Annotated in this window: 85 protein-coding genes, 1 rRNA gene and 5 pseudogenes; 47 read left to right on the top strand and 44 right to left on the bottom strand. The window is 71.7% G+C overall.

Annotated elements, in window-relative coordinates:
• Positions 1-10: 10 nt before the first annotated feature.
• Positions 11-127, top strand: a 5S ribosomal RNA gene (rrf, locus tag E6R18_RS23085).
• 59 nt (positions 128-186) lie between these two features.
• Here rrf and E6R18_RS34995 read toward each other — a convergent pair.
• The 3 pseudogenes from E6R18_RS34995 to E6R18_RS35290 all read right to left on the bottom strand — a co-directional run.
• A pseudogene (locus E6R18_RS34995) lies at positions 187-543 on the bottom strand (DNA-binding response regulator); the annotation flags it as partial.
• Positions 525-1,302 (bottom strand): annotated as a pseudogene (locus E6R18_RS23075) (histidine kinase); the annotation flags it as partial. The pseudogenes E6R18_RS34995 and E6R18_RS23075, both read right to left, overlap by 19 nt.
• Before the next feature lie 144 nt (positions 1,303-1,446).
• Positions 1,447-1,779 (bottom strand): annotated as a pseudogene (locus E6R18_RS35290) (ATP-binding cassette domain-containing protein); the annotation flags it as partial.
• A gap of 144 nt (positions 1,780-1,923) precedes the next feature.
• Here E6R18_RS35290 and E6R18_RS23070 point away from each other — a divergent pair.
• On the top strand, positions 1,924-2,481 hold the full coding sequence (locus tag E6R18_RS23070; RefSeq protein WP_136318807.1) for a GNAT family N-acetyltransferase: 558 nt from the start codon (positions 1,924-1,926) through the stop codon (positions 2,479-2,481).
• A 30-nt stretch (positions 2,482-2,511) separates the two neighbouring features.
• Here the strand turns inward: E6R18_RS23070 and E6R18_RS23065 are convergent, their stop codons facing one another.
• The 7 genes from E6R18_RS23065 to E6R18_RS23035 form a co-directional block, all read right to left on the bottom strand.
• The gene (locus E6R18_RS23065) at positions 2,512-4,167 is read right to left on the bottom strand and encodes a type VI secretion protein (RefSeq protein ID WP_136318806.1); all 1,656 of its coding nucleotides are present in this window, start codon (positions 4,165-4,167) and stop codon (positions 2,512-2,514) included.
• 1 nt (position 4,168) lies between these two features.
• Positions 4,169-5,587, bottom strand: a complete 1,419-nt coding sequence (locus E6R18_RS23060; RefSeq protein WP_136318805.1) for an ATP-binding protein — start codon at positions 5,585-5,587, stop codon at positions 4,169-4,171.
• 105 nt (positions 5,588-5,692) lie between these two features.
• A complete protein-coding gene (locus tag E6R18_RS23055) occupies positions 5,693-7,243 on the bottom strand; it encodes an SCO6880 family protein (protein ID WP_136318804.1) in 1,551 nt (516 codons plus the stop codon).
• The gene (locus E6R18_RS23050; protein WP_136318803.1) at positions 7,240-8,541 is read right to left on the bottom strand and encodes a hypothetical protein; all 1,302 of its coding nucleotides are present in this window, start codon (positions 8,539-8,541) and stop codon (positions 7,240-7,242) included. The genes E6R18_RS23055 and E6R18_RS23050 overlap by 4 nt, the downstream gene beginning before the upstream one ends.
• A 49-nt stretch (positions 8,542-8,590) precedes the next feature.
• On the bottom strand, positions 8,591-9,457 hold the full coding sequence (locus tag E6R18_RS23045) for a hypothetical protein (RefSeq protein ID WP_136318802.1): 867 nt from the start codon (positions 9,455-9,457) through the stop codon (positions 8,591-8,593).
• A gap of 183 nt (positions 9,458-9,640) precedes the next feature.
• Positions 9,641-9,949 carry a hypothetical protein gene (locus tag E6R18_RS23040; RefSeq protein WP_018101695.1) on the bottom strand — a complete coding sequence of 103 codons (309 nt, stop codon included), beginning with the start codon at positions 9,947-9,949 and terminating at the stop codon, positions 9,641-9,643.
• A gap of 279 nt (positions 9,950-10,228) precedes the next feature.
• Positions 10,229-10,918, bottom strand: a complete 690-nt coding sequence (locus tag E6R18_RS23035; protein WP_136318801.1) for a DUF402 domain-containing protein — start codon at positions 10,916-10,918, stop codon at positions 10,229-10,231.
• A gap of 106 nt (positions 10,919-11,024) precedes the next feature.
• Between E6R18_RS23035 and E6R18_RS23030 the strand changes: the two genes are divergently transcribed.
• Together E6R18_RS23030 and E6R18_RS23025 are read left to right on the top strand one after the other, a co-directional pair.
• A complete protein-coding gene (locus tag E6R18_RS23030; RefSeq protein ID WP_206308366.1) occupies positions 11,025-11,492 on the top strand; it encodes a helix-turn-helix transcriptional regulator in 468 nt (155 codons plus the stop codon).
• A 48-nt stretch (positions 11,493-11,540) separates the two neighbouring features.
• Positions 11,541-11,954, top strand: a complete 414-nt coding sequence (locus tag E6R18_RS23025; protein ID WP_136206748.1) for a VOC family protein — start codon at positions 11,541-11,543, stop codon at positions 11,952-11,954.
• A 69-nt stretch (positions 11,955-12,023) separates the two neighbouring features.
• Here the strand turns inward: E6R18_RS23025 and E6R18_RS23020 are convergent, their stop codons facing one another.
• Positions 12,024-12,830 carry a DUF4232 domain-containing protein gene (locus tag E6R18_RS23020; protein ID WP_136318799.1) on the bottom strand — a complete coding sequence of 269 codons (807 nt, stop codon included), beginning with the start codon at positions 12,828-12,830 and terminating at the stop codon, positions 12,024-12,026.
• Positions 12,831-13,047: 217 nt separating this feature from the next.
• Here E6R18_RS23020 and E6R18_RS23015 point away from each other — a divergent pair, with 217 nt between their 5' ends.
• From E6R18_RS23015 to E6R18_RS22980, 7 genes are all read left to right on the top strand, one after another.
• Positions 13,048-14,274, top strand: coding sequence for a hypothetical protein (locus tag E6R18_RS23015; protein WP_206308364.1), 1,227 nt, complete (start codon positions 13,048-13,050; stop codon positions 14,272-14,274).
• Between the two features lie 250 nt (positions 14,275-14,524).
• Positions 14,525-15,268, top strand: coding sequence for a hypothetical protein (locus E6R18_RS34135; protein WP_168712413.1), 744 nt, complete (start codon positions 14,525-14,527; stop codon positions 15,266-15,268).
• 160 nt (positions 15,269-15,428) lie between these two features.
• Positions 15,429-15,836, top strand: a complete 408-nt coding sequence (locus E6R18_RS23000) for a hypothetical protein (protein WP_346764998.1) — start codon at positions 15,429-15,431, stop codon at positions 15,834-15,836.
• The gene (locus tag E6R18_RS22995) at positions 15,833-17,632 is read left to right on the top strand and encodes an alpha/beta hydrolase (protein WP_136318796.1); all 1,800 of its coding nucleotides are present in this window, start codon (positions 15,833-15,835) and stop codon (positions 17,630-17,632) included. The genes E6R18_RS23000 and E6R18_RS22995 overlap by 4 nt, the downstream gene beginning before the upstream one ends.
• Before the next feature lie 23 nt (positions 17,633-17,655).
• A complete protein-coding gene (locus tag E6R18_RS22990; RefSeq protein ID WP_240799827.1) occupies positions 17,656-18,168 on the top strand; it encodes a hypothetical protein in 513 nt (170 codons plus the stop codon).
• Between the two features lie 81 nt (positions 18,169-18,249).
• A complete protein-coding gene (locus E6R18_RS22985; RefSeq protein WP_276607267.1) occupies positions 18,250-19,257 on the top strand; it encodes a bifunctional lytic transglycosylase/C40 family peptidase in 1,008 nt (335 codons plus the stop codon).
• Between the two features lie 239 nt (positions 19,258-19,496).
• On the top strand, positions 19,497-20,231 hold the full coding sequence (locus E6R18_RS22980) for a phosphatase PAP2 family protein (RefSeq protein WP_136318794.1): 735 nt from the start codon (positions 19,497-19,499) through the stop codon (positions 20,229-20,231).
• Between the two features lie 120 nt (positions 20,232-20,351).
• Here the strand turns inward: E6R18_RS22980 and E6R18_RS22975 are convergent, their stop codons facing one another.
• Together E6R18_RS22975 and E6R18_RS34130 are read right to left on the bottom strand one after the other, a co-directional pair.
• Positions 20,352-21,941 carry an FAD-binding oxidoreductase gene (locus tag E6R18_RS22975; RefSeq protein WP_136318793.1) on the bottom strand — a complete coding sequence of 530 codons (1,590 nt, stop codon included), beginning with the start codon at positions 21,939-21,941 and terminating at the stop codon, positions 20,352-20,354.
• 40 nt (positions 21,942-21,981) lie between these two features.
• A complete protein-coding gene (locus E6R18_RS34130; RefSeq protein ID WP_168712412.1) occupies positions 21,982-22,155 on the bottom strand; it encodes a hypothetical protein in 174 nt (57 codons plus the stop codon).
• Positions 22,156-22,335: 180 nt separating this feature from the next.
• Between E6R18_RS34130 and E6R18_RS22970 the strand changes: the two genes are divergently transcribed.
• Positions 22,336-23,196: a hypothetical protein gene (locus E6R18_RS22970; RefSeq protein ID WP_136318792.1), complete on the top strand. Its 861-nt coding sequence runs from the start codon at positions 22,336-22,338 to the stop codon at positions 23,194-23,196.
• 148 nt (positions 23,197-23,344) lie between these two features.
• Positions 23,345-23,539, top strand: a complete 195-nt coding sequence (locus E6R18_RS22965) for a hypothetical protein (protein WP_018554431.1) — start codon at positions 23,345-23,347, stop codon at positions 23,537-23,539.
• Between the two features lie 34 nt (positions 23,540-23,573).
• Here E6R18_RS22965 and E6R18_RS22960 read toward each other — a convergent pair whose 3' ends face one another.
• Positions 23,574-23,969 carry a metal-sensitive transcriptional regulator gene (locus E6R18_RS22960; RefSeq protein ID WP_136318791.1) on the bottom strand — a complete coding sequence of 132 codons (396 nt, stop codon included), beginning with the start codon at positions 23,967-23,969 and terminating at the stop codon, positions 23,574-23,576.
• A 200-nt stretch (positions 23,970-24,169) separates the two neighbouring features.
• On the opposite strand from E6R18_RS22960, the gene E6R18_RS22955 reads away from it, so the two are divergent.
• On the top strand, positions 24,170-24,790 hold the full coding sequence (locus E6R18_RS22955) for a DUF47 family protein (RefSeq protein ID WP_136318790.1): 621 nt from the start codon (positions 24,170-24,172) through the stop codon (positions 24,788-24,790).
• Positions 24,791-24,795: 5 nt separating this feature from the next.
• Positions 24,796-25,794 carry an inorganic phosphate transporter gene (locus tag E6R18_RS22950; RefSeq protein ID WP_136318789.1) on the top strand — a complete coding sequence of 333 codons (999 nt, stop codon included), beginning with the start codon at positions 24,796-24,798 and terminating at the stop codon, positions 25,792-25,794.
• A gap of 172 nt (positions 25,795-25,966) precedes the next feature.
• Here the strand turns inward: E6R18_RS22950 and pstB are convergent, their stop codons facing one another.
• The 11 genes from pstB to mshD all read right to left on the bottom strand — a co-directional run bounded on the left by pstB (position 25,967) and on the right by mshD (position 37,587).
• Entirely contained in the window at positions 25,967-26,743 is a 777-nt protein-coding gene (gene pstB / locus E6R18_RS22945; RefSeq protein ID WP_136318788.1) for a phosphate ABC transporter ATP-binding protein PstB, read from the bottom strand.
• A gap of 27 nt (positions 26,744-26,770) precedes the next feature.
• The gene (pstA, locus tag E6R18_RS22940) at positions 26,771-27,856 is read right to left on the bottom strand and encodes a phosphate ABC transporter permease PstA (RefSeq protein WP_136318787.1); all 1,086 of its coding nucleotides are present in this window, start codon (positions 27,854-27,856) and stop codon (positions 26,771-26,773) included.
• A complete protein-coding gene (gene pstC, locus E6R18_RS22935; RefSeq protein WP_136318786.1) occupies positions 27,853-28,839 on the bottom strand; it encodes a phosphate ABC transporter permease subunit PstC in 987 nt (328 codons plus the stop codon). Before pstC ends, pstA begins: the two co-directional genes overlap by 4 nt.
• Positions 28,840-28,983: 144 nt before the next feature.
• Entirely contained in the window at positions 28,984-30,120 is a 1,137-nt protein-coding gene (gene pstS, locus E6R18_RS22930) for a phosphate ABC transporter substrate-binding protein PstS (RefSeq protein WP_136318785.1), read from the bottom strand.
• A gap of 267 nt (positions 30,121-30,387) precedes the next feature.
• Entirely contained in the window at positions 30,388-30,819 is a 432-nt protein-coding gene (locus E6R18_RS22925; RefSeq protein WP_136318784.1) for an NUDIX hydrolase, read from the bottom strand.
• The gene (locus E6R18_RS22920; protein ID WP_240799826.1) at positions 30,816-31,832 is read right to left on the bottom strand and encodes a CHAD domain-containing protein; all 1,017 of its coding nucleotides are present in this window, start codon (positions 31,830-31,832) and stop codon (positions 30,816-30,818) included. Before E6R18_RS22920 ends, E6R18_RS22925 begins: the two co-directional genes overlap by 4 nt.
• Entirely contained in the window at positions 31,819-34,074 is a 2,256-nt protein-coding gene (locus E6R18_RS22915; protein WP_136318782.1) for an RNA degradosome polyphosphate kinase, read from the bottom strand. The genes E6R18_RS22920 and E6R18_RS22915 overlap by 14 nt, the downstream gene beginning before the upstream one ends.
• A 243-nt stretch (positions 34,075-34,317) precedes the next feature.
• Positions 34,318-35,265 (bottom strand): ABC transporter permease, encoded by a 948-nt coding sequence (locus E6R18_RS22910; protein ID WP_136318781.1) that lies wholly within the window; start codon positions 35,263-35,265, stop codon positions 34,318-34,320.
• Positions 35,262-36,152, bottom strand: a complete 891-nt coding sequence (locus E6R18_RS22905; RefSeq protein WP_136318780.1) for an ABC transporter ATP-binding protein — start codon at positions 36,150-36,152, stop codon at positions 35,262-35,264. The genes E6R18_RS22910 and E6R18_RS22905 overlap by 4 nt, the downstream gene beginning before the upstream one ends.
• On the bottom strand, positions 36,149-36,559 hold the full coding sequence (locus E6R18_RS22900) for a GntR family transcriptional regulator (protein WP_136318779.1): 411 nt from the start codon (positions 36,557-36,559) through the stop codon (positions 36,149-36,151). The genes E6R18_RS22905 and E6R18_RS22900 overlap by 4 nt, the downstream gene beginning before the upstream one ends.
• An 89-nt stretch (positions 36,560-36,648) precedes the next feature.
• Positions 36,649-37,587: a mycothiol synthase gene (mshD, locus tag E6R18_RS22895; RefSeq protein WP_136318778.1), complete on the bottom strand. Its 939-nt coding sequence runs from the start codon at positions 37,585-37,587 to the stop codon at positions 36,649-36,651.
• A gap of 331 nt (positions 37,588-37,918) precedes the next feature.
• Here mshD and E6R18_RS22890 point away from each other — a divergent pair, with 331 nt between their 5' ends.
• Positions 37,919-39,802, top strand: coding sequence for a bifunctional metallophosphatase/5'-nucleotidase (locus E6R18_RS22890; protein ID WP_136318777.1), 1,884 nt, complete (start codon positions 37,919-37,921; stop codon positions 39,800-39,802).
• Positions 39,803-39,901: 99 nt separating this feature from the next.
• Here E6R18_RS22890 and E6R18_RS22885 read toward each other — a convergent pair whose 3' ends face one another.
• From E6R18_RS22885 to E6R18_RS22865, 5 genes are all read right to left on the bottom strand, one after another.
• The gene (locus tag E6R18_RS22885; RefSeq protein ID WP_136318776.1) at positions 39,902-41,338 is read right to left on the bottom strand and encodes a HAMP domain-containing sensor histidine kinase; all 1,437 of its coding nucleotides are present in this window, start codon (positions 41,336-41,338) and stop codon (positions 39,902-39,904) included.
• Entirely contained in the window at positions 41,335-42,066 is a 732-nt protein-coding gene (locus tag E6R18_RS22880; RefSeq protein WP_136318775.1) for a response regulator transcription factor, read from the bottom strand. The genes E6R18_RS22885 and E6R18_RS22880 overlap by 4 nt, the downstream gene beginning before the upstream one ends.
• Before the next feature lie 85 nt (positions 42,067-42,151).
• Positions 42,152-43,297 carry a trypsin-like peptidase domain-containing protein gene (locus E6R18_RS22875; RefSeq protein WP_136318774.1) on the bottom strand — a complete coding sequence of 382 codons (1,146 nt, stop codon included), beginning with the start codon at positions 43,295-43,297 and terminating at the stop codon, positions 42,152-42,154.
• Between the two features lie 111 nt (positions 43,298-43,408).
• Entirely contained in the window at positions 43,409-44,461 is a 1,053-nt protein-coding gene (locus E6R18_RS22870) for a LacI family DNA-binding transcriptional regulator (protein WP_136318773.1), read from the bottom strand.
• Positions 44,462-44,485: 24 nt separating this feature from the next.
• Complete coding sequence (locus E6R18_RS22865; RefSeq protein WP_136318772.1) at positions 44,486-45,271, bottom strand: response regulator transcription factor; 786 nt, start codon at positions 45,269-45,271, stop codon at positions 44,486-44,488.
• A gap of 243 nt (positions 45,272-45,514) precedes the next feature.
• Here E6R18_RS22865 and E6R18_RS22860 point away from each other — a divergent pair, with 243 nt between their 5' ends.
• The 7 genes from E6R18_RS22860 to E6R18_RS35285 all read left to right on the top strand — a co-directional run bounded on the left by E6R18_RS22860 (position 45,515) and on the right by E6R18_RS35285 (position 51,140).
• Positions 45,515-46,411 (top strand): alpha/beta fold hydrolase, encoded by an 897-nt coding sequence (locus tag E6R18_RS22860; RefSeq protein WP_240799825.1) that lies wholly within the window; start codon positions 45,515-45,517, stop codon positions 46,409-46,411.
• 62 nt (positions 46,412-46,473) lie between these two features.
• Positions 46,474-46,728, top strand: coding sequence for a MoaD/ThiS family protein (locus tag E6R18_RS22855; RefSeq protein WP_136318771.1), 255 nt, complete (start codon positions 46,474-46,476; stop codon positions 46,726-46,728).
• 10 nt (positions 46,729-46,738) lie between these two features.
• Complete coding sequence (locus E6R18_RS22850; protein ID WP_136318770.1) at positions 46,739-48,046, top strand: hypothetical protein; 1,308 nt, start codon at positions 46,739-46,741, stop codon at positions 48,044-48,046.
• Positions 48,047-48,213: 167 nt separating this feature from the next.
• A complete protein-coding gene (locus E6R18_RS22845; protein WP_136318769.1) occupies positions 48,214-48,903 on the top strand; it encodes a DUF2993 domain-containing protein in 690 nt (229 codons plus the stop codon).
• 483 nt (positions 48,904-49,386) lie between these two features.
• Positions 49,387-50,232 carry a sulfurtransferase gene (locus E6R18_RS22835; RefSeq protein ID WP_136318768.1) on the top strand — a complete coding sequence of 282 codons (846 nt, stop codon included), beginning with the start codon at positions 49,387-49,389 and terminating at the stop codon, positions 50,230-50,232.
• Between the two features lie 75 nt (positions 50,233-50,307).
• On the top strand, positions 50,308-50,595 hold the full coding sequence (locus E6R18_RS22830) for a DUF1416 domain-containing protein (protein WP_018519671.1): 288 nt from the start codon (positions 50,308-50,310) through the stop codon (positions 50,593-50,595).
• Positions 50,596-50,750: 155 nt separating this feature from the next.
• Positions 50,751-51,140, top strand: coding sequence for a DUF3099 domain-containing protein (locus tag E6R18_RS35285; protein WP_136318767.1), 390 nt, complete (start codon positions 50,751-50,753; stop codon positions 51,138-51,140).
• Positions 51,141-51,266: 126 nt separating this feature from the next.
• Here E6R18_RS35285 and E6R18_RS22820 read toward each other — a convergent pair whose 3' ends face one another.
• Positions 51,267-51,629, bottom strand: coding sequence for a DsrE family protein (locus E6R18_RS22820; protein WP_136318766.1), 363 nt, complete (start codon positions 51,627-51,629; stop codon positions 51,267-51,269).
• A 107-nt stretch (positions 51,630-51,736) separates the two neighbouring features.
• Between E6R18_RS22820 and E6R18_RS22815 the strand changes: the two genes are divergently transcribed.
• From E6R18_RS22815 to E6R18_RS22785, 6 genes are all read left to right on the top strand, one after another.
• Positions 51,737-52,543, top strand: a complete 807-nt coding sequence (locus E6R18_RS22815) for a hypothetical protein (protein ID WP_136318765.1) — start codon at positions 51,737-51,739, stop codon at positions 52,541-52,543.
• Positions 52,540-53,388 carry a hypothetical protein gene (locus tag E6R18_RS22810; protein ID WP_136318764.1) on the top strand — a complete coding sequence of 283 codons (849 nt, stop codon included), beginning with the start codon at positions 52,540-52,542 and terminating at the stop codon, positions 53,386-53,388. The genes E6R18_RS22815 and E6R18_RS22810 overlap by 4 nt, the downstream gene beginning before the upstream one ends.
• Positions 53,385-54,290, top strand: coding sequence for a hypothetical protein (locus E6R18_RS22805; RefSeq protein ID WP_136318763.1), 906 nt, complete (start codon positions 53,385-53,387; stop codon positions 54,288-54,290). Before E6R18_RS22810 ends, E6R18_RS22805 begins: the two co-directional genes overlap by 4 nt.
• A gap of 272 nt (positions 54,291-54,562) precedes the next feature.
• Positions 54,563-55,135, top strand: a complete 573-nt coding sequence (locus E6R18_RS22795; RefSeq protein WP_136318762.1) for an FABP family protein — start codon at positions 54,563-54,565, stop codon at positions 55,133-55,135.
• 67 nt (positions 55,136-55,202) lie between these two features.
• Positions 55,203-55,682 (top strand): Fur family transcriptional regulator, encoded by a 480-nt coding sequence (locus tag E6R18_RS22790; RefSeq protein WP_136318761.1) that lies wholly within the window; start codon positions 55,203-55,205, stop codon positions 55,680-55,682.
• Between the two features lie 20 nt (positions 55,683-55,702).
• Positions 55,703-56,668: a folate-binding protein YgfZ gene (locus E6R18_RS22785; RefSeq protein WP_136318760.1), complete on the top strand. Its 966-nt coding sequence runs from the start codon at positions 55,703-55,705 to the stop codon at positions 56,666-56,668.
• 39 nt (positions 56,669-56,707) lie between these two features.
• On the opposite strand, the gene dtd is transcribed toward E6R18_RS22785, so the two are convergent.
• Positions 56,708-57,157 (bottom strand): D-aminoacyl-tRNA deacylase, encoded by a 450-nt coding sequence (gene dtd, locus E6R18_RS22780; RefSeq protein WP_136318759.1) that lies wholly within the window; start codon positions 57,155-57,157, stop codon positions 56,708-56,710.
• A gap of 117 nt (positions 57,158-57,274) precedes the next feature.
• Here dtd and E6R18_RS22775 point away from each other — a divergent pair, with 117 nt between their 5' ends.
• The 4 genes and pseudogenes from E6R18_RS22775 to E6R18_RS22760 all read left to right on the top strand — a co-directional run.
• Positions 57,275-57,919 carry an ABC transporter substrate-binding protein gene (locus E6R18_RS22775; RefSeq protein ID WP_206308359.1) on the top strand — a complete coding sequence of 215 codons (645 nt, stop codon included), beginning with the start codon at positions 57,275-57,277 and terminating at the stop codon, positions 57,917-57,919.
• Between the two features lie 46 nt (positions 57,920-57,965).
• Positions 57,966-58,955, top strand: a complete 990-nt coding sequence (locus E6R18_RS22770) for an asparaginase (RefSeq protein WP_136318758.1) — start codon at positions 57,966-57,968, stop codon at positions 58,953-58,955.
• A gap of 72 nt (positions 58,956-59,027) precedes the next feature.
• Positions 59,028-60,281 (top strand): GNAT family N-acetyltransferase, encoded by a 1,254-nt coding sequence (locus E6R18_RS22765; protein WP_136318757.1) that lies wholly within the window; start codon positions 59,028-59,030, stop codon positions 60,279-60,281.
• 90 nt (positions 60,282-60,371) lie between these two features.
• Positions 60,372-61,052, top strand: a pseudogene (locus E6R18_RS22760) (TetR family transcriptional regulator); the annotation flags it as partial.
• A gap of 186 nt (positions 61,053-61,238) precedes the next feature.
• Here the strand turns inward: E6R18_RS22760 and E6R18_RS22755 are convergent.
• On the bottom strand, positions 61,239-61,931 hold the full coding sequence (locus E6R18_RS22755) for a TetR/AcrR family transcriptional regulator (RefSeq protein WP_136318756.1): 693 nt from the start codon (positions 61,929-61,931) through the stop codon (positions 61,239-61,241).
• 52 nt (positions 61,932-61,983) lie between these two features.
• On the opposite strand from E6R18_RS22755, the gene E6R18_RS22750 reads away from it, so the two are divergent.
• The 4 genes from E6R18_RS22750 to E6R18_RS22735 all read left to right on the top strand — a co-directional run bounded on the left by E6R18_RS22750 (position 61,984) and on the right by E6R18_RS22735 (position 64,886).
• Entirely contained in the window at positions 61,984-63,102 is a 1,119-nt protein-coding gene (locus tag E6R18_RS22750) for an NAD(P)/FAD-dependent oxidoreductase (RefSeq protein ID WP_136318755.1), read from the top strand.
• 135 nt (positions 63,103-63,237) lie between these two features.
• Complete coding sequence (locus E6R18_RS22745; RefSeq protein WP_136318754.1) at positions 63,238-63,669, top strand: helix-turn-helix transcriptional regulator; 432 nt, start codon at positions 63,238-63,240, stop codon at positions 63,667-63,669.
• Positions 63,670-63,720: 51 nt separating this feature from the next.
• Entirely contained in the window at positions 63,721-64,431 is a 711-nt protein-coding gene (locus E6R18_RS22740; protein ID WP_136318753.1) for a hypothetical protein, read from the top strand.
• Positions 64,432-64,550: 119 nt separating this feature from the next.
• A complete protein-coding gene (locus E6R18_RS22735) occupies positions 64,551-64,886 on the top strand; it encodes a DUF2516 family protein (protein ID WP_136206713.1) in 336 nt (111 codons plus the stop codon).
• Here the strand turns inward: E6R18_RS22735 and E6R18_RS22730 are convergent.
• From E6R18_RS22730 to E6R18_RS22720, 3 genes are all read right to left on the bottom strand, one after another.
• Positions 64,868-66,211, bottom strand: a complete 1,344-nt coding sequence (locus E6R18_RS22730; protein WP_136318752.1) for a response regulator — start codon at positions 66,209-66,211, stop codon at positions 64,868-64,870. The genes E6R18_RS22735 and E6R18_RS22730 overlap by 19 nt on opposite strands.
• Positions 66,212-66,557: 346 nt before the next feature.
• Entirely contained in the window at positions 66,558-67,640 is a 1,083-nt protein-coding gene (locus tag E6R18_RS22725) for a C40 family peptidase (RefSeq protein WP_136318751.1), read from the bottom strand.
• A 278-nt stretch (positions 67,641-67,918) separates the two neighbouring features.
• The gene (locus E6R18_RS22720; protein WP_136318750.1) at positions 67,919-68,698 is read right to left on the bottom strand and encodes a class I SAM-dependent methyltransferase; all 780 of its coding nucleotides are present in this window, start codon (positions 68,696-68,698) and stop codon (positions 67,919-67,921) included.
• Positions 68,699-68,941: 243 nt separating this feature from the next.
• Here E6R18_RS22720 and mshA point away from each other — a divergent pair, with 243 nt between their 5' ends.
• Both mshA and E6R18_RS22710 read left to right on the top strand, forming a co-directional pair.
• A complete protein-coding gene (mshA, locus tag E6R18_RS22715; protein ID WP_136318749.1) occupies positions 68,942-70,306 on the top strand; it encodes a D-inositol-3-phosphate glycosyltransferase in 1,365 nt (454 codons plus the stop codon).
• 48 nt (positions 70,307-70,354) lie between these two features.
• Positions 70,355-70,882 carry a YbjN domain-containing protein gene (locus E6R18_RS22710; protein ID WP_136318748.1) on the top strand — a complete coding sequence of 176 codons (528 nt, stop codon included), beginning with the start codon at positions 70,355-70,357 and terminating at the stop codon, positions 70,880-70,882.
• Between the two features lie 15 nt (positions 70,883-70,897).
• On the opposite strand, the gene E6R18_RS22705 is transcribed toward E6R18_RS22710, so the two are convergent.
• A complete protein-coding gene (locus E6R18_RS22705; RefSeq protein WP_136318747.1) occupies positions 70,898-71,905 on the bottom strand; it encodes an aminoglycoside phosphotransferase family protein in 1,008 nt (335 codons plus the stop codon).
• Positions 71,906-72,106: 201 nt separating this feature from the next.
• Between E6R18_RS22705 and E6R18_RS22700 the strand changes: the two genes are divergently transcribed.
• A complete protein-coding gene (locus tag E6R18_RS22700; protein ID WP_136318746.1) occupies positions 72,107-72,913 on the top strand; it encodes a hypothetical protein in 807 nt (268 codons plus the stop codon).
• Between the two features lie 7 nt (positions 72,914-72,920).
• Here E6R18_RS22700 and E6R18_RS22695 read toward each other — a convergent pair whose 3' ends face one another.
• From E6R18_RS22695 to E6R18_RS22685, 3 genes are read right to left on the bottom strand one after another with little or no spacing between them, the layout of a single operon-like run.
• Entirely contained in the window at positions 72,921-73,163 is a 243-nt protein-coding gene (locus E6R18_RS22695; protein WP_136318745.1) for a hypothetical protein, read from the bottom strand.
• Positions 73,160-73,408, bottom strand: coding sequence for a hypothetical protein (locus E6R18_RS22690; RefSeq protein ID WP_136318744.1), 249 nt, complete (start codon positions 73,406-73,408; stop codon positions 73,160-73,162). The genes E6R18_RS22695 and E6R18_RS22690 overlap by 4 nt, the downstream gene beginning before the upstream one ends.
• 58 nt (positions 73,409-73,466) lie before the next feature.
• Complete coding sequence (locus E6R18_RS22685; RefSeq protein WP_240799824.1) at positions 73,467-74,405, bottom strand: hypothetical protein; 939 nt, start codon at positions 74,403-74,405, stop codon at positions 73,467-73,469.
• Positions 74,406-74,563: 158 nt separating this feature from the next.
• On the opposite strand from E6R18_RS22685, the pseudogene E6R18_RS22680 reads away from it, so the two are divergent.
• Positions 74,564-74,743 (top strand): annotated as a pseudogene (locus E6R18_RS22680) (site-specific integrase); the annotation flags it as partial.
• A gap of 173 nt (positions 74,744-74,916) precedes the next feature.
• Here E6R18_RS22680 and E6R18_RS22675 read toward each other — a convergent pair.
• A complete protein-coding gene (locus E6R18_RS22675) occupies positions 74,917-75,678 on the bottom strand; it encodes a phosphoglyceromutase (protein WP_136318742.1) in 762 nt (253 codons plus the stop codon).
• Between the two features lie 219 nt (positions 75,679-75,897).
• Between E6R18_RS22675 and E6R18_RS22670 the strand changes: the two genes are divergently transcribed.
• Positions 75,898-77,205, top strand: a complete 1,308-nt coding sequence (locus E6R18_RS22670) for an MFS transporter (protein ID WP_136318741.1) — start codon at positions 75,898-75,900, stop codon at positions 77,203-77,205.
• 52 nt (positions 77,206-77,257) lie between these two features.
• Here E6R18_RS22670 and E6R18_RS34125 read toward each other — a convergent pair whose 3' ends face one another.
• Both E6R18_RS34125 and phoU read right to left on the bottom strand, forming a co-directional pair.
• Positions 77,258-77,407, bottom strand: coding sequence for a hypothetical protein (locus tag E6R18_RS34125; RefSeq protein ID WP_168712411.1), 150 nt, complete (start codon positions 77,405-77,407; stop codon positions 77,258-77,260).
• 291 nt (positions 77,408-77,698) lie between these two features.
• Positions 77,699-78,376, bottom strand: a complete 678-nt coding sequence (gene phoU / locus E6R18_RS22665) for a phosphate signaling complex protein PhoU (RefSeq protein WP_018553681.1) — start codon at positions 78,374-78,376, stop codon at positions 77,699-77,701.
• A 233-nt stretch (positions 78,377-78,609) separates the two neighbouring features.
• Here phoU and E6R18_RS22660 point away from each other — a divergent pair, with 233 nt between their 5' ends.
• Together E6R18_RS22660 and E6R18_RS22655 are read left to right on the top strand one after the other, a co-directional pair.
• A complete protein-coding gene (locus E6R18_RS22660; protein WP_136318740.1) occupies positions 78,610-79,884 on the top strand; it encodes an ATP-binding protein in 1,275 nt (424 codons plus the stop codon).
• A complete protein-coding gene (locus tag E6R18_RS22655) occupies positions 79,881-80,561 on the top strand; it encodes a response regulator transcription factor (protein WP_136318739.1) in 681 nt (226 codons plus the stop codon). Before E6R18_RS22660 ends, E6R18_RS22655 begins: the two co-directional genes overlap by 4 nt.
• A gap of 83 nt (positions 80,562-80,644) precedes the next feature.
• Here E6R18_RS22655 and E6R18_RS22650 read toward each other — a convergent pair whose 3' ends face one another.
• The gene (locus E6R18_RS22650) at positions 80,645-81,292 is read right to left on the bottom strand and encodes a copper chaperone PCu(A)C (protein ID WP_136318738.1); all 648 of its coding nucleotides are present in this window, start codon (positions 81,290-81,292) and stop codon (positions 80,645-80,647) included.
• 609 nt (positions 81,293-81,901) lie between these two features.
• Between E6R18_RS22650 and E6R18_RS22640 the strand changes: the two genes are divergently transcribed.
• From E6R18_RS22640 to ispF, 3 genes are all read left to right on the top strand, one after another.
• Positions 81,902-82,384 (top strand): CarD family transcriptional regulator, encoded by a 483-nt coding sequence (locus E6R18_RS22640; protein ID WP_006380568.1) that lies wholly within the window; start codon positions 81,902-81,904, stop codon positions 82,382-82,384.
• 460 nt (positions 82,385-82,844) lie between these two features.
• Positions 82,845-83,591: a 2-C-methyl-D-erythritol 4-phosphate cytidylyltransferase gene (gene ispD / locus E6R18_RS22635; protein WP_136318737.1), complete on the top strand. Its 747-nt coding sequence runs from the start codon at positions 82,845-82,847 to the stop codon at positions 83,589-83,591.
• Positions 83,581-84,117: a 2-C-methyl-D-erythritol 2,4-cyclodiphosphate synthase gene (ispF, locus tag E6R18_RS22630; RefSeq protein WP_136318736.1), complete on the top strand. Its 537-nt coding sequence runs from the start codon at positions 83,581-83,583 to the stop codon at positions 84,115-84,117. The genes ispD and ispF overlap by 11 nt, the downstream gene beginning before the upstream one ends.
• The last annotated feature ends 147 nt before the right edge of the window (positions 84,118-84,264 follow it).

Below are 84,264 nucleotides of genomic sequence, written 5' to 3'. Positions count from 1 at the left end.
TTCATAGTGTTTCGGTGGTCATTGCGTTAGGGAAACGCCCGGTTACATTCCGAACCCGGAAGCTAAGCCTTTCAGCGCCGATGGTACTGCAGGGGGGACCCTGTGGGAGAGTAGGACGCCGCCGAACAATCATTGTGGGAAAGCCCCGTGCCTCTGGCACGGGGCTTTTCTGCGTTTACCAGGGTTTCACCCCGGGGCGACCAAGTGCGTGTCGTAGGCCAGGATCACCGCCTGGACGCGGTCCCTGGCGTGGCCGATGACCGTGAGGATTTCCCGCTCGCGGCCGGTGAGGCCGGCGATGCGCGGGTCGGGTGGCGCCGGTTCGCCGGGGGCGGCCGGCAAGTGCTGTACGTATGCGTCCAGGAGACGGCGGGTCAGGCTCGGGGCGATCACCGCGTCGCCGCTGGCCACGGCACGTATGCCGGAGAGAAGTTCCTCGGGCAGCGCGTCCTTGATGAGGAAGCCGCTGGCGCCGGCGCGCAGACCGTCGTACGCGTACCGGTCGAGGGCGAACTTCGTGACGATAGGGAGGCACGTGCGCGCATCCCGGTGATGCCCTGTCCGCTACCGGTGGGGGGCCGCTCGGAAGTGCGGGGGAAGCCGTTGTCCGTGATGACGGCCTCCAGCTCGCCCGGGCGGTAGGTCAGGGTGATGTCCGCCGTGAGGGCGGAGGAAGGGCCCGCGTGTTTCAGGGTGTTGGTCAGGGACTCCTGCACCACCCGGTAGACCGTCAGCTGCCGTCCGGCGGTGGGCGGCGCGGCCGGGGGGCGTACCGCCCACCCGTAGACGTACGGCCAGACCGGTCCGGCGTACGCCCTCCAGCAGCGCGTCCATGTCGTCCAGGGTGGGCTGCGGAGTGCGCTCGGCGTCCTCCGGCCGGCCGCGCGACACCGCGAGCAGGCGGCGGAGTTCCGCGCGGGCCTGGCGGCTGGTGGTGCCTATGGCGTCCAGTGCCTGGGCCGCGCGTTCCGGGCTCCTGGCCGCCGCGTAGGAGCCGCCGTCGGCCAGGCCCGTGATGACGGAGAGGTTGTGGCCGATGATGTCGTGCATCTCCCGGGCGATCCTGGCCCGTTCGGCGGCGGCCGCGAGCTGGAGGAAGGATGCCTGGATCATCGCTCCCGTCCAGACGTTGACCAGCGAGAACGGGGCCATGAACGCCAGGGCGGCCTGCGGGCGGGCCCGGCGCCGCAGTAGCGGGGCGGAGAAAGCCACGCTCATCGTGAGCACCAGGGCCGCCGGAACGTGCGGGTCGACGGCGACCGTGCGCCAGCCGCCCGAGGAGACGTCGAGGACGGCGAACAGGACCCAGAACGTGGTCAGGACGCCGTTCCAGACGGCCGGGCGGCGGCGGTCGAAGGCGCGGACGTGGTGGAGGCCGCGCTGTATATGAGCGGTGAGCGGGGTGGGGTGCGGCTCCGGTCCCGGTGAACGGGCCGGGGCCGGGGCGCTGACCGTGGTGTCGGCGAGCAGGCGGCCGCGTCCGATGATGACCAGGTGGTCGGCGGTGAGGGCCATCTCGCTCATGAGGTGCGAGGAGACCAGTTCCGTACGGCCCTCGGTGGCGAGGGACCTGAGGAGGTTGCGCATCCACAGGACACCCTCCGGGTCGAGGCCGTTGACCGGTTCGTCCAGGCCGAGCAGCATGCGCATGGTCGTGGATTTCCCGGCGCCGTTCGGCCCGAGGAAGCCGGTGACCGTGCCGGGGCGGACGGTGAAGTCGAGGTCCTGGACGACGGTGGCGTCTCCGTAGCGTTGGGTGAGTGCGTGGGTCCTGATCATGCGGCTGACGCTATGGAGCTGGAGGGGTGTCGGGCGTCGGGCCGGGGGCGGCATGTGCGGGCCCGCGTAGTACCGGGGTACGACGGCGGTTGACCGGGGTGAATGCGTTTGCGCGGTCACCGGAGCGCGGGTCAGGATCACTGCATGGACTACGTGATACGGCCGGTGCGCGCCGATGAGTGGCAGTCGGTGAAGGAACTCCGGCTGGCCGCACTGCAGGACCCGGTCGCCCCGGTGGCGTTCCTTGAGACGTACGAGCAGAGCCTGAAGCGGTCCGACGACGCCTGGCGGGAGCGGACGGCCGACGCGTCCGAGGACGGTGCGGGCGCGGTGCGGCAGTTCATCGCCGAGGGTGCGGACGGCCGCTGGGCGGGCACGGTGAGCGTTCTCGTCGAACACCCCGACGACGAGTCGGTGTTCGGTGGCGCGGCTCCGGTCCACCAGGGCCACGTGGTCGGTGTGTTCGTACGGCCCGAGGCGCGGGGCACGGGTGTGGCCGATGCGCTGTTCCGGGCCGCTCTGGAGTGGGCGTGGTCGCTGGACGAGCCGCGGCTGGAGCGCGTACGGCTGTACGTCCACGAGGAGAATCCGCGTGCTGCGGCCTTCTACCGGCGGATCGGTTTCGCGCCGACCGGGGAGACGGTGCCCATGCCGGGCGACCCGACGGCCCGTGAGCTGGAGTACGCGGTCGGGCGGCCGTAGGGGTGTGCGGGCTGTCGGGGGGCCTGTCCTTCAGAGGGGCGTGGACGTCGTGAGCTGCTGCGGCCAGTGGGAGCGGGCCTGTTCGGGGGAGCGGAGCAGGGCGAGGGTCGACAGGCCCTCGGCCTGGCCGGTCGCCAGCAGCTCCGGCAGCCGGGGCAGGGGCGCGACGGCCGCGATGTCGTCCAGGACGAGCGTCATTGGTGGGTCGAGCCGGCCGTCGGATGACCGTGCGGCCATGCGGCGGCCGTGCTCGACCACGTCTGAGGCGAGCGCGGTGAGCAGGGGCATGGCCCCCGGACCGGATCGCGGGGTCTCGATGGGTTCACCCACCACATAGAGGCTGCCCCCTTCGTTCGCAAAAGAATCCAGTGCGAGCGCATCTGCTCGATTTGGTGTGCAGGCGTCCCGGACGTGGACGGAGGAGAGGGCGCCGAAGGCCCGTACGGTCAGCTCCTGTGCCATCTCGCGGCGTTCGGGGTGGCCGGTGAGCGCGGACTCCAGCAACCCGGCGAGTCCGGGCGCCGCCTTCGGGTGGGTGCGGAGCAGGCGGACCGGCTCGTGGGCGCTGCCGCCGAGGGCCCAGCGGTGGACCTGTCGGAAGGGGCGGCCGTCGATGGCGGCGGCGTGCAGCCAGCAGCGCAGCAGGGTCTCGGCGGTGTCGGCCGTCGCCGCGTCGATACGGGCCTGCGGCCGAACCGGGGCGAGCAGCGCGGTGGCGCGGGCCGCCGCCCGGTCGGGCTGCTCGCACCCGGAGGTGGGCGCCCAGTGCAGCCGGGCCGGCGTGTCGCAGAAGTGGCCGGGGTCGTAGACGAGAACCGGGCCCAGCTTGGCGCGCGCGTCCTTCGTCTCCGCCCAGACGCTGGGGTCGGATGTCACCACGAGCACGGGCCCCTCGGCTTCGCGGATGGCCTGCACGGCGGCGGACCGGCGGGTGGCGGCGGGGCCGTAGACGACGAGCGGAGTGCGGGGGGAGGGGACGACGGGCGGTACGGGGGCGGCGGCGGGCGCGGGACCTGGTGTGGGGTCGGTGCCCGGCCTGGGGATGGTGGTCTGTGTGGGTTCGGTGCCCGGTACGGGGGTGGTGGTCTGCGTGGGTTCGGTGCCCGGTACGGGGGTGGCTGCGGGCATGGGGGTGGTGGGGTGGCCGGGCTTCGGGGCCGGTTCGGGGTCGGGGAGTGCCGTCTCGTGTGCGTACTCCTCCCGCTTGCCGCGCCGGCCGCGCGCCGTCCCGTTCGGCTGCTGCTCCCGGCGCTGCTGCCGTTCCTCTCGGCGCAGCCGTTCCTGTTGCTCCAGCTGTTCGGTGCGTGCGGCGCGCTGGCGGGCGCGTACCGCGCGCCAGCGGGTGACGACGCCCATCACGAACACCACGAGGACCACCAGCACCATCAGTTCGCCGATGAGCAGGCCCCAGAACAGCCCGTACCCGGAGAGCGCGTCCGGAGGTGTGTTCGGCCAGGCCGCGGGCAGGTCGTGCGGGGCCGTCATGAGCCGGCGCAGGGCCAGCGGGGTCTCGGTCAGCGTGACGCCGTCGGGCCAGGCCCCGTGCGCGAGGATGCCGGCGAGCCCGGTGGCCGCCCAGATCAGCAGGGTGAGCCCGAGGAGGAAGGCGAGCAGCCCGACGAGCAGCCCGTCGGGGATGCCGCCTCCTCGGCCGTCGCCGGACCGTGCCCCGCCGCTCCCCGCCATGTCATGCCACCGTTGACTCGGACGACTCGTTCAGCCGTTGCTGTTTCTCGATCCTGGCCGCGCGCTGCTCCGCTTCGAGGTCGGCGGCCCGTACGTCGTCCGGGAGCAGGTCGGCGACGGACGACTCGGTCATGGCGCGGTCGGTGAAGACGAGGGGGCGTTCGGCCTCGGTGATCAGGTGTTTGACGACCTGTACGTTGCCGTTGACGTCCCAGACGGCGATGCCGGGGGTGAGGGTGGGGATGATCTCGACCGCCCAGCGGGGCAGCCCGATCACCCGGCCGGTGGCTCTCGCCTCGTCGGCCTTCTGGGCGTAGATCGTGCGGGTGGAGGCCATCTTCAGGATGGCCGCCGCTTCCCGTGCCGCGGCGCCGTCGACCACGTCGCTGAGGTGGTGGACGACGGCGACGAAGGACAGCCCGAGCCGTCGGCCGAACTTCAGCAGGCGCTGGAAGAGCTGGGCGACGAAGGGGGAGTTGATGATGTGCCACGCCTCTTCGACCAGGAAGATGCGCTTCTTGCGGTCGGGCCTGATCCAGGTGTGTTCCAGCCAGACGCCGACGATCGCCATCAGGATGGGCATGGCGATCGAGTTGCGGTCGATGTGCGAGAGGTCGAAGACGATCAGCGGGGCGTCCAGGTCGATGCCGAAGGACGTCGGGCCGTCGAACATGCCGCGCAGGTCGCCGTCGACCAGCCGGTCCAGGACGAGCGCGACGTCCAGACCCCAGGCGCGTACGTCGTCTATGTCGACGTTCATCGCCCGGGCGGATTCCGGCTCGGGGTGGCGGAGCTGCTCCACGATGTCCATCAGCACGGGCTGGCGGTCGGTCGTCGTCTCGTTCACGTAGGCGTGCGCGACCTTGAGCGCGAAGCCCGAGCGCTCGTCGAGGCCGTGGCCCATGGCGACTTCGATGATGGTGCGCAACAGGGCGAGCTGGCCGGTCGTGGTGATCGCCGGGTCGAGCGGGTTGAGCCGGATGCCGCCGTTCAGGGCGGAGGTGGGGTCGAGGCGGATGGGGGTGAGGCCGAGCTCCTGCGCGATGAGGTTCCACTCGCCGACGCCGTCCTCGCCCTGGGCGTCCAGGACGACGACCTGGCGGTCGCGGAAGCGGAGCTGGCGCAGCACGTACGTCTTCTCCAGCGCGGACTTGCCGTTGCCGGACTCGCCGAGGACCAGCCAGTGCGGGGCGGGGAGCTGCTGCCCGTAAAGCTGGAAGGGGTCGTAGATGTAGCCCTTGCCGGAGTACACCTCGCGGCCGATGATCACGCCGGAGTCGCCGAGGCCGGGGGCGGCGGTGGGCAGGTAGACCGCCTGGGCCTGTCCGGTCGAGGTGCGGACGGGCAGCCGGGTCGTTTCCACCTTCCCGAAGAGGAAGGCGGTAAAGGCGTCCGACAACGCGGACAGCGGATCTCGCATGGCGTGACCGACCTCCCTTTCGTCTCTCTCGGTGCTCTGGGTGCTGGGTGCGGTGCTCTGTGGGCTGTGTTCGGTGTTCTGTGCGCTGCGGCGGGGTTGCGGGGGCTAGCGGCGGATGCCGGTGGCGAACGGCAGGGTGTTCACGAAGGCGCGGTGGTGCTCGCGGTCGCACCACTCCAGCTTCAGGTACGACTTTCCGGCCGAGGCGCGGATCGTCCGCTTGTCGCGGGCGAGGGCTTCGGGGGAACGCGACGACACGGTGATGTACCCCACGAGGTTGACCCCGGCGGCGCCGCTGGCGAGGTCTTCACCCCGCTGGTCGAGCCGGCCGTGGGCGGCGATGTCGCGGGGGTCGACGGTCCGGTTCATCTTGGCCTGGCGGCTGGCCTCTGCGTCGTCGTTGGTCTTCTCGGTGAGCATCCGCTCGATGGCGATCTCGGTGGGTTCGAGGTCCATGCAGACGGCGACCGTACGGATCACGTCGGGGGTGTGGACGAGCAGCGGGGCGAGGAAGTTGACGCCGACGGGTGTCATCGGCCACTCCTTCACCCAGGCCGTGGAGTGGCACCAGGGAGCGCGGGTGGACGACTCACGGGTCTTGGCCTGGAGGAACGTCGGCTCGACCGCGTCCAGCTCGGCCGGCCAGGCGTTGCGCTTGGTCATGGCCTGGATGTGGTCGATGGGGTGGTCGGGGTCGTACATGGAGTGCACGAGGGAGGCCAGCCGGCTCTGGCCGAGGGGCTGGCGGACCCGGATGTCGGCCTCGGCGAGGCGGGCACAGATGTCGGTGAGCTCGCGGGCCATGACGACGGCCAGTCCGGCGTCCCGGTCGAGCTTGCGGCCGGCGTGCGGGCGGGCGGCGCGAGCCATGGCGTTGGCCTCGGCGGCGAGCTCGCGGGTGAAGTGCATGCAGGCGACGAGGTAGGCGCGGTGCTGCTCGCTGGAGGTGGAGACCATGGACTGGAGCTGGTCGTAGGAGTCCTGGAGCCAGCGCGGTGAGGCGTGGTCGCCGCGCTGGGCGACGTCCTTGGCGTGGGCGTCGGGGTCGGCGGGGAGCGTACGGGCCAGCATCTGGAGGCGCGTGACGAAGCCGTCCCCGTTGGCGACGTGCTTGAGCAGGGTGCCGAACCGGTCGACGAGCGCTTCCTGGTCCTCGCTGTCGCGCAGCCCGACGCCGGGGCCCTCGATCTCGATGGCCGCGGTGACGGTGCGCCGGTCGGCGTGGAGCAGGACCGCGATCTCGTCCGGGCCGAAGGGGGCGGCCATCCAGTTGATCCGGCCGATGCCGGGGGGCGGGCCGATCTCGACCTCGCGCCCGTCGGCGTGGGTGCCCGCCTCCATGGCGACGGAGCGGTAGGTGGTGCCGCGGCGCAGGGAGCGCTTGTAGCTGCGGTTGATCTCGAACCACTTGTAGAAGGTCCGGTGCTTGTACGGGACGTAGACCACGGCTAGGGCGAGCAGCGGGAAGCCGGTGAGCAGCACGATGCGCAGGGAGAGGACCGGGACGAGCAGGCCGCTCATCATGCCGAGGAACGCGCCGGCGATGATCAGGGCGATCTCGCCCGTCTCGCGGTTCTTGCCGACGATCGCGTTCGGCCTGGCGCGGCCGATGAGATACGTACGGCGGGGCGTGATCGGATGGGACTGAGTGCTCAACGCCCGCCACCTCCTGTGCGGTTGTTACCTGTGCTGCCTGAACCGCCGCGGGTGCCGCGGCTGCTGTGGGGGGTGCCGGAGGTGGGACCCGAACCGCTGCGGGGCGGAGGTGCGGCGGAGGGGACAGATCCGCCGCCGACCCCGCTCCCGGTGTTGCGGGAGCTGTGGGCGGCGACGCCGCCGCTGACCGGGTTGGCGGGGCGCCCGCCGCCGCTGGTGTTGCCGCCGCTGTCCTGGCCGCCGCCGCGGCTGCTGTGGGTCTTGATGCCCTGGGAGACGAGGGCGGCGGGGGAGCTGATCATGGCGGCGGCCTGGGAGCCGTCGGTGGCCTGCTTGCGGTTGGTACGGGCGCCCTGGATCTCGTCGCCGAAGCCGGGGACGAAGCGGTAGATCATCCCGGAGGCGAAGATGGCCAGGAGGATGATGGCGAGGCCGGAGACCACGGCGGAGAACGCGTCGGGGCCGTCGTCCGACGACAGGGCGCCGGCCAGGCCGAGGACGACGACGATGACGGGCTTGACCATGATCACCGCGACCATGATGCCCGCCCAGCGGCGTACGTGGCCCCACATGTTCTTGTCGACGAGCCCCGCGTAGACGGCGGTGCCCAGCAGGGCGCCGACGTAGAGGAGGGCGGCGCGGATGACGAGCTCCAGCCAGAGGATGCCGGCGGCGAGGATCGACACGAGGGAGACGACGATCAGCATGATCGGGCCGCCGCCGATGTCGGCGTCCTTCTTGAGGGCCTCGGCGAAGGAGCCGAAGAAGACGTCGGTCTGCCCGCCGGAGGACGAGGCGATGACCTCGGTGACGCCGTCGGTCGCGGAGACGATCGTGTAGAGGATCAGCGGGGTGAAGGCGGAGGCGAGGACGGTGAGCCAGAGGAAGCCGATGGCCTCGGAGATCGCGGTGGTGAGCGGCACGCCGCGGATCGCGCGCTTGGCGACGGCGAGGAGCCACAGGACGAGCGTCAGGACGGTGGAGGCGGCGAAGACGATCGCGTACTGCTGGAGGAAGCGGGTGTTCGTGAAGTCGACGTTGGCGGTGCTTTTGACTGCGTCGCTGAGCTTGCCCACGATCCACGCGGCGGCGTCGGCGCAGCCCCGGCCGAGCGAGGTGAGCGGGTCGAGAGCGGGGTCGGTGCTGGCGGGTGGGGTGGACTTGGGCGCGTTGGCGCTGCCGCCTTCGCAGTAGTCCTTGGCGAGCCCCACGATGAGGTCGCATGCGTCGTTGTCCTTCTTGCTGGGCGATGGGGACGGCGAGGGTTCCGCCGAAGCCCGGGTGCCCAGTAGGACCATGGCAGGAAGGATGCTCAGAAGTGCCAGGGAGCGTGCGCTCCGGCGACGGTTATCGGGCATAGACGAACCCTCCGTATCCCTCAACCGCGCCGGCGATCTCATCTGCCGAGGAGGCCCGATTGTCACCGCTGACAGGAGTGGGCCCCTCGGTCTGGCTCGACGACTCGATCTTCCAGTCGTTCCCGACCCACTTGAGCTTCTCCGAGATGGTGAACCAGGTCTCGGTCACCGGCTTCGTGGAGCCCTCACCGGCCATGCCGACCAGACCTGTGCACCAGACCTCGACCGTGACTGAATCCGCGGCCTGCTCGACCACCTTCGTTCCCACCGGCACCGTGCGCGAGACGAAGGTCAGGCCGGTGGGAGCGCTGCCGTCCTCATTCAGGCCGACGTTCTTGAGGAAACCCGGAGAGTAGGCCGCGTTGAGATCAGTGATCAGCTTGTCCACGACGGCAGGGTCATGTGTGGCCTGGACGATGGCATGGCGTGAGGGTGAGACGAACATGTCGGCCGATCCCAGCGCCACCGCGTAGTTGGCCGCCGCGCTCTGCGCCCCCTGTTCGTCGTGGGCGAAGCCCGAGGGGATTGTGCCGTTCTTCTCCGGGACCGGCTTTGTGCCCGTGGCCGCGGTCGGGGCGGCGCCGGTCTTGTTGTTGGCGGTGCCTCCGGACGCGCCGCCGTTGCCGCTGTCGCCTCCGCCCATGTTCGCGAAGGCGATAGCGCCCAGGAGCAGGACCACCACGCCGACGACCGTGATGAGGGAGCGTGAGTTGCGGGGTGGGCGGCGGGGGCCGTAGGGGTCGCCGGCCGGGCCGTCGGGGAGGCGGGTGCGGGTCTGGCGCGTGCCGCCGATGGTGCTGTAGGCGTCGCCGCGTCCCGCGTCGTTGCCGTAGCCGTCCTCGTCGCCGAGAGTCATGCCGCGTACGCCCTCTCAACCGTTGCTCGAACCGCGTCGTAGTACGACGGTAGCCGTGCTGCTCTCCGCGCGGGCGCGGTGTGGTGACTCGACATCAGGGGGACGCAACCTCTGCCGGTGGGCACGACGGACGGATGGGAGGGGTGGGGCGGGACAGCCCCCGGGGTGTGGGATGACGGCCGGTCAGACAGCCATCCCGTAGACAATGGTGAACAGGGTCCCGAGGGATCCGATGATGAACACACCGGTCAGGCCGGCCACGATCAGCCCCTTGCCCTGTTCCGCGCTGAACGTGTCACGCAGAGCCGTCGCGCCGATCCGCTGCTTGGCCGCTCCCCAGACCGCGATGCCGAGGCACAGCAGGATGGCGATCGCCATCACCACCTCGATCATGACGCGGGCCTCGTTGCCGAGGGTCCCGAACGGCCCCCAGTTCGGGGCGATTCCGCCGATGATGGTGGTGATGTCGCCCTTTTCAGCTGCCAGGATCATGTAAGTCACCGCCCCTGTTGGGTAGTTCGGCGCCCGTGCCGCACGGCACGGGTCACTCTCTATCTTCGCTGATGAAACTGCTTTCGCACGACGGCTTGGCGGCTCTCTTTACCCGGATCTCGCACATTTGACCGGTCTGACCGCCCTGACCTGCGGATCGAATCGGTGTGTGGGCGAAATACGTATGGTTACTCTGTGTATCACGGAGAGTGACGTCGAGCAATGATCGTCATCGCGCCACCCTGGCCGGGAGCTCTCGTGGCCTCCGGGACGCGCTGCTCAGGGCGTGGGATGCGAGGTCGGCCGGTCCAGTGGGCGCAGGAGTGGGTGGCGGGGGTTCGGTGGGCGGGTCGGGGTTTCCCACCACGAGGGTGGCCGGAAATCGCACCAGGAGCCGTCGAAGGGAAAGGTTCCGGCCTCGGCGAGCTGTGCGACCGTCGCTCCTTCGGACCGGATGGCGACGGCTTCCTCGGCCGTCCAGTACGCGGGGTGGCCGGTCTTCTCCGCGAAGGACTGCTCGTCCTTCCATCGCCAGGTCCGGTCCGGCGCCACGTTGATGTCCAGTTCGTGGTCCGTGATGTCGATGTCGTCGCCGTGGTGCACGCGGCGTTCGAGATTCACGTACCAGCCGCGGAACTTGTGTCTGCGGCCGAAGAGCCACAGCACCGAGTGCGCGGCCCCCGTCGGCTGGTAGAAGAGGGCGTCGCCCATCGGCCAGCGGCCCGCGACGACGGGGAAGCCCCCGGGTGGACGCTCGTGCGGGTCGATTTCCCGCAAGTGGGTGACGCCGTGCGGGAGGGCGGTGTGCCACATCGGGGTGCCCGATTTCATCCACACCAGCTGTCCCGCGTCCGTGCGTTCGACCAGGCGCACGGGTACGGACGCGCTGAGGTGGCCGCCTATGAAGAAGTTCCAGTGCAGGATCCGGCCCGGTGTGCTGCTCGCGGTGTCCCTCTTGTCCTCTTTCATGCAATTGATCATGCCCGCCTCGCGCACGGCGGACACGTACGGAAGCAGGGCCGGTCCGTGGTCTGATGGCCGGGTGAGCCGAGCCACGGAGGAGTCCAACCGCCGCATGCTGCGGGCCAGGGACGCGATGGACCGGGCGTACGCCCAGCCGCTGGACGTGCCCGCGCTCGCCCGTATCGCCCATGTGTCACCGGCGCACTTCTCGCGCACCTTCCGCGCCACGTTCGGCGAGACGCCGCACCACTATCTGCAGCGGCGCCGGGTGGAGCGGGCGATGTTCCTGCTGCGGGAGACCGGCCGCAGCGTGACGGACATCTGCTTCGAGGTCGGCTTCGGCAGTACGGGCACCTTCAGCCGGACCTTCCGCGCCATCGTGGGACGGACGCCCAGGGAGTACCGCAGGCACGCGTCCGCCCGAGACGTACCCACGTGCTTCACCATGGCGTGGACCCGGCCCAGCGCGGACGTTCCCCCGCCCGGCTCCGGCACGTCCCCGTCCGGCTCCGGCACGTCCCGGCCGGGCTCCGGCACGTCCCCGTCCGGCTCCGGCACGTCCCCGCCCGGCTCCGGCTGAGCAGTTCCGGATAAGTTTTCGCAGCTCTTCCCCCGTAGCGTGAACGTCATGTTCAACGCCATCACGCACACGCAGATCTACGTTCTGGACCAGGACGAGGCCCTCGACTTCTACGTCGGCAAGCTCGGTCTCGAGGTCGCCGCCGACGTCGACATGGGCCCCATGCGCTGGCTCACCGTGAACGTCCCCGGCCACCCGGAGCACCAGGTCCTCCTGGAGAAGCCGGGTCCGCCGGCGATGTCCGAGGAGACGGCGGCGCAGGTGCGCGACCTCGTGACCAAGGGGGCGATGGGCGGGTGGCTCATCCTCACCACGGACGACTGCCGCAAGACGTACGAGACGCTGCTCGCCCAGGGCGTCGAGTTCACCGAGGAGCCCACCGAACGCCCCTACGGAACGGACTGCGGCCTGCGCGACCCGTTCGGCAACCGCCTCCGCTTCACCCAGTTGGCAGCCGGCTGACGAGGAAGAGCCCCCGGACGGACCGTCGTGGTCCGTCCGGGGGCTTCACCGTGGCCCGCCGCGGTTGGGTCAGGACTTCGTGTCGGCCTGCTTCATGGAGTTCACCGCGTCCGCGATCGAGTTCTCGTACAGGCCCAGCTTCGGGTCGCGGACCTTGACGTTCGGGCCGAGCGCGAAGTTGAGCTGCTCGGCGTTGGCCATGTGGTCGCCGTCGGCCAGGACGTTCAGCTCGTTGATCCACGTCAGGGCGTTGGCGCTGCCGCTCGGGTTGAGGTCGATCACCGCGATCGCGGCGGTCTTCGGCTTGACCGGGTACGCCGGGGCGCCGCCCAGGCCACTCGGGACCAGCGGCCTGATGTCGCCGCTGTGGTCCGCGGCCTTCGAGGCGCCCAGGCTGACGCGCGGGAAGTAGCTCAGGCCGCAGGAGTTCGTGCCGGTGTTGTTGACCTCGATGACGTGCTGGGTGGACGAACCCTCACGGGCGTACACGCGCACCGACAGGTCGCCGCTCTTGCAGGGGTGCTTGTAGGCGTAGCTGTCGCTGGTGTTGCCGCCCGCGGTGGTGGTGCCGCCGGTCTTCGCGGCGCCGCCCTTGGACGTGCCGGTGCTGGAGCTGACCTTGTCCGTGGTGCCGCCGGCCGTCGTCGCGCCTTCGGTCGTCGTGGAGCCGCCGGTCGTCGCGGCGTCCTTGTCCTCGGTGCCGTCGGCGGCCGTGGTGGCGTCGGCGGAGGCGGGGGCCGAGGCGGCACTGTCCGCCGGGCCGGCCGACTTCGTACCGCCGTCGTCCCCGCCGCAGGCGGTGAGGGCGAGGGCGAGCACGGCGGTGACGGCCGCGCCGAGGGTGGCGGTGCGCTTGCGGTTGCGGATCGTACGCATGTGATTCCCCGAAGTGTGTGGCGGTGCAGTGGTCGGTTCGGTGCAGACAAGCCCGGAACTTGCGGCGAACCGCTCCCCCTCCTGACCGTCTGGCATGAGTAGCCTCCCGCCCGCCGCTCATGTTCTGCTAACGCCTCCCTGACGTCCCGCTGACGTCCTCGGGGGCGTGCGTCAGGTCACACGTGACTTCGGCGGTCAGATCACCGTTAGATGTGATGTGCCCAAGCCTGCCGTTCCCGCTGTTTCCTTCGTCGCCGCCGAAGCCGCCGAAGCCGTCGCCGCCGAAGCCGTCGTCCCGCCGCCGCCCGCGCCGGCGCCGTTCCTGCTGACGTACCGCCAGGGCGAGGCCGCCCGCACCCTCCTGTCGTACGTGGCCGCCCTGCCGCTGACCTCCGTCGACGCGCAGCTCCTCGCCGTCGTCGTGGCGATCCGCGCCGCGCGCACCGGGGTCGGCAACCTCACCGGGACCGACCTGCGGTCCTTGCGTCTGGAGGACCCGGAGGGCGCCCTCGCCGAGCTGGTCGCCGCCGGGTGGGAGGTGCCCGGTCAGCTGATCGGCGGTGACCAGGACAAGCCGGTCGGCATCGTCGTACCGGACATGGCGCCCGGCCCCGGCCATGTGCTGCCCCTCGGCAAGGAGGCACGGTCGCGGGTGTCGGGGTGGTCCATGCGTACGCGGCTGGCCAAGCCCGTGCGGAAGGGCTCGCCGGCGGTACGGCTCGCCGCGCTGTTCCTGGCGGCCCACTCCTCCGCCGAGCTGGTCGGCCATGCGCCCGCCGAGCTGCCCGTCGCCTGCTACGGGGCGGTGCCCACGCTCCTGGAGAAGGGGTTCCTCGCCGAGGTGTCCGGGCAGACCTACCGGCTCGGCGCGGCGGTGGGGCACCTCGCCGGCATGTTCCGTACGCCCGAGGAGCTGGCCGCACTCGCGCAGGAGGAAGAGGAGCGGCGGGCGGCGCGCGAGGCGGCGGCCGCCCTCCAGCCGCAGGAGGCGACCCCGGAGCGCTGGGCGGAGTGGAAGTCGGGGATCAGCCCGGTCCTGCTGCGGCACGTGGAGGCGGTGGAGCAGTGCCCGCTGTGCCGCTTCCCCTTCGGCCGGGTCGCAAACGCGTTCCTGACCTCGCCCTCCTCCGTGCCTGCGCCCCGTACGGTCCTGGACGCCTACGGCACCTGGCGAGACGCGCACCCCGACTGCGGGCGCGAGGCCGCCCTGTTCACGGTGGCGTTCCGTACGGAGCACGGCCACGGCCCCTCGTACAACCAGCTGTGCCGGGGCCTGGGCTGGAAGAAGCTGTCCCGGGCGCTGCGCGGGATCGTGGTGGGCAGCCTCCTCGCCGAGGGCTGGCTGACCGACACCTCCCCGGTGCCGTGGACCCTGCGGCCGGGGAAGACCGCGCACGCGCAGGGGATCGTCCTGCCGGGGCAGGCGGCGCGCGGGAAGCGCTGAGCGACGGGGGCGGCGGAGGTCGCCGGGAGGCGCGCCGTTCCCGCCCCGGCCGGGTTCAGCCGGTGGCCGGTTCGCGCCCGGCGGCGCGGGCGGTCAGGAGGAGCGTTGCGGCGATGAGCAGGGCGGTGATGATGCCCGTCGTCAGGATCGGTCCCACCCGAACTCGCCCCCCTGCTCGCCGCGCTGACAGGCCATGACCAGAACGCGGTAAGGGACCGGCTGATCGCGCTGCCGGGAGACGTGTCGCCCGATGTGGCGCGGAGGGTGGCCGAGGCCATCAGGATGGCGGAGCTGCTGGAGGCGGGCCTGCCATCCGGCGGCCGGGCCGCCGCGGAGTTGGTCGCGCGGGCCGGCCGACTGCTGTTCCGCATGGGACTACCGCCCCGAAATCCTCTCCTACCCGGACGCCGCCCGCGCGTACGAAGCGCTCGCGCGGGGCGCCGGTCTCCTGACCCCCTCGCTCGACCACTACGCCCTCCTGCTCTCGGCCGTCCAGGAGCTCCGTACCGGCTCCGGCATGGTGCACGACTGGGGCCCCGGCCGCCGCCAGGCGGTACTGGCGCTGCTGACGGCCGTCCTGGACCGGCCCGAGTGGCAGGCGGTGCCCGACCGGGACGGGGATGATCCCGGCGTGCGGTGGCGGGCCGGGTGGGCACGGCGTGCGCGGGCGCAGGCGTTGTACGCGCCGGACGCCTCACGCGCCCGCGCGGAGGGCGACGACACCTGGGCGTGGCCGGCCCGCCGGGTGGCCCGGCTGATCACCGCCGGACTGCGTGCCCGGCCGGACCTGCTCACCCGCTGGGGCCTGCGCCTCGGCTGGTCCGGTACGGATTTCCGGGAGCCCGACGAGACGGTGCTGAGCCTCTTGTACGACGCCGAGGACGGCATCCCGCAGCAGTTCCTGTGGCGCCTTCCCGAGGACGGCACCCCACCGCGGGGCCGGGCGGCGGCCGCGCTGCACCGGCTGGCCACGGTGGACCCGAGGACGGCGTAGACACCCCTCGCACCGGTCCACCGTTCGGGTGATCCGTGGGCGGGGGCGAGGCGTTGGGAGCGCCGGGGAGCGGGGGCGTGCCCGCTCCCCGGCGCTCTGGCGCGCGGCGTGTCGCGGTTGCCGGTTTTGGCACAGTGCCGCTCCACGATCAAGGAACGGGGTGAGCGGTGTGAGTGGTGCGAGCGGTGTACGGCTGAGGCTGAGCGACCTGGCGGGCGGCGGGGCCGGGGGCGGGTCCTCCGCCGGGGAGGAGCTGCGGCACAGCGACGGGGCGTGGCTGCGGGCCGCCGGGGGCGCGGAGGGGATGGGCGCGCACCTCGGCCCGGTGCGTACGGAACTGGCGACGGCGCACGAGGGCCTGCTCGCGGGCACCGTCGGCCTGAGCGCCCTGGCCGAGCTGGGGGCGGTACGGGAGTCCTGGGTGCGCCGTATCGAGTGCGCACGCCACGAGTGCGGGGCGCTGGCGGGGAACCTGCGGGCCGTGGCCCGGGCCCAGGGCGAGACGAACGAGTCCGTACGGTCGTCCTTCGCGCCCGTGGCCCGGCGGACCCACGGGGTCGAGCGATGACCGCGCCCTCCTCCACGCTGACGTGGGCGCAGTTACGGGACCTCAAGTGCGCCGAGCTGGAGGAAGCGGCCGATGGCTGGGGCAAGGCGAGCAACCGTGCCGACGCCGGACGGGACCGCGTCGAGAAGCAGCTCCTGACCGGCCTGCGCGAGACCCAGCAGGGGGCGGCGGCCGACGCTGCGGTGAACCGGCTGCGGCGGATGGGGCGGAACCTGCAGTACGTCTACACGGAGTGCGGCCTCGTCCGTACCGCGCTGAACAGCCTCGCGCACGAGATGCGGGCCCAGCAGAAGGTGTTGCGGAACGCGCTGGAGGACGCGGAGGCGCTGAAGTTCACCGTCCACGGGGACGGCTCGGTGACGTATCCGGAGGGGGGCGAGGGCCTGGTCGACGGCAAGCCGTTGCCGGGCGGGACGGCGCGGGTGAACGAGATGCCCGGCCTGCACCCGCCATCGGGGCTGGTCACCCCGAACCCGAACGCCGCGAAAGCGCAGGACATCGCGGACCGGGTCACGAAGGCGGTGCGCACGGCCGCCGAGATCGACTGGCGGTTCACCCGCATCCTGCGGCGGCTCAAGGCGGAGGAGGGCCTGAAGGTCCCCGACCGCACGTGGACGGACGCGGCGGGCGACGCGGCCGCGGTACGGGACGCTGCGCGCGGCTACCTGAAGTCCCGCATCCCACGCGACGCGACGCCCGCGGCCCGCCGTGAGTGGTGGGCCCACCTGACGGACGAACAGCGCGAGGAGTACCTCGCGGTGTACCCGGACCAGATCGGCAACCTGGACGGCATCCCGGCCCTCGTCCGCGACACGGCGAACCGCGACAACCTCCAACTCCTGATCGGCAAGCTGGAGGGCCAGAACGACGAGACGTCACACATGCGGCTTGCGGGGTTGCGGGAGATCGACCGCCAGCTGAGGGCGGACGGTCAGCCGCCGATGTACCTCCTCGGCATCGGGGACGAGGGGAACGGGCGAGCGATCGTGTCGTTCGGGAACCCGGATACGGCGCGGAATGTTGCGGCTTATGTGCCGGGGTTGAATACGGCGTTGGATAAGGACTTTGCTACGGGGGACCTTAAGCGGGCCAGGGATACGGCTATTGGAATGCAGAGGCATGACTCTTCGAGTGTGGCGATTGCATGGCTTGGGTACGACGCCCCTCAATTTCCGGACTGGCTTGACACCCTAGATGTGTCCGGAAATGAGCGAGCCGAGAAAGGCGGCGCTTCCTTCAATCAGTTCATGGGAGGCTTATCGGCTACGAACGAGAACGAGGACCCTCACATGACGGCAATCGGGCACTCTTACGGATCGCGTACTGTCGGGGCCGCGACGCAGCAAAGTGGTGGGATCCCCGGGGTTGACGACATCGTTCTGGTCGGCAGCCCGGGGGTCGGCGTGGATCGGGCGGAAGACCTCGGGGTAGGGAAGGATCACGTATTTGTAGGCGCGGCAGAGAATGATGTCGTGACCAAGGTCCCGTCAAAGATGCAGACAGCTGCGGGGTTTATCGGGCTAACCAACCTGGGCCCTGCGGGTGCCCACCTCTTCGGCGAGGTGTCTGACCAGGGAGATGATGATCTCTGGTTCGGTAAAGATCCCGCGAGCGAAGCGTTCGGTGCAAGGCGATTCCCGGTAGACGACGGGCCCGCGCTTGTAAGTGGCGGGAGGTTGTCAGTCGACGCTCACGGGCAATATTTCGATCCAGTGCGAGATGCGTCGTCTGCGAACAGCATTGCTCTAGTCGGTGCCGGTAAATCACAGAGAGTGAAGGCCGAGGAGTATCGATGATGTTTCGCCTCGCAGTGCGCACGATGACGCTGATCCTGGCGGTGTCACTTTCTGGATGCGCTGGAAACGGAAAGAGGATAGATATGGACATGCAGGCAGCTGCCGATCACGCTGACGAGATTATGGACGCGACGCTTTCGAGCATCGAACCGGCCATTCAATGGGCTCACGGACCCACGACTACAGGAAGCTGTGACGTGACGCGTCGACGCTCGGTGATGACCATCGTTTCCGATGAGCGCCGAGGAAGTTTTTTGGGGGTTGTCGAGCGGGATTGGAAAGAGCGTGGCTACAGGATCAAGGGAATCAATAATGACCAGTACTCGCCAGCGATCTACGCTCAAACAAGCGGTGGTTTCGGAGTGAGCCTAATTTTCGGATCGGGGCAAGCCTTCTTCGAGGTCGACAGCCCCTGCGTGGAGGAATCCGAGGTGGCCGAGTCGACGACGCCGCCCAACGGGCCCGCCTACGAAGGGGTCTACCCGCTGCCCCGCCCCAACGTCCACTCCGACTTCTGGTCCGCCGGCGCCTCCTGAGCGCCGGTCCGTGCGCCCGGTGACTCGTACACACCGTCGAAAACATCCCCGAACCCGCCCCCGATGGGGGATGGTTGGGGGGTGCGTAAATTCTGGTTGGCAGCAGGGATCGGCATCGGTGCCGCCACGTGCTTCGTGGCGTTGCTCGTCGTCGGTACGTACTCCGCCGCCGCCGGCCTCGGGGGCGGTGGTGGGGGGGCCGTTGCGTTGGCCAAGGGGGCCGTGCCCGCCAAGTACCAGGGGCTCGTGCAGAAGTGGGGGGACCTCTGCCCCGCCATCAACCCCGCCCTGCTCGCCGCCCAGCTCTACCAGGAGAGCGGCTGGAACCCCCGTGCCGAGAGTCCCGCCGCCGCGCAGGGCATCGCGCAGTTCATCCCCGGGACCTGGGCCGGGCACGGCGTCGACGGGGACGGGGACGGGGACCGGGACGTGTGGGACCCCGCCGACGCCATCCCCTCCGCCGCCTCCTACGACTGCGAGCTCGCCGGGTACGTGAAGAAGGTCCCGGGTGACGCCACCGACAACATGCTCGCCGCGTACAACGCCGGTGCGTACCGTGTGATCAAGGCGGGCGGTGTTCCGGACATCGCCGAGACCAAGAACTACGTCAAGATCATCCGCTCCCTGGAGAAGAGCTTCGCCCGGCCCGTGGGTCGCGTCCAGCCCTCCCAGCAGGCGGCCGGTGCCATCTACTTCGCGCAGAAGAAGCTCGGCACGAAGTACCTGTGGGGCGGGAACGGGACCCCCGAGCAGGGTGGGCGCTTCGACTGTTCCGGGCTGACCCAGGCCGCGTACCGCACGGTGGACATCGAGTTGCCGCGGGTGGCCAACGACCAGTACAACGCCGGGCCGCACCCCGCCCGCGACGAACTGCTCCCCGGCGACCTCGTGTTCTTCTCCGACGATCTGACCAATTCGCGCGCCATTCACCATGTCGGCCTGTACGTCGGGGGCGGCTACATGATCAACGCTCCGTACACTGGTGCCGTCATCCGGTTCGACAAGATCGACACGCCTGACTACTTCGGCGCCACCCGCGTGACCAAGGACGGTGCCGCGGCCCTGCCGAGCACGGAACCCGCGGCCTGACCGCCGTGGGCCGGTGGCCGGAACTCTCCGTGAAGCCCGGGCCCTGAGCAGCGACGATGTGTCACTCTTCGATAACGTCATCGTGATCATTCGGTGGAGAGTGGAACGTACGCACGGAGCGCGTCGTTCTCTGGTGGGCGCGTGGGTGATCGACGTGGACGAACCGAAAACGGGGGTTCGTAAGCGCGGCGCACAGGGACGTGTGCCGCAGCAGCAGACAAGGCAAGGGGCCGCAGCAGATGGCTGGACTCGCACTGGATGGGTCGAACCCCGACGTCAGCCTGCTCTACGACATCAACGGGCTCGCCAAGGCCGCTCCCACCTGGTTCGACCGGGTCATGGAGTTCGTCGGTGAGTACGGGATCATGCTCGGCATGGTCCTCGTGGTCCTGTGGTGCTGGTGGAGCGTCCGCCGGCGCGGCACGGCCGAGGAGTCGGTGTCGGCGGTGGCCGGGCTCGTCTGGGCGCCGCTCGCGGCCGGGATCGCGTTGCTCATCAACATCCCGATCCGCGGTTTCGTGGAACGGCCCCGGCCGTTCAAGGACCACCAGGGGCTCGACGTCCTGGTCGACGGCAAGAACGACTTCTCGTTCGTCAGCGACCACGCCACCATGGCGATGGCCCTCGGTGTCGGACTCTTCGTGGCCCACCGCAAGTTCGGCATCGCCGCCATCGGGCTCGCCCTGCTGGAGGGCTTCTGCCGGATCTACATGGGCGTGCACTACCCGACCGACGTCATCGGCGGTTTCGCCCTCGGCACGGCCGTCGCGCTGCTCCTCGCGCCCCTGGCCATGATGATGCTGACGCCCCTGGTGGGCGCCGTCTCCCGGTCCGCCCGCCTCGGCCCGCTCGTCCGCTCGCGCCGGCCCCGGGCGGCGGCCTCCGGCGGAGGGGACGACGAGGCGCTCGGCATCCCCGAGCCCCGGCCCGGCTCGGGCGGCGGCTCCGAGGGTGAGAAGGGCCTCGCCGCCTGAGGGAGGCCGGGAGAGGCCGAGGGAGCGGATCGCGGCTTCGTGTGGTGCCCCGGCGCCGTTTCGGCGCCGGGGCACCCGCGTGTCCGGCGCGCCCCCGCTCTCCCGGGCCGCCTCCGCCCCTCACACCCCCTGCGGGTACGTGAACAGCCCCTCCGGGTCGTACTGCTTCTTCACCTGCGCCAAGCGCGTCGTCGCCGTGCCGTAGTACGCCTGGCGCCAGTCGGTCAGGGACGGGTCCGTGTAGTTCTGGTACGCCGCGCCGGAGGCGTACGGGCGCATCGCCGCGTGGGTGTCTTTCAGCCAGTTCTGCTGGGCGGTGCCCGCCGTGCCGGGGCGCCAGGCGCCGATGTACTGGGCGAGCACCCGGGAGCGGCGGTGGACGAACGCCGTGGCCTGCGGGTCGACCCGGTTCACGGCCCCGCCCAGCGCGGTCAGCGCGACCGAGCCGCCGCCGCCCCGGCTCGCGTCGAGGCGGGTGAACGCCTCGGTCGCCGTGAGCAGGGCCGAGACGCCGTCCGGGGGCAGGGAGCGGTCGTAGAAGTCGGAGGCCGCCGCGTACGTCTCGCGCTGGAGGGTGCCCTGCGTGGTGCGGCCGGGCGTGGTGCCCGGGAGGTGGCACTGCGCGTCGGTGATGCCCGAGCAGCCCGCGTACACGAGCATCGCCTCCTGGTAGCTGCGGCGGCGCAGCGAGACCGAGGTGGCGGAGGCGCCGATGCGGTCGGCGAGGCGGTCGACGGCGTTCTGCAGGTCCTCGTACGTACCGAGGCTGAAGGCCGAGACCGAGACCGTCGGGTTGATGCCGCCCGGGCCGGCCGCGAGGTGCGCGGCGGACCAGATCTCGTCCGGCTGGTCGGGGCCCCACTCCTGCCAGGCCGTCACGACGGCGCGGGCGCGCGACCACGGCCAGGACATGTACGCGGTGACGGTCTGCGGGGCGGGCCGGGTGCGGAAGCGGAGTTCGGTGACGACGCCGAAGTTGCCGTTGCCCGCGCCGCGCAGCGCCCAGAAGAGGTCCGGGTGGCGTTTGGCGTCGGCGGTGACCGTGGAGCCGTCGGCGGTGACGAGCGTCGCGGAGGTGAGGTTGTCGCAGGTCAGGCCGTAGGCGCGGGCGGCGACGCCATGGCCGCCGCCGAGGGTCAGGCCGGAGATGCCGACGGTGGGGCAGGAGCCGCCGGGGATGGTGAGGCCGTGCGTGGCGAGCCCCTGGTAGACGTCGAGGAGCTTGGCGCCCGCGCCGGTCGTGCCGTCCCGCTCGACGCGGGAGAGTGACGAGACGTCAACGACCAGGCGCCCGTCGCCGCTCGACCAGCCCGCGTACGAGTGGCCGCCGCTGCGGATCGCGACGGGTACGGAGGTGCGGCGGGCGAAGGCCAGGCACTCGCGGACGTCGTCCTCGTGCCTGACGTACGCGACGGCGGCCGGTTTCTGGTCGTCGAAGCGGGTGTTGTAGAGCTGACGGGCGGTCGGGTACGCCGTGTCGTCCGGCCGGATCAGCGATCCCTCCAGGCTTTTGGCCAGCGCGGACCAGTCCGCCGGTGCGGAGGAAGCGGACTTGGTGGGTGAGGAGGGCGAGGAGGTGGTCGGGGAGGCCGGTGTGGGGCCGGCGGCGTCCCCCGCCGGGTCGGTGGAGTTGCACGCGGTGGCGGTGGCGCCGGTGAGGACGGCGGCGGCGCCCGCGGCGAGGAGGGTGCGCCGGTTCGGCTGGGACATCGGACCTCCGGAGTGGGGGAGAGGAAGGGAGGGCCGGTACTCAGGCCGTGGTGCGGTGTTCCTCGGCGTCCGCGCGGGCCCGGTCGCGGGACCGGCGGGCCGGGCCCGACCAGCCGCAGGCGCAGCGGGCGGTGCAGAACGAGCCGCGTTCGACGGTGGTGGGCTCATGGGCGGGCCGGTCGCGAGGGGTCTCGGCGGTGTGCTGGTCGTACACGCGAACACGGTACTGGGCGGGGCGGGCCGGCCGGGAGGGGTGTATGGGCGGGGGAACGGGCCGCGAGGCCCACCATGTGGCGCCAATCGGGGCCGAAGACGTTACATGCGGCAGGGGCCGTCGTTATGCGAGGCGGGTAGGGCCTCGGGCGAGCGGTATGTCGTTGAGGGTTGGCAGGCGATGGTGGTGCAGCAGCACAGGTCCGGAGGCGGGGCGCGCGCTGTGCGTGCCCTCGCCGTGATGGGCGTGATGGCGGCGGCCGCCGGGTGCGCCGGGGGCGGCGGGGACCGTGCCACCTCCGCCGCCGACGCCCGGGGCGGGGCCGTCGAGGTGGTGCGGCGGGCGGCGGCGGTCCTTGCCGGGGACGGCGTCGCGAGCGCCGAGGTGAGTACGTCGATGGAGACGGCGGCCGGCGGCACCCGGGTCACGATCAGGGGCACGGGGGCGTACGACTTCCGCGCCGGGTCCGGCCGGCTCAAGGTCGTGCTGCCGCCCGACGCGGCGGGCGGGGAGGAGCACCGGCCCATCACGGAGCTGCTGGCCCCGGGCGCCCTCTACATGATGAACCGGGGCGCCGGAGTGCCCGAGGACAAGTGGGTGCGGATCGACACGACGGCGCTGGAGGACGGCAATCTGGTCACCGGCGGAGTGACCGACCCGATGGCCGCCGCCGAACTGCTGCGCGGCGCGGGGGCCGTGACGTACGTCGGCGAGACGGATCTGGCCGGGGTGACCGTACGGCACTACCGGGGGACCGCCGACATCGGCCGGGCCGCACGGCTGGCGGCCGCCCCCTCGCGGGCGGCGCTGGCGGCGGCGGCGCAAGGGTTCCGCACGGGCGCGGTGCCGTTCGACGCGTATCTGGACGAGCAGGGGCGCCTGCGCAAGGTGCGCCACCGCTTCAGCTTCGCCAACGAGGGCGGCCCGGTGATGGAGGTCGTCTCGACGACGCTGCTGTACGGGTTCGGCGTGCCGGTCACCGTACGGCTGCCGGACGAGCGGGACATCTACACCGGGGAGATCGGACAGGGGCGCGCGTGAGGTGGGCCCCACGGGCCCTGCGGCGACATGATCCAAACGAAAGGGCCTAGCCATCCGGTGGCATCGAAATGGTCCGTCCGTGCCATGCGCGGCGCGTATCGGGCTCTCTACCCTAGGAAGCCGGTGACGGCAGTGAGAGGTGAGTGACGTGGTGACGCTCAGCGCCCCGACCGTATCCGACCATGTGGCGCTCGCCGAGATCGAGCTGTGCGGGGAACTGATGATCGCGGCCTCGGCGGCGATCGGGGAACGGCTCAGTGCGGACCGTATCGACGAGGTGCTCGATGTGAAGGTGAGCACCGACCGCACCACCGTCCCCCGGCAGGGCGAGCACCGGGGCTGACGGGCCTTTTCGCAGCGGCGGGGGCGGTCCGGGATCAGGTGCGCAGCAGGCGGGCGATGGCCTTGGTGGCCTCTTCGACCTTCGCGTCGACCTCGTCGCCGCCCTTGACGGCCGCGTCGGCCACGCAGTGGCGCAGGTGCTCCTCCAGGAGCTGGAGCGCGAAGGACTGGAGCGCCTTGGTGGACGCCGAGACCTGGGTGAGTATGTCGATGCAGTAGACGTCCTCGTCGACCATGCGCTGGAGGCCGCGGATCTGGCCCTCGATGCGGCGCAGGCGTTTGAGGTGCTCGGCCTTCTGGTGGTGGTACCCGTGTATTCCCCGGTCGTGGTCGGTCACGATCGCTTCCGCGGGGGCCGTGGTCTCCGCCGGGTCGGTGCCGGACGCCGCGTCCGGTGAGGGGTGTGTCCCCGTGGCCTCGGTGGTCGTCATTGCTGCCTCCCGTTTTCCCTTTACCCTGCCGTTTATATACCCCTGGTGGGTATATCCTAACGAATTCAGCTGAAACGTGACCGGGGCCCCGTGCTGATCACTGTGCCTGATGCGCGACACTGAAGAATGCCGGTTAGCCGTGGCCGGATGATGCGCCTAGCATCAGCCTGACCGAATCCAAAGCACCCCGAGGACCCCACGTGCGCTTTCGTCTGACCCCCAGGGAGACGAGCTTCTACGACATGTTCTCCGCATCCGCGGACAACATCGTCACGGGCTCGAAACTCCTGATGGAACTGCTCGGGGCGGATTCTGCCTCCCGAGTCGAGATCGCGGAGCGTATGCGGGCAGCGGAGCACGCGGGGGACGATGCGACCCACGCGATCTTCCACCAGCTGAACTCCTCCTTCATTACGCCGTTCGACCGCGAGGACATTTACAACCTCGCCTCGCAGCTGGACGACATCATGGACTTCATGGAGGAGGCCGTCGACCTGGTCGTGCTGTACCAGATCGAGGAGCTTCCCAAGGGTGTGGAGCAGCAGATCGAGGTGCTGGCGCGGGCGGCCGAACTCACCGCCGAGGCCATGCCGGGTCTGCGCACCATGGACAACCTCACCGAGTACTGGATCGAGGTCAACCGTCTGGAGAACCAGGCCGACCAGATCCACCGCAAGCTGCTCGCCCACCTCTTCAACGGCAAGTACGACGCCATAGAGGTGCTGAAGCTGAAGCAGATCGTGGATGTGCTGGAAGAGGCTGCCGACGCGTTCGAGCACGTCGCGAACACGGTGGAGACCATCGCGGTCAAGGAGTCCTGAACCACGTGGACACCTTCGTACTGATCGTGACCATCGGTGTCGCGCTCGGCTTCACGTACACCAACGGCTTCCACGACTCGGCGAACGCCATCGCGACGTCGGTCTCCACCCGGGCGCTGACCCCGCGTGCGGCCCTGGCGATGGCGGCGGTGATGAACCTCGCCGGCGCGTTCCTGGGCAGCGGGGTCGCCAAGACCGTCAGCGAGGGCCTGATCGCGACGCCCGAGGGCCACAAGGGGATGGGCATCCTCTTCGCCGCGCTCGTCGGCGCGGTCATCTGGAACCTCGTCACCTGGTACTTCGGGCTGCCCTCGTCGTCCTCGCACGCCCTGTTCGGCGGCATGGTCGGCGCGGCGCTGGCCGGCGGGACGCTGGTGCACTGGGACGGGGTGCTCGACAAGGTCGTCATCCCGATGTTCATCTCGCCGGTGATCGGCCTGGTGGTCGGTTATCTGGTGATGGTCGCCATCATGTGGATGTTCCGGAAGTCCAACCCGCACAAGGCCAAACGCGGCTTCCGCATCGCGCAGACGGTCTCGGCCGCAGGCATGGCGCTCGGGCACGGTCTCCAGGACGCTCAGAAGACGATGGGCATCGTGGTGATGGCCCTGGTCATCGCCGATGTGGAGTCCCCGAGCGACCCGATCCCGGTCTGGGTGAAGCTGGTCTGCGCGCTGATGCTGTCGCTGGGCACGTACGCGGGCGGCTGGCGCATCATGCGTACGCTCGGCCGGAAGATCATCGAGCTGGACCCGCCGCAGGGCTTCGCCGCCGAGACGACGGGCGCGTCGATCATGTTCGGCTCGGCGTTCCTGTTCCACGCGCCGATCTCGACCACGCATGTGATCACCTCGGCGATCATGGGTGTGGGCGCCACGAAGCGGGTGAACGCGGTGCGCTGGGGCGTCGCGAAGAACATCATCCTCGGGTGGTTCATCACGATGCCGGCGGCGGCGCTGGTCGCCGCCGCGAGCTACGGGATCGTCTACCTGATGTTCGGCTAGCCGGGCACATGACGCCGGGGCGCACCCGGCGGGCGCTTCGTCCTCAATCGCCGGACCGGCTTGGTTCGTGGGTCCGCCCCGCGCTCCTCACGGAGTGCGGGGCGGACCCTTTCGCCTTGTGGTGGCACCGCCATGCAGCACCTCAAGGCCGTCCAGGGGGGTTGGTCCGGGTTCAGCCGAAGCGGCCGGAGATGTAGTCCTCCGTGGCCTGGACCGACGGGTTGGAGAAGATGCGTTCCGTCTCGTCGATCTCGATGAGCTTGCCGGGTTTGCCGACCGCCGCCAGGTTGAAGAACGCCGTCCGGTCCGAGACGCGGGCCGCCTGCTGCATGTTGTGCGTCACGATGACGATCGTGAACCGCTCCTTCAGCTCCCCGACCAGGTCCTCGATGGCGAGGGTGGAGATCGGGTCGAGCGCGGAGCAGGGCTCGTCCATCAGCAGGACGTCGGGCTCGACCGCGATGGCGCGGGCGATGCACAGGCGCTGCTGCTGACCGCCGGAGAGGCCGGAGCCGGGCTTGTTCAGCCGGTCCTTGACCTCGTTCCACAGGTTCGCGCCGCGCAGCGACTTCTCCACGATGTCGTTGAGGGCGCTCTTGCGGTGCGAGCCGTTGAGCCGCAGGCCCGCCGCGACGTTGTCGAAGATCGACATGGTGGGGAACGGGTTCGGGCGCTGGAAGACCATGCCGACCGTGCGGCGCACGGTGACCGGGTCGACGTCGGTCCCGTACAGGTTCTCGTCGTCCAGCAGCACCTTGCCCTCGACGCGGCCGCCGGGGGTGACCTCGTGCATCCGGTTCAGGGTGCGCAGGAAGGTGGACTTGCCGCAGCCGGAGGGGCCGATGAAGGCGGTCACCGAGCGGGGCTCCACGGTCATGGAGATGTCGTCGATCGCCTTGTGGCTGCCGTAGTGGGCCGACAGTCCGCTGACGTCTATGCGCTTGGCCATCTGAATCACTGCTGCTTTCCGCCGGGCCTAGCGGCCGGTCTGCGGGGCCTTCCAGCGGGCGATGCCGCGGGCCACCAGGTTGAGGATCATGACGAAGGCGATCAGGACCAGGGCCGCGGCCCAGGCGCGGTCGTAGGACGCGGCCTCACCGATCTTGTACTGCTCGTAGATGTAGAACGGCAGGGACGACTGGGCGCCTTCGAAGGGGTTCGTGTTGATCAGCTGACTGCCGAAGACCAGCAGGATGATCGGCGCGGTCTCGCCGGCGATACGGGCGACGGCGAGCATGACGCCCGTCGCGATGCCGCCGATCGCGGTCGGCAGGACCACCTTCAGGATCGTGCGCCACTTCGGGATGCCGAGGGCGAGGGACGCCTCGCGGAGCTCGTTCGGTACGAGCTTGAGCATCTCCTCGGTGGAGCGGACCACGACCGGGATCATCAGGATCGTCAGGGCGAGCGCGCCCATCAGGCCGGACGGCTCCAGGCCCGCGATCAGCATGATGGACAGGATGAACAGGCCGGCCACGATGGACGGGACGCCGGTCATCACGTCCACGAAGAAGGTGACGGCCCGGGCCAGCGCGCCCTTGCCGTACTCCACCAGGTAGACCGCGGTGAGCAGGCCGAGCGGGGCGGAGATCAGGGTGGCGATGCCGACCTGTTCCAGGGTGCCGATCAGGGCGTGGTAGACACCGCCGCCGGCCTCGGGGCCGAGGACGCCGGCCATGGAGTGGGTCAGGAAGTAGAAGTCCAGGCGCTCCGAGCCGCGGCTGACGGTGGTCCAGAGCAGTGAGGCGAGCGGGACGACGGCGAGCAGGAAGCAGACCCAGACCAGGCTGGTGGCGAGGCGGTCCCTGGCCTGGCGCTGGTTCTCGACGACGCTGGTGGTGACGTACGAGATCACCAGGAAGAGCAGCGCGGAGATCAGGCCCCACTGCACGCGGCTCTGCCAGCCGGCGGCGAGGCCGGCGCCGACGCCCAGGGCGATGGCGACGGCGGCGAAGCCGAGCGGTGCGAGGCGGGGCAGGGTCCGGCTGCTGAGGCTGCCGGTCGGTGCGGGCGGTGCGGGCGTCGGGCGTTCCTGGACGCCGGTGGTGGTGGCGTGGCTCATGCGTTGGCCCCCGAGTACTCCTTGCGGCGGGCGATGATGAGCCGCGCGGCGCCGTTGACCAGCAGGGTGAGGACGAAGAGGACCAGGCCGGAGGCGATGAGGGCGTCCCGCCCGAACGCGTCGGCCTCGCCGAACTTCGCGGCGATGTTCTGGGCGAACGTCCCGCCGCCCGGGTTGAGCACGTGCAGCGAGATGAGGAAGCTCGGCGACAGGACCGTGGCGACGGCCATCGTCTCGCCGAGCGCGCGGCCCAGGCCCAGCATCGAGGCGGAGATCACGCCGGAGCGGCCGAACGGCAGCACCGAGAGGCGGATGACCTCCCAGCGCGTGGCGCCGAGGGCGAGGGCGGCCTCCTCGTTCATCCGCGGGACCTGGAGGAAGACCTCGCGGCTGACGCTGGTGACGATCGGCAGGATCATGACCGCGAGCAGGATCCCGACGGTGAACAGCGAGCGGGCGACCCCGATCTCGGTCTTCTCGAAGACGTAGGTCCAGCCGAAGAACCGGTCGAGCCAGAGGTTCAGCCCCTCCAGGTACGGCACCAGGACGAGCGCGCCCCAGATGCCGTAGACGATGCTGGGCACCGCGGCGAGCAGGTCGATGACGTACGCGATCACCCCGGCCAGCTTGCGCGGGGCGTAGTGCGAGATGAACAGGGCGATGCCGACGGCGACCGGGACCGCGATGACCATCGCGATGACCGAGCTGACGACGGTCCCGAAGAGCAGGACGGCGATGCCGAAGACGGGCGGGTCACCGGCCGGGTTCCAGTCGAGGGTGGTGAGGAAGTCGCCCTCGTCCTCGGAGATGGCGACGGCGGCGCGGTAGCTGAGGAACACGGCGATCGACGCCATGATCACCAGGAGCAGGATGCCGGAGCCGCGCGAGAGACCGAGGAAGATCCGGTCCCCGGCGCGGCCCGTGGACCGGGGTCGGGACCGCCCGGCCGGCGGGGTCTGTATCTGTGGTGTGGTGGAAGCCATGGTCTTTCCGGTCTGTGTGGGGGAGCGGGGGCTCCCCTGGCGGCGGTGCACCGGAGGGGCTGGGTCTTGCGTGGCGGGCCGGTCCGGAGGGGTGTTCCGGACCGGGCGCCGGTTGCTTCGTACGTGTCGTGCGCGCCGTTCCCGTTACGAGAGGCCGGCGACGGTCTCGCGGACCTTGGCGTTGATCTCCGCGGGGATCGGGGCGTAGCCCGCCTCGGTGAGGAGCTTCTGGCCGTCCTCGGAGGCGGTGTAGGTCAGGAAGGACTTGACCGTGCCGAGGGTGTCGGCCTTGTTGCCGGTGTCGCAGACGACCTCGTACGTGACCAGGACCAGCGGGTAGGCGCCCTCGGCCTTGGTGGTGTAGTCGAGGTCGAGCGCCAGGTCCTTGCCGGTGCCCTTGACCTTGGCGGCGGCGATGGCCTTCGAGGCGTTCTCGGAGGACGCCTTGACCGGGGTGGAGCCGCCCGTGTCGATGTCGACCGTGCTGAGCTGCTGCGAGGCGGCGTAGGACAGCTCGAAGTAGCCGATCGAGCCGTCGACCTGCTTGACCTGGGTGGCGACGCCGGAGGAGCCGGAGGCGGCCTGGCCGCCGGGGGCCGGCCACTTCTTCTCGGCCTCGTACTTCCAGTCGGACGGGGCGGCGGCGCCCAGGTACTTGCCGAGGTTCTGCGTGGTGCCGGAGTCCTCGGAGCGGTGGAAGGGCTGGATCGCCTTGTCCGGGAGCTCGGCGTCGGGGTTGAGCTTGGCGATCGCCTCGTCGTTCCACTTCTTGATCTTCGTGTCGAAGATCTTGGCGAGGGTGGGGGCGTCCAGCGTCAGGCTGTCGACGCCTTCGAGGTGGAAGCCGACCGCGATCGGCCCGCCGACCATCGGCAGGTTGATGCCCTGGCCGCTCTTGCAGATCTTCTTGGAGTCGGCGACCTCCTCGGGCTTCAGCGCCGAGTCGGAGCCGGCGAAGCCGACGGTGCCCTGGTTGAAGGCGACGATGCCCTCGCCGGACGAGGAGGAGTTGTAGTTGATCTCCACGCCGGAGCAGGCCGCCATGTACTCCTTGACCCAGAGGTCCATGGCGTTCTTCTGCGCGCTGGAGCCGGAGGCGCGCAGCTGGCCCTTGGCGCCGTCGCACTTGACGTTGGACGCGGCCTTCGTCTTGGCGCCGCCGGTGGCGGAGGTGTCGCCGCTGTTGTCGTCCGAACCGCACGCCGTGAGGACCAGGGCGCCGGAGACGGCGAGGGCACCGAGCGCGGTGGCACGAAGCCGGTTCTTGCGCTGAAGCTTCACTTTCGGGTGTTCCTTCCAGAAGCCGCCGCGGCTGCTGTTGCGGGCGGCGTGCGACGCGGGTGGTGCAGTGGCTGATCGCTGCACCCGGTAGGTCTGAAATTAGGCAGAACAGGTGACGTGGTTTACGGGGGTGGGTGAACGGGGGGTGAACCGTGGCGGGCCCTTGGGTTCCGGGCGCGGCGGGCGGCACGCACGCATGGGCGGCCCGGGGATGCGGTGGGGCGGCCACACGCGTGGGCGGCCCGGTCGCGGGCGTCGGTTCCGTCCTCAAACGCCGGACGGGCCGGGGTTCTCCGGCAGCGTCTTCAACGCCGCGTCCAGCACCTCGCGGTCGCGGTCCTGCGACAGCCGTACACGGGCGGCGTCCGGCGGCAGCCACAGCACGCCGTCCACCTCGCTGTTCGGGGCGAAGGAGCCCGCCGTGGCCTGGGCGGACCAGTACGTGACCTCCTTCGGGCGGCCGTTCGCGACGTACCGGACCATGGGCAGCACGGCACCCGGCACACAGTGGTGGCCCGTCTCCTCCAGGACCTCGCGGACCGCCGCCTCCCGCAGGGACTCGCCGCGCTTCAGCTTGCCCTTGGGGAAGGACCAGTCGTCGTAACGCGGCCGGTGCACGAGGCACAGCTCCACGCCCCGGGCGGGCGCGGGCGTGCGGCGCCACAGCACGCAGCCCGCCGCCCGCACCGTGCCGTTCACGACCGGACCGCGCCCGTCGTCGCGTACGGCCAGCTCTCGCGGAACACCGCGCGCGCCGCCTCCACCTCGTGGCGCTGGTCGGCGTGCAGCACACCGAGGGCGTACGCGGTCGCGGGCGCGATCCTCGGCGTACGGGCGGCCGAGGCCGCCGCACCGGCCGCCTCCACCGCGTCCCGGTGCAGATCGAGCGCGTGCCCGGCGGCGGCCAGGACCGGATCGGGGGCGCCGCGCACCACCTCGTGGGCGTACCGGTGCAGCCGCAGCAGCAGCCGGGTCTGGTGCCAGGGCGCGTCGTGCGCCTCGTTGTACGGCTCGGCCGACTCGTCCGGGGGCAGCGCCGCCACCGCGCCGAGCAGCCGCTGCTCCGCCAGGTCCGCGGGGCCGCTCAGCAGCTCACCGGCGGGACCGGCCGCCGCCGCGGAGAACGGCACGTCGGAGGCGAGCAGCGCGACCGCGTCGGCCACCGCGTGGAAGCGGGACGAGCCGAGGGCCTGGAGGGCGGCGGAGTGGGCGCGGGTCCGGGCCAGGGTCAGCTGCCGCTCCAGCAGTGCGCCGGCGCGCGCCGCCCCGACGCCGAGTACGGGGCGGCCCTTGTCGGCGGGCTCCCCTGCGGTGCGGGCGGCGGGGAGGGCGGGGGCGCCGGACAGCCCGTGCAGCGCTTCGAGGAGCCGGGTCAGCCGGTCCGCGTAGGCGTGCTCGCGGGCGAGCGTGCCGGACAGCCAGGCCAGCTCCGTACGCAGCTGCTCGGCCCAGAGCGGGTCGAGCGCCGTGCGGAAGGTGCGCAGGGTGGAGCCGATCCGGCGCGACGAGCGGCGCAGGGCAGCAGCGGCCTGCTCGGCGGCGCGGGAACCGGCGTCGGTGGGGGAGGTGTTCTCGCGGTGCAGGCGCAGGCTGCGCAGGAAGTCCGCGGCCTGGGTGCGCAGATACGGGCCGAGCACCGCCCCGGCGCTCACGCCGGTGGTACCGGCCGCGCCGGTCGGGCCGGCCTGGGTCTGGTGGTCAGGGCGTCGCACGCCGGCGCCTCCGGGCGTCAATGAGCATTTCCTGTACGTGCCGCAGGGGCCGGCCGTCCGCGTCCACGGAGTGCCGGGTCCAGTTCCCGTCGGGGCCCAGGTGCCAGGAGGAGGTGGTGTCGGCCATGCCGGTCTCCAGGAGGCGGCTGAGCGCGGCCCGGTGGGCGGGGTCGGTGACCCGGACCAGGGCCTCGATGCGGCGGTCGAGGTTGCGGTGCATCATGTCGGCGCTGCCGAACCAGACTTCGGGCTCGCCGCCGTTGCCGAACGCGAAGACCCGGGAGTGTTCGAGGAAGCGGCCGAGGACCGAGCGGACCCGGATGTTCTCGGAGAGACCGGTGACGCCGGGGCGGATCGCACAGATGCCGCGCACCCAGATGTCGACCGGTACGCCGGCCTGCGCGGCCCGGTAGCAGGCGTCGATGACCGCCTCGTCGACCATGGAGTTGACCTTGATCCGTACGTAGGCGGGGCGGCCGGCCCGATGGTGCGTCACCTCCTTGGCGATCCGGGCGACCAGGCCGTCGCGCAGCGACTTGGGGGCGACGAGGAGACGGCGGTAGGTCTCGCGGCGGGAGTAGCCGGAGAGCCGGTTGAAGAGGTCGGAGAGGTCCGCGCCGACCTGCGGATCGGCGGTGAGCAGGCCGAGGTCCTCGTACAGCCGGGCCGTCTTGGGGTGGTAGTTGCCGGTGCCGACGTGCGAGTAGCGGCGCAGCGTGTCGCCCTCCTGGCGGACGACGAGGGAGAGCTTGCAGTGCGTCTTGAGGCCGACGAGCCCGTAGACGACGTGGCAGCCCGCCTCCTCCAGTTTGCGCGCCCACTTGATGTTGGCCTGCTCGTCGAAGCGGGCTTTGATCTCGACGAGGACGAGGACCTGCTTGCCGGACTCGGCGGCGTCGATGAGGGCGTCCACTATCGGCGAGTCGCCCGAGGTCCGGTACAGGGTCTGCTTGATCGCGAGGACGTCCGGGTCGCCCGCCGCCTGCTCCAGGAATGCCTGGACGGAGGTGGAGAAGGAGTCGTACGGGTGGTGCAGCAGCACGTCCCGCTCGCGCAGCGCGGCGAAGATGTCCGGCGCGGAGGCGGATTCCACCTCCGCGAGGTCGCGGTGGGTGCCGGCGATGAAGTTGGGGAACTTCAGCTCGGGCCGGTCCAGCGACGCTATGCCGAACAGGCCGGTCAGGTCGAGCGGTCCGGGCAGCGGGTAGACCTCGGCGTCGGACACCTTCAGCTCGCGGACCAGCAGGTCCAGCACGTACGGGTCGATGGACTCCTCGACCTCCAGGCGGACCGGCGGGCCGAAGCGGCGCCGCATGAGCTCCTTCTCCAGGGCCTTGAGGAGGTTCTCCGCGTCGTCCTCCTCGACCTCCAGGTCCTCGTTCCTGGTGACCCGGAACATGTGGTGCGCCAGCACCTCCATGCCCGGGAACAGCTCCTCCAGGTGGGCCGCGATGACGTCCTCTATGGGTACGTAGCGCTGCGGCGACGCCTCCAGGAACCGGGTCAGCAGCGGCGGCACCTTGACCCGGGCGAAGTGGCGGTGGCCGCTGACCGGGTTGCGTACGACGACGGCGAGGTTGAGCGAGAGGCCGGAGATGTACGGGAAGGGGTGCGCCGGGTCCACGGCGAGGGGGGTGAGGACGGGGAAGACGCGCTGGCGGAAGAAGGTGAACAGGCGGGCCTGCTCCTTCTCGGTCAGCTCCGGCCAGCGGATCAGCTGGATGCCCTCGTCGGACAGGGCGGGGGCGACGTCCTGCTGGTAGCAGGCGGCGTGCCGGGCCATGAGTTCGCGCGAGCGGGTCCAGATCAGGTCCAGGACCTCGCGGGGCTGGAGGCCGGAAGCGGACCGGGTGGCGACCCCGGTCGCGATGCGGCGCTTGAGGCCCGCCACCCGGACCATGAAGAACTCGTCCAGGTTCGACGCGAAGATGGCGAGGAAATTAGCCCGTTCGAGGAGGGGGGTGGCCGGGTCCTCGGCGAGTTCCAGAACGCGTTCGTTGAACGCGAGCCAACTGCGTTCCCGGTCCAGGAACCGGCCCTGCGGCAGCTCGTCCCCGTCCACATCGGGCTCGTACGCGTCGGCGTCCGCGTCGATGTCGGGATCGAGGTCCGCCGCGGTGGACAGACCGGCCCCTCTGGACGAGGGTGAGGCGACGGCATGCGGCCGGTGTGCGGCGAGGGAGCCGACTGAGGGTTGGGCGGCGGGCTGGACCGGGACCTCGGAGCTGGGCTGCTGGCTCATGAGCCCATTGTTCCGCGCGGAGGGCTCCAGGGGCGCGTCGGAGGAGGACGAGATCGCGAAGGCGGCGCGGTCGGGGCGCATTCCGCCGGGATTTCGCCCGTTGCGGGGGGTCGGCACAGCTGGCTGCATCCTGAGAGGGTCGCAAGGGCGGCTGAATGCCCGGTAACGACGACATGACGTGCAGGAAGCGGTGTGGCCGTGTCCGGGTGCCGTTCCCGGCCCCGGACACGGCTGCCGGGCGCCTCAGGCGTGGCGGCGGCGCAGCACCCGGAAGGCGAGTGCGGTGGCGGCGGCCGCGAGGACGAGCAGGATGCCGGTCTCGACGAGCTGGAGCGGCCAGAAGTGGGAGATGGGGTGGTGGTCGACGAAGTCGGTGACCCCGCCCTGGTCCCTCAGGCAGTCCGGGCTCAGGGTGTTCCGCGCGTAGCAGTCCTTCCAGTAGAGCTCCTTGCCGGACGAGGTGAGCATGCCCGATTCGATGGGCCAGGAATTGTCGTCCCAGCCCTTTCCGCCGAGGCCGCGGACCGTGGGCCACAGCTCGTAGCGGCGCCTGCCGAAGCCGTACATGACCACGCCCAGGACCACGGCGGTGAGGCCCATGGCCGGCAGGGTGCGGCGTACGAGCACGGCGCACAGGGCGCCGACGGCCACGGCGAACAGGGCGTAGGCGACGGCGACCGGGCCGAGGGCGGGAAAGATCCCGCTCTGGGACCAGTGCAGCTCGTAGGACGAGCCACGCCGGACGCCCGACCGGCCCCAGCGGTAGACGAGCAGCAGCACGGTCGTGCCGGCGGTCGCCAGGACCGCGGGCACCGCGAGCCGGGCCGCGAGCCAGCGGGCGGGCGGGACCGACTGGGCCCAGGCGAAGCGGAACGTGCCGCTCTCCAGTTCGCGGGCGATCAGCGGGCCCGCGACGAAGACCCCGATGAGCACGGAGAGGACCAGGAGGGCGGTGCCCCCGTCCGACAGGTAGGTCTGGGACGCGCTGCGGGCGTAGGTGGGCAGGTAGGTGCCGTCGCCGCAGCGCGTGGTGTCGCCGTCGGCGCAGTTCTCGTGCGCGGAGGCGACCCAGATCCGGAGCGCGACCACGAAGGCGGTGCCCAGGACCAGCAGCGCGCAGGCCGCCCACAGGGCGCCGCGCTGCTGCCGTACGACGAGACGCGCCGGGCCGCGCAGTTGGATGGCGCTCATGCGGCCACCGCCTGACGGGCCGTCGCGCTCGGGGTGAGCAGCGCGGGGGCCTCGGGGGAGCGCAGGTGGGCCAGCAGCAGCTCCTCCAGGGAGGGCTCGGCCCTGTCCCAGGCGGCATCCACCGGGCCCTCCGGGCGGACCAGCGCGGTCAGCGCGCGCCCCGTGGTGCGGGACTCGACCACCGTGTGCGGGGCGAGGTCCCGTACGGGGCCGGTGAGCAGGGCGTGCGCGGCGAGCAGGTCGTCCGTCTCGCCGCCGAGGCGGACGCGGCCGCCGTCGACGAGGAGCAGGTAGTCGCAGGCGCCCTCCAGCTCGCTGAGGATGTGCGAGGACATCACGATGGTGGTGCGGTGTTCGGCGGCCTCGGCCATCAGGACCCCCATCAGCTGGTGGCGGGCGAGCGGGTCGAGGTCGGCCATCGGCTCGTCCAGCAGCAGGATCTCGGGCCGCTTGCCCAGCGCCAGGGCCAGGGCGAGCCGGGTGCGCTGCCCGCCGGACAGCGCGCGGACCTTCGCGCCTGCCGGGAGTGGCTCGGCGACGCGCTCCGCGGTGTCCTGGTCCCAGGTCGCGGGGTTCAGCTCGGCGCCCGCCCACAGCGTCTCGGCGACCGTCAACTGCGGGTAGAGCGGCTTGTCCTGGGCCACGTAGCCCATCCGGGTCCGGGCCTCGCCGGGCGTCGAGCCCAGTACCCGTATCGTCCCCTCGGCCGGCCGCAGGAAGCCCGCGGCGAGGGTGAGCAGGGTGGACTTCCCGGCCCCGTTGGGGCCGACGAGCGCGCAGACGGAGCCGGCGGGCAGCCGGAACGAGCAGTCGCGCAGCGCCCAGCCGCCTCCCCTGTTCCGGTACTTCATGCCGAGGCCGTCGGCCTCCAGCGCTGTACCTGTCATCGGTCCTGGTCCCCCTCGAATGTGCTGTCCAGTACGGCGGTGAAGAGCGCGCTCACGTCGTCCCGGTCGAGACCGGCGTCCCGTGCCCGGCGCGCCCAGGCGGCGAGTTCGGCGCGCAGCGGTGCGTCGTCGGCAGCCGCCGCGCTGCCGAGCGACCGGGTGACGAAGGTGCCGAGGCCGCGCCGGGCCTCGACGAGCCCTTCGCGCTCCAGCTCCCGGTACGCCTTGAGCACGGTGTTCGGGTTGATGGCGGTGGCCTCGACCACCTCCCGTGCGGTGGGCAGCCGGTCACCCGGCTCCAGCAGTCCCAGGCGCAGGGCCTGCTTGGTCTGCTGGACGATCTGGAGGTACGTGGCGACGCCGCTGCGCCGGTCGATGCGGAACTCGACTGCTGCGGACTCTGCCATCTTCACCCTTTCACTAATTGAGTAGTGAAAGGGTGCCGCAAGGAAGGGGCGGCGTCAAGCGGCGCCGCCCCCGGGGGAGTTGTGAGCCTTCAGGACTCCGTGCGGTACATCAGGTCGACCTCGTGGGTGACGAACCCCATCCGCTCGTACACCGCGAGGGCCGCCGGGTTGTCCGCGTCCACGTAGAGCATCGCGGTCGGCAGTCCCTCGGCGGCCAGGTGGCGCAGCCCGATCGCGGTGAGCGCCTTGCCGAGGCCGCCGCCCTGGGCGTCGGGCCGGATGCCGACCACGTACACCTCGCCGAGCCGGTCCTCGGCGTGCACCTTCGTCCAGTGGAAGCCGATCAGCTCGCTGCCCCCGGCGCCGTCCTCGCGCTCGGCCAGGAAGAAGCCCTCCGGGTCGAACCAGGGCTCGGACTTGCGGTCGTCCAGGTCGCGCTGGGTCAGCGAGCCCTGCTCGGGGTGGTGGGCGAACGCCGCGCTGTTCACGGCGAGCCAGGCGGCGTCGTCCTCGCCAGGGACGAAGGTGCGGACGGTGACGCCCGGGGGCAGGACCGGTTCGGCGAGGTTCAGCGGGCTCAACGGTCGGCGCAGCTGGCGCAGTTCCCGGAACAGGGAGAGGCCGAGGACCTGGGCGAGGTGGCGCGCCGACGCCTTCGCGCCGTGCGCCCACACCCGCAGCCGCTTGCCGGTGGCGGCGAGCAGGGCCGCCCCGAGCGCCCGCCCGTGCCCGTGCCCCCGGTGCGAGGGGTGGACGACCAGCTCGGCGGCGGGCGCCTCGACGGGGTCGGTGTCCTCCAGCTGCGCGTACCCGGCCAGTACGCCTCCCGCGCTCAGCAGGAAGTGCCGTACGCCGTCCCGGTGGCCGCCCCGCAGCTGTAGCCGGCCCTGCTCGGACACGGCCTGCCTGCCGTCGGACCGGGCCGCCTCGGCGAGCAGGTCCAGGACGGCTGCGGACTGGTCGGGGGAGAGGGTGTCGAGCGTCTGGATCTCGCGGCCGGGGGCGGGGAGCGGTACGTCAGTCGTCATGTGTACGAGCGTAAGGGCCTCCGCCCCGGGGGTGTGGGTGCCGGCCGCCCCGGTCCGACCGGAGGGTTCCGTCCTCAATCGCCGGACAGGCTTGAGCGGGGCGCCCGCCCCCACAGGTTGCCCCGTCCCGGGGCGCGGGGTTCCGGGAGTCTGCCCGCAGGGCCCCCGCCCCGCCCACCGGGTGGAGGCGCACGCCCGCGCACCCATATGGGCGAATGGCCCCGTTCCGATCGGGCGGCAACCAGTTCGTAACCACGAACATCTGTCGCGCTACGCGCGTTGACCCTAGGCTGCGCCTCGAACTCCTCCCGCTGAACTCACAAGGGGACCGATGTCAGCGACACCGCAGAAGAACCGCGCGTCCCGGCGGGTGCTCGCCGCCGCGGCCGGCCTGGTCACCGTGGGCGCACTCGTCGCCGCCATGCCGGCCGGCGCCCACGAGCGCGGCCACGGGCACGGGCACGGCAAGGGGCACGGGCACCAGACGCCGGCCCGGACCGTCGACGTACAGCTGCTGTCCTTCAACGACCTGCACGGCAACCTGGAGCCGCCGGCCGGTTCCGCCGGCATGGTCAACGAGGTGCAGGCCGACGGTACGAGGAAGGACGTTCCGGCCGGTGGCGTGGAGTACCTCGCCGCCTCGCTGCGCGCCGCCCGCAAGGGCCACCCGTACTCCATCACCGCGGCCGGCGGCGACATGGTCGGGGCGAGCCCGCTGCTGTCGGGGCTCTTCCACGACGAGCCGACCATCGAGGCGCTCAACAAGATCGACCTCGATGTGACGAGCGTCGGCAACCACGAGTTCGACGAGGGCGCCACCGAGCTGGCCCGCCTCCAGAACGGCGGCTGCCACCCGGTCGAGGGCTGCTACGAGAAGGGCAAGAAGTTCAAGGGGGCCGACTTCCCGTACCTGGCCGCCAATGTGACGAGCGAGAAGACCGGCAAGCCGATCCTCCGCCCGTACACCGTGTGGAAGAAGAACGGCGTCAAGATCGGCTTCATCGGGGTGACCCTGGAGGGCACGCCGGACATCGTGACGGCCAACGGCGTCAAGGGCCTGAAGTTCCACGACGAGGTCGAGACGATCAACAAGTACGCCAAGGAGCTGGACCGGCAGGGCGTCAAGTCGATCGTCGCGCTGATCCACGAGGGCGGCGCGCCCGCCTCCGCGTCGTACAACTACGACTGCGACAGCCCGGGCGCCGGGGACGGCGTCTCCGGGCCGATCACGGACATCGCCAAGGGCATCACGCCGAAGGTGGACGCGCTGGTGACGGGCCACACCCACCAGGCGTACGTGTGCACGATCCCGGACCCGGCGGGCAACCCGCGCCTGGTCACGTCGGCCGCCTCGTTCGGCAAGCTGTACACCGACACCACGCTGACGTACGACCGCCGTACCAACGACATCGTGCGCACGGCGGTGAAGGGCTCCGGCAAGAAGGGCACCAAGCACCACAGCCCCGCCCCGTCGAACCCGGTCTCGGCGAACCACATCGTCAGCCGCGACCAGAAGCCGGCCAAGGACATGACGGACCTGATCGCCCGCTGGAACACGCTCGCGGCGCCGATCTCGAACCGGCCGCAGGGCTACATCTCCGCCGACATCAACGGCCGCGGTTCCACGGCCCCGGAGAAGCCGCTCGGCGACCTGATCGCGGACGCGCAGCTGGAGGGCCTGGCCCCGGCGGACAAGGGCGGGGCGGTCGTCGCCTTCATGAACCCGGGCGGCATCCGCGCCGACCTGGTGTACAAGGCGTCGGGCAGTGAGGGCGACGGAGTCGTCACGTACGGGGAGTCGTTCACCGTGCAGCCCTTCACCAACATGATGAACGTCGTGGACCTGACCGGCGCGCAGCTCGTCAGCGCGCTGCAGCAGCAGGTCAGCGGCCCGAACGAGGCCAGCCCGAAGATCCTCCAGGTCTCCGATGGCCTCACCTACACGCTGGACATGACGAAGTCGGGCGCGGACCGTGTGGTCACGGACACGATCCGGCTGAACGGCGAGGCGATCGACCCGGGCAAGACGTACCGCGTCGCGATGAACGAGTTCCTGGCAGGCGGCGGTGACGGCTTCGCGGCGCTCGGCGAGGGCACCGACAAGCTCGTCGGCGCCTCCGACCTGGACCTGTTCAACGCCTACCTGGCCGCGCACTCCACGGCCTCGGCCCCGCTGGCCCCGCCGGCGGCAGACCGGATCACGGTCATTCAGTAGCACCGGGAAGAGGGGGAGGGGCTGCGGACCGGCCAACCGGTCCACAGCCCCTCCCCCTTTTTTTGTGCGCCCTGCTCGGGGCCTCCCGCGCCGGCTCGCCTACCCCCGCACCCCGTCCGGCGGCGGCGTCGGGGCGCCCGGCAGGGTGATGGACGCCTCCGTGCCGCCGCCCGGGGCCGGGCTCAGGGCGATCTCGCCGCCCGACTGCTGGACGGTGCGCGCCACGATCGACAGGCCCAGGCCGGAGCCCGGGAGCTGGCGGGCGGACGGGGAGCGCCAGAAGCGTTCGAAGACGTGGGGGAGTTCGTCGGCGGGGATGCCGGGCCCGTGGTCCCGTACCGTCAGCCGGCCCCGGTGCAGCACCACGTCGATCGTGGAGCCGGGCGGGCTGAACTTCACCGCGTTGTCCAGGACGTTGACGACCGCCCGCTCCAGCGCGGCCGGTTCGGCCCGTACGTACCAGGGGGCCAGTTCCGCCGTGATCGTCAGCTCGGGGCCGCGCAGCCGGGCCCGTCGCAGGGCGGTGCGGGTGATGTCGTGCAGGGCCACCACCTGGAGCGGGCCCGGCTGGGCAGCGTCCGGGCGGGCCAGTTCCTGGAGGTCGCCGATGAGCGAGGCCAGCTCGGTCATCTGCGCCTTGACCGAGGTCATCAGCGCCCTGCGGTCGTCCGGCGGGATCGCCCGGCCGGTCTCGTCGCTGCGGGCGAGCAGTTCGACGTTGGTGCGCAGGGAGGTGAGCGGGGTGCGCAGCTCGTGGCCGGCGTCCGCGATCAGCTGGGCCTGGCGGTCGCGGGAGGTGGCGAGCGAGGCGGTCATCGAGTTGAACGAGCGGGACAGCCGCGCGATCTCGTCCTCGCCCTCGACGGGGATGCGGACGGTCAGGTCCTCGGTACGGGCCACGTGCTCGACGGCCTCGGTGAGCTCGTCGACGGGGCGCAGACCGGAACGGGCGACCCAGAGCCCGGCGGCGCCCGCGCCGACCACGCCGATGCCGGAGACGATGAGGAGGACCCAGGCGAGGGTGGAGAGGGGTTCGTCGATCTCGCTCAGGGGGCGGGCGATGGAGACTCCGAGGTCGATACGCGGCTGGGTCGGCCCTCCGCGTGATGCCGTCACCGTCACCGGGTAGGTGAAGACGCGCATCTTGGCACCGTCGGCGTCGGTCTCCGTGTGCAGTGGGCCGGGCCGCTTGCTTCCGACCACCGCGAGGTCGGCCGCGGTCACCGGCAACTCGGGCGAGTCGGGGGCGGTGCAAGCGGTCCCCTGGGCGTCGATGAGCTGGACGGTGAGGCCGGTGTAGGGCGAGGGCGGAAGCTCGCTGGTGCGGGTGCAGTACTGGTACAGGTTGCTCAGGTAGGTGTTGTCGACCGTCGTGCCGCGCAACGTCGCGTCCCGCTGCTCCTCCAGCTGCGCCCGCGTCACGAACCAGCAGGCCACCGCCACCGCCGCCACCGCCACCGCCACCGCCACCGCGACCAGCAGCGCCAGGCGGGAGCGCAGGGGCAGGGCGCGGAAGCGGTGCAGGGGCCCCGTCACCCCTCGCCCCCGCCGGAGCGCAGCGCGTAGCCCACGCCCCGGACGGTGTGGACCAGGCGCGGTTCGCCGCCGGCCTCCGTCTTGCGGCGCAGGTACATCACGTAGACGTCCAGGGAGTTGGAGCTCGGCTCGAAGTCGAAGCCCCACACCGCCTTGAGGATCTGTTCCCGGGTCAGCACCTGGCGCGGGTGCGCGAGGAACATCTCCAGGAGGGTGAATTCGGTACGGGTCAGCTCCACGCGCCGGTTGCCGCGGGTGACCTCGCGGGTGGCGAGGTCCATGCGGAGGTCGGCGAAGGACAGCACGTTGTCGTCGGGGACGGGGCCGCCCGCGGCCGCCGCGTAGGAGCTGCGGCGCAGCAGGGCCCGGATGCGGGCGAAGAGCTCGTCCAGTTCGAAGGGCTTGACCAGGTAGTCGTCGGCGCCCGCGTCGAGTCCGGTGACGCGGTCGCCGACGGTGTCCCGGGCCGTGAGCATCAGGATGGGCGTGGTGGTGCCCGTGGAGCGGATGCGGCGGGCGGCGGTCAGGCCGTCCATGCGCGGCATCTGGATGTCGAGGACGATGAGGTCGGGGGCGTACGACTCCGCCTTGGTGAGGGCGTCGAGGCCGTCGACGGCGACCTCGGTGCCGTATCCCTCGAAGGCGAGGCTGCGTTGCAGGGCCTCGCGCACGGCGGGCTCGTCGTCGACGATCAGGATGCGCTGCGGATCGTCTTCGGCGGGGCTCATCGCTGCTTCGTCCTCTTCTCGTTCGGTACGGGCAGGGCGCGTGCACCAGCTTCTCAGCCTCGCACGGCCGCCGGTGCCGGAGAGGTCAGGAGCCGTTGCCGGCCCGCAGGGCGTCGAGGTCGGCCTTGAGGGTGTTCACCGGGATCGCGAAGCCGAGGCCGACGCTGCCCGCGCTGGAGCCGCTGGAGCCGCTGGAACCGCTGGCGGAGCTCGCCGAGTACATCGCCGAGTTGATGCCGATGATCTCGCCGTTCATGTTGATCAGCGCACCGCCGGAGTTGCCCGGGTTGAGCGAGGCGTCGGTCTGGATGGCCTTGTAGGTGGTGGTGGACTCGCCGGTGTCGCCGTTGAACTGCTGCCCGCCGAACTCGAACGGCCACTGCCGGCCGCCACCCTGCTGCTGGCTCTGGTCCTGGCCGCTGTCGCCGTCCTTGGCGACCGTGACGTCGCGGTCGAGTGCGGAGACGATGCCGCTGGTGACCGTGCCGGTCAGGCCCTCGGGCGAGCCGATCGCGACGACCTCGTCGCCTACGGCGACCTGGGAGGAGTCGCCGAGCGTGGCGGTCTTCAGCCCGCTCGCGCCCTGGAGCTTGATGAGGGCGAGGTCCTTGTCGGCGTCGGTGCCGACGACGTCGGCGGTGTACGTCTTGCCGGTGCTCAGCGTGACCTTGATGGCCGTGGCGCCCGCGACGACGTGGTTGTTGGTGACGATCTCGCCGTCGGAGGTGATGACGACGCCCGAACCGGTCGACTGGCCGGCCGTCGAGGTCGCGCCGATCTCCACGATCGTCGGCGAGAGGGCCGCGGCCACACCGGCCACCGTGCCCTTGCTGCTCTGCGAGACGGTGGTGCCGGGGATGACGCCGCCGCCGGCTGCGGTGGCGGCGGTGTCGCCGGTGAGCTTGCCGATCACCGTCGCGGTGCCGCCGCCCACGATCGCCGCCGCGATGGCCACCGCCGCGAGGAGCGCCACCGGCTTGCGGACCCGGCGCCGGGCGGCGGGCGGCTCGGCGGGGGACTGCGGCAGGCCGTGACCGTACGGGCCGCCGCCCTGGTCACCGCCGCCCGCGTGCCCGTCGGCCGGGGCGGGGGCGGGCCACACCGTGGTTCCGGGGCCCATGGGGACCGGCTGGACGGGCTGGTATGACGGCGGCGGCGGGTAGGCCGCGTCGCCGTTGCCGTACGAGGGGTACATCGGGTACTCGCCGCTCGGGCGCTGGCTCTCTGTCATGTCTATGAGACTGTCCGGCCAAGATGAGAAGAGCGTGAGTACGCCCTGAGAAGCCCGGCAGAACCGCGTATGCCCGATATAAAGGCCGCCCGGCGCACGCCCGTGCGAGCGTCAGGACTGCGCCCGGCCCGCCGCCGGGGGCTCCCCGCAGCCGCACGAGCGGCGGACCACCAGCGCGGAGGGGAACTGCTTCAGCCGTTCCCGCCGCGACCCCGACACCCGCAACGAGTCGTCGAGCACCAGGTCCACGGCCGCCCGCGCCATCGCCGGGCGGTCCGAGAAGACCGTCGTCAGCGGCGGATCGGTCAGACCGGCTTCCTTCACGTCGTCGAAGCCCGCGACCGCCAGCTCGCCCGGCACGTCGATGCGCAGCTCGCGCGCCGCCCGCAGCACGCCGATGGCCTGGTCGTCCGTGGCGCAGAAGATGGCCGGGGGCCGGTCCGGGCCCGCGAGCAGGTCCAGCGCCACCCGGTAGGCGTCGTAGCGGTTGTACGGGGCCTGGAAGAGCCGGCCCTCCGTGGAGCGGCCCGACTCGTGCATGGCCCGGCGCCAGCCCTCGATGTGGTCGGCGACCGGGTCGCCGACCGCCGGGGTGGACTCCATGCCGCCGAGGCACGCCACGTACGCGTTGCCGTGCTCAAGGAGGTGGCGGGTGGCGAGCTGGGCGCCCCCGACGTCGTCCGTGACCACCGCGACGTCGTCGATCGCCTCGGGCCGCTCGTGCAGCAGCACGACCCGGGCGTCCCACGCCTCGATCTCGGCCGCCGCGCGCTCGCTGTGACCCTGGCTGACCAGGATCAGGCCGGAGACCCGCATGCCGAGGAAGGCCCGCAGGTAGTGGACCTCGCGCTCGTCGCGGTAGTCGGAGTTGCCGACGAGCACCATTTTCCCGCGCTCGGCGGCGGCCTGTTCGACCGCGTGCGTCATCTCCGCGAAGAACGGCTGCCGGGCGTCCGGCACGATCATTCCTATGAGGTCGGTCCGCCGCGAGGCCATCGCCTGGGCGACCCGGTCGGGCCGGTAACCCAGCTCCTTGATCGCGGCGAGCACCCGCTCGCGCGTGGCCGGGGCGACCGGCCGGGGTCCGTTGTTGATGACGTAACTGACCACCGCGGTCGACGTACCCGCCAGTCTCGCCACATCGTCCCGCGTCACCTTGGCCACGCGCGGCAGTCTACGCGGATGGACCTACCTCTTGGCAGGCCGGACCGGGGCTTCTTCCGTGACCTCGGCAACGCCCGGCTGCTCCGAACGGGTGAGGGTACGCGCGGCCGCCTTGGCCTCCTCGGCCGCCCGCTCCACCTTCTCGGGGGCGACGAAGCGGTAGCCCACGTTGCGGACGGTGCCGATCAGCGACTCGTGCTCGGGGCCGAGCTTGGCGCGCAGCCGCCGTACGTGGACGTCGACCGTGCGCGTACCGCCGAAGTAGTCGTAGCCCCAGACCTCCTGGAGCAGCTGGGCGCGGGTGAAGACCCGGCCCGGGTGCTGCGCCAGGTATTTGAGCAGTTCGAATTCCTTGAAGGTGAGGTCCAGGACCCGGCCCTTGAGTTTCGCGCTGTATGTCGCCTCGTCCACCGAGAGATCACCGTTGCGGATCTCCATCGGGGAGTCGTCGGAAGTGATCTGCTGCCGGCCGGTGGCCAGCCGCAGCCGCGCCTCGACCTCGGCGGGGCCCGCCGTGTCCAGCAGCACGTCGTCGACGCCCCAGTCCGCGGTGACGGCCGCGAGCCCGCCCTCCGTGACGACGAGGATCAGCGGACAGCCGGGCCCGGTGGACCGCAGCAGCTGGCAGAGCGAGCGGACCTGGGGCAGGTCCCGTCGCCCGTCCACGAGGATGACGTCGGCACCGGGGGTGTCCACGAGGGCGGGCCCCTCGGCGGGGGCCACCCGCACGCTGTGCAGCAGGAGGCCGAGGGCGGGGAGCACCTCCGTCGACGGCTGGAGGGCATTCGTCAGGAGCAGCAGGGAACTCATCGCCGCCCACCTGCCCGGTTCGTCGGTCGGTGATCGTGCACGGTTGGCTCGCCCATGACGTCGGTCCTCCTCAGTTCCCTGCGAAAGGGGCACTCCCGGGTGGGCCCGGGGGAGTATGCGGCTCTGCTTCGTACGCTGGTGTTCCGCTGAGCTTGTCGAAACGTCGCCGTAACAACGTCCGGAAAGCACAAAAGGATCCGGGGGCTGCTTTGCCCGGATCCTCTTCACAGGAGAATAACCCACATGAGTTCTGTGTCCGAGGGGAGAATTCCGGATTCCTCTGTTCGCTCGATCACGCGCGGCCCGCTGCGGACCACGTTGCGGGCGGACGACGGGGTCGGGATCGAGGCGGTGTACGACCTGTGCACGGCGGATGACGCCGCGGACGGGAGGGCCGGGGACCCGGGCACGGTGATCGTCGTCGCGCACGGGTTCACCGGTTCGGCCGACCGCCCCGCGGTACGGCGGGCCGTACGGACGTTCTCCCGGTACGCGGCCGTGGTCAGCTTCTCCTTCCGGGGCCACGGCAGGTCCGGCGGTCTTTCCACGGTCGGCGACCGAGAGGTGCTGGACCTCGCGGCGGCGGTCGCCTGGGCGCGCTCGCTCGGGCACCGGCGGGTGGTGACGGTCGGCTTCTCGATGGGCGGCTCGGTGGTGCTCCGGCACGGCGCGCTGTACGCGGACCCGGCGGCGGACGGCGAGGGCGCCGGGCCCGTTGCGGAGCGCGGGGGGCGCACAGGGGCGCGTACGGGAACACACGCCGACGCGGTGGTGTCCGTGAGCGCTCCGGCGCGTTGGTACTACCGGGGGACGGCCCCGATGCGCCGCCTGCACTGGATGGTCACCCGCCCCACCGGCCGGCTGGTCGGGCGCTACGGCTTCCGTACGCGCATCCACCACGACGAGTGGAACCCGGTCCCGCTCTCCCCGGTCGCGGCGGCGGCCCTGATCCCCCCGGCGCCCCTGCTGATCGTGCACGGCGACCGGGACCCGTACTTCCCGCTCGACCACCCGCGCATGCTGGCCGCCGCCGCGGGCGAGGCGGCGGACCTGTGGCTGGAGCGCGGGATGGGGCACGCGGAGAACGCGGCGGGCGAGACCTTGCTCACCCGCATCGCCGACTGGGCGGTGCGGCGGTGAACCATGATGGGCAGCCGATGCCCCGACCGGCACGGAACGAACGGAACGAAAGGAGCGCCGCCATGCCTGCGGGAACCATCCGCTACTGGGCAGCCGCCAAGGCCGCGGCCGGCACCGCGGAGGAGCCGTACGCCGCCGCGACCCTCAAGGAGGCGCTCGACGCGGTGCGCGCACAGCACCCCGGCGAGCTGAGCCGCGTACTGCGCAGGTGCTCGTTCCTCATCGACGGCGACCCCGTCGGTACCCGGAGCCATGAGACCGTACGCCTTGCCGAGGGCGGCACGGTCGAGGTGCTCCCGCCGTTCGCAGGAGGGTGAACCCCAGAACATGAGCAACAGCGATCAGCAGCACCCGTACTACCCGGGCCCGGGTCCGGAACAGCAGCCGCAGCCGCAGCCGCAGTACCCGGACCCGCAGCAGTACGCCTACGGGCAGGACCCGCAGCAGCACCCGTACCCGCAGGAGGCGTACGGGCAGCAGACGTACGGTCAGCAGCCCCACGGCCAGCAGCCGTACGGCGATCCGTCGCAGGGCGGACAGGGGTACGCCGGTCAGGGGTACGCCGGTCAGGGGTACGCCGGTCAGGGGTACGCGGACACCTCGGCCGGGCAGGCGGACCAGGGCATGACCCAGACCTGGCAGGGCCAGACCTGGGACACCCAGTACCAGCCGGCCATCCAGCCCGAGCCCCGGCCCGCCCCGCCGGCGGTCCCGGCGGACCCCGCCGGCCCCGCGCCCGTGCACCCGCAGCACACCGCCGCCCCCGGGACCGGCTCGTACCCGCTGCCCCCGGAGGTCCGGGCCACGCCCGCCCCCGCGCCCGCCGGGGCTCCCGGCGACGACGGCTACAGCGCGCCCACCACACTGGGCAACGCCCGGATCACCGACGCCCAGCGCGCCCGCGCCGAGGGGCGTTCCCCGATCATCGCGCCGGGAATCCAGCCGGCCGCGATCACCGCGGTGCTCGGGCTGCTGCTGGCGCTCGGCGCGGCCATCGGCTCGTACGCCCTGGCCGTACCGCTGGTGCTGCTCCAGGCGGTGACGGCGGCGGGCTGGTTCCGGCTCAATGGGATGTGGCCGGCCCGGCAGGGCATCGCGCTCGCGTTCGCCGGCGGGCTGGTCGCCGATGTGGCGCTGCTCGCGGCGGGCCGGGAGAACGGCCCGGCCGCCATCATCGGCACGCTCGGCGTCTGGGTGCTGCTCACCGTCGTCCTCCAGCTGCGCAGCCGGGCCGGTGCCGACGAGCGGATGCAGGGGCTGATGGCCACCGTCGCGTCCGCCGCGCTCGCGGTGCTCGCGGCCGGGCACCTCGCGGCCGTCCCGGACGCCGTGACGGTCGGCGCGGTCGCCGTGGCCGCCGCCGTGCTCGTACGGGCGCTGCCGTTGCCGGGGCCGGTCTCGGTCGTGGCGGCGCTGGTCGTCGCGGCGGGGGCGGGCGCCGCGGCGGGTGCCGTCACCGACCTGGGCGCGAAGGGCGCGCTGCTCGGCCTCGTCGCCGGGGTCTGCGCGCTGATCGGGCTGCGGGTGGCGAGCTATGACTACCCGTCACGCTTCGTGCACATGACGGCGGGTGTGGCCCTGCCGCTCACCGCGGCCGCCCCGGCCGTCTACCTGCTCGGCCGTGTGCTGACGTAGGCCCGTACGGCGGGAATCGGTACCGCGCCGGCTGCATGGCGAAGCCCTCCACGGGGAACCGTTGGAGGGCTTTCGCACGTCGATCACGCGGGGACGTGCCGTGCGGTCGCAGGTGGCTCACGGGCGCCAAGGGGTCCGTACGGACGGGCAGGCGGGGAAGGACAGGCATGCGCGCACTGCGAACGACACTCGTCGTCCTGGTGATTCTGGCGGGGGTGTTCGTCGCCGTGGACCGGGTGGCGGTGTACGTCGCCGAGTCGCAGGCCGAGGACCGGGTGAAGGTGGACGGGGCGCGGATCGGTTCCACCGACGTCTCCATCAAGGGCTTCCCGTTCCTGACCCAGCTCGCCGGATCGGAGCTCGACGAGGTCGACGTGGAGATCACCGGGATCGAGACGACCGCGGCCGGCCGCACCCTGCGGATCTCCACCATGAACGCCGAACTGCACCGGGTGCGGCTGACCGACGGCTTCTCGGGCGCCACCGCCGCCCACGCCACCGGGACCGCCGTCATCTCCTACGAGGACCTGACGAAGGCGGCCAGCGACGGCGTCGCCGTCGAGTACGGCGGCAAGGGCAAGGTGAAGGTGACCGGGACGGTCGACATCCTGGGGCGCACGCTCTCGCGCAGCGTCCTGTCCTCCGTCACCCTGGTCGGCGGCCACACCGTCCGCGTCCACGCGGACAAGGTGCCGGGCGAGGGCATCCCGGGCCTGGAGGGGCTGATCCGCGAGAAGACCGACTTCGAGCGCGAGGTCGGCGGGCTGCCGAACGGCCTGAAGCTGGAGAAGATCCAGCCGACCGCCGACGGCCTGGAGATATCGGTGACCGGCACCGACGTACGCCTGGCGGGATGATCCGGCCCGCGGCCGGGTAGACCTCAGGCGCACCGGCTCCGCCTGCCACATAGTGAGACGGCCGAGTCCGGTCCGCAGATGACCGGTCGGCCCCGCAGCCCGGGAAGCGGTGCGGGAGCTGCGTGCACCCGCACCTCATCCCGTATGGCGGACGATCGCGTCTCGCCATGCGACACAACGGTGACATGTCCGCCCGTACCTCCCTACGATCGGACCCATGCAGTGCTCTATTGGCGGTCTCCCGCAGCGGGGACAGGCGGATCTCACGAAGCGGCGGGCAGTGGACCTGTGCCGCGTCGCCGCCATGCTCTGTCGCACTGTCTGAGCGGGACGTCCTGTTTCCCGCGTTCCCGGGCCCTTCGACCGCAGGTCGGGGCCATCCCGCATGTTGCCTGTGCTCGCGGGGCCGGCCCGCGCCCCGTACATCCGCATCACGCACGATTACGCACCATCTCGCCGCAGACTGCCCCGGAGGAGAACACAATGAGCCGCAGTGACGTCCTGGTAGACGCCGACTGGGTCGAGGCCCACATCGAGGACCCGCAGGTCGCCATCGTCGAGGTCGACGAGGACACCTCCGCGTACGAGAAGAACCACATCAAGAACGCGATCCGGATCGACTGGACCAAGGACCTCCAGGACCCGGTCCGCCGCGACTTCATCGACCAGGCCGGCTTCGAGGAGCTGCTGTCGAAGAAGGGCATCGCCAACGACACCACGGTCGTGCTCTACGGCGGCAACAACAACTGGTTCGCGTCCTACGCGTTCTGGTACTTCAAGCTCTACGGCCACCAGGACGTGCGTCTGCTCGACGGCGGCCGCAAGAAGTGGGAGCTCGACTCCCGCGACCTCGTCGACGGCGACCAGGTCCCGTCCCGCCCGGCCACCCAGTACAAGGCCAAGCCGCAGGACGAGTCGATCCGCGCCTACCGCGACGACGTCGTGAAGGCCATCGGCAACCAGAACCTGGTCGACGTGCGGTCGCCCGACGAGTTCAGCGGCAAGCTGCTCGCCCCGGCCCACCTCCCGCAGGAGCAGTCGCAGCGCCCCGGCCACGTGCCGAGCGCCCGCAACATCCCGTGGTCGAAGAACGCCAACGACGACGGCACCTTCAAGTCGGACGACGAGCTGCGCGCCCTCTACGAGGCCGAGCAGGTCGACCTGTCGAAGGACACCATCGCCTACTGCCGCATCGGCGAGCGCTCCGCGCTCACCTGGTTCGTGCTGCACCAGCTCCTCGGCCAGGAGAACGTCAAGAACTACGACGGTTCGTGGACCGAGTACGGCTCCCTCGTCGGCGTGCCGATCGAGCTCGGCGCCAACAAGTAAGGCCCGGCGCCACGCCGCCCGCGCGAGCGGGCGGACTCCCGACCAGCACGACCGAGACCCGAAGGACAGAAGACCATGTGTGGAGCAAAGGCCGGCGGCCCCGACGCTTCGACCATCAAGCCCGGTGAGACCACCATCCAGGGCAGCGTGACCCGCGACGGCGAGCCCGTCACCGGCTACGTCCGCCTGCTGGACTCGACCGGCGAGTTCACCGCCGAGGTCCCGACCTCGGCCACCGGACAGTTCCGCTTCTACGCGGCCGAGGGCACCTGGACGGTGCGCGCCCTCGTCCCCGGCGGCAGCGCGGACCGCACGGTCGTGGCGCAGACGGGTGGCCTCGCCGAGGTGGCCATCGCCGTCTAGCAAGTGGCGCCGGCGCGGCCGGCGACCGGCCGAAGGGCCGTACCCCAGGGGGTTGGACGCTTCCTTGGCGCGGGTACGGCCCTTCGGGCTGCCCGGAGGGGGATTCCGCTTCCGCTGGACCGGCCGCGCGAGCGAATCCGGCCTACGCTGGAGTCATGTATCGCCGACGCCGGCGCGCCTACTTCGTGCTGATGGGCGTGTGCCTCGTCCTCTTCGTCTCGGCCTGGGCCTTCGTGAGGCTCTGGTCGATGCCGGCCGCCATCGCGATGTGCGTGGTCGCGATGGTGATCCCGCCCGTCGCGGCGATGGTGGGCAACCGCAAGGGGCCGGAGGACCGCTGGTGGGACGAGCCCGCCGCCCGTCCGCCCCCACCCGGCGACACCCGGCCCGGCAAGGACGGACCCACCGGTCCCGCCGGTCCCCACGGTGCCACCCGGCCCGGCAAGGACGGACCCACCGGTCCCGCCGGCCCCAACGGTGCCACCGGCGATCCGGAGTCCGACGCCTGGTGGGACGAGCTGGACGGCAGGAAACGACGCGGCTGACGGCCGCCGCGCCGGAGGACCCTCGGAGCTGACGCCCGCCGCGCCCAAAGGACTCCACAAGCTGTCGCCCGCCGTGCCCAAAGGACTCCACAGAGCTGTCGGCCGCCGCCGCGCCCGGAGGACCCCTCAGTAGACGAGCGCCTGCACGCCGTCGGCCATGATCTCGCTGACGAAGACCTGCGCACCGGCGATCCGCACGCCCTCCAGGACGTCCTCCTCGGTGATGTCGCGCCGGGCCGCGCACTGCGTGCACAGCGTGATCCGGCCGCCCGCCTGAATCGACTCGATCAGGTCCGGCAGCGGCGCGGAGTGCGGCAGCTCGAACTCGGCGGCGCGCCCCGGCAGGGCGAACCACGCGGATTCCCCGGTCAGCCAGAGCGAGACCTCCACCCCGCTGGCGACGGCGACGGCCGCCACGGTGAACGCCTGCGAGCAGCGCTCGGCGGAGTCGGCACCTGCGGTCACCTTGATCACGAGCTTCTTCGGCATGTACGGAACTGTAACCGTCGGCCTTACAACCCCGTTGGCAACCTGTGGGTCAGTTGTGTGCGCGGATAACGGAATCCGTGCCTCAAGGTCTCGTGGGGGGACCCATTTTGCATATGGACGACAGCATTTCCGACGGGCAGCCCGAGCCGCCCGCGGACACACCGGAGCCCGGCGCCGCCGGTGAACGGCGCCCGCGCGGACGTACGACGCTGATCATCGCCGCCGCGGCCCTGCTCGGCATCGCGGGCGGCGTCGCGGTCGGTTACGGCGTCCAGGCCGGACGCGCGCCGACACCGCTCACCGCGCTCTCGCAGCCGGATCTCGCGTACCCGGCGAAGGCGCTGCCCGCCGGGAAGGCGCCGGACCCGCTGCCCGCCTCGCAGGACCGCAGGGTCCGCGCGGACGGCGATCTGCGCAAGCTCGTCGCGCCCCGGCCGAAGGGCTGGGAGGAGGACAAGCTGCTGACCACGCTCGGGTGGGACGGGTGGCTGGGGCTCGAGGGCTACGCACTCGAATTCGAGGACGAGGACTACATGTACGGCGACCTCCTCGACCAGGGCATCCGCCGGGTCGCGGGCGCGGCCTGGAAGAAGGGCGAGCACCGCACGGCCACCGTCCGGCTGGTGCAGTTCCGCTCGGGTGCCGCGGCGGCAGACCACGCGGAGGACCAGCGCTCGTACATGCCCCAGACCGACCACGGCGCGGGCAACGGCGGCACCGCGCTCAAGGGCAGCGCGAACGGCCGGTACTACGTCTACCCGGCCGACCGGAAGCCCGGATACATGCCCGTCCACCGGGCCAGGGCGATCTTCCAGCGGGGCGACGTCATGGTCGACATCCACGTCTACGACACCGCGCCGATCAGCAAGAAGGACATCCGGACGCTGGCCGAGCGACAGCTGGAGCGCCTGTGAACGACGACCACACGACCGTGCCCGCACCGCCGGCGGACAGCGAGCCCGCGCCGGCCGCCGCCCTCGCTGCCGCACCTGAGCCGGCCGCAGCCCCCGCGCGGAAGGGCCGGGCGCGGCGGGTGGTGCTCACGGCCGTCCCCGTCGTGCTGGTGCTCGCCGCCGTCGCGGGCGCCGCCGCGTACACGAAGGCCACCGTCGACGACGCGGACCGGACCGTGCCGACCCGGCTGTGGGAGAAGCCCGCGCACGAGCCGGGCAAGGACCCGGCCGGTGACGTCGCCCGGGGCCGGGCCTCCACCGAGCTGAGCAAGCTGCTGCTGCCCGTCCCGGCCGGCTACCGGCTCGGCCCGGACTCCGGGACTTACGGCAACGACGCGGAGGTCAGCGGACCCGCGGCCGCCGCCGAGATGAAGGAGGGCGGCCGCGGACTGTCCGGCCGGCCCCGGCGCGACTTCGAGAAGCGGGTCGACAAGCTGCGCATCCAGGGCCTGGCCGTCCGCACGTACGCCTCGAACGGCAACGACCTGGTCATCACCACCCAGCTGGTGCGGATGAAGGACAGGAAGGCCCTGAAGGACCTCTACTCCTTCCGGGCCGGACTCTTCGACAGCGTCGGCGTCCTGCGTGACGGGCCGGCCATCGACGGCCACAAGAAGAACGCCAGGTGCTTCCGCGACCCCGAGAACACCAAGCAGCGGATCGAGGGGATGTTCTGCACGGCGTACGAGGGCGAGGTGATGGTCACGTTCTCGGCGTCCGGGACCAAGCCGTTCGACAAGGCGGCCGTCGCCGAGCTGGTGAAGGACCAGCTCAACCACATCACGTCCCCGGGGGAGTACATATGACCGAGCAGACGGCCGCACCGGAGCCCGAGGCGGCGGCAGCGGCCCACCCCGCCCCCGTGCCACCGCCGGCCTCCGTCGCCCCGCCCATGCCCTCGATCCCACCGGCCCCGGTCCAGGCCCCCGCCACGGCGGAGCCCCGGCCGCCGCGCCGCACGCTGCGGGCCGTGGCGCGGTGGACCGTCGCCGTGCTGGTGTTCGGGGCGGTCGGGGCGGGTACGGCGTACGGGATCACCTCGATGGAACGTACGGACGTGCCCGGACTGGCCACCGAGGCCGACGGGCGCTGGGAGTACCCCCGGCTCACCCTGCCCGCGCTCCCGGCCGGCAAGCCGCGCCCCTTCAACGCCGGCAACCTCTCCGAGGTCCACCACGCCGACCTGCGCGAGCTGCTGCTCCCCGCACCGGCCGGGGCCACGGTGGACAAGAAGCTCAAGGGCGGCTGGGTCGGCACGGAGCAGTTCGCGTCCGAGTACGTGAAGGACCGGCGCGCGGGCCTCGGCGACACCCTGCGCGAGGGGGCCCTGCGGCACATCGCGGCGCGCGGCTGGACCATGCCGGACGGCACGTCGAGCCGGGTCTACCTGCTCCAGTTCAACTCTGCGGAGGACGCCGACGCCTTCCGCGACGAGCGCTACAGCGGGGCGTCATCCGCCGGTGACCTGCTGCTCGGCGCGCGGGACCTGGAGTTCGACGAGAGCTGGACGGGCGGCGGCAAGGTGGAGGACACCGCGTCGTACGTCTTCAGCGAGCCGAAGCCGTTCGGTGCCGCGCAGGTGCGGGCGGGTTACGTGATCGCGGGCGACACGGTCGCGCTGGTCGTCCAGTCCCGCAAGGGCGACGGCGGCACGCCCCGTGTCCCGTTCCACCAGACGGTCATCCTGCAGAACCAGCTGCTGGGCTGAGCCGCCCCGCAGAACGCCCGTCAGGACGCCCCGGACCGGCAGGGCCGGGCCCCACCCATTAGGCTGGGGCCCGGCCCTGTACTGCCGCCATACCGCTCGTTCGAGGAGCCCCCGTGCTTGAGGCATTCTTCTCCGCCCTGCTGGTCCTGGTCTGCGTCGGCGTTCTCGCCTTCGCCGGCGTGACCGTGAAGAAGCTGTACCAGGGTCAGCGCTGACCACCTTCCCGTTCCCGGCGTTCCCGCCTCCCGCCTCACAGATCGACTGAGCCGCTCATGATCGAGATCCCGTCCGACCTCCACCCGGACCTCGTCCCGCTGGCCTTCCTCCTGGGCAACTGGGTGGGCGCGGGTGTCTCCGACTTCCCCGGCGCCGAGAAGTGCAACTTCGGCCAGGAGGTCACCTTCAGCCACGACGGCCGGGACTTCCTGGAGTACACCTCGCACTCCTGGGCGCTCGACGCCGAGGGCAACAAGGTCAGCCCGCTGGAGACCGAGACCGGCTACTGGCGCGTCGACAAGGAGCGCAAGGTCGAGGTCGTCATGGCCCGCGACCAGGGCGTCATCGAGATCTGGTACGGCGAGCTGGCCGACAAGAAGCCGCAGATCGACCTGGTCACCGACGCGGTGGCCCGGACCGCGGCCTCCGGCCCGTACAGCGGTGGCAAGCGGCTCTACGGCTATGTCAACAGCGACCTCATGTGGGTCGGCGAGAAGGCGACGCCCGAGGTCGAGCTGCGCCCGTACATGTCGGCGCACCTGAAGAAGACCGTCACGCCCCAGGAGGTCGAGGCGATGGCCAAGAGCCTCGGCGACCTGCCGGACGACGGCATCGCCTTCTTCAAGTAGGCACCGCTCACGCGGTGGTCCTCGCTTTCCCGGGGCAGTCGTTCCGCCCGGATCTACACTGGGGGCTGTGGTGAGCACCGACTGGAAGACCGATCTCCGTCAGCGTGGCTACCGGCTGACGCCGCAGCGCCAGCTCGTCCTGGAAGCCGTCGACACGCTGGAACACGCGACGCCCGACGACATCCTCTCCGAGGTGCGCCGGACCGCGTCCGGCGTGAACATCTCCACCGTCTACCGGACCCTGGAGCTCCTGGAGGAGCTGCAACTGGTCAGCCACGCCCATCTGGGCCACGGCGCCCCGACGTACCACCTGGCCGACCGCCACCACCACATCCACCTGGTCTGCCGGGACTGCACCGGCGTGATCGAGGCCGACGTCGGCGTGGTCGAGGAGTTCACGGAGAAGCTGCGCGGTGCGTTCGGCTTCGAGACCGACATGAAGCACTTCGCGATCTTCGGCCGCTGCGCCGACTGCACGGCGAAGACGGCGGACGGGCCCGGCATCGACGGGCCGTCCGGCGACCCCGCACCGGCTGCCGGGGCCTGAACCAGTCGTACGCTGGTCGCATGAAGAGCCCCCTGCTGTCCCAGCCCGGCGCCGTCCCCGCCGAGGGCCGCGACGAAGGCGTCGCCGCGCACTACGGCGACCTGTTCCGCGAGCAGCGCGCCCTCGCCGACGGTTCGGGCCTGGTCGACCTGTCGCACCGCGGCGTCGTCACCGTCACCGGGAGCGACCGGCTGGCCTGGCTGCACCTCCTGATCACCCAGCACGTGACCGAACTCGCCCCCGGGCAGGCCACCGAGGCCCTGATCCTGAGCGCGAACGGCCACATCGAGCACGCCCTGTACCTCGTGGACGACGGCGAGACGGTGTGGATGCACGTCGAGCCGGGTACGCAGGGCGAACTGATCGCCTACCTGGAGTCGATGAAGTTCTTCTACCGGGTGGAGGTCGCCGACCGCACCGAGGACTACGCCCTGGTGTTCCTGCCGGCCGGTTCCATCGCCGAGGTGCCCGAGGGGGCCGTCGTACGCGAGACGCCGTACGGCCGCGACCTGCTCCTCCCGCGCGCCGGCCTGGAGGCGTACGCGGCCGGGCACGGCCCGCTCGCCGGGGTGCTGGCCCACGAGGCGCTGCGCGTGGAGGGCCACCGGCCGAGGCTCGGCTTCGAGACCGACCACCGCACCATCCCGCACGAGCTGGGCTGGATCGGCACCGCAGTCCACCTCCAGAAGGGCTGCTACCGGGGCCAGGAGACCGTCGCCCGGGTGCACAACCTGGGCAAGCCTCCCCGCCGCCTCGTCTTCCTGCACCTGGACGGCAGCGAGGTCCATCTGCCCGGCCACGGCACCCCGATCCGGCTCGCCGCCGACGGCGCCGAGGGCCGCCGGCTGGGCTTCGTCACCACCTCCGCCCGCCACCACGAACTGGGCCCGATCGCCCTGGCCCTGGTGAAGCGGAACGTGCCGGTCGACGCGGAGCTGCTGGCCGGGGACACGGCGGCGGCCCAGGAGACGGTGGTCGAGCCGTAACACCCGCCGAGGACCGGGGACCGGCCGCCGGGCCGGAGTTCAGACCTCGACGATGACGGTGAACGGGCCGTGATTCGTGAGCGAGACGCGCATGTCCGCCCCGAACCGGCCCGTCTCCACCGTCGCCCCGAGCGCCCGCAGCTGCGCCACCACCTCGTCCACCAGCGGCTCGGCGACCTCGCCGGGCGCGGCGGCGTTCCAGGTGGGCCGGCGGCCCTTCCGGGCGTCCCCGTAGAGAGTGAACTGCGAAATCACCAGAAGCGGCGCATTCACGTCGGAGCAGGACTTCTCGCCCTCCAGAATGCGGACCGCCCAGAGCTTGCGGGCGAGCTGCGCCGCCTTCTCGGCGGTGTCCCCGTGGGTCACTCCCACCAGCACACACAGGCCCTCGCCGACTATTTCACCGACGACCGAGGAGCCCCCGCCGTCGCCCGCGGCGTCCGCCACCGAGACGCTCGCGCCATCCACCCTCTGTACCACTGCACGCATACAGACCAACCTATCTTGGGCTGAACGGGTACAGAGCACCTCCACAAGGACCCTCGGGGTGGCACCATGCTCGGGAGGCGGTGCGCCGACGCACCGGTCGAGGGGATGGACACAAGCATGAGCACCCATGGAACCGGGCAGTCCCCGGGCGCAGTGCCGGTCGCGCGCCCCGGCGTCAGCAGCAACACGAGTACGGGCATCGGCAGCGGTACGAGTAGCAGCACCATGCGCCCGCCCGTGCAGCGGACCGGCCAGGGCGGTGACGACGGCGACGGCGGCGGGTCCCGGGCCGAGCTGGGCGCCCTGAGACTGCCGGAGCTGCGGGCGCTGCGCCGCGACGCCCAGCGCGACGAGGCCGACCTCAGCTATGTGCGGCGGCTCGTCCAGGGACGGATCGACATCCTGCGGGCCGAGCTGGCCCGGCGCCGGGGCCCGGAGTCGCCGGTGGTGGACCGGCTGTCGGAGATCCTCGCCGACGCCCCGTCGCCGCAGCGCTCCTCCGCCCGGCACGTCACGCTGTCCGTGCCGCGCAGCGACGAGTACCGCAAGCTGGCGGCCGAGACGCTCGCCGAGGTCGAGCTGTCCGACCTCGACGCCCGGACGGACGAGGAGCTGCACACCGCGATGGGGCGCCTGGTCCGCTACGAACAGCAGGTCTCCCGCCGCCGGCACCGGCTCCAGCGCACGGCGGACGGTTGCGGCGCGGAGATCGCCCGCAGGTACCGTGACGGGGAAGCACAAGTAGACGACCTGCTCGCCTGAGGCGACCCTTCCGGGGGCGGGTCCCGTCCGTCCCCGGAAGGCCACCATGACCTCCAGCGCAGCCCGCACCCCCGCCGTATCCGCCGGCCCGGCCCCCGGCCTGCCCGTGCTGGCCGAGGTCGTACGGTCCGGCTTCGTGGAGGGCCACCACCGGGGCTCGCTCGTCGTGCTCGCCGCAGACGGCAGCGTGGAGCTGGCCCTGGGCGACCCGGCGGCGCCGGTCTTCCCGCGCTCCTCCAACAAGCCGATGCAGGCCGCGGCCGTGCTGCGGGCCGGGCTCGACCTGTCCGGCGAGCGGCTGGCGCTCGCCGCCGCGAGCCACTCCGGCGAGGGCTTCCACCTCGATCTCGTACGCAAGGTGCTCGCCGAGCACGGACTGTCGCCCGAGGACCTCCAGACCCCGCCGGACCTGCCGCTGGACCCGGCGGAGGCCGAGACGTACCTCGCCGCAGGCCGTGTCCGCGAGCGCCTGACGATGAACTGCTCCGGCAAGCACGCGGCGATGCTCGCGGCCTGCGCCCGCAACGGCTGGGACCTGGTCGGCTACCTCGACCCCGCCCACCCCCTCCAGCAGCTGGTCCACCAGGTCGTCGAGGAGGCCGCGGGCGAACCGGTCGCCGCGGTCGGCACGGACGGCTGCGGGGCGCCCCTGATGGCGATCTCGCTGGTGGGGCTCGCGCGGGCGTTCCGCAGCTTCGTCACGGCCGGGGAGGGCACGGCCGAGCGCCGGGTGGCGGACGCGATGCGCGCGCACCCGGAGTACGTGGCGGGCACGCGGCGCCCCGACACCTGGCTGATGCGGGAGGTGCCCGGCACGCTCTCGAAGATGGGCGCGGAGGCCGTGCAGGCGGTGGCCCTGGCGGACGGCAGGGCCCTGGCCTTCAAGATCGACGACGGCTCGACCCGGGCGCTGGGCCCGGTCCTGGGCCGCGCGCTGGGGCTGCTGGGGGTCGACGCGCCGGTGGTCTCGCGGATCGGCCGGGCACCGCTGCTGGGCGGCGCGGCGGAGGTGGGGGAGATCCGCGCGGTGTTCTGAGGCCCCGGGCTCCGCGGTCCCGGCCGTCAAAACCATGCGACATCGCGCACCGCGCTCTCTAGCGTGGGGCGCATGACCGCCCCGGATGTCCGTACCGTCACACTGTCCGACTTCCCCGACTGGCTGCGCGCCCTGAACACCGGCTTCCTGAGGCCGCCCACCCCGTCCGACGAGGAGGTGGCCGGACGCCTGGGGTACATGGACCTGTCCCGCGCGCAGGGGGCCTTCGACGCGGGGCGGTGCGTCGCGACGTTCCGCTCGTTCGCGCAGGAACTGACGGTCGTCGGCGGTGCGACGGTGCCCACGGACGCGGTCACCAACGTCGCGGTCTCGCCCACCCACCGCCGGCGCGGGCTGCTCTCGCGGATGATGGCCGCCGACCTGGCGGCGGCGAAGGAGCGCGGTGACGTGGCGGCGACGCTGATCGCCGCCGAGTACCCGATCTACGGGCGGTACGGATTCGGCCCGGCGGCCGGGGCCACCGAGTGGGAGATCGACGTCCACCGCACCGGCCTAAACCCGCACCGCCCGGTCCCGGCGCCCGGGGACGGCGGCCGGATCGACCTGGTGGACGGCGCGGAGATACGCAAGCTGGGCCCCGCCCTGCACGACCGGCTGCGGGCCCGGCAGCACGGCGTGGTGAGCCGCGGCGCCCACTGGTGGAACCGGCTCACGGGCCAGACGCTCTTCCCCAAAGAACCCTGGACCGAACCCTTCTACGCCGTCCACCGGGGCCCGGACGGCACGGTCGACGGGATGCTCGTCTACCGCGCCGACGAGAACTGGAGCGACGCCAAGCAGCCGCTGAACCGTGCGACGGTGCGCAGCATGATCGCGGTGACCCCGGCGGCGGAGCGGGCGCTGTGGCACTTCCTGTGCTCGGTGGACTGGATCTCCACGATCCGCACCGGGTACCGCCCCGCCGACGACCTGCTCCCGCTGCTGCTCCCGGACCCGCGAGCGGCGCGCGTCGTGACGCAGGCGGACTTCCTGTGGGTGCGCGTCCTGGACGTCGTACGCGCCCTGGAGGCCCGCACCTACGCGGTGCCCGGCTCCCTGGTCCTGGAGATCCACGACGCGTCCGGCCCGGCCGCCGGCCGCTTCCACCTGGACGCCTCGCCGGACGGCACCACCTGCACCCCGACGACGCGCTCGGCCGACCTGGCGATGGGCGTGGGGGAGCTGGGCACGCTCTGCCTCGGCGACGAGTCGGTCTCACGGCTGGCGGCGCTGGACCGGGTGGCGGAACTGGCCCCGGGCGCGGCGGCGTCGGCGGACGCGGTGTTCCGGACGGCGCGGCGGCCCTGGTGCCCGGACGCCTTCTGAGCCGGCAGGGGAGGGGGTGCGGCGGCAGGGGGAGCGGGCCGGGCGGAGGGCTCAAGTCCGCTTGAGGCCAAGGGCGTACGCTTCAGGGTCATGAGCGCAGAGAAGGCCAGGTCGGGCGGGTCGGCGGACGGGTCGGCGGACGGGGACGCGGCCGGCGGACCGCCCGCGCCGATGAGCCTGCGGGAGCGGAAGAAGCAGCTGACGTACCAGGCGGTCTCCGACGCCGCGATCACCCTGTTCCTGGAGCGCGGCTTCGACAAGGTGTCGGTGGCGGAGGTCGCGGCGGCCGCGGACATCTCCAAGCCGACGCTCTTCCGGTACTTCCCGGCCAAGGAGGACCTGGCCCTGCACCGGTTCGCCGACCACGAGGACGAGGCCGCGCGCGTGGTCGCCGCCCGCGCGGACGGCGAATCGCCCCTGGACGCGCTGCGGCGCCACTTCCTGGACGGCCTGGGGCGCCGCGACCCGGTCACCGGCCTGTGCGACGCGCCGGAGGTGCTGGCGTACCACGCGCTGCTGTACGGCACCCCCGCCCTGGTGGCCCGCCTCCACGGCTACCTGAGCCGCTCGGAGGACGCGCTCGCCCACGCCCTGGGCGGCCGCACCCCGGACCGGCTGGCCGCGGGCCAGATCATCGCGGTCCAGCGCATCCTGGCCTCGGAGAACTGGCGGCGCATCAGCGAGGGCGCCGGGGCGGGGGAGTTGTACGCCGAGGCGGTCGAGGCGGCGGAGCGGGGGTTCGCGCAGCTGCGGGCGGGGCTGGAGGGGCCGGAAGCGGCGGGCGTGGTGCACGTGGCGGGCGTTGCGGGTGCGGCAGACGTGTCGGGCGTTGCAGGTGCGGCGGGTTCGACGGGTGCGGGGGCGGCAGACGCGGCCGGCGTTGTGCGTGTGGCGGGCTCGACGGTTTCGGCGGATTCCACTGACGCGGGGCGAGGGGCCCCCGGGAAGGGCTGAGTGTCACGCCGGCGGTGGGGTGAGCTTGGCGGCCACGGCGTCGAGGACCCAGTCCAGGCCGGTCGCGAAGGATGCCTCGGCGTCCACGTCGGTGCCGTCGTACACGACCTTGGCCACCGCCGGGAAGCGGCCGGTGGCCAGCATTTCCGTCAGGTGCGGGCCGGAGGCGCGCTGCCAGTCGTGCTTGGACAGGCCGGAGGCGCGCTCGGCCCGCACGTGAGCGGTCTCGCGCCTGATCGCGCCGATGAAGTAGGCGCTGACCGTCTCCACGGCGCGCATGGCGGTGTCGACATCGGCGACGTCGTCGAAGGCGGACAGGGTGGCCTCGGCCACGGCGAGGCCGTTCGGGCCCATGGCGGGGCGGCCGCCTAGCAGGTCGGCCAGCCACTCGTGGCGCAGGGCGGCCTGCCTGGTGCGCTGGGCGAGGCCGCGCAATGCCTCCCGCCAGTCACCGGGCCGCTCCTCGGGGCGGATCTCGGTCTGGACCTCGTCCACCATGAGGTCGAACAGCTCCTCCTTGGTGGCGATGTACCGGTACAGCCGCATCGGGCCGGCGTCCAGCCGGGCGGCGACCTTGCGCAGGGACACGGCCGCCAGCCCGCCCTCGTCGGCCAGCGCGATGGCGGCGGCGACGATCCGCTCCCGGTCGAGCGGCGCGGGTTGAGTCGGCGGCTCGGGCCGGTCCCACACAGTCATGCTCACACCGTACGTTGCGATACGTCGGCCTATTTCAATACAGTGTATCGATATGAGACAACGTATCGCTGTGGTCGGCGGCGGTCCCGCCGGCCTCACCTTCGCCCGGGTCCTGCACCGCCACGGCCACCCCGTCACCGTCCTCGAACGCGATCCCGGCCCCGAGGCCCGCCCCCCGGGCGGCACGCTGGACCTGCAAGAAGGGCTGGGCCAGCGCGCACTGGACAAGGCGGGGCTGCTGCCCGAGTTCCGGGCGCTGTCCCGTCCCGAGGGGCAGGCCATGCGCATCCTGGACCCGGACGGGACCGTCCTGCGTGACTGGCGACCCCGCCCGGACGACCGGGCCAATCCCGAGATCGACCGCGGCCAACTCCGTGACCTGCTGCTCGACACCCTCGACGTCCAGTGGGGGCGGGGCGTGACGCACGTGGTGCCGGGGGCCAGGGATGGCGTACTGGTCCACTTCGCGGACGGGCGGCAGGAGGCGCTCGACCTCGTGATCGGCGCGGACGGTGCCTGGTCCCGGGTCCGCCCGGCGGTCTCGTCGGTGGCGCCGCACTACACCGGCGTCACCTATGTCGAGACCTCCCTCGACGACGTCGACACCCGCCATCCCGACCTCGCCCGGCTGGTCGGCGACGGTTCCATGGCGGTGTACGGCGTGAACCGGGCCCTCGTCGCCCAGCGCAACAGCGGCGGCCACGTCAAGGTGTACGCGCAGTTCCGCGCGCCGCTGGACTGGCACGCGGACCTGGACCTGACCGACGCCGAGGCCGTGCGATCGAGCCTGCTGGCCCTGTTCGACGGCTGGGCCGCTCCCGTCCTCGACCTCCTCCGCCACGGCAGCGCTTTCGTCCACCGCCCCCTTTACGTCCTGCCCGTGTCCCACACCTGGACCCACGTCTCCGGGGTGACGCTCCTGGGCGACGCGGCCCACCTGATGCCCCCGTTGGGGGCGGGCGCGAACCTCGCGATGCTGGAAGGCGCCGAACTCGCCGAGTCCCTCGCCACCGGCCCCGGAGATCCGGACGAAACCGTCCGCGCCTTCGAGGGGCAGATGTGGGCACGGGCCGGCAGGTGGGCGAAGATGACGACGGCCGGCCTGGAACGCCTCGTCAGCCCGGACCCCACCGCAGCCCTCGCCCTCTTCGACCAGGTCCAGCCGTCCTGACCGCCTTCGACCCGGCCCAGCCGCCCTGACCGCCGAGCCCGAAAGCACCGGCTCATCCGCCCATGCGAGTGCCCCGCCAACACTTTTGCAAGCAGTCGCTTGCAAAAGTTAGCAAGGTGGGTGCACCATCGACGCATGGCTTCACTCAACGTCGGCAACCTCGGCGACTATCTGCGCGAGCAGCGCCGCAGCGCTCAGCTTTCGCTGCGGCAGCTCGCCGACGCCGCCGGGGTGTCGAACCCCTACCTCAGCCAGATCGAGCGCGGGCTGCGCAAGCCCAGCGCCGAGGTGCTGCAACAGGTCGCCAAGGCGCTGCGGATCTCCGCCGAGACCCTGTACGTGCGCGCCGGGATTCTGGACGAGCGGGAGCGGGAGGAGCTGGAGACGCGGGCGGTGATCCTCGCCGATCCGTCGATCAACGAGCGGCAGAAGAGCGTGCTGCTCCAGATCTACGCCTCCTTCCGCAAGGAGAACGGCTTGGACGACGAGCCCGGGGCCCAGGAGGAGGACGCGTCCGCACCGGACGGTCCCTTCAGCCCCGGTGGCAGTGCTGCCGATACAGCTTGAGAGCTTCCACCACCCTCACACCCAGTCTGATGATCCGGGAGGACCACAGTCATGGCCATCACCGATGACCTGCGCAAGACCCTCACCGACCCGACCCCCCTCTACTTCGCCGCCGGCACCGCCGACCTCGCCGTGCGCCAGGCCCGCAAGGTCCCCGCGCTGCTCGAACAGCTCCGGGCCGAGGCGCCCGAGCGCATCGAGGCCGTGCGCAACACCGACCCCAGGGCCGTGCAGGTGAAGGTCGCCGGGCAGGCCAAGGAGGCGCAGGCCACGCTGCAGGCCAAGGTCGCCGAGGTGATCGGCGCGTTCGACACCGACCTGAAGAAGCTCGGCGAGAACGCCCAGGACCTGGCGCTGCGCGGTGTGGGCGTGGCCGCCGAGTACGCGGTCCGGGCCCGGGAGACGTACGAGAAGGTCGCCGAGCGCGGCGAGCAGACCGTGCGCACGTGGCGGGGCGAGACCGCCGATGAGATCGTCGAGATCGCCGTCGTGGTCGAGCCGCGCAAGGAGTCCCAGCCGGCCGCCGCCAAGCCGGCCACCGCCGCCAAGCCGGCATCCGCCACGAAGCCGGCCCCGGCCGCCAAGCCGGCCACCGCGGCGAAGCCGGCGGACGCGAAGCCGGCCGCAACCGCGAAGCCCGCCACGGCCGCCAAGCCCGCCGCCACCGTGAAGCCGGCTGCCGTCAAGCCCGCCGCCTCCGCCAAGAAGGCGCCCGCGCGCAAGCCCGCCGCGAAGAAGGCCACGCCGCCCTCCGCCAAGTAGCACCGCGTGCCCGGCAGGTGTGCCGGGAGGGCGGGCGGGCACCTTTCGTTCGGGGTCCGGCCCGCCCTCCCGGTACCTTGGCCGGGAGGCGCTCACCCACTCACTAGGCGGTGCACATCATGTTGCTCGAAGGCTTCCAGACGTTCCTCGGGCTCATCTTCATGGTCATGACCCTTCTCGCCGTCGTGGCGCTGGTCATGGCCGCGATCGCCCGCGAGGACGCGTACCGCGCAGCGAACAAGCAGACGAAGGTCTTCTGGCTGATCATCCTCGGGATCGCGGTCGTCGTGAACCTCTGGGTTCCCATGGTCTTCCTCCAGATCGCCGGGCTCATCGCGTCCATCGTCTTCTTCGTGGACGTACGGCCCGCCCTCAAGGCCGTCTCCGGCGGTGGCCGCCGGCGCGGCGGCTCCAGCAGCGACGGCCCGTACGGCCCCTACAACGGCGGGCGCTGAACCCCGGCGGGTGAGTCCCGGCCGGGGCGGGGGCGCGGAATGTTCACGCTCCGGCCGCCGCCCGGGAGCCGCAGACGCGCGGTGTCCTGATCGCGGTCGAGCAGCAGGACCGCCACGTCGTCGGTCAGCTCCCCGCCGTTCAGCTCCCGTGCGTGGGTGACCGCCGCCTCCAGCAGGTCCTCGCCGGCCAGGCCCTCGGCCAGCTGCCGGTTGACCATCGCGACCATGCCGTCCTGGCCCAGCCGCCGCGTGCCTTCGCCGACGCGGCCCTCGATCAGCCCGTCCGTGTACATCATGAGGCTCCAGGAGCCGCCCAGCTCCACCTGCCGGCGCGGCCACCGCGCACGTGGCAGCAGGCCCAGGGCCGGCCCGCCGTCCTCGTACGGCAGCAGCTGCGCCGCCCGGCCGCGGCGGGCGATCAGCGGTGCGGGATGGCCCGCCAGGCACAGGCCCGCCCGGCGGCCGTCCGGGGCGATGTCGACCGTGCAGAGCGTCGCGAAGATCTCCTCGCTCTCCCGCTCGTGCTCCAGGACCTGCTGGAGGGTGGACAGCAGCTCGTCGCCGCAGAGCCCCGCCAGCGTCAAGGCCCGCCACGCTATGCGCAGTTCCACCCCGAGCGCCGCCTCGTCCGGGCCGTGGCCGCAGACGTCGCCGATCATCGCGTGGACCGTGCCGTCCGGGGTGCGGACCGTGTCGTAGAAGTCCCCGCCGAGCAGCGCCCGGCTGCGACCCGGCCGGTAGCGGGCGGCGAAGCGCAGGTCGGAGCCTTCGAGCAGCGGGGTGGGGAGCAGACCGCGTTCCAGCCGGGCGTTCTCCTGGGCGCGCAGCCGGGACTCGGTGAGCTGGTGCTGCGCCACGTCGGCGCGCTTGCGTTCGACGGCGTAGCGGATGGCCCGGCTCAGCAGCCTGCTGTCCAGCTCGCCGCGGAAGAGGTAGTCCTGCGCGCCCACCCGGACCGCCTCGGCGGCCAGCTCGGCGTCGTCCTCCGCCGTGAGGGCGAGCACCGCGTGGCGGGGCGCGATCCGCAGCACGTGCTTGAGCGTGGCGAGCCCGTCCTCCTCGCCCTCCGGGCCGCCGCGCGTCTCGGCGCCGGCCGGCAGCGCCAGGTCCAGCAGGATGCAGTCCACGTCGTCGGTGAGGAGCCGGCCCGCCTCGGTGAGGTTGCGGGCGGCACGGATACGGACCCGGGCACCGGCCGCGGCGGAGAGCTCCGGTGCGGTGAAGGTGCCCGCGGGGTCGTCCTCGATCACCAGGAGGGTGAGGCCGGCGCCGGAGCTGGTCTCCGCAGCGGGCGCGGAACACGGCTGCGGTACGGGTACGGGCATCGGTTCGGGTTTCCTTCCCTCCCCCCGAGGGCGCGGCGGAGCGACGATCGACGATCCGCCAGACGGGGACCATAGCGGTCCGGACCGCGCGAACGGAATGGCGACTCGCGCGCGGCCCCCGGCATATGCACCGCCATAAGCCGCTTCAGGTCACGGATCAGGCACGACCGACCGCCCCGGGCCCGCTCATGACGGCATGACAAAGGTCACGCCGAGCGGTGAGAGCGGAGTGGCCCGGCTCACGCCGGAGGCCAGGTCCCAGGGCGCCCGGGGTGCCCGTACGCCCGGGGTGCCCGTACGCCCGGGGGCCGGGAGCGCCTGCCCCGCCCCGCCGTCCGCCCAAGGACTACGCGTCCGGACGGACCACGCCGAGTATCTGCATCGAGCCCGCTCCGGCCAGTGTGACGTTGCGGCCGGGGCGCGGTGCGTGCACGATCGCGCCGTCGCCGACGTACATGCCGACGTGGGTGGCGTCACCGTGGTAGATGACCAGGTCGCCGGGGCGCATGTCCTTGATCGCGATGTGCGGCAGCAGCCGCCACTGCTCCTGCGAGGTGCGCGGGATCGGCCGGCCGGCCGCCGCCCACGCCTGGGACGTCAGCCCGGAGCAGTCGTACGACTTCGGGCCCTCCGCACCCCACTTGTACGGCTTGCCGATCTGGGCGGTCGCGAAGGCCACCGCCTTCTTGCCGTTCGGGCTGGCCTCGCGGTTGATCTCCTTCAGCGCGCCGGAGCTCAACCAGGCGTTCTGCGCCTGGTACGCCGCCTCCTGCTCCATCTTCAGGAGCCGGGCGCGCTCCTCCTTCTCCAGCTGGGACTCCAGCTTCTCCGCCGCCGCGATCTGCGCGTTGATCTTCTTCTTGGCCTTGGCCTGCTTGACGCGATTGGCTTCGAGCTTCGTCCAGTTGGTGCTGGCGTCCTTGGTGTACGTCTCCAAGTCGTTCTGCGTGCGCGTCAGTGCGCCCAGGAGCCCCTTGGTGGCCTGCTGGCCCTGGCGGGCGCGGCTCACCCCGTCCAGGAAGAGCTGCGGGTCGCCGCTGAGCATGAGCCGCGCGCCGGGCGGCAGTCCGGCGTTGCGGTACTGCTCGCGGGCCTGGGCGCCGGCCCGGCTCTTGAGGTCGGCGATCTTCGCCTGGCCCTCGACTATCGCCTGCGCCAGCTCGACCAGCTCGCCCGACTGCTTCTTGGCCTTCTCCTCGGCGAGGTTGTACGCGTCCGTGGCGGCACCGGCCTTGAGGTACAGCGCGTCGATCTCCTCGCGCACCTCTTCGAGGCTCTTCTTGCCGGGCTCCGCGGGCGCTCCGGAAGGAACGGACGAGGTGTCCGGCCCGGGCGGTGTCGGTGCGGCGAACGCCTGGACCGGCGAGGCGAGGACCGCCAGCGCGCAGACCAGGGTGATCGCGGCGGCGGCACAGTGACGTCGGTACACGAGCTCCCCCTCCGAGCAGTTCCCAACTATCTGATTTACCGTCAGTAACATGTAGCGTCGGACGAGATCGTGTCATGCCGTGCGGAAAAGCAACAGAGGCAGACACAACCCCGCCATGGACATCGCCCCGCTACCCCGTCGCTCCCCGCCACCCCGCGCCCGCGATGTCCCCTCGCCACTCACTCCGACGAACGATGCCGGGCCGGCGTTCCCCCCGCAGGGGTGAATTCCTCAGGAGTCCTCAGGGGCGAATTCCGCAGAGGTGAATTCCGGCGCGGTCAAAGCCCCCCGGGCTCCAGTGCCGTCCACTCCACCGTCACCTCGCCCTGGCGCCACCGGCGTACCCCGTCCGTCAGCGGCCAGTCGCCCGACAGGGCCCGCACCGCCGTGATCCAGCGCTGCCGGGCCCCCAGGGACGCGTACGGCGCCGCGGCCGCCCACGCCCGGTCGAAGTCGCGCAGGAACGCGTGCACCCGCTCACCCGGCACATTGCGGTGGATCAGGGCCTTCGGCAGGCGCTCGGCGAGATCGGACGGGCGGTCGAGCGAGCCGAGGCGGGTCGCGAAGGTCACCGTGCGCGGCCCCTCGGGACCCAGCGCCACCCACACGTGCCGGCGCCCGATCTCGTCGCAGGTGCCCTCCACCAGCAGCCCGCCCGGCGCCAGCCGGTCGCACAGCCGCTGCCAGACGGCGGCCACCTCGCCCTCGTCGTACTGGCGCAGCACATTCGCCGCCCGGATCAGCACGGGCGGCTCCGGCAGCGGGATCTCGAAGCCGCCGTGCCGGAAGGCGAGGCCCTCGCGCGCGTACGGCTGCGCGGCGGCGACCCGCTCCGGGGCGATCTCGATGCCGACCACCCGGGTGCGCGGTTCGGCGGTGCGCAGGCGCTCCAGCAGCTCGACGGCGGTCCAGGGCGCGGCCCCGTAGCCGAGGTCGACCGCTACGGGGGCGTCGGCGCGGCGCAGGGCGGGGCCGTGCGTGGCGGCGATCCAGCGGTCCATGCGGCGCAGCCGGTTGGGGTTGGTGGTCCCGCGGGTCGCGGTGCCGATCGGGCGCATGACACAGAGCGTAACGATCCGGGCGGATGCGGCCGGACAGCGGGCAGGAGAACGCGGATGCGGCCGGACAGCGGGCAGGAGAACATCGTGGCGACGCGCCGCGGCGTCACCGTAATGATTTGGTAAAGCGGAAATGAAAGGAGGGATTCCGCTGTTCCCCACCTGCGAAGGGACCGCGCGCCCCTTCGGTTCCGATGCCGTGAACCGTGTCGGCACCCGGGCCCAGCGAGGAGGACGGACGACGTGAGCCAGTACGTCTCTCGGCTCGGCGGCAGCCGCGTCGCACCGCGTCGCAGGTTTCCCTCTGGCCTCACCGGCTCCTTCTCCGGCGCCCACCGCAGGCCGCGCCGCATCGCGATGCTCTCCGTGCACACCTCCCCGCTGCACCAGCCGGGGACGGGCGACGCCGGCGGCATGAACGTGTACATCGTGGAGCTGGCCAAGCGGCTGGCCGCGATCAACATCGAGGTCGAGATCTTCACCCGCTCCACCACCGGCGGGCTGCCCGAGGCCGTCGAGCTGGCGCCCGGCGTCCTGGTCCGGCACGTCGACGCGGGCCCGTACGAGGGCCTGGCCAAGGAGGAGCTGCCCGCCCAGCTCTGCGCCTTCACGCACGGCGTGATGCAGGCGTGGGCCGGCCAGCGCCCCGGCTACTACGACCTGGTGCACTCCCACTACTGGCTCTCCGGCCACGTCGGCTGGCTCGCCGCCCAGCGCTGGGGCGTCCCCCTCGTCCACGCCATGCACACCATGGCCAAGGTCAAGAACGCGGCGCTCGCCGAGGGCGACACGCCCGAACCCGCCGCCCGGGTCATCGGCGAGACCCAGATCGTCGACGCGGCCGACCGGCTGATCGCGAACACCGCCGAGGAGGCCGACGAACTCGTCCGCTTCTACGACGCCGACCCGCACGCCGTCGCCGTCGTCCACCCCGGTGTCAACCTGGACCGCTTCCGCCCAGCCGACGGCCGCGCCGCCGCCCGCGCCCGCCTGGGCCTGCCCCAGGACGCCCTGATCCCGCTCTTCGCGGGCCGCATCCAGCCGCTGAAGGCCCCCGACGTGCTGCTGCGCGCGGTCGCCGTGCTGCTGGACCGCGACCCCGCCCTGCGCTCCCGGATCGTGGTGCCCGTCGTCGGCGGCCCCAGCGGCAGCGGGCTCGCCAAGCCGGAGGGGTTGCAGAAGCTCGCGGCCCGGCTCGGCATCGCGGACGTCGTACGGTTCCACCCGCCGGTCGGGCAGGACCAGCTGGCCGACTGGTTCCGGGCCGCGTCCGTGCTGGTCATGCCCTCGCACAGCGAGTCCTTCGGCCTGGTCGCCATCGAGGCCCAGGCGGCCGGCACCCCGGTCGTCGCTGCGGCCGTGGGCGGCCTCCCGGTGGCCGTGCGCGACGGGGTCAGCGGCTTCCTGATACCCGGGCACGAGCCGGAGGCGTACGCGCGGGCGCTGGAACGATTCGCCGAGGCGCCGCAGCTGGTCGCCCGGATGGGCGGCGCGGCGGCGGAGCACGCGCAGCGGTTCGGCTGGGACACGGCCGCGGCGGCCACGGCCGAGGTCTACACGGCGGCCGTGCAGGAACACCGCAGGCGGGCCCGGACCCGCCAGGCGTGAGGCCCCGCCCCGCCCGCACGCCTTCGCCACCTGACGTACGCTCGGAACATGGCTGACGCACCTGAGGAACCGGCGAAGAACGAGGTCACCCGTGCCGCCCAGGTCCTCGAAGCGGCCTTCGCGGACGCCGGGCTCGACTGGGAGAGCCCCGCATCCGGCAACTACGTCGTCCAACTCCCCGGCACCCGCAAGCTCGCCACCACCTGCTCACTCATCGTCGGCGCCCACAGCCTCTCCCTCAACGCGTTCGTCATCCGGCACCCCGACGAGAACCACGCGGCGGTGCACCGCTGGCTGCTGGAGCACAACCTGCGCCTGTTCGGCGTGGGTTACGCGATCGACTCGCTCGGGGACATCTACCTCGCCGGCAAGCTGCCGCTCTCCGTGGTGACGCCCGATGAGCTGGACCGGCTCCTCGGCTCCGTCCTCGAAGCGGCCGACGGCGCCTTCAACTCCCTGCTGGAGATCGGTTTCGCGACCGCGATCCGCAAGGAGTACGCCTGGCGGGTGTCGCGCGGCGAGTCCACGCGCAACCTCGACGCCTTCGCCCACCTCACCCAGCGCCCGGCCGGCTGACCGCCGTCACCGAGGTCACCCGCGCGCCGCCGCCACCTCCTCCAGGGCGGCTTCCAGCCGGGGCGCGACCTCGTTCCAGGTCCACTCCAGCTGCTCGCCGGACGTACCGCGCGGCACCGTCTCCACCAGCATGATCAGATACAGATACGCCCGGTAGAGCGCGAGCCGCAGCCGCAGCGACCCGTCGAACTCCACCGGCCCGCCCGGCGCCGAACTCCCGTAACCGGCGAGGAAGTCCTTGTCGTCCGCGAGGTCACCGAACAGGGCGAGCGACACGAAGTCGGCGGCCGGGTCGCCCCAGAACATCCGCTCCCCGTCGATGATCCCGCCGACCCGCCGGGCCCCCGGCTCGCCGGTGACCAGGATGTTGCCCTGCCACAGATCGAAGTGGACGAGCGCGGGCCGGGTGACGTCGTCCAGCACGTACGAGGCGGAGCCGAGCAGCGCGCCGATGTCCGCCGCCGTACGGGGCAGCCGCGCCGCGTACCTCCGCGCGTCGGCCAGCACCGCGTCCGTCATCGCGGTGAACGCCTCCCGCCAGGCGGGCGCGAGCGGCCCGAGCGCCCCGGAGGGATAGCCGAACCCGCCCGGCGCGGGCAGACCGTGCAACCGGCCCACCATCCGCCCCAGTTCGGTGCGCAGCCGCGCCTCCTCACCGTCGGCCATGGCCCCGGTCAGCTCGTGCCAGGGCTGCCCGGGGCGCGCGGACATCACCACGTACGCCCCCGGGGGCGCGGCCGGATCGAGCGCGCTGCACACGAGGCCGGGCACGCCGGTCTCCTCGGCGACACCGGCGGCCGCGGAGTAGAACGTCACCTCGTTGACCAGCAGGTCGCGCTCGTACGCCAGGCAGTCCCCGGCGGTGGGCGGCGGGACCTTCACGACCCACTCCCGCCCGTCGGTCAGCGTCACGCGGGTGACGGTGTTGTACGTGCCCCCGGTGAGCGGTTCGCACGAGGCGACCAGCTCAGGCGGTATGCCCGACGAGCCGAGCACATCGGAGAGTACGGAATCGATCGGCACGGCTGACTCCCCCTGAACGGTGTGAGCGAAGTGATCACGACGTCGTCACGATCACGTGCGATGCCCACAGTAAAGGTTTGTCAAACCACAGCATCCTCATAGAGTTGGCTCACCCCCACGACCACGACCCCATTCCGGCCGCGCCGAACCCGGCGTGGCTGTTTCGTGCGGGCGAAACACCTTGAGACAGAAGGACGGGCCATGCGACCCACTGCCATACGCCGTACCGCCGTTGCCGCCACCGTGATGTCCCTGGCCCTGTTCACCGCGGCCTGCGGCTCGGACAGCGACGACAAGGACACCGGCAAGGCGGCGGGTTCCGCTTCGGCCAAGCCCTCGGACAAGGGCGCCGACAAGGACGCGGACCAGGCTTCCGCCAAGGCGCTGTCCGCCGCCGAGCTGGAGAAGGCATCGCTGGCCCAGGGCGACGTCAAGGCCCACAAGATCACCAAGGCCGGCCCGGGCGACTCCGTCGAGGGCAAGGACGTGACCGTGGACAAGGCGGCCTGCGACGTCTTCGCCGATGTGCTGATGGGCGCCAAGGCCGGCTCCCCCGCCGCCTCCACGCAGCGCAAGGTGGTCAGCGAGCCGAAGAAGGGCGCCGACAAGGACAGCGCCGACGCCGAGAAGGCCTTCGAGGCCGCCTTCGACATCACGACGACCCTCGCCACGCTCTCCTCGTACGACGGCAAGGGCGCCGAGGAGGCGCTGACCTCGCTGCGCACCGCCGCGACCGAGTGCGCGTCCGGCTTCACGCTCACCGCCGCCGGGGAGAAGCAGAAGGTCGTCAAGATCGCGGAGGAGCAGGTCAAGGGCGGCGAGGAAGCCGTCGCCTGGACGGTGACGGTGGAGGCGGACGGCGAGAAGAGCGCGCTGAAGCTCATCGAGGTCCGCCAGGGCACCACGCTGGCCTCGCTCACCGCGCTGAACTTCGCCGCCGCGGGCGCCGGCGGCGACTTCGACATGCCGACCGCGGTGATCGACGCCCAGGCCGCCAAGCTGGCCTGACCCGGTATCAGGGGAGCGGGACGAGCCGTACGACGGTGACGGTCAGGACCGAACCGGAGACGTAATAGAGCACGATCGCCCCGGCGACCGTCGCCTCCCGGCGATCGTGCTCCCCCTTGACGGCGGACGACCCGTGCCCGTACGGCTCACACCCCAGGGTGCCCGCCATCTCGTCCCGGAAGGTGTCACCGTCCCGCATCTTGGCCAGGGTGTCGTCGGCGGGCGGCGCATAGGAGATCCGGAAGCTCAAGCGACGCTCCGCCTCTCGGCCTCGTCCTGCGCCAGCCGGTCCAGAATCCGCTCGGCCTCCGGATCGGGCACCGCCTCCAGCATCCAGTGCCGCATCACGGCCTGGATCTCGTCCACGCCGGCCTCGTTGATGGCGCTGTCGAACTCCTCGCGCCGGTCCTCGGGCAGGGCGTCACGGATCGCCGGAATGCTGTTGGGCACCTCGACCTCGGCCCCACCGACAAAGGTCTTCAAAGGCTCACCCATGTCCGCCCTCCCGCTCTTCCCCGCGTGGGGCACAGGGTACGGGGCGGGGTGGCGCGCGTCACTTCCGCCTGCGCCACCACCGGGACGGGGCGGGCGTGGCGGTGGTGGCGTCGGACGGCTGCGGCAGGGCCCGTACGGCAGTTCGTATCCGGTCGAAGGCGGCCACGGGGTGGCACGCCGTAGCGCCTTCGCCTTCGCCGGGCAGCAGCACGCCGAGGCACACGAGCTTGAAGCTGCGGTCCGCCAGGTGGAGCCCGACGAAAACCGGCGCCCCGGCACAGCCTTCGGGTACGTGCCCACCCCATACGAACCCATGGCCGTCGCCGCGTCGCGTGACCTCCCCGATGACCACGGCCTGTTCCCGCTGAGTGCGGTCCGGCCCCACGTCATGGCCCAACGCGTATGCCGGCACCGGGCCGTCGTCGAGCAGCGCGATGTCCTCCGGCTTCGCGGCGATGCCGTCAGTGATCTCGTCGGTCGCCCACGCCCACTTCTTCCGGCGCGCCAGCGCATGCAGGACGGCGGCGGGCAGGACGGAGACGCCGGAGTCACCGAGCGGTGTCCAGCCCTCCCGGAACTGCGGCATCATCAGGGCGTTCGCGCTCATGGGCGTATCCGAGAGCTCGCGCCGTAGACGTATCTCGGCGAGGTCGTACCGGGTCAACGACCCTGCGGGCACGAGGTACTGCGAATACGTCTCGCTGTCATCGTCCTCGGACACGAGATCGTTGAACCAGAATGCCGTCCCGAAGGCATCGCCGCGGTGGGCCTGCTGATACGGCAGCGTTGAGCGGCGGCAGTTGTCGAGGATGGCGTCAATGATGGACCGGTGGTCGGCCGTCTGTTCGGGCACGGAGCTGAACCTAGCGGAGGGCCGAGAGGACGACTCGTTGCCGAAGTGGGCAATCGGCTTGAGCGTCGTGGACTGATGCGAGTCCGCTTCATGCGTCAGACTCCCGCCATGTCCACACGATCTGACATGGCTCTCGAGATCCACCTCGAAGGGATCCTCTTCATCGCTACCGCGGGAACAGTGAGGAGAGCAGTCACCGCGGCTCTGCGCCACATACGGTCCGGAACCGGAGGAAGGTTCGATGGAGTCGCAGCTCCGGCTGCACGCGTTCCCGTACCTCGACACGCGTTCACCGTGACATCAAGCGCGTCACGCCTTGGACGACGGAACGGCTCTTCGCGGGGCGCGCGGGCATGGCGGAGCGGTATCAAGTGATGGTCGACCTGGGCGGCGGCTGCGGCCTCCGGCAAGGCGAGATCCTGGGCGTCGCGGTGGAGGCGATCGACTTCTGTTTGGACACTCTGCACGTCGTCCAGCAACTCAATGCTGCGTGGATGGGCCTCACCCTGTGGGTCGTCATCCCGGTGGCGTTCCCGATCGCGGTTGAGATTCGCATCCGCCGGATCTGAGCGGGACGGCCCAGCCACGGCCCAGGGCAAAAAACGAGCCCCCTACGCGCGGTGAAACCGCAGGTAGGGGGCTTGTTATGGTCGAACTACTTCTTCTTGCCCTGGTTCTTCACGGCCTCGATGGCCGCCTGCGCCGCGTCCGCGTCGAGGTACGTGCCGCCCGGGTTCAGGGGGCGGAAGTCCGCGTCGAGTTCGTAGGTGAGCGGGATGCCCGTGGGGATGTTCAGGCCCGCGATGTCGGCGTCGGAGATGCCGTCGAGGTGCTTGACCAGGGCGCGGAGGCTGTTGCCGTGGGCGGCGACCAGGACCGTGCGGCCGGTCAGGAGGTCGGGGACGATGCTGTCGTACCAGTACGGCAGCATGCGGATGACGACGTCCTTCAGGCACTCCGTGCGCGGGCGCAGCTCCGGCGGGATCGTCGCGTAGCGGGCGTCGTCGCTCTGGGAGAACTCGGTGCCGTCCTCGAGGGCGGGCGGCGGGGTGTCGTACGAGCGGCGCCAGAGCATGAACTGCTCCTCGCCGAACTCGGCGAGCGTCTGGGCCTTGTCCTTGCCCTGGAGGGCGCCGTAGTGGCGCTCGTTCAGGCGCCAGGAGCGGTGGACGGGGATCCAGTGGCGGTCCGCGGCTTCCAGCGCGAGCTGGGCGGTGCGGATGGCGCGCTTCTGGAGGGAGGTGTGCAGCACATCGGGGAGCAGGCCGGCGTCCTTCAGCAGCTCACCGCCGCGGACCGCCTCCTTCTCGCCCTTCTCGGTGAGGTTGACGTCCACCCAACCGGTGAACAGGTTCTTCGCGTTCCATTCGCTCTCGCCGTGGCGGAGGAGGATCAGCTTGTACGGTGCGTCGGCCATGGGTCCGAGCGTAATCGAACCAGTCAGGGCCGTGCGCGACCGGTCATAGAGCGGACAGGGGGCGGGGCGGGGGCGCGGGGCGCCGGTTCTCGTTTGACGACTGGTGTCAATTGGGTGGCAGGGGAACCTTCGTGCTTCGTAATGTTCGGAGCGTCAATGGGCCACTTACCGTTTCGGCCCGGTCCCGACACCGTCCGTACGTCCTTGGGGGGAACCCGTATGTCTGCCGCCGCCGGTCTCGGACGGGCCACCCGGGCCACCCGGGAAACGGTCTCCGGTCTCCCCAGGGAGTTCTGGTGGCTGTGGACCAGCACCCTGGTCAACCGCCTCGGGGCGTTCGTCGCCACCTTCATGGCCCTGTACCTGACCATGGAGCGCGGCTACTCCGCCTCGTACGCCGGTCTCGTCGCCGCCCTGCACGGGCTCGGCGGGGTCGTGTCCTCGCTCGGGGCCGGGGTGATGACGGACCGGCTCGGGCGGCGGCCCACCATGCTCGCCGCCCAGGTCTCCACCGCCGTGTCGGTCGCCGTGCTCGGGTTCATGGTCCACCCGGTCGCCATCGCCGCCGTCGCCTTCCTCGTCGGCATGGCGAGCAACGCCTCGCGCCCGGCGGTCCAGGCGATGATCGCCGACATCGTCCCCGCCGAGGACCGGGTGCGGGCCTTCTCGCTCAACTACTGGGCCGTCAACCTCGGTTTCGCCGTCTCGTCAGCCGGGGCCGGGTTCGTCGCCGAGTACAGCTACCTCGCCGGCTTCATCGGCGAGGCGGCGATGACCCTGATCTGTGCCGTCGTCGTCTTCCTGAAGGTGCCCGAGTCCCGGCCGCGGGAGGCCGCGGCGACCGGTGCGGTCGCCGGTGCGCCGTCCGGCGACGGCGTACGGCTGTCCACCGTGCTGCGCGACGGGCGGTTCATGGGCGTCGTCGGGCTGTCCTTCGTGATCGCGCTGATCTTCCAGCAGGGTTATGTGGGCCTGCCGGTCGCCATGGGCGCCGACGGGTTCAGCAGCTCCGACTTCGGCACGGCGGTCGCGGTCAACGGCGTGCTCATCGTCGCGCTCCAGATCCCCGTCACCCGGTTCATCCAGAGCCGCGACCCGCGCCGGCTGCTCCTCGCGTCCTCGCTGCTGGCCGGATACGGATTCGGACTGACCGCCTTCGCGGGCTCCGTCGGCCTGTACGCGCTGACCATCTGCGTGTGGACCGTCGGCGAGATCATCAACGCGCCGGTGCAGAACGGCCTGGTCGTCCAGCTGTCGCCCGCCCACGGCCGGGGGCGCTACCAGGGCATGTACACCTTGTCCTGGGCGGCCGCCGCGCTCGTCGCGCCGCTGATGTCCGGTGTGGTCATCGACCACTTCGGCGCCGGGTGGCTGTGGGGGACCTGCGCGCTGCTGGGCACCGCCGCCGCCTTCGGGTACTGGCTGCTCATGCGCAACCTGCCGGCCGGGGGTGCGACGGTCGCGGAGAGCTTCGACCCCGCCAAGGCCACCGTCGCGGTCCCGCCCGCCGTCGAACAGGCCGGCTGAGGCCGTACGGGGGCGGCCGCCCGTCTCCCGTACGGCCTCGGCCGGCAGCCCGTCAGCCCGAGCAGCCCCCGCACTGGCACGGCGCTCCGGACTGGCAGCCGCACCCGCAGCCCGAGCCGCAGCCGCAGGCACCGAGGACGGTCAGGTGCACCACCTCGGCGGGGACCTCCTGCTCGGGGTCGGTCATGGGGGAATCGGCCATGGTTCCTCCTCAAGGCGTACGACAGGGCCGCACGCCCGCACGGGGCCCGCGACCGGGGCGTACGGACAGGTCGTACCGCCCCGCCCCATTGCATGCCCACCCGGACGGGCGCATCAACGGCGCACATGCGCAGGAACGTGTGTGCGAGCCGTGCGCGCGGGCGTGCGCCCCGGCCTTCCCGCGCCCCGGCCTTCCCGCGCCCCGGCCTTCCCGCGCCCCGGCCTTCCCGCGCCCCGGCCTTCCCGCGCCCCGACTCCCCGTGCCCCGGCCTTCCCGTGCCGCCCCCGGCCCTTACGCGCCCTCCACCGGCACCGGCTGCTGGATCTCGTCCGCGTGCTCGCCCGTCACCAGGTAGACCACCCGCTTGGCCACCGACACCGCGTGGTCGGCGAACCGCTCGTAGTAGCGGCCCAGCAGCGTCACGTCGACGGCCGTCTCGATGCCGTGCTTCCAGCGGTCGTCCATCAGGTGCTGGAACAGCGTGCGGTGCAGCAGGTCCATCTCGTCGTCGTCCTGCTCCAGCTGGAGCGCCAGGTCGACGTCCTTCGTGATGATCACCTCGGCGGCCTTCGCCATCAGCCGCTGCGCGAGCTGGCCCATCTCCAGGATGGTGGCGTGCAGGTCGTGCGGGACCGCCGACTGCGGGAAGCGGAGCCGGGCCAGCTTGGCGACGTGCTGGGCGAGGTCGCCCGAGCGCTCCAGGTCGGCGCTCATCCGCAGCGAGGTCACCACGATCCGCAGATCGGTCGCCACCGGCTGCTGGCGGGCCAGCAGCGCGATGGCCCGGGCCTCCAGGTCGTGCTGGAGGTCGTCCACCTTCTGGTCCGCGGCGATCACCGACTCCGCGAGCTTGAGATCGGCGTCGAGCATGGACGTCGTGGCCCGGCCTATCGCCGACCCGACGAGCCGGGCCATCTCGACCAGCCCCTCTCCGATCGAGTCGAGTTCCTCGTGGTACGCGTCACGCATGGGATGTCCCTCTCCAGTCCTGAACCGGGCCGGGGGTGGGCCGTGTACCGGCTGCGAAGCCCGCTGGGGAGCCGGCGCCCAACCCCACGACGCCACCGTGACGGCCGTACGCGTCGGATTCCGACCGGCCAAGTGAACCGGTGCTTGCCCCTCGGTGAACTCTGGGCGACGAGTGTCCGAGGAGGCCCCCGCACCGCTGGGAGAGAGTCCGAGGTGCCGCATAACCTGGAGACATGGACGTGAACGCGGCGGTCGCCGCAGCTGCCGCGATCGCCGGTGTCGGTACCGGTGTGATCGCCATGCTGGCGTTCCGCTGGAGCGAACGCGACCAGAAGAAGCCGACGCGCACCTCCCTGCGGCCCGACAGCAACGCCCCGCTGCCGCCCGGCGTCGACACGGTCCTGTCCGTGCTCAGCTCCTCCGCCGTCGTGCTGGACGAGAGCGACAGCGTCGTCAAGGCCAGCTCCGCCGCGTACGCGCTGGGACTGGTGCGCGGCGGCCGCCTGGCGGTCGAGCCGATGCTGAACATGGCGCGGGACACCCGCCGCGACGGGGAGATACGCCAGGTCGAACTGGACCTCCCGCGCCGCGGCACGGGCCGCGGCGAGGCGCTGGCCGTCTCCGCCCGGGTCGCCCCGCTCGGCTCCCGCCTGGTGCTGCTGCTGGTCGAGGACCTCACCGAGGCCCGCCGCATCGAAGCGGTCCGGCGCGACTTCGTCGCCAACGTCAGCCATGAGCTCAAGACGCCGACCGGCGCCCTGTCCCTGCTCTCGGAGGCCGTGCTCGACGCCTCGGACGACCAGGAGGCGGTGGAGCACTTCGCCCGCCGCATGCAGATCGAGGCGACCCGGCTCACCAACCTCGTCCAGGAGCTGATCGACCTCTCCCGGGTGCAGAACGACGACCCGCTGGAGGACGCCGAACCGGTCCGCGTGGACGAACTCGTCGCCGAGGCCATCGACCGCTGCCGGCAGCAGGCCGGCTCCAAGCAGATCACCATGGCCGCCGGCGGCGCCGCCGACCTGCGGATATGGGGCAACCGGGGCCAGCTCGCCGCCGCGCTGGGCAACCTCGTCGAGAACGCCGTCAACTACAGCCCCGCCCGCACCCGCGTCGGCATCGCCGCCCGCCGCGTCGTCGTCACCGGCGGGGACGAGATCGAGATCGCCGTGACCGACCAGGGCATCGGCATCTCCGAGAAGGACCGGGAACGGGTCTTCGAACGCTTCTACCGCGTCGACCCGGCCCGCTCGCGCGCCACCGGTGGCACCGGCCTCGGCCTCGCCATCGTCAAGCACGTGGCCGCCTCGCACGGTGGGGAGGTCACCGTGTGGAGCTCGGAGGGACAGGGCTCCACCTTCACCCTGCGGCTGCCCGAAGCGGGCTCCGCACGGGACCGGGACCGCCCCTCGGGCGGCCCGCTCATCGTCAACGGCGACGGGGCGTCCGGTCCGGACGCCGCACCCGACACTTATGAACCATTCCCTGCCCCGGAGGCCCTTCCGTGACCCGAGTGCTTGTCGTCGAGGATGAGGAATCCTTCAGCGACGTCCTGTCCTACATGCTCCGCAAGGAAGGCTTCGAGGTCGCCATCGCGACCACCGGACCCGACGGCCTGGACGAGTTCGAGCGCAACGGCGCCGACCTCGTGCTCCTCGACCTGATGCTGCCCGGACTGCCCGGCACCGAGGTCTGCCGGCAGCTGCGCAGCAGGTCCAACGTCCCCGTGATCATGGTCACCGCCAAGGACAGCGAGATCGACAAGGTCGTCGGCCTGGAGATAGGGGCCGACGACTACGTCACCAAGCCCTTCTCCTCGCGCGAGCTCGTCGCCCGCATCCGCGCCGTGCTGCGCCGCCGCGGGGAGCCCGAGGAGGTCACCCCGGCCGCCCTGGAGGCGGGCCCGGTCCGCATGGACGTGGACCGCCACGTCGTCACCGTCTCGGGCGCCAAGGTCGACCTGCCGCTCAAGGAGTTCGACCTCCTGGAGATGCTGCTGCGCAACGCGGGCCGGGTGCTCACCCGGATGCAGCTGATCGACCGGGTCTGGGGCGCGGACTACGTGGGCGACACCAAGACCCTCGACGTCCACGTCAAACGCCTGCGCGCCAAGATCGAGCCCGACCCGGGCGCCCCCCGGTTCCTGGTGACGGTGCGCGGCCTGGGCTACAAGTTCGAGCCGTAGGCCGGCCCACGCCGCACACATGGCTGAGGCGCCTCCCCGCAGCGGGGAAGGCGCCTCAGCCACGTGTCCTACGGGCGTGCCGCTCAGCCGGGCTGCTCGGACTCGGACGCCGAGCCGGTGGTCTCGGAGGCGGAACCGGACGGCGTCTCGGACGCGGAACCGGACGGCGTCTCGGACGCGGACGCGGAGCTGGAAGGCGTCTTCGACGCCTCGGGCAGCGCGCTGGGGCCGAACTCCTTGAAGTAGCTGCTCGCCGGGACGACGGACGCGCCGAGCGAGAGTTCGCCGGTCCGGCTGAACTTGAAGACCAGCGGCTGCACGTTGCCGTTCTTCGTGGCCTCGTCGCCGTTCTCGATCACGGCGGAGGCGTTGCCCTTGCCGCCGAGGACGACCCGGCCGCCGGCCGGGACGACGACCGGACCCGAGCCCTTGGCGGCGTGCAGGGCCACGGAGCCGCTGCTGCCCGTCAGGGTGATGGAGTCCAGGGTCTCCGCCTTGGTGCCGGTGTTGAACACCGTGGCGGAGACGACCGCCGGGCCCTTGGCGTCGCGCTCGGGCTGGGTGATGACGTTGACGTTCTGGATCTTGATGTCGCCGGACGAGGTGGCGGCGTTGTCCGGCCTGACTTCGAGCGTCTGCGCGTCCTTGCCCGCACCGCATGCGGTGAGCGCGGCGAGGGAGAACGCGATGGCAGTGGCGGCGAGGGCGCCGTGTCGAAGGCTGCGGCTCACGGCGGCGGCAACTCCTTGAACGAGCGGACGGGTACGGACGGGTCGGGCGAGCGGTGTAAAGCCGCCCTAAGGGTCTGTCAGCCGTCAGGTTACCGAGCCCCCCTCGCCGCCCCGCACCCGACCCGCCCCTGACGGGCGCCGGGATCACCGGCCGGAGCGTGCGCGCACATTCGCAGGGCCTACACATAACGCGCTTGATCAATTTCGCCCGGCGTTCGCCCGGCCGCTTCCGGGGCTGTTCACGGACGGTGGCGCATTCCTTGCGCATAATCCGCGCCGCGCCGCACGTTGATCAATTTCATTGGCCATCGGCACTTACCGCCGTACGAGTGATCCATCACCGAACGGAGTACGGAAAGTTCACCAACCGGAACCAGACAAAACGGGACGTTCGGCCCCTTCGGAGCGAGTCGGAGTGCGTGTAACGTCCGCGTTTCTCCGTCCCCGTACAGCCGCTCCGACCTGCGAATACCGTCTTCCGGAGGCCGTCCGCAGCACGTCCGTGTCGCAGTTGTCAAGCCCCGAGATATGCCCTGACCTGCGAAAACGCCATTCAGGAGAAGCGATTCTCGTGTTACGCTTGATAGCCACGGAAGGGGTACCTGTCACATGACGTTCAAGGTTGGCGACACCGTGGTCTATCCCCATCACGGGGCCGCGCTGATCGAGGCTATCGAAACTCGCCAGATCAAAGGCGTGGACAAGACCTACTTGGTGCTCAAGGTCGCTCAGGGCGACTTGACGGTGCGTGTGCCGGCGGACAATGCGGAGTTCGTGGGTGTGCGTGACGTAGTCGGGCAGGAAGGGCTGGACCGCGTCTTCGAGGTGCTGCGCGCACCGTATGCCGAGGAGCCGACGAACTGGTCCCGGCGCTACAAGGCAAATCTCGAGAAGCTCGCATCCGGCGATGTCATCAAGGTCGCCGAAGTGGTTCGCGACCTGTGGCGTCGTGAGCGTGAGCGCGGACTCTCCGCAGGTGAGAAGCGCATGCTCGCCAAGGCGCGGCAGATCCTGGTGAGCGAGCTCGCCCTCGCGGAGAACACCAACGAGGACAAGGCCGAGGCTCTCCTCGACGAGGTCCTCGCGTCCTGAACCGGACAGTGCCGGTCGTAGCGGCCGGATCGCACCGGCCGTAGCAGATATGCCGCGGTGCCCGCTGACCAGCCGTATTCACGGTGTGTGTCGTCGGGCGCTGCGGCATGTCCGGATCGGAAAGCCTTATCCGGGTCATCCGGGCAGGAGGAAACAGCGAATTCCAGCCAGTTGCCGTCCGGCCGCTTATCAGTTCCAGTCACTTCCGGTCGGATTCCGGCTCTGTCCGGTTCCATCCGGGCGCCTGCCGATGATCCGCCGACAGGGGTCCTTGGTACGTTGCTCGCGATCTTGCGAAGCCGGCGGGTGAGGCCGATCCCGAGCGGCCGGCGCACGTCCCGACCCGCCCGGGGTCACGGAAAGGGTCCCGGTCGAGTCATGACGCCGGCGCCCGGCTCGCTTCTGGCCATACCCACGTCGGCCGTGGACACAAACATGCCGAAGCCTCGGAGTGCAACCGATGTCTGAACAACCGCGTCCTTACCGCACGGCCGCCGTGATCCCCGCGGCCGGCCGCGGCGTACGACTCGGCCCCGGCGCCCCGAAGGCGCTGCGCGCGCTCAACGGGACGCCCATGCTCATCCACGCCGTACGGGCCATGGCGGCCTCCCGCCACGTCTCCCTCGTCGTGGTCGTCGCCCCGCCCGACGGCGCCCCCGAGGTCCGCAACCTCCTCGACGAGCACGCCCTGCCCGAACGCACCGACTTCGTCGTCGTGCCCGGCGGCGAGACCCGTCAGGAATCGGTCAAACGCGGGCTCGACGCGCTCCCGGACTCCATCTCCGCCGTCCTCGTGCATGACGCGGCGCGCCCGCTCGTCCCCGTCGACACGGTCGACGCCGTCGTGGACGCGGTACGCGAGGGCGCGCCCGCCGTCGTCCCCGCCCTCCCGCTCGCCGACACCGTCAAGGAGGTCGAGCCCGGGGCGCCCGGAGCGCCCGAGCCCGTCCTCTCCACCCCGGTCCGCGCCCGGCTCAGGGCCGTGCAGACCCCCCAGGGCTTCGATCGCGACACCCTCGTCCGCGCCCACGAGCAGGTCGCCGTCAGCGGTGAGGGCGCCACCGACGACGCCGGCATGGTCGAACAGCTCGGCGCGCCCGTCGTCGTCGTACCCGGACACGAAGAGGCGTTCAAGGTGACCCGGCCCCTGGACCTCGTCCTGGCCGAAGCGGTACTCGCACGCAGGAGGGCCAACGATGGCTTCTGAGACCCCCGGGCCCGCCCAGGACCCCGGGCCCGCCCGGGCCCCCGCGCCCGTCATCCCGCTCGTCGGCATCGGCACGGACATCCACGCCTTCGAGGAGGGCCGCGAGCTGTGGTGCGCGGGCCTGCGCTGGGACGGTGAGGGCCCCGGCCTCGCCGGCCACTCCGACGCCGACGTCGTCGCCCACGCCGCGTGCAACGCCCTCTTCTCCGCCGCCGGCCTCGGCGACCTCGGGCAGCACTTCGGGACCGGGCGCCCCGAGTGGTCCGGTGCCTCCGGTGTCACCCTGCTCACCGAGGCCGCCCGCATCGTCCGTGCGGCGGGCTTCGAGATCGGCAACGTGGCCGTCCAGGTCGTCGGCGTACGGCCCAAGATCGGCAAGCGGCGCGACGAGGCCCAGCGGGTCCTGGCCGCCGCCGTGGGCGCCCCCGTCTCGCTGTCCGCCGCCACCTCCGACGGGCTCGGCTTCACCGGCCGGGGCGAGGGCATCGCCGGCCTCGCGACCGCCCTGGTGTACCGCACCGGCTAACCCGCCGCGCCGACCGACCCGCCGCACCGCATCGGCTGACCCGTCGCGCCGACCGGCCCGTCACACCGACCGACCCGCCGCGCCGCATCGGCTGACCCGTCGCGCCGACCGGCCCGTCGCGCCGACCGGCCCGTCGCGCCGACCGGC

Source organism: Streptomyces sp. A1277, assembly GCF_004795015.1.
Classification (GTDB): Bacteria; Actinomycetota; Actinomycetes; order Streptomycetales; family Streptomycetaceae; genus Streptomyces.
This window is presented reverse-complemented; position numbering and strand designations above follow the sequence as displayed.

Excerpts from the sequence above, each read along its gene's own strand:
- E6R18_RS23070 (WP_136318807.1), top strand. The coding sequence starts at position 1,924 with ATGGACTACGTGATACGGCCGGTGCGCGCCGATGAGTGGCAGTCGGTG.
- E6R18_RS23065 (WP_136318806.1), bottom strand. The coding sequence starts at position 4,167 with ATGGCGGGGAGCGGCGGGGCACGGTCCGGCGACGGCCGAGGAGGCGGC.
- E6R18_RS23060 (WP_136318805.1), bottom strand. The coding sequence starts at position 5,587 with ATGCGAGATCCGCTGTCCGCGTTGTCGGACGCCTTTACCGCCTTCCTC.
- E6R18_RS23050 (WP_136318803.1), bottom strand. The coding sequence starts at position 8,541 with ATGGTCCTACTGGGCACCCGGGCTTCGGCGGAACCCTCGCCGTCCCCA.
- E6R18_RS23045 (WP_136318802.1), bottom strand. The coding sequence starts at position 9,457 with ATGACTCTCGGCGACGAGGACGGCTACGGCAACGACGCGGGACGCGGC.
- E6R18_RS23040 (WP_018101695.1), bottom strand. The coding sequence starts at position 9,949 with ATGATCCTGGCAGCTGAAAAGGGCGACATCACCACCATCATCGGCGGA.
- E6R18_RS23035 (WP_136318801.1), bottom strand. The coding sequence starts at position 10,918 with ATGAAAGAGGACAAGAGGGACACCGCGAGCAGCACACCGGGCCGGATC.
- E6R18_RS23030 (WP_206308366.1), top strand. The coding sequence starts at position 11,025 with ATGCTGCGGGCCAGGGACGCGATGGACCGGGCGTACGCCCAGCCGCTG.
- E6R18_RS23025 (WP_136206748.1), top strand. The coding sequence starts at position 11,541 with ATGTTCAACGCCATCACGCACACGCAGATCTACGTTCTGGACCAGGAC.
- E6R18_RS23020 (WP_136318799.1), bottom strand. The coding sequence starts at position 12,830 with ATGCGTACGATCCGCAACCGCAAGCGCACCGCCACCCTCGGCGCGGCC.
- E6R18_RS34135 (WP_168712413.1), top strand. The coding sequence starts at position 14,525 with ATGTGGCGCGGAGGGTGGCCGAGGCCATCAGGATGGCGGAGCTGCTGG.
- E6R18_RS22995 (WP_136318796.1), top strand. The coding sequence starts at position 15,833 with ATGACCGCGCCCTCCTCCACGCTGACGTGGGCGCAGTTACGGGACCTC.
- E6R18_RS22990 (WP_240799827.1), top strand. The coding sequence starts at position 17,656 with ATGACGCTGATCCTGGCGGTGTCACTTTCTGGATGCGCTGGAAACGGA.
- E6R18_RS22980 (WP_136318794.1), top strand. The coding sequence starts at position 19,497 with ATGGCTGGACTCGCACTGGATGGGTCGAACCCCGACGTCAGCCTGCTC.
- E6R18_RS22975 (WP_136318793.1), bottom strand. The coding sequence starts at position 21,941 with ATGTCCCAGCCGAACCGGCGCACCCTCCTCGCCGCGGGCGCCGCCGCC.
- E6R18_RS22970 (WP_136318792.1), top strand. The coding sequence starts at position 22,336 with ATGGTGGTGCAGCAGCACAGGTCCGGAGGCGGGGCGCGCGCTGTGCGT.
- E6R18_RS22960 (WP_136318791.1), bottom strand. The coding sequence starts at position 23,969 with ATGACGACCACCGAGGCCACGGGGACACACCCCTCACCGGACGCGGCG.
- pstB (WP_136318788.1), bottom strand. The coding sequence starts at position 26,743 with ATGGCCAAGCGCATAGACGTCAGCGGACTGTCGGCCCACTACGGCAGC.
- pstA (WP_136318787.1), bottom strand. The coding sequence starts at position 27,856 with ATGAGCCACGCCACCACCACCGGCGTCCAGGAACGCCCGACGCCCGCA.
- pstC (WP_136318786.1), bottom strand. The coding sequence starts at position 28,839 with ATGGCTTCCACCACACCACAGATACAGACCCCGCCGGCCGGGCGGTCC.
- E6R18_RS22915 (WP_136318782.1), bottom strand. The coding sequence starts at position 34,074 with ATGAGCCAGCAGCCCAGCTCCGAGGTCCCGGTCCAGCCCGCCGCCCAA.
- E6R18_RS22910 (WP_136318781.1), bottom strand. The coding sequence starts at position 35,265 with ATGAGCGCCATCCAACTGCGCGGCCCGGCGCGTCTCGTCGTACGGCAG.
- E6R18_RS22905 (WP_136318780.1), bottom strand. The coding sequence starts at position 36,152 with ATGACAGGTACAGCGCTGGAGGCCGACGGCCTCGGCATGAAGTACCGG.
- E6R18_RS22900 (WP_136318779.1), bottom strand. The coding sequence starts at position 36,559 with ATGGCAGAGTCCGCAGCAGTCGAGTTCCGCATCGACCGGCGCAGCGGC.
- mshD (WP_136318778.1), bottom strand. The coding sequence starts at position 37,587 with ATGACGACTGACGTACCGCTCCCCGCCCCCGGCCGCGAGATCCAGACG.
- E6R18_RS22890 (WP_136318777.1), top strand. The coding sequence starts at position 37,919 with ATGTCAGCGACACCGCAGAAGAACCGCGCGTCCCGGCGGGTGCTCGCC.
- E6R18_RS22880 (WP_136318775.1), bottom strand. The coding sequence starts at position 42,066 with ATGAGCCCCGCCGAAGACGATCCGCAGCGCATCCTGATCGTCGACGAC.
- E6R18_RS22875 (WP_136318774.1), bottom strand. The coding sequence starts at position 43,297 with ATGACAGAGAGCCAGCGCCCGAGCGGCGAGTACCCGATGTACCCCTCG.
- E6R18_RS22865 (WP_136318772.1), bottom strand. The coding sequence starts at position 45,271 with ATGAGTTCCCTGCTGCTCCTGACGAATGCCCTCCAGCCGTCGACGGAG.
- E6R18_RS22860 (WP_240799825.1), top strand. The coding sequence starts at position 45,515 with ATGAGTTCTGTGTCCGAGGGGAGAATTCCGGATTCCTCTGTTCGCTCG.
- E6R18_RS22855 (WP_136318771.1), top strand. The coding sequence starts at position 46,474 with ATGCCTGCGGGAACCATCCGCTACTGGGCAGCCGCCAAGGCCGCGGCC.
- E6R18_RS22850 (WP_136318770.1), top strand. The coding sequence starts at position 46,739 with ATGAGCAACAGCGATCAGCAGCACCCGTACTACCCGGGCCCGGGTCCG.
- E6R18_RS22845 (WP_136318769.1), top strand. The coding sequence starts at position 48,214 with ATGCGCGCACTGCGAACGACACTCGTCGTCCTGGTGATTCTGGCGGGG.
- E6R18_RS22835 (WP_136318768.1), top strand. The coding sequence starts at position 49,387 with ATGAGCCGCAGTGACGTCCTGGTAGACGCCGACTGGGTCGAGGCCCAC.
- E6R18_RS22830 (WP_018519671.1), top strand. The coding sequence starts at position 50,308 with ATGTGTGGAGCAAAGGCCGGCGGCCCCGACGCTTCGACCATCAAGCCC.
- E6R18_RS35285 (WP_136318767.1), top strand. The coding sequence starts at position 50,751 with ATGTATCGCCGACGCCGGCGCGCCTACTTCGTGCTGATGGGCGTGTGC.
- E6R18_RS22820 (WP_136318766.1), bottom strand. The coding sequence starts at position 51,629 with ATGCCGAAGAAGCTCGTGATCAAGGTGACCGCAGGTGCCGACTCCGCC.
- E6R18_RS22805 (WP_136318763.1), top strand. The coding sequence starts at position 53,385 with ATGACCGAGCAGACGGCCGCACCGGAGCCCGAGGCGGCGGCAGCGGCC.
- E6R18_RS22795 (WP_136318762.1), top strand. The coding sequence starts at position 54,563 with ATGATCGAGATCCCGTCCGACCTCCACCCGGACCTCGTCCCGCTGGCC.
- E6R18_RS22785 (WP_136318760.1), top strand. The coding sequence starts at position 55,703 with ATGAAGAGCCCCCTGCTGTCCCAGCCCGGCGCCGTCCCCGCCGAGGGC.
- dtd (WP_136318759.1), bottom strand. The coding sequence starts at position 57,157 with ATGCGTGCAGTGGTACAGAGGGTGGATGGCGCGAGCGTCTCGGTGGCG.
- E6R18_RS22775 (WP_206308359.1), top strand. The coding sequence starts at position 57,275 with ATGAGCACCCATGGAACCGGGCAGTCCCCGGGCGCAGTGCCGGTCGCG.
- E6R18_RS22770 (WP_136318758.1), top strand. The coding sequence starts at position 57,966 with ATGACCTCCAGCGCAGCCCGCACCCCCGCCGTATCCGCCGGCCCGGCC.
- E6R18_RS22765 (WP_136318757.1), top strand. The coding sequence starts at position 59,028 with ATGACCGCCCCGGATGTCCGTACCGTCACACTGTCCGACTTCCCCGAC.
- E6R18_RS22755 (WP_136318756.1), bottom strand. The coding sequence starts at position 61,931 with ATGACTGTGTGGGACCGGCCCGAGCCGCCGACTCAACCCGCGCCGCTC.
- E6R18_RS22750 (WP_136318755.1), top strand. The coding sequence starts at position 61,984 with ATGAGACAACGTATCGCTGTGGTCGGCGGCGGTCCCGCCGGCCTCACC.
- E6R18_RS22745 (WP_136318754.1), top strand. The coding sequence starts at position 63,238 with ATGGCTTCACTCAACGTCGGCAACCTCGGCGACTATCTGCGCGAGCAG.
- E6R18_RS22740 (WP_136318753.1), top strand. The coding sequence starts at position 63,721 with ATGGCCATCACCGATGACCTGCGCAAGACCCTCACCGACCCGACCCCC.
- E6R18_RS22735 (WP_136206713.1), top strand. The coding sequence starts at position 64,551 with ATGTTGCTCGAAGGCTTCCAGACGTTCCTCGGGCTCATCTTCATGGTC.
- E6R18_RS22730 (WP_136318752.1), bottom strand. The coding sequence starts at position 66,211 with ATGCCCGTACCCGTACCGCAGCCGTGTTCCGCGCCCGCTGCGGAGACC.
- E6R18_RS22720 (WP_136318750.1), bottom strand. The coding sequence starts at position 68,698 with ATGCGCCCGATCGGCACCGCGACCCGCGGGACCACCAACCCCAACCGG.
- E6R18_RS22710 (WP_136318748.1), top strand. The coding sequence starts at position 70,355 with ATGGCTGACGCACCTGAGGAACCGGCGAAGAACGAGGTCACCCGTGCC.
- E6R18_RS22700 (WP_136318746.1), top strand. The coding sequence starts at position 72,107 with ATGCGACCCACTGCCATACGCCGTACCGCCGTTGCCGCCACCGTGATG.
- E6R18_RS22690 (WP_136318744.1), bottom strand. The coding sequence starts at position 73,408 with ATGGGTGAGCCTTTGAAGACCTTTGTCGGTGGGGCCGAGGTCGAGGTG.
- E6R18_RS22675 (WP_136318742.1), bottom strand. The coding sequence starts at position 75,678 with ATGGCCGACGCACCGTACAAGCTGATCCTCCTCCGCCACGGCGAGAGC.
- E6R18_RS22670 (WP_136318741.1), top strand. The coding sequence starts at position 75,898 with ATGTCTGCCGCCGCCGGTCTCGGACGGGCCACCCGGGCCACCCGGGAA.
- E6R18_RS34125 (WP_168712411.1), bottom strand. The coding sequence starts at position 77,407 with ATGGCCGATTCCCCCATGACCGACCCCGAGCAGGAGGTCCCCGCCGAG.
- phoU (WP_018553681.1), bottom strand. The coding sequence starts at position 78,376 with ATGCGTGACGCGTACCACGAGGAACTCGACTCGATCGGAGAGGGGCTG.
- E6R18_RS22660 (WP_136318740.1), top strand. The coding sequence starts at position 78,610 with ATGGACGTGAACGCGGCGGTCGCCGCAGCTGCCGCGATCGCCGGTGTC.
- E6R18_RS22640 (WP_006380568.1), top strand. The coding sequence starts at position 81,902 with ATGACGTTCAAGGTTGGCGACACCGTGGTCTATCCCCATCACGGGGCC.
- ispD (WP_136318737.1), top strand. The coding sequence starts at position 82,845 with ATGTCTGAACAACCGCGTCCTTACCGCACGGCCGCCGTGATCCCCGCG.
- ispF (WP_136318736.1), top strand. The coding sequence starts at position 83,581 with ATGGCTTCTGAGACCCCCGGGCCCGCCCAGGACCCCGGGCCCGCCCGG.